The sequence below is a fragment of the Lentzea sp. NPDC006480 genome (genome assembly GCF_040611995.1).
Lineage (GTDB): Bacteria > Actinomycetota > Actinomycetes > Mycobacteriales > Pseudonocardiaceae > Lentzea.
The window spans coordinates 56,863-159,597 of the sequence record NZ_JBEXPJ010000002.1; the positions used below are offsets into that span (position 1 = coordinate 56,863).

Below are 102,735 nucleotides of genomic sequence, written 5' to 3' on the forward strand. Positions count from 1 at the left end.
CGTGAGCAGACCCGTCCTGCGCACCGACATCCACTTCAGCTGCGTGCCGTGCCACGCGGTGAACAACGACTGGATCACCACCGCGTACATCAGCTGCCTGTACACGATCTGCTGCAAGGGGTATGCCCACAGCGGCTTGAGCGACTCGCCGTCCAGCCGCAGCGCATAGCCCGCGCTGGCTGTCTGCAGCAGCAGGAACACCGCCCACACGATCAACGCGAGCGGCGCGTCAGCCACCAGAAAGCCGTACAGAACGTACAGATCCATCACCGGCGCGAGCATCGGCAGCAGCAGGTGGAACGCCAGCAGGTAGATGAGCCCGAACCGCCCCATCGGCCCGTTCTCCAGCAACGCGCCGCGATGTTTCCACATGGCCTGGAATGTGCCGTACGACCAGCGGTAACGCTGCCGGAACAGCCCGTGCACCGTGGTCGGCGCCTCGGTCCACGCCTTCGCCTGCTGCCGGTATGCGACCCGCCACCCCGCGCGCGTCACCGCCATCGTGAGGTCGGTGTCCTCGGCGAGCGTGTCGTCGCTGACGCCGCCCACGTCCGTCAGCGCGGCCTTGCGGAACGCCCCGACCGCGCCCGGCACGGTCGGGATGCAGCGCAGCGCGTGCAGGATCTGCCGGTCCAGATTGGACCCGGCGCAGTACTCCAGGTGCTGCCAGCGGCCGAGCAGACCCTTGCGGTTGCCGACCTTGGCGTTGCCGGACACCGCGCCCACCCGCGAGTCCGCAAACGGCTGCACGAGCTCGCCGATCGTGCCCGGTTCGAAGATCGTGTCGCCGTCGAGCAGCACCAGGACGTCGTGCTTCGCCTGGCGGATGCCGGTGTTCAACGCGGCCGGCTTGCCCTGGTTCGCCTGCCGGATCACCGTGACGCCGGGCAGGCCGAGCTCCTCCGCGCGGTCCGCGGTGCCGTCCGTCGAGCCGTCGTCGACAACGATCACCTCGACGTCGGCGCAGTGGTTGTTCGCGGCGATGGACTTCACCGTCGCCGCGATGTTCACCGCCTCGTTGTACGCCGGGATGACCACCGAGACCGGCAGCGCGAACCACGGCTGCGGCTCCTGCTCGCCCTCCCGCCGCAGCCTGCGGTCGGTGTGCGCGAGGCCGAGCTGCATCAAAGTGCGCAGCAGGCCCAGCAGCGCCGCGATCGCGATGGCCGTGCCGAGCAACGTCAGCACGAAGCCGCCGTTGCGCTGCGACCACGCGGTGACCGCGCCGGTGAAGCGTTCGGTGGCAGTGGCCTCGACCGGGCGGTCGCCGGTGACCGTGACGAACCGGTAGCCAGGCGCTTTGGCCAGCTCACGGGCGATGTCGGCACCGATGCTGCCGTCGTCGTGCAACCGGACGACTCCCCCGCCGTGCTGCAGCGACATCCGCACCAGCGTGCCGATGTCCTGGTAGTCGCGGTCGCCGCTGTCCACCTCGACGGGCGCGCCGACGAGCCGGGTGTGCGTGCCCAGCACGTCCGCCAGCGCGGCCTGCGCGAACGCGAGGTTCAGCGGGTTGCCGAGGTCGCCCTCCACGCGGAAGCCGTCGAGGGCGATCTGATGGCCCTCGTCGGCGATCCGCCTGGTCACGCTGGGATTGCGGGTGACCTGCGTGCCGGTGACGAAGAAGGTCGCCTTGACGCCGGACTCCCGCAGTGCCGTCAGCAGCCTCGGTGTCCACTTCGGATCAGGACCGCCGTGGAACGCCAGCGCCAGCGTGCGGTCCGGCAGGTCGCGGTGTTCCCGGGCGTGCTGCACCGGCTCGGGCTTGATCGCGGTGTAGGCGTGGAACGAGACCACGCTCATCAGCACGAGCAGCCCGAGCAGGATGGAAATCCAGTGCAGCCGCGGTGCGCGCCTCACCACATTTCCAGCAGCGTGCCACCGACGACGGCGGCGAACACGATCAGTCCACTCGCGACGGTCAGGCTGACCAGCCGCGCCACCACCCGTCTACTGCCGTTGGCGTCGACGAAGATCTGCATTTCTCCTGCCCCCCAGCACCATGCGGACGACCACGACCACGACGGCCGCGCCGACCGATGCCGCGAGCCACGGGAACCCGTTGACGAACCAACGGACCGCGTCCGCGGCGAACTCCTTGCCACTTCCCCAGAAAGACCGCACCTGCGTCTGCCGTCGCCAAGCCGCGTTGGCCACCGCCAGCACCAGGAACACGACAGGTGGCGCCGGTGCCACCGTCCACAACCCCACCCGGCGCACGAGTGCCGAAGCCAGCACCGCGCCCGCCACCAACCAGACGCCGAAGGGCCAGGCGAGGTTGTCCCCGTCCACCCAGATCCCCACCTGCGTGAACACCGCCAGCACCGCGAGCGCCGCCAAACTGGGCAGCTGTACCCCCATGACCACTTAGAATACCGGCGGGGGTGTCTTTTTCATGCAACCACGTGGCCGCTATCACCGCACGGCCTTTCTAGTCCTGATGCGCACTGTCTGGGTGGCCGTGTGTGCAACTGTGCTCGTCACGTCCGGCATCGCCTGGTCCACTGTGTCCACGATCTCCAGCGGCATCGAACGGTCGTACGCGATCCCGCAGGACGCGCCGCGCTCGTCGTCCGGCCGCAACATCCTGATCATGGGCCTGACCACGCGGCTGGACCTGCACGGCGAACCGCTGCCGGACGACGTGCTGCGGCGCATGCAGGCGGGCGAGAGCGACCGCGGCGGCTACAACGCGAACACGCTGATCCTGTTGCACATCCCGGTTTCCGGCCCGGCGATCGCGATGTCCGTGCCACGCGACAACCTCGTGCCGCTGTCGTCCGGCGGCGAGGGCAAGATCAAAGAGGCCTACGGGCGCGCCAAGATCGCCGAGGAGGAACGGCTGCAGGCGGCCGGGCAGCACGACAAGCGCACGCTGGAACGCGCCGGGCGGGAGGCGGGCCGGCGCGCCCAGGTGCAGACGGTGGCGACGTTCCTGAACCAGCCGATCGACCACCTCGTGGAGATCTCGCTGATCGGCTTCTTCCACATCGCCGAGGGGCTCGGCGGCGTGGACGTGTGCCTGAAGAACGCGACCAAGGACCCGTTGTCCGGCGCGGACTTCCCGGCCGGGAAGCAGCATCTGGACGCCGGTCAGTCGCTGTCGTTCGTGCGCCAGCGACATGGCCTGCCCAACGGCGACCTCGACCGCACGAAGCGCCAGCAGGCGTTCCTCTCGGCGGTCGCGCGCCGGTTGAAGGGCGCGGACGTCTCGGCGATGCAGGCGATGATCGACATGGCGAAGCAGGACGTCGTGCTGGACGACCGGTTCGACCTCACCGAGTTCGCCCGCCGGGTGCCGACCGAGGTGCGGTTCGACACGCTGCCGATCGAGGGCGGCGCGAACATCGACGGCCTGGACGTGAACAAGGTCGACGCGGAGAAGGTGCGCAAGAAGGTGACCGACCTGGCGAAGGAGCCGCCACCACCGCCCACCGGCGACGGCATCCCCTGCATCGACTAGTTCCGTCTAGTTGCGTCTTTCCGTGACCCAGGTGGCGATCTGGGCGCGTGAGGTGAACCCGAGCTTCTGCAGGATCCGCTCGACGTGCCCCTCGGCGGTCCGGCGCGCGATCACCAGCCGGGCCGCGATCTCCTTGTTCGTCATGCCCCCGGCGATCAGGTCGGCCACCTGCTGCTCGCGCCTGGTCAGCGGCGTGGCCGTCTCGATCACCGGCTCGGGCTCCGGCTGGTCGCCGATCGCGAGCGCGATGGCGTCGTCCAGTTCGAGGTCCATGCCCTTGCGGAACACGGCGCGGAACTCCTCCTCGCCCAGCGCGGCGATGGTCTTGGACTCGCATTCGCCGTGGGGCGCCCCGAAATAGCGCGACCCGAACATCGGGTACCCGACGGACTGCCAGATCTCGGTGGTGGCGCCCAGCAGCGTCGCCGCGCGCACGGCGTTGCCCTCAGAGGCCGCGATCCAGGCCAGCACCTCGATCGCGAGCACGATGCCGAGCAGGTCGTGGAACGTCCGCTTGATCCGCAGGCACTCGCGGCCGAGCTGGTCCGCCCTGGCGTAGTCGCCGCTGACCCACGCGCACAGCGCCAGCACGTAGATCGCGTACGCCTGCGCCCACAGCTCGCCGTGCTGCTCGCCGACGGTCTTCGCTTCGACGCAGAGCCGTTCCGCGGCGGCGAAGTCGTGCCGGAACGTCGCCGAGATCGCCAGCTCGATGCCGGCGAGCATGGTGTGGCTGTTGACGGTGCCCTGGCCCCGGTAGAGGTCCATGGCCTCCTCGAACAACCCGTCCGCGAGGTCGAGGTCGTCGCCGACGAGGTGGGTGCAGGCGAGCCGGTGGGTCGAGTACGCCAGCGCGGGGCCGTCACCGGACTCGGCGGCGTACTTGCGGCACTCCTCCAGCATCCGGGTGGAGGCGGGGAGATCTCCCTGCAGCGTCGCGACGTAGCCGTTGACCCACAGCGCCTTCGCCCGCCGCGGTCCCTCGGTCGCGCCCGCCAGCGCGCGGTCGAGCCAGTGCCGGCCCTCGCCGAGCATGCCGCAGCCCGCCCAGTAGAACCACAGCGTGCTGGCGAGGTGCACGCAGTGCTCGTCGTGGTTCTCGAAGCAGAAGTCCAAGGCGGACCGCAGATTCGCGTGTTCCAGGCGCGTGCGCGAGAAGATCTGCGGTTGGACCGGGCCGAACCACTCTTTCTCGCGGCGCTCGGCCCACTCGATGAAGTGGTCGCGGTGCCGTTCTCGCAGCACCTGCTCCCGGCCGGCGTTGCGCAGCTTCTCCAGGCCGTACTGACGCAACGGTTCCAGCAACCGGAAGCGCGTGCCGGCCGGGTGCTGCTCGGCGATCACGACCGACTTGTCGACCAGGCCGGCGAGCGAGTGCATGACCCCTTCCGGGGAGACGCTGTCACCGGAGCAGACCCGTTCCGCGGCCTCCAGGTCGAACGTGCCGGCGAAGACCGACGCCCGTGCCCACAGGATCTGCTCGGCGCGCGTGCACAGGTGGAAGCTCCAGTCCACCGCGGCCTGCAACGTCTGGTGGCGCGGGTCGCCGCCGCGCTTGCCGTCCGCGAGCACCCGGAACGTGTCGTCCAATCTGGACAGCAGGTGTTCGAGGGTGAGCACGCGCAGGCGCACCGCGGCCAGTTCGATCGCCAGCGGGATGCCGCCGAGCAGCGTGCAGATCTGGGTGACCGTGCCGCGGTTGTGGGCGCCGATGACGAAACCCGGCTCGACGGCCGCCGCCCGTTCGGCGAACAGGGTCAGCGCCGGGTCCTGCGGCAGTGGGGCGACCTGCCAGAGGTGTTCACCGTCGACGCCGAGCCGTTCGCGGCTGGTGATCAGCACGCGCAGGCCCCGCACGCTGCGCAGCAACGCGTCCACGAGATCGGCGGTGGCGGCGACGAGGTGCTCGCAGTTGTCGAGGACCATCAGCACCTGACGGTCGCGCAGGTGTTCCACCAGGACCGTGCGGTGCTGGCGGACCGTGTCGTCGTGGACGCCCAGCTGCTCCAGAACCGTGTGCACCACGAGTTCCGGGTCCGTGACGCCCGCGAGTTCGACGAACCACACGCCGTCGCGGAAGGCCCTGGACGTCTCGGCGGCGGCCTTCAGCGCCAGCCGTGTCTTCCCGACGCCACCGACACCCGTAAGAGTGACGAGACGAGACTCGGACAGGAGTCTTCTCACCTCGGAGACGTCGGTCCTCCTGCCGACGAAACTAGTTGTGTCAGCAGGCAAATTTCCTTTGCGACCTGGGGAAAGCGAACCGCCCACAGCGGCACCCTAGGTCGGCGCGATCTCCCGCTGCAACGCGGTCCCCCGGAGGCACCAACGCCGAAACACGGGTAGTTACCCCCTAGGTCTCCTGGTGTGACATCTCCAGTCTTGAAAACTGGGTGACGCCTGCGGGAGGGACGGATCATGACCGCTGACGGTCTTCGCGTGGACATCCGCGAGCAGAACGGCGTGCTCGTCATCCGGTTCGGCGGGCGCCTCGACTGGTCCACCTACATGCGGGTGCAGGACGTGCTTCTCGACTGCGCCACCAAGGAGCTCGTCGGCGTCGTGGTGGAGCTCGACGGCCTCGTCGCCGAGTCGCCCGCGCTGCTCGTGGTGTTCGACGTCGTGTGGCTGTCCGCGGCGCGCTGGCCGGGCATCTCGCTGAGCCTGGTCGTCAGTGATCATCAGCTGCGGTCGACGCTGGGCGCGCGCGGGCTGCCGCGGCACATCCCCATGCACACCACGGTTCAAGCCGCGCTGGCCGCCGTCGTGCGGCTGCGGCACGAGGACCGGGTCGACGCGGCGTTGCCCACGTGCCGATGCCTGCCGCACGTGGCGGAACGGATCACCGAGCGCGCCTGCGAACGGTGGGGCGTCCAGTCGTTGCTCGACGTCGCGCCGCAGGTGGCTGTGGAGCTCGTGTCGCACATCGAGGACGACGACAGCCCGTTGGCGCTGCTGCTGCGGATGCGTGGGGACAAGATGTCCGTCGCCGTGCGCACGACCGCACGGCTGGACCTCAGGCAGTGGAACATCATGCGGCGCAACGTCGCGTCCATCGCCGTCTGCAACTTCACCATGGGTGAAACGCCGGCCGGGGGCGGACGGCACATCATCTGGGCGTTGCTCGACGTGCCGGAGGACAGCCAGCGGCCCCCGAGCCATCTCCCGGAGGCCGCCGTCTTCACCCACCAGGCTTAACGCTTCCGGGTCGTTCTACTGAGCGCATTTGTTGGGCGCGTTATCGGGCGTGGCTCGCCGCGATGCTGGTGCGGCAGGCGCGCACGACCTGACGATTGGCCGCGGTGTCTGGGGTGCCAGTGCCGCACATCGGGCATACGAGACTCGCGGTCGTCTCGTCGACGAACACTTCGAGAGGGCTGCGGCACGGACGACACCACCGGTGGCCGGTGACGGGGATGACGTGGTCCGGCGAGGCGACGCACTGGTGCAACCAGCAACGATGCAGGCCGCACGTGACTCGGGCGTGGGGATCGAGGCCGAGTTCCTCAGCCAGGTCCTCGGCGCTGAGCACCGCGGTGAGGGTCGTGTCCTCGCCCTCGAAGGAGGTCACCAGCCGCAGGTGCGCGCGTCGCCTCATAGGTAGAACCTTGCTCCTGCGGGATGCTTCAGGTATACCCGCAAAAATACCTGTCTAATCGCCACTTGCGCCGAATTCCATTCGGCACGGAACCCTCTTCTCACCCTGTCGTGCGCGTCCTACGCTCGGATTCAGACGACGCGGCGCAGAGGTATTCCACATGGCAGATCCTGCGTACTTCCCTCCACCGCACTCCACCCGCATCGGGATGAGCGATGTGGAACAGCTGGAGTCGCAGACGCGTTCACTGAGGTCGGTCGACTACCAGTACGGCGGAGGGTCGTGCCGGGACGCCGTCGTCGTGCGGATCTACTGGGCTCAGCAGCTGCTGGCGGCTTCGGCTGCGGACGACGTGCGGTCGCGCCTGCTGTCGGCCGTCGCCGATCTGCACAACCTCGCCGGATGGACGTCGTTCGACAGCGGTCAGGTCGGCGCCGCGTACCACCACTTCGACCGTGCGCTGGACTTCGCGCGTCACGACGAGGACCTGACCACCAACATCGTTTATCGGCGTGGGCGCGTGCACCTCCATCACGGCGCACCTGGCGATGCGCTGGCCTATTTCCAGAGGGGTGCGTTCGCGCCGTTGGCGTCGAGCATCATGCATTCGAACGAGGCGTGGGCATACGCGCGTCAGGCCCGTTCCGCTGAGGCGTTGCGTGCACTGGGGAAAGCGCAGGACTCGTTCGCACGTGCGGACTTGACGCACGTGCCGGACTGGGCCCGGTTCCACGACGAGATCGACCTGACGGCGATGATCGGGACCGTCTACGCCGAGCTCGGCGACACCCGGCACGCGATTCCGGCGTTGTCGTCGGCGATCGAGCGATTCGGGCCGGCGATGGCGCGGAGCTGGACGTTCTGCCTGATCGCGCTGGCCTCGTGTCATTTCCTGGACGGGGACGACGACCAGGGCCGGACGATCGCGATGCAGGCCGTGAGCGCGGCCGAGGGGTTGCGGTCCGAGCGGGTGTGGGACCGGATGCGGCCGATGGTCCAGGCCGCCGCGTCTCGTGGGGTGTCGCTGCGCTGAGGTTTCTTTGCACAACCCGAACATTCGGCGGACTGGGCTCTGATGGTGCTCGGTCATCGTTCTGCCATGAACATTTCGCGAATCGGTGGGCTCGTGGCGGGGATGCTGCTGTTGGGCGCGGGGACCGCGTCCGCGCAGGAACCGATCACGATCAGCCCCGAGAAGGTGCAGCAGATCTGCGCCAACCGAGTTCCCCGGGTCGAGGCTCGGGTGAAGGCGCTGACCGACAAGATCAACGGCGGCCCGGAGACGCTGGGCTCGAAGAAGTGGATCGAGCAGAAGGCCGCGGACGCGCGCAAGGCCGGCAACACGGCGCGCGCGGACGTCCTGGACGCCCGCCTGAAGCTGCGGGACGCGCAGCTGGTGAAGCTGGGCAAGGCTGCTGAGCGCGTCGGGAAGTTCAAGGCCGAGCACTGTGGATCCAAGTGAAGGGGATCCAAGTGAGGTGGATCGTCGCGCTGGCGTTGCTGCTGTCCTTGACGGCGTGCCGGGGTGAGGCGCCGGTGTCGGACCTCGATGATGTGGAATCAACGCTGAACAGCATCGAGTCGGACATCAACCAGCCGGGGTGAACGCGTGGAACGTGGCCTGGTGCTCGTCGTGGAGGACGAACCGGCGATCGCCGAGCTCGTCGCGCTCTACTTGAGGCGCGACGGGTTCGGCGTGCAGGTCGAGTCCTCGGGGGACGCGGCACTGGCCGCGGTCCGTTCGTTGTCCCCGGTGGCCGTCGTTCTGGACGTCGGACTGCCGGGCATGAACGGCATCGAGGTCTGCCGCGCGCTGCGTGCCGCGGGCGACTGGACCCCGGTGCTGTTCGTGACCGCGCGCGACGACGAGGTGGACCGGTTGCTCGGGTTGGAGCTCGGTGCCGACGACTACATCACCAAGCCGTTCAGCCCGCGTGAGCTCGCTCTGCGCGTGCGCACGGTTCTGCGGCGTTCTTCCGGTGTCGTGTCCGAGGTGCTGCAGGTGGGGTCGGTGCGGGTGGACATCGGTGAGCGGCGTGCTTTCGCCGGTTCTGCCGAGGTTTCCCTGACCTCGACGGAGTTCGGCCTGCTCGCCTACCTGATGAAGCATCCGCGCCAGGTGTTCTCGCGAGAGCAGCTGCTGAGCGCCGTGTGGGGTTATGCCTCTGTCGCCGGTACTCGCACTGTTGACGTCCACATCGCCCAGCTGCGCGCGAAGTTCGGGTCGTTGAGTCCAATTCGGACAGTTCGTGGCGTCGGCTACTCGGCGGACGCGTCATGAACCTCGGTGTCCGCATCGCCTTGGTGTGCCTGGGAGTCGCGTTCGTCGCCGTGCTGATCGCCGGCATCGTCTCGGTCCGGCTCGTTTTGACGACCTCGCAACAGGTGAGCCGCGAGTTCCTCCGTTCGCAGGCAGACGTGGTGTCCGGTTCCATCTCGAACAACCGCACCTCACAACTCCTTGAGGGCCAAGGCATCGCCATCGTCCACATCTCCGCGTCCGGCGACGTGACCGGCTCCGACCGAGCCGCCGTCCGCGCGGCCCGCGAGGTGCACGTCGAGCGCGTCGTCGGCGGCCCACCCGTCTCCGGCGTGAGCGGCCGCCTGAACGTGGAGGCCCGCCCTGCCGGCGCCGGCGGTTTCGCCCTCGTGCAGGAGACCGAGACCAGCGGCACCTACCGCAAACTGATCCGCAACATCCTGTTCGCCCTGGGCATCGGCTTGGCCGTGGCCTGCCTGGCGGGCCTGGCCCTGGGTTCGGTGCTGGCCCGCCCGCTGCGCCGGGTGGCCTCAGTCGCCCACTCGATGAGCACGGGCCGCCGCGACCTCCGCGTCCCGGTGGTCGGCACCGTGGAGCTGGCCGAGGTGGCCACGTCGGTGAACCTGCTGGCCGATGCCTTGCAGCACAGCGAATCCCGCCAGCGCGACTTCCTGCTCTCCGTCTCCCACGAACTCCGCACACCGCTGACCGCCGTGACAGGTTTCGCGGAATCCCTGGCCGATGGTGTTGTTGTTGGCTCGCAGGTAGCTCCTGTCGGCGGCGTGATCCTCGACGAGGCGCGCCGGCTGGACCGCCTGGTGACCGATCTCCTGGACCTGGCCCGCCTGGGCGCCGACGACTTCCGCCTGGACATGGCCGCCGTGGCCCTGGAACCGGTCGTCCGCTCGGCCGCCGAGGTCTGGCACGCCCGCTGCAACGCCCGCGGCGTGACCTTCTCCTTGTCCGTGACCGAATCCCCGATGGTCTGGGCGGACGCGCGCCGCCTCCGCCAGGTGATCGACGGCCTGCTGGAGAACGCCCTGCGCGTCACCCCTGCCGGCAGCCCGGTCGTGCTCGCCCTGTCGTCCGTGCTGCAAGTGCGCGACGGCGGCCCGGGCCTGGCGCCGGAGGACTACCCGGTGGCGTTCGAGCGCGGCGTGCTGCACGCCCGGTACCAGGAATCGCGCCCGGTGGGCACCGGGGTGGGGCTCGCGCTGGTGCACGGCCTGGTGACGCGGATGGGCGGCACGATCACGGCGGGACCGGCGCCCGAGGGCGGCGCGGCCTTCACCGTCACGTTCCCGCAGCCGTCAGATGCCACTCAACAGCTTCGACGGATGGACAATCCGGCTGGATGAGCCCTACTTGGACTGCGGAAGCTTGACCTTCTTCTTGACGCCCGGCGACGACGGCGGTGGCACCACAGGACCGATGTCCCCGTCCGGCGCCTCGTCCAGGTCCACGATCACCGGCGCGTGGTCGCTGGGCCCGGTGCCCTTGCGCGCGTGCCGGTCGATCCAGGCCGCCTGCACCCGCGGCGCCATGCTGTCGCTGGCCAGGATCAGGTCGATCCGCATGCCCAGGTCGCGGTGGAACATCCCGGCCCGGTAGTCCCAGTAGCTGAAGACCCGCTCGCCGGGCCAGCGATCGCGCACCACGTCGTGGAACCCGAGCGCCTGGATGGCCTGCAACGCGGCCCGCTCGGGTTCGGTCACGTGCGTCTGCCCGATGTAGGCCTCGGGGTCGAACACGTCGGCGTCGGTGGGTGCGATGTTGATGTCCCCGCACACCAGGGCGTCCGCGGGGCCGGCCTGCAGCACGTCCCGCAGCGCGGCCAGCCACTCCAGCTTGTACTTGTAGTGGTCTGACTCGGGCTCACGGCCGTTGGGCACGTACAGCGAGTGCACCCGCACCCCACCACACGTCGCGGCCACGGCGCGTGCCTCCACGTGCGGGAATCCCGGCGCTCCGGCGACCCCGACCTCGACGTCGGCGAGACCGACGCGGGAGAGCAGGGCCACGCCGTTCCACTGCGGTTCGCCGAACAGCGCGACCTCGTAGCCGCGCGATTCGAGCTCGGGGCCGAGCAGCGCGGTGAAGGCCTCGTCGGCCAGCTTGGTCTCCTGCAGGCACACGACGTCGGGCCGCCGCTGGTCCAGCCAGGGCAGGAGCCGGGGCACGCGCTGCTTGACCGAATTCACGTTCCACGTCGCCACTCGCACGCAATCCACCGTAGTCAACGACACTCAAGCCCGCATCGAAGGACTCGGCTGCTTCAGGCCGCGTGCCGCGATCCACGCGATCACCGGCAGCGCTGTAAGGGACAGCAAGGCGGTTTGCAGCGTCGAGACGCTCGCGATCGCCCCGATCACCGGCGCGGCCAGTCCCCCGACGCTGACCGCGAGGCCGAGCGTGACGCCGCTCGCGGTGCCGAGCCGGTTCGGCAGGTAGTCCTGGCCGAGCGTGGTGTGCAAGGAGAACGGCACGTAGAGCGTCACGGCGGCGAGTGCGATCGTCAGGTAGACGGCCGGTCCTGGCACCAACGCGACGCCCGCAACCGCAGGCACCGCAACGGCATACGACACGCGCACGGTCTTGATGCGGCCCCACCGCCCGGCGAGCACGCCGCCGAGCAACGTGCTGATAGCGCCGACGCCGAACAGCACCACCAGGGCGGCCGAGCCCGCGACGAGGCCGCCGACCCGTTGCGCCGCCCAGATCGCGAGGAACGTGGCGAGCCCGAACGTCGCCATCGAGCGCGCGATGACGACGATGGTCAGCCGTCCGAACTGGCGCCAGTCGTCACGGCCCGTGTGTGTGGTGGCATTCGTTGCGACGCCGTGCACTCCCTTCATCGCCATGAACGTCCACGCACCACCGAGCAGCGCGGGGATCATCAGCAACGGACTCGCGTGCAGCCCTCCGAACGCCAGCACCGGCGTGACGAGCACCGGCCCGAGCGCGAACCCCGCGTTGCCGCCGAGTGCGAACCAGCTCATGCCGATGTGGCCGTCGCGGGACACACGGCGGGCGAGCCTCGCGGCCTCCGGGTGGTACGCGGCGACTCCGAGGCCTGACAACGCGATCGCTAGCCACGTGAACAGGTACGAGTCGCCGAGCCCGCACAGTCCGATGCCCACACCGGCGACCGTCATGCCTACGGGCACCAACCACGGCATGGCACGCCGATCGGTCAGGATGCCGAACAACGGTTGCACGACCGACGACAGCAGCGTCGCGGCGACCGTGATGCCGGCCGCCGCGACGTAGCCGTAGGAGCGTTCGGCGACGAGGAACGGGACGACGGAGGGGACGGCACCTTGGTAGAGGTCGTCCACGGCGTGCCCGGCGACCAGCACCGTCATCCGCCATTTCGAGTGGTTCACGCCCCGATCGTGGCGCTGCCGAGCCTTTCGCGATTCCGCTATTCTGCCGACATATGTCGAATACTCGCCACCAGCCCGCGGCCCCGACCACGAGCCGCGACCTGGCCGCGGCCGCCACGGTCACCCCGCACTGGCACGACGAGAACCAGATCGTCTACGCCAGCCGCGGCGTCGTAGCCGTGCACACCGAGTCGTCGCGCTGGATCGCGCCTGCCCACCGCGCGCTGTGGATTCCTTCTGGCACAGTGCATTCACACCGCGCGTACGGCGTCACAAGGCTGCATTTCCTCGGCCTGACGCAGAACCCGTTGAAGCTCCGGTCGCCCTCCGCGCTCGCGGTCTCCCCGCTGCTGCGCGAACTGCTGATCGTCTACACGTCGCTCACCGACCGAGAAACCCCTGCCGCCAAACGAATGCGTGCGGTCCTGCTCGACCAGCTCGACACCGCGTCCGAACAACCGGTGCGCGTCCCCGCCGCCCGCGACCCCCGCCTCGCCACCGTCTGCTCGTTGCTCGAGGCCGACCCCTCGGACTCGCGCGGCCTCGACGCTCTCGGCCGCGCCGCCGGAGCGAGCGGCCGGACCCTGACCCGCCTGTTCCGCGACGAGCTCGGCATGACGTTTCCCCAGTGGCGCACCCAACTGCGCCTCTACCACGCACTTCGCCTGCTGGCCGAGGGCGTCCCGGTCACCTCCGTCGCCCAGCGGTGCGGGTTCGCCACCGCGAGCGCGTTCATCGACGTGTTCCGCCGCTCGCTCGGCCACACCCCCGGCTCGTACCGTTAGAGCACGTTGAACACCTCCTCGGCCCGGTCCCGCTTGACGAACATCTGCCACGCGGTCTCGGCGATGTCGTCCGGGTTCAGCGTGTGGCCGGCGAGGTTCCCGAACTGCTCGGGCTTGTTCTCCACCACCCGATGGATGTCACCGCGCTCGATGATGCCGCCGATGGTCAACGTCCCCGCGTACACGCCTTTGTCGTGGAGCGCCGCGTTGAGCGTCACGGCGTAGTTGCGCAACGCGGCCGACCCCAGCGCGAAGGCCCCGAGCATCGGCATCGGCACCACCGAGCTCAGCCCACCGGCGAACAGCAGCCCGCCGCCGCGTTCGACCAGCCCCGGCAGCACGTGCTGAGTGACGTCGACCGCCGGATACACCCAGTCCAGCGCGGCCCGCGCCTCGTCGGACGTGGTCGACGTGATCTCCCCGGGCATGGCGTCGAAGTCACCGCCGGCGGGCCCGTAGTACACGACGTCCACTGCCCCGATCTCGTCCATTGTGGACAGCAACTTCTCCCGGTCCTGCACGTCGACCGCGAACGCCCGCGCCGTGACGCCGGCCTCCGCGAGCTCGGCCAGGTAGCCCGCGTGCCGGGCGGTGCTCCGCGAGATCAGCACGACCTCGTACCCCTCACGCCCGAACCGGTGCGCGATCGACATGCCCAGCCCAGGACCAACGCCGAGCACAACTGCGGTGGGAGACATGGCTTTCACCCTTCTGCGCCTAATTCGAGGCGACCCTCGACTTACTGCGCCGACGCTACCACAGAATTCGAGGGTACCCTCGACTTAGCCGCCGAGTAGGATCCGGCCATGGTCACCGCGTCGAGGCCCCTGCGTGCGGACGCGGCACGCAACCGCGAGAAACTGCTGGCAGCAGCCAAGGAACTCTTCGCGGAACGCGGCCTCGACGTCCCTCTGGAGCACATCGCCCGCCGGGCCGAGGTCAGCATCGGCACGCTCTACAAGCACTTCCCGACGCGCGAGGACTTCATGGCGGCGATCTTCCCGGAGCGCCTCGCCGCCCTGGACGTCATCGGCGAGAAGGCCATGGCCGACCCGGACCCGTGGCACGCGTTCGCCGGCTACCTCGACGACCTCTACGCCCTGCAGGCCGAGGACCTGGGCCTGAACGACGTCCTGGCCCGCGACCTCCCGAACGCCCCGGAGGTCGTCTCGGCCTGTCATCGGGGCGCGGGCCACGCGGGGACGCTGATCGCGCGCGCCATCGACGCTGGTGTGCTGCGCGCCGACTACTCGATCGCGGACATGGCGACGCTGACGAGGGCGATGGCCCAGGTCATCCGGGACTCGCCCGGGGAGTGGCGCCGATTCCTGTCGATCTACGCAGAAGGCCTGCGCACGCCAACCCGGTGAGGGCACTCCACGAGAGCCGGCACCCGAGTACGCCGAAACAGGACAACTCATGAGCCGCCGGTTCGGCGTCGGTGGTTCCGCATTCCGTCCCGCCGTGCGCGGTCATTCGAGCAATATTTTCTACCGATAACGTCAAATATTGACAACGAAGTATTCACAGTCTTCCTGGGTGCCGGGCACCTGAAGAGGGTTTTGCACGCTCGATGTGCAAATCCGGTAGTTCCCTCTCGGCAGACCCTTCTCGACGAGCACCCTCCCCTCACCGGAGGAGTCGAGCGGACCAAGCGGAAGTGTGAGGTCCACCTTGGTGGGGTCGAGCGGCTCGAAATAGGTGATGATCCTCTGGACCGCTACCCGCGGATCGAGTGGCACACCTCTGTACTTGACTCGGATGGTGAACGCGGCGAATTGCTTGATATTACTCCTCGAAACGGGAAAGCGGATCTTCGCCGCAACGTCGAGCGCCAGGGCTGCCGGGGCCGGGGCCGGGGTCGGGGCGGCGACAGCAGGTACCAACCCAGCGACCGCAGCAAGAACGACCGCTGAAACAGTCGCAAAGGTTCGACTAAGACGGGGACGCATCCGCACCACATCCAATCTCCACACGCCAGCTTTCCCAGCATCGGGCGCGGGAAGGTTAGCCGTGTTCGGCCATGATCGCCTGCTGAGAACCCTGATGCCGCAGCCGATGCCTTGAGCAGCAGTCAAGAAAAGAGCTGTGCGAACTTGGCGATCCATACCGTCGTCACGGCAACTGACAGCGCGACGGTCATGAGTTGCTCGAAGGTTTCGACGTAAGGCGTAAAGACCGCCCACCTTGTCCGGCGCGAGGAACATCCGCACACCGGCAAGCTGGACGAGCGACGCGAACCGGAGCGAGTTGCCGCGTCCGGAGGTCTTCAACATGGACAGATGATCACCGGCAGATCTTGAGGCGAGCTGTTCATGCTGGTCAGAATGGTGGGGCAGGTCGGATTCGAACCGACAACCTGACAGATTATGAGTCTGCTGCTCTGACCGGTTGAGCTACTGCCCCCTCGCAGCGGCGGACCCACACCCCGGCTCACGCTGCGTGGTGGAGGATACCGATCAGCCCGAACGGCCCTTGCGCACCCCCGTGGCGAGCGACACATAGGCTGCACGCGTGCGTTTGACCCTCCGCGACTTCACCCCGGCGGACGAGCCCGAGGTGCTGCGGCTGTTCGCCGACTGCGATGACTGGTTCCAGGCTGCCACTGGGCATCCGTCCGGGCCCGGTGACGTGCAGAGCCTCTTCTACGCGTTGCCGGAGGGGGCCGTCGACGAGCAGAAGCACCTGCTCGTCGCGGAGGCGCAGGGCATGATCGGGTTCGTGGACCTCGTGCTCGACCACCCCCGGAAAGGCCACGCGAGCATCGGGTTCTTCCTGGTGCCCAAGGATCTGCGGCGGTGGGGCATCGGCCGGGAGATGGTCAGGGCCGTCACGGAGCGCTACCCCGCCATCACGCACTTCCACGTGCGGCTCGACGACTTCCAGCCCGGCCAGGAGTTCCTGAAGGCCATGGGTTTCGCGCTCAACGGTCAGCGCGCGGTGCTGGAGATCGCGCCGAGGTCGGACGGGCGGTAGCCGTCCGGGTAGCCGGGATAGGTGCGGTTCCGTGCGCGCGTGAGCTTCAAAGCCTTGCGCACCGGCATCCTCCGCACCACCAACGCCCGCACCCGCAACGCCAGCCGGCCCAGCACACCCACGAAACCAGGCGGGGCGGTGAACCCGAACGCCCGGACCATCAAAGGGTCCAGCATGCCGACCACGGCTCGCGAGACGAACGGCGACAGCGCCGACGGGTACCAGGAGCAGAACAGGTCGAGCGTGTACTGCCCGATCCGGCGGTTCGACGGGGCGAACACGAAGTTCGAGGCCTCGTAAGCCTCTTTGAAAGCACGGAAAGCACCGAAGTCGCTGGGAATGTCCCTGATCCCCATCCGGCACCCGACCGCGCGGTAGAAGTGGAACGCCGCCAGCTGCTCGGACACCGTCAGCGGCCGCCAGCCGTAGCGCAGCAGCCAGTCGATGGGGTCGAAGACGAACGTCGACAGCACGTAGAGCATGTCGTCGTTGGAGATCGGGTAACGGCCGTGCTGCCGGTTCACCACGCGCAGGGCTTCCCGGCCGCGCGGTGAGTCGTAGCCGTGTTCGACGAGCTCGGCCATCAGCACGGCGGTGTCGTCGTAGCGCTTCTGCGGGCGGCGTTCGAACTCGCCGGTGCGCTCCAGCAGGCCCGAGATCGACGGCACGCAGTAGGTGCGGAACAGCGCCAGCTCCAGCGACTTCTGGTAGTCCCACGGGAACTCCAGGCCCGCCGAGATCCGCATGATCTCCTCGTGGTCGGCGACGGGGTCCAACGACGAGATGCGGCGGAGGTTCGCGAAGCGGGCCATGAAGTCCAAGCTGACCGAAGCGCCCACAAAGCACTAGGCCCCAGTCGGATGACTGGGGCCTAGTGGCTGAGCTCCCCCAACTGGACTCGAACCAGTAACCCTGCGATTAACAGTCGCATGCTCTGCCAATTGAGCTATGGGGGAATGTTCTGTTGTGTCTTGCCCGTCAGGCTTGGTTCCTCCTGACAGTGGGTAACTCTACATGAGCCTCAAAACGGGTTCTGCAAGGACCCCCCGGTTTGCGGCAAGATGGCCTGTGACCAGCCACGATGTGAGAGGAGACCCCATGAAGGGCATCTTGGTCGGCATGGCGGTCGGCTACGTGCTCGGCGCCAAGGCCGGGCGGAACCGCTACGACCAGATCGTGCGCCTGTGGCACCGCTTCACCACCAACCCCACTGTCCGCAGGACGGCGAGCCAGGCCAAGGACAAGGCGTTCGAGGCCGCTCACCAGGCAAAAGACCTCGCGGCGGACGCTGCGGGGAAGGCCGCCGAGAAGGCTCCGTGGCGCCACGAGGAAGAGGCCAACGGGCGTCCGGTCACCCCGCGGACGTGATCATCTTCACACCTGGGCGACTGCGAAGATCCGCCTGAAGGGGAACCACGTCGTGCCGTCGGCCCGCCGCGGGTAGGCCTCGCGCAGCCGCGGCGCCAGCTCCGCCACGTACGCGTCCCAGTCCGATGAGGACAGTGCCGCGCGCACCGGCCGCAAAGCCGTGCCAGAGACCCATTCCAGCACGGGGTCGGGCCCGGCGAGCCGCTGCACGTACGTGGTTTCCCACACGTCCACGGAGGAGCAGCCGGCCAGCAGCTCGGCGTACTCCACCGGGTCCAGCACGGGCTTCTCGGCCCGGAACACGTGCTCCAGCGCCGACCCGGCGACTTCGCGAATCAGCCGATGGGATGAATCCCCGTAGTTGCCGGGCACCTGGAACGCCAGCCACGCACCGGAAGGCAGCGCGGCAGCCCACTTCTCCACGACCGAGGGATGCGACGGAACCCACTGCAGAACAGCGTTGGACACCACGACATCGGTGTCCGGCAACGGTTCCCATGACGAAACGTCGTCCACACGCGCATCCACACCCGCGGCACGAGCGGCCTCGACCATCTCCGGAGAAGAGTCGAACGCCTCCACCACCGCGGCAGGCCACCGCGAGGACAGCGACCGAGTCAGATTCCCGGGCCCACAGCCCACATCGACCACGCGACGAGGCGCTGAAGCCCCTACGCGTGCCACCAGCTCGTAGAACGGCCGCGCCCGGTGATCGGCGAAGGCCAGGTACTGCGCCGGATCCCACATACGGCTAACAGTACACGCGTACTGCTAGCCCGCAAGCCTTGAAGCGAACGCGGAAACGGCCGCCCGCACAGCATCCAGCGACACCCCGGCGTCGCCACGCGCCTGCCACACGAACCCGTCCTGGCCGGGGATCTTGCGCTGCAGAATCCACACCCCTGGCGACTCGACGCGCTCGCGGTGCCGGATCGACCCCTCCACGCGCTGGCTGATCCCCCGCAGCACACGACTGGGCTCGGCAACGGTGAACCTCATCGCGGGAAGATCTTCCAGGAGCACGACAGTGCCCTCGGTCCCAGCCTCCCGCGCCTCCACCACCCGCAAAGCGCCTTCCCACTTCACCTTGCTGATCAGGTGCCACCCGATCCGCCGAGGCCCTGGGACCCACAACCCGAGCGAGGTGACCACGAGGTGCCCGTCCCGCACGGGAGCCGAAGCGATCACCGTCTCGTCCGGCTCCAGCGACCCGGTGAACCCGTCCGGCGCACCGGAGCCGAACAAACGGCTGAACAACCCCACTACAGCACTCCAGCGCTCTGCTGCAGGAGGCCCTTGCGGTACTCCTCCAGCGCCGCCAGGTCACCCCACAGCGCCCGGTACTCGTCGGCGTCCTTGATCGGCGACAGCCTGCGCAGCCGCGACTTCACGTCCTCGATCTGCTTGCCGACCTGCACCGCCTGCAGCCGCGCGATCACCATCGACACGTACCGGAACTCGTCGTCCTGCTTGACCGTCAACGGTTCCACGGCGAGCTCGGTCAGCACCGACTTCACCGACGCGTGCGTACAAGCCTGCGAGATCGCGTCCAGGTACGCCGTGCCCGCGAGCCCCGACGACGCACCACCGGCGTCGCGGATCGCCCGGTGCAGCGCCATGTACGCGGGGTGCGTGAAGGCCTCCTCCGGCAGCGAGTCGTACAGCGGCCCGGCGTACTCGGGCAGCCGCAACGCCACCTTGAGCACCTCGCGTTCCGGCGACAGCGAGATGTCGCGCGGGTTCGGCCGCGGCGGTCCGTCGACCTCGACGCCGAGCGCGATCTGGTTCGGGTCGGCGCGCTGAGCGGCCACCGCGGGCCCCCTGCCGCCGGCGACCTGGCGCACCCGCCGCACGACCATCGCCTCGTCGTCCCAGCCCACCCACCAGGCCAGGCGCGTCGCGTAGCCGTCCCGCTTCGCGCGGTCCTTGATCTGCGCGACGAACGGCACCATCTTCTTCAGCGCCTCGACGCGCCCGTCCACGGAGTCGAGGTCGTAGGCGCGCAGCTGCGCCTTGATCGCGAACTCGATCAGCGGCGTGCGCCGCGCCACCAGGTCGCGCACCGCGACGTCGCCCTTGGCCTGCCGCAGTTCGCACGGGTCCATGCCGTCCGGCGCGACCGCGATGTAGGTCTGCGCGGAGAACTGCTGCTCCCCCTCGAAGGCCTTCAGCGCGGCCTTCTGGCCCGCCTCGTCGCCGTCGAAGGTGAAGATGACCTCGCCGTTCACGTCGTCGTCGATCAGCAGCCTGCGCAGCACGTTCATGTGGTCGGTGCCGAACGCCGTGCCGCACGACGCGACCGCCGTCGGCACGCCGGCCAGGTGCATCGCCATCACGTCGGTGTAGCCCTCGACGATGACCGCCTGCTTGCGCTTCGCGATCTCCCGCTTGGCCTGGTCGAGCCCGAACAGCACCTGCGACTTCTTGTAGATCATCGACTCGCTGGTGTTGAGGTACTTCGCCTGGATCGGGTCGTCGTCGAAGATCCGCCGCGCACCGAAGCCCACGACGTCGCCGCTGATCTCCTTGATGGGCCACAGCAGCCGCCGGTGGAACCGGTCGATCGGCCCCTGCTTGCCCTCCTTGACCAGCTGGGACTTGATCAGCTCCGGCAGCTCGAAACCGCGCCCCAGCAGGTGTTTCGTCAGCTTGTCCCAGCCGCCGGGCGCGAAGCCGCAGCCGAACTGGCGCGCCGCCGCCTCGTCGAACCCGCGCTCGGCCAGGAACTCGCGCGCCTGCTGCGCCTCCGGCGTCGCGAGCTGCTCCGCGTAGTACTCGGCCGCGGCCTTGTGCGCCTCGATGAGCCTGCTGCGGGTGCCGCGGTCGCGCTGGATCGTGGCGCCGCCGCCCTCGTAGACGAGCTGGATGCCCGCCCGGTCCGCGAGCCGCTCGACGGCCTCCACGAACGACAGGTGCTCAACCTTCATCACGAAGGCGATCACGTCGCCGCCCTCGCCGCAGCCGAAGCAGTGGAACGTGCCGTGCGAGGGGCGGACGTTGAACGACGGGGTCTTCTCGTCGTGGAAGGGACAAAGCCCCTTGAGCGCCCCACCGCCGGCCCGCTTCAGCGAGACCTGGTCGCCGACGACCTCGTCGATGCGGCTGCGCTCACGCACCAACGCGATGTCGCTTTCCCTGATGCGTCCTGCCACACCCCGAGTCTATGCGCTGACGCCGCCGGTCCGTTCCTCCACTCCCGGGCACCCGCGGCCTCCGGTCGTTCCCTGTCAGACTGCGGGGGTGAGCTCCAGCGTTTTCAGCGACCTCCGCAGCCACCTGATCGGCGTCGCGTACCGGCTGACCGGCAGCGTCGCCGACGCCGAGGACGCCGTGCAGGAGGCGTGGCTGCGCTACTCGACGGCCGAGGGCGTCAAGGAGGACCGCGCCTGGCTCACCACGGTCGTCAGCCGCATCTGCCTCGACCGGCTGCGGTCCGCGGCCGTGCGCCGGGAGACCTACGTGGGCTCATGGCTGCCGGAGCCGTTGCTCACCACCACCGAGGCCGACGACCCGTTGGCGTCCGTGGTGCAGTCGGACGGCGTGCGCATGGCGGCGCTGGTCGTGCTGGACAAGCTCACCCCCGAGCAGCGCGTGGCGTTCGTGCTGCACGACGCGTTCTCCTTGCCGTTCAACGAGATCGCGGACGCACTGGGTGTCTCGGAGGCCTCGGCGCGGCAGCACGCGTCCCGGGCGCGCAAGGCCGTCGCGGGCGCCGAGCCACCGCCCCGCGCGGCACTGGCGGAGCAGCAGGAGGTGCTGGAGAAGTTCCTCCAGGCCATGTCGAGCGGCGACATCGACGCCGTGATGAGCCTGTTGCACCCGGACGCGGTGATGGTCGGCGACGGCGGCGGCAAGGTGCGCACCGCGGTCAACACGGTCTCCGGTGCCGAGAAGATCGCCCGCTTCTTCTTCGGCCTGCTGCGCAAGTACGGCTTCGAGAGCGACCTCCCCGAGATGCGGCCCGTGCTGGTCAACGGCGACCTCGGCATCGTTTTCCCCGCACAGGGGGACGTGGCGGCCCGCGTCACGACGTTCGCCGTGCACGACGGCAAGGTCGCCGCGGTCTACGACATCGCGAACCCGGACAAGCTCACGCACGTCGACTTTGGTCTGGACCGTAACTAGGTCCGGGATCGTTTCGGCGCTAACGTTTTGCCGTTGGTCACGGCCCAAGCCCCCCTGCCGCGGGTTGCAACCACCGGAGTACGCCCATGCCCGAACTGGACAAGCCCACCCGCCGGACGTTCATGGCGACGAGTGCGGCGGCGGCCATCGCGCTGACCGCCGCGGGTACCACCGTCGCCCGCAGCGCCCCTCTCCCCCTCACGCCGACCTGCGTCGATGACGACGACACCCCGTCGAACATCGAAGGTCCCTACTTCAAGCGCAACTCCCCGGAACGCACGAACCTGCGCACCACCGGCGTCACCGGGGTCGTGCTGAGCCTGACCGGGTTCGTCTACACGGCGAAGTGCGCCCCCATCCCGCACGCCCTGCTGGACTTCTGGCAGGCGGACGACAGGGGTGTGTACGACAACAGCAGTCCCGCGTTCAAGATGCGCGGCCACCAGTTCACCAACGCGTCCGGCGCGTACGTGCTGGAAACCGTGGTGCCCAAGGACTATCCGGGCCGCACGCCGCACATCCACGTCAAGGTGCAGGCGGCGAACGGCCCGATCCTCACCACGCAGCTGTTCTTCCCGGACAACCTCCAGGCGTACGGGATGAACGTGGCCGCGCTGAACCGGCGCGACGGCTTCATCAACCGCGAGTGCACGGTCGCGCTCAGCCCGCTCGTCGGCAACCGCTACACCGCCAAGTTCGACTTCGTGCTCGACTGACCTACCAGCGAAGGCGCAGCACCTTCCCGACGTCCCGCAACTTCGGGATCGCGCTGACGACCTTCATCTGGATCCTGCCGGACCTGGGCAACGCGTCCAGGTGCGGCAGGTCCACACTGCGCCAGGCGTCCACAGTGGTCAGTCCGGGGCGCAGTGCCTCGATCTCGCGCGGGTCGTCCACGCCCCAGTGCAGCGTCGCGCCGGCGTTGCGCACAGCCGGAACGAGCTTCTGCAGCTTGATCCCCCACGAGCCGTAGACGTCGAACAGCAGCTCGCCCGTGGTGAACCTGGTGGTGATCCGGCGGATCAGCGCGTGGCCTTCTTCTTGTGTGAGGTACATCGAGAGGCCCTCGAACACGGCCACGGTCGGCCGATCGGCGGGGATCGCGTCGAGCCACGCGTCCTCCGTCACGGACGACGCCACGAGCTGGTAGTCGCCGGTCGGTTCGGGCAAGAGCTTGTGCCGCAACGCGACGACGTCCGGCATGTCGACGTCGACCCACCGCACGGTGTCCGGCCGTTCGATGCGGTGCGCGCGCGTGTCCAGCCCACACGCGAGGTGCAGCACCGTCGCGGTCGGGTTGCGCTGCAGGAACTCGCGGGTCCAGTCGTCGAGAACCCTGGCGCGGATGGCGACACCGACCGCGCTCGTCAGGTTCATCCCGGTCTTCGCGAAGTCGTAGTCGATGCGGTCGACCGCGCGCTTCGCCTCGTCGTCGTGCAGCACGGAGACGGCCCGCTCGCTGTCGACCGCCCGGCCGTACAGCGTGGCGAGCATGGTCTCCTGGGCACCCGTCAGGGTGATCTTCTCCACCCCGCCTAGTGTGCCGGAACCCGGCAGGCGTCGCCGCTGGTGAATCCCTGGTCCTTGATTCCGAACGCGCTGTTGAACCGAGCCCGCTGGTTCTCCAGCGCGATCTGGTAGGTCAGCGCGACGAGTTGCTTGCGCCCCAGCAGCTTCTCCAGTTCCGCGACCTGCACGTCCGTGACGCTGACGGGCGTGTCCGTGATCGCGTCGGCGTATGCGAGCGCCTTGCGTTCGATGTCGGTGAACAGCGGTGAGGTGGCATACGAGTCGATGTGCTTCAACCGCTCGATGTCCAGGCCTCCGTGCTTCATGAGCATCGCGCCGAAGTCGACGCACCACGAGCAGCCTAGCTTCACGGCCGTCCGGTAGACGCAGAGCTCGAACAACGGCCCGTGGACAGCCTTCTTGACCGCCAGCTCGTGGCGTCCGCTCGCGATCAGCAGCTTCGGGTGGTGCGCCATGACCGTGACCGGCTCGGGCACCGCGCCGAACTCCCGCCGCGCGAACCAGTAGACGGCCTTGGTGAGCAGGCCCGCGTGCTTCTTGGTGACTCCCTTGATCCTCGTCATGCTCACTGGACGAGGGCGCGCTCCAGAATGTGACACCTTTGGGTGACTGGGTTGCGAGGCCGGCACCTCATAGGGTCCACGCATGAGCAACGACTTCGTGCTGGACATCGATCACGAGTCGGCCGGCCTGCTCGCGGGGACATTGCTGGCGGGCGACTCGTGTGCGGTGCCGGTGCGGCATCAGAACGTCCGGCTGCTGCTGTGCGCGCTGCCAGGAGAGGACGGCATGCGCCTCTTCCTGCGCCGCAACACCCCCAACTAACGGTCGTACACGGCCACGTAGTCCATGAGCAGGTCACGCGAACGCTCGTTGTCCAGCGCGACCGCGTGCATGCGCTGAAAGACCAGCACGGCCCGTTCGACAGTGGCCGCGTCGCTCGCGAGCGCCCAGTTCGCGAGGTAGACCAGCGGCGGCTCGTGCTGGTACTGGATCAGCGCGTAGTCCAGCCCGACCGCCGCCGCCCCGCCCGCACTGGCCGGCACGACCCGGATCGACGGCGCGTGGAAGAGCAGGTGCAGGACCTGGTCCTCCATCAGCCGGTTGTTCCCGACGACGGTGCGCAGCGCGTACTCGTGGATGAAGAACACGCACCGCGGCAGCACGCCGTCGCGCTGCAGCTCCGGCGCCGGGCTGAGACCCAGTGCGGCGGCCAGCGCTTTCGCGTAGCCCTCGGTCCTCAACAGGACGGGAACAGTGACGCCGCTGAAACAGGTGATTTGCGTGGCGCCGGCCGCGGCGAGCACGACGAGCTGCTCGCCGGCACCGTGCTGGGTCATGACTGGAACGGTAAAGGCATGATCATGATCTCGCCGCGCGAAACACTCGCCCGTCAGAGCTAATGGCTACGGACGAGCGACCTGCGCGAGAAAATAGATCGCCTTCGAGCGGGCGTGCCGGACCGCGAGCAGGAACGGCCGGTCGACGGTGACCACGATCGGCTCCTCCCGCAGTCGCCTGCCACCGCGGGTCATGCCCATCGCGGTCGCGGCGGCCCCCTCCAGGCCTTTTTCGTCGACGCGGAGCACGGCCTCGTGCACCACCTCGCTCACGTGCAGCGCGTCCGGCGAAAGCCCGCTCAGTTGCGCGGCCGGCGAGAACAGCGCGGCCACGCCGACCGTTTGCAGCGTCCCGGTCAGCTCGAAGCGGGCACGAACGTCCACTTCGGGCAGTGACAGCGCGACCCTGGCGCTGTCGTCGACCTCGAACACCGACGGGTCGAGCGGCTGCTCCAGCGACCAGTCGGGCACCAGCACCAGCACCTCCACCCCGGACGTGGCGGGCAGCCCGAGGGTCAGCCAGCCGTCGTGGCGGGTGTGGCCGAGCTCCGCCGTCACCGTCATCGTCGGCACCTCGACGTCACCGCCAGGCGCGTGGAACAGCCGTGGCTTCGTCGCGCCCCGCTGGAACGGGGTCTCCCAGCCGGCCTTGAGGTAGAGGGCGTTGACGAGGTAGGCCACCGCGTCGGGAGAAACCTGCGCGAGCAGCTCGGGGATCAGGCCCCTGGTCGTCTGCTCGACGTCGGCGTTGATGAGCTTCCGCGCGGTCACGTGGTCGCGGAAATCCGTCCGCCGCACGGAGGACGCCAGTGAGAACCCGGGGTTCAGGACAAGACGGTCACTGGCCCACAGCGTGTTCGCGACAGCCAGCCCTGGCACGTCCAGCGAGTCGGCGGGGTCGAAGTCTCCGAGCAGGGCGTCGAGCTCGGCACGGGTCCGGCCGCGGGCAGCCTCGCGGGCGAGGGAGAGGGCGCTGGCCACCGATAACGGCGACCAGCACGCGTTCTCGGACGGATCAGGGACTGCGACGCGGTGCAGGTTCAGGGCGAAGCCGGCCTGATCAGTCAAAAATCCTCCAAGAACGGCTATGGACGGGCCACCTGCGCGAGGAAGTAGATCGCCTTCGAGCGGGCGTGCCGGACCGCGAGCAGGAACGGCCGGTCGACGGTCACCACGATCGGCTCGGTGGGCAGCTCGAACGACACGGTCCGGAACGTGACGGCGGTGGCCGCCGCGCCTTCCAGGCCTTCTTCGTCGAGCCGCAGCACGGCCTCGTGGAGCACGTCGTCGACGAACAGCCTCTCGTCCGGCGAGAGACCGCTGAAGTCGGCGTTCCGCGCGAACATACGCTCAACTCCGAGGCGCTCCAACACGTTTTTGAGCTGGAACTTCTCCCGAACGTCCACTTTGGGCAGTGAGAGCTCGATGTTCACCCGGTTGGTCGCCTCGAACACCGACGGGTCGAGCGGCTGGTCCAGTGACGCGTCCGGCAGCAGGATCACGGCCTCGACGCCGGACGCCGCCGGGAGCACGACCGTCTGCCAGCCGTTGTGGTGGGCGTAGCGGAACTTCTCGATGACCTTCATCGTCGGCACGTCGACGTCGCCGCTGGGCGCGTGGAACGGCTTGGGCGCGGTCTCCCAGGCGGAGAACGGGTTCAGCCAGCCGACCTTGAGGTACAGCGCGTTGACGATGATCGCCGCCGCATCCGGGGGCGGCGGGCTCGTCAGCAGTTCGGGGATCAGGCCGCGGGTGGTCTCGGCGACGTCGGTGTTGACGAGCTTGCGGACCGTCGTCGGGTCGTTGAACGCCGTGCGCCGCACCGACTTCGTGAGCGAGAAGTCCGGGTTCAGCGTGAGGTCGTCGTCGGCCCACAACGTGTTCGCGACGGCCAGTTCGGGGACGTCGAGGGAGTCCGACGGGTCGAAGTCCTGGAGGAGCTGGTCGAGTTCGGCACGGGTCTCGCCGCGCGCGGCCTCGCGGGCCAACGCGAGCGCACTGGCCACCGAGAAAGGCGACCAGCACGCGTTGGAGGACGGATCAGGTACGGCGACGCGGTGCATGGACAGTGCGAAGTCGGCCTGATCTGTCACGTGGAGCTCCTCTAATGGCGTGGATCTGGCAGTGCGATCACGATCGGATCTTCCGGAATGGGCCGCTCACCCGCTCCTCCCATCGGCCCGAGTGGCTTGGGATGACGGGGTTCGCGCACACCGGCCGACCCGTCGTCCCCCTCGTCTTCCTGCGGGAAGCCCGCTGGCACAGCTTCCCGGCTCGGTCTCCGCCACGGCCACCTTCGGCCCGGCGGTCTGGATTCGTCCGCCATACCTTCCGAAGCTACGCCGATGCGCGGTGCCAGGCCACGGCCTGCGCGTCGGTGAGCAGCGCGACCTGGTCGACGACGACGCGAAGCCGTGCGGCGTAAGAGGAAGCGGCCGCGAACACCGGGCGGAACGCGGGGTCGAGCAGCGTCGGGCGTTCCATCAGCCGGGTGACGAGATCGGCGATGAGCTCGCGTTGCTGGGCCTGCATGGCGAGGCGGGCCGGGTCGCTCATCACGTACCGGACGGCCATCGCCTTGAGCAGCGCCACTTCCGCGGCCACCTGGCGCGGCACCTCCAGCGCCGCGTTGTACCTCGTCAAAGCTCCGTCGCCGTGGACCTCACGAGTCGCGGTGACCGCGGCACTCGCGAATCTGCCGACCAGTTCGCTCGTGAGGTTCTTCAACGCCACCTGCGCGCCGAGCGAGCCGTCGTACTCGTGCTCGGTCCAGTAGCCGATCACCGGCAACGTCAGCAGCTGCTCGGCGGTGGCTTCGAGCGCGCTCACGGACTCGTCGGAGAACGTCTTGGCCGCGAGCGAGGCGATGGCGGCGCGTTCGTCGGGACGGGCCAGCGCACCGAGGCTGATGCGGTGGGCCAGCACGCCGTCCTCGACGTCGTGCACCGAGTACGCCACGTCGTCCGCCCAGTCCATCACCTGCGCCTCGATGCACCGCTCACGGTCCGGTGCACCCGCACGCATCCACTCGAACACTTCGAGGTCGTCGTCGTACACGCCGAACTTCACCATGCCGGGCGTGCGCGTCCACGGGTACTTGGTGGATGCGTCGAGCACCGCGCGCGTGAGGTTCAGGCCGTGCGCGGACTTGGGTTCGAGGCGCGCGAGGATGCGGAACGTCTGCGCGTTGCCCTCGAAACCGCCACACGGGCCCGCGAGCTCGTTGAGCGCCCTCTCGCCGTTGTGCCCGAACGGCGGGTGGCCGATGTCGTGCGCGAGGCCGGCCGTGTCGACGATGTCCGGGTCGCAGCCCAGTTCCTCACCGATGCCGCGGCCGATCTGCGCGACCTCCAGCGAGTGCGTGAGACGCGTGCGCGGGACACCGGTGACCTCGGAGCCCTCGCCGGGGCCGACGACCTGGGTCTTGCCCGCGAGCCTGCGCAACGCCGCGGAGTGCAGCACGCGGGCGCGGTCACGGGAGAACGGCGTGCGGGTGTCCGTGCGGGCGCCCGGCAGCGCGGCGCTCTTCGGTTCTTCGGCGAGCAGGCGCTCCGCGTCGTGGCCGGTGTATCCCATCAGCCGATTTTAGGGAGCCTGAGCTCGTCGAACACGCCGGCGTGCGCCTTCATCAGCCGGTAGTACAGCAACGCTCCGGTCTCGCGCTTGATGTAGAACCACTGCGTCTCACGGGTCTGCACGTTCGGGCCGCTGCGCGTCGGTGACGTCCAGGTGCGCAGACCGGCGTCCTCGGCCATCGTGCGGGCGCGCAACGAGTGCCACGGGTCGCTGACGATCACGGCGGTCTTCAGGTCGTGTTCCTTGGCGACGGACGCGACGGCGCGCAGCGAGCCGAGCGTGTCCGCGCCTTCGCCGACCTGCAGCACCCGGTCCTCCGGGACACCGCGCTTGACCAGCCACATCTTGCCGACCTGGCCCTCGGTGAAGTTGTCACCGGGCTGACGGCCGCCGGTCGTGGCGATGTAGCCGACGACGCCTGCCTGGTAGAGGCCGAGCGCGTGGTCCAGCCGGGCTTCGAGCACGTCGGACGGGACGCCGTTGTACTGCGCGGCGCCCAGCACGATCGCCATGTCGGCCTTCGTCCAGTCGTCCACGCGCGCGACCTGCCACACGCGGAAAGCCGTGCCACCCACCACCAAGGTGCCCACGATCAGCGCGCCGAAGAGCAGGCGCAGCACGATGCGACGAATCCGGGCCAGAGGTTTGAGGGGTGGGGTCCGCACCCCATGCATGGTTCCAGAACCTGCCGGGCCGTGCGTTGACGCCCCTGCGAGGATCATGGTCATGCCTGCTGAGCAGCCCACGATCCTCGCCACGTCCGGAGGCCTGCGGGCCGGGCACCGGACGTTCGTCGAATTCGGCAAACTGATCCACTTCGCGCTGGACCTGTCCGGTGTCGAGGGGCGCCGCCCGCAGCTCTGCCACGTCGGCACGGCCGGGGGCGACCAGCGGCACATGAACGCGAACATGGCGGAGGCCGGCCGGGTCGCGGGCGTCGACGTCTCGGTGCTGAACCTCTTCACCATGCCGCCGACCGACGACCTGGAGAGCTTCGTGCTGTCCCACGACGTCGTGTGGGTGGGCGGCGGCTCGGTGGCGAACCTGCTCGCGGTCTGGGAGGTGCACGGCCTCGGCCCGGTCTTCCGCAAGGCCTGGGAGGCGGGCGTGGTGCTCGCGGGCGTCTCGGCGGGGTCGATCTGCTGGCACACCGGCGGCGCGACCGACTCGTTCGGCCCGGACCTCCGGATCGTCACCAACGGTCTCGGTTTCCTGCCCTACGGCAACGGCGTCCACTACGACTCCGAGGAGCAGCGCCGACCCAAGGTGCACGAGGCGGTGGCCGCCGGAGTGCTGCCGACGACCTACTGCACCGACGACGGCGTCGGCCTGCTGTACCGGGGCACCGAGCTCGTCGAGGCGGTGACCGAACGCCCCGGCTCCGGCGCATACGTCGTGACCAGGGAAGAGTCTTCAGCAACCGCTCAGGAGGAAAAGCTCGACACCAGGCTCCTGTGACACGGAACTTGGAGATGTGCGCTGGGTCCTGATCATCCTCATCACGGCGGCCGTCTTCATGGTCCCGGAAGCCTCGCCGTGCCACGCGCACGCCCGATCGTCACGGCCGTCGACTGATATATCGCGCGGCCCCGATGTATTGGATACGGGTTCGGACACCGACAGCCCCGACGGCGATATATCGCATACCAGTCCCGATATATCGCATACTGCCCTGCCACCCTCAGCAATATCCAATATATCGGCGGCTGATATGTTGGATATTGCCGGTGCGGGCGGCAAGTCCGACGTCGGCGTCGCGGTCATGGACCTGCAGACCGGCCAGACGATCTCGCAGGACGGCGACAAGCAGTTCTACTCGGCGTCGCTCTCCAAGCTGATCCTCGCCGTCGACGCGTTGCAACAGCCGTTGTCCGACGACGACCAGAACTTGATCCACCGCGCGTTGAGCGCCAGCGACGACGAAGCCATGGACGTGCTGTGGACGAGGTTCGACGGCATGGACGCCATCGGCCGTGTCGCCGCCGAAGCGGGCCTGACCGGCACTCACGCACCTGATGACCCCTCGCAGTGGGGAGAGGTCGTCATCACCGCGAACGACATGCTCCGGCTCTACCACTACATCCTGGGCTCGCCGGTCCGCGACACGATCGTCGCCGCGCTGTCGTCCGCGCCGGCAACCGCGGCCGACGGCTTCGACCAGGAGTTCGGCCTCCTCGGCGTCACCGGCGCCTACGCCAAGCAGGGCTGGATGTTCTACCTGCCGAGCGACGTCTACCTGCACAGCGCGGGCGTGCTCGACAACCGCTACGCCGTCGCCGTCCTCACCACGAGCCCGACGGGCGACTGGACCACCGCGCGCACGGCGGTGAACGCGGTGTCCAAAGCCCTCCTGGTGAAGCTCGGCGTCAACTCCTGACGCGCCACCGCCTCCGTTCCTTCAACGGCGTGTGGAACTCACCGGTGTACTCGGCCAGCACCATTGCCGCCACCACGACCAGTACTAACGCGCCGAACACCACCACCTCGATCAGAACCGAGCTCACGGTCTCGAAACCGAAGGTCGACACCGGCGAGGCGAGCCCGCAGATGGCCCCGACAAATCCTCCGAAGTACTTCCGCCGTGCCATGTACACGTTGGTCACGCGAGTCAGCAAAACCCCGTACAGCACCACCCCGAGCGTCACCACAAGCCCGGAGAACAGGAAGAACGGCATGCGGTTCCCCGACATGGACGACACCGCCACCGCGGCGACCGCCAGCAGGGAGCCCGCCACGACGAGCACGGTGCCGAGCGCCTGAACCCGCCGGGCCGGGGCGCCTTCACCGGGCTCCGGCACCAGCGGCCCGTCCGCCTCGAACAACATCCTGTGCACGGCCCTGGTGGGCACCGCGGCGAGGACGGCCGCGGCCAGTGGCGGCACGAGGAGCAGCGGCTTCGGGCCCAGCGTCCAGGCCTCCGGCATCCTCGCCGGCTCCAGGTCGAACGTGATCCAGTAGGACGGGAAGAGCAACGCCACCGAGGCCCCCGTCAGCACGACGAAGACGTGCCGCATCCGAGCCGCCGTGCGCTCGGTGACCCGCGAAGCGACCGCCCCCGCCGCTACAACGCACAGACACACCATCCCGGCGGCCATCGCCGCAGCAGCCAGCACGGGCGGATTGCCGACCTCCGTCGTCACCGCCACCACGACCACCCACGCGATCAACGCGATGCCCGCCGCGGCCACCGCGAGGCCACGTTTCCTGATCTGTTCCCCCGTCATGCGCCTTACACGCCGAACCGGCTCTGTTCGTTGCTTTCCTCGCCCGATTGCGCGGCAGGAGTCCGGCCGGCCCGGAACGGCCGGTCGTACACGCCGGTGTACTCGCGCAGCGCGAGGTAGCCGGCCACCTGGAGCGCGATCGCAGCGACCATAAGCGCGCACAGCACCACCGTCGTCGCAGCCTCAGTCTTGAACGCGAAGTTGCCCGCGGAAGTCGCGATGACAGAAGTGATGGCGAAGGGGACGACCGCGCTGCGCCGCCGTGCCGAGCAGACGTCCTTCACCCGCATGAGCATCAGCCCGAGCAGCACGGGAGTGAGCGTCACCAGCACCACGCCGAGCAGAAAAACGGCCAGGGGCGAGGACACCGTCGACACCACCACCGCGGCCGAGATCGACAGTCCGGCACCAGCCACCACGAGCACGGTCCCGAGCACTCGGACCCGGCGCGCCTCGTCCCCGTCACCGGAACCCGCCACGATCGGCCCATACGCGTCAACGACAACCCGGTGCGTGGTCCGGCTGAGCCGCACGACCAGCACCAGCGCGATCGCGACCGGTGCGCACAGCGCCAACGAGGGCCTGCTGGTGAACTCCCCGGCCGTGTCCTCGACGTTCAGCGCAGGCCAGTAAACCGGGAAGACGAGAGCGAAAACAGCACCTTCCAGCACCACGAACACGTGCCGCAGTCGAGCCGCCGCCGCGGCATCGCCGATCCGCGCCGCCACCGATCCGACGCCCACCAGGCACAGGCACACCAGCCCGGCAGCCAGCGACGCCGCGAGCAGCACGGGCGGGTTGCCGGCGTCCGTCATCGCCGCGAACACGATCACCCACGCGACCAGCACGACCCCGGCCGCGGCCACCGCGAGGCCACGCCGCCTCATCTGCTCCCCAGTCATGCTTCCTACCCGCCGAACCGGGTCTGTTCGTTGCTGCTCTCGCCCGATTCGTTCCGCCGCGTGCGCAGGTAGAGGGAGAAGGTGATCCAGATGGCCATGATGTTCGCCGCCATCACCGGCGCGACGATCAGCACCAGGTAGAGGAGCGTGCTCAGCGCGGTCGAGAGGCCCAGTTCGGCGGGGCGCACCACGAAGTGGAGATGTGCGGCAACAGCGGCCATCGAGGCGACTCCGGGCAGGTACACCAACCTGTACAGGTGGTTCGGGCTGGTCACGCGCATCATGGCCAGCCCGGCGAGCGGCGGCCCCAGCGCCACCGCGACCGAGCTCCACACGGCAGACAGCGCGGGCTGCGGCAGCGACCACCCGACCGCGAACGCACCGAGCGCCAGCACCGCGCCCGCGAGGACCAGCCCGCGGCCGAGAACTCTGATCCGTTCGACGTCCATGTGCCCATCACGCGCAAGCGAGCCGGACCGTTGCCTCAACTCGCCCGCAACACCTGACGCGCCACGACGAACGCGATCCCGCCGAGCACGACGACGACAGCCAGCAGCACGAGATACACGGCAGACGACGCCGGCGCCATCGCCTCGGCGAAACCGGCCACCAGCGCGCTGAAGATCGTGCCGCCCCACCACACCCCGAGCAGGCGGCGAACCAGACGTGCACCGTTGACGTCGACGAACCCGTCACGCGCACAGGAACGCGCCGTGGCGAGGCTCAGCCCGGACAGCACTCCCCAGAACGCGCCGAACCCGGCCGCCATCACGCCGATGACGTTGATCGGGCTGTCCGCCGACGGCAGGTTCAGCCCGGCCACGACCAGCGCGATGCCGAGCACCACCGCCGCGCCGATCACGAGCGCCCCCGTGACCGCCAGCCGCGCTCTGATCCACTCGACCCGCGCGGGGTGCGCCGGGACCCACTGCGGCGGCGGGCCCTGGCCGATGATCATCACCGGCCGAGCGTGCCACGACTCGGTCAGGTCGGCAGTTCCGGGGAAGCGACGCCCCACGACTTGACGCTCTTCTCGACCTGGATGGCGGCGACCATGGCCGGCACCGCCGACCCCAGCACCGCCAAGGTGTAGACGACCGAGCTCAGGCTGGTCAGCAGGCCGGGCACCTCGGGGTAGTCCGTGTACAGCGTGTGCAGGGAGGTGACGCTCGAGGCAACGGAGACGACCATCCACATCCGCAGCGGCATGGCCTGGGTGAGCGTCTCGGTCACCCTCGTCATGACCAGGCCCGCGCCGGCAGCGCCGAACACCGCCAGGAGGCCCACCACCGCGAGGGTGGGGCGAACGCTGTCCAGCGGCAAGGTCATCGCCGCGACGAACGCCGCGAGCGCCAGCCCCGGCATGGCCGCGACGACCACGACGCCGAGTTGCCTGATCTCCTGCGGGCTCTTGCTCGTTGTACGCACGGAGACAGCACGCCTCAACGCGGCGAACCGTTGCCTGCCGGCGAAAAACCGCGGGCCCGGTGACCACCGGGCCCGCGGGAAACCGCTTCTCAGCAGCCGATCAGGCGTGCGGCCAGGTACGACTCCAGCTGGTCCATCGCCACCCGCTCCTGCGACATCGTGTCGCGCTCCCGCACCGTCACGGCGAGGTCGGTGAGCGTGTCGAAGTCGACCGTCACGCAGAACGGCGTGCCGATCTCGTCCTGACGGCGGTAGCGGCGGCCGATCGCACCGGCGTCGTCGAAGTCGACGTTCCAGTTGCGGCGCAGGGCCGTCGCCAGGTCGCGGGCCTTCGGGGAGAGGTCCGCGTTGCGCGACAACGGGAGCACGGCGACCTTCACCGGCGCCAACCGCCTGTCGAGCTTCAGAACGACGCGCTTGTCCACGCCGCCCTTGGCGTTCGGCGCCTCGTCCTCGGTGAACGCCTCCAGCAGGAACGCCATCATCGGGCGGCCCACACCGGCGGCCGGCTCGATCACGAACGGCCGGTAGCGCGAGTTCGTGGCCTGGTCGAAGTACGACAGGTCGACGCCCGACTGGTTCGAGTGCGTGGTGAGGTCGAAGTCGGTGCGGTTCGCGATGCCCTCGAGCTCGCCCCACTCCTGGCCGCCGAACTGGAAGCGGTACTCGATGTCGACGGTGCGCTTCGAGTAGTGGGAGAGCTTCTCCTTCGGGTGCTCGTAGTGCCGGAGGTTCTCCTTCGACACACCGAGGTCCGTGTACCAGCGCGTGCGCTCGTCGATCCAGTACTGGTGCCACTCTTCGTCCGTGCCCGGCTCGACGAAGAACTCCATCTCCATCTGCTCGAACTCGCGGGTGCGGAAGATGAAGTTGCCCGGCGTGATCTCGTTGCGGAACGACTTGCCGATCTGGCCGATGCCGAACGGCGGCTTCTTGCGCGAGGTCGTCTGCACGTTCAGGAAGTTCGTGAAGATGCCCTGCGCGGTCTCGGGGCGCAGGTAGTGCAGGCCCTCCTCGGTCTCGACCGGACCGAGGTGCGTCTTGAGCAGGCCGTTGAACATCTTCGGCTCGGTGTACTGGCCGCGCACGCCGCAGTTGGGGCACGGCACGTCCGACACGTCGCCCTCGGCGATCTCCTTGCCGGTGCGCTCGGCGTACTCCTCGGACAGGGTGTCCGCGCGGAACCGCTTGTGGCACGACTCGCACTCGATCAGCGGGTCGACGAACGCCTCGACGTGACCGGAGGCGACCCACACGTCACGGGGCAGGATCACCGACGAGTCCAGGCCCACGACGTCCTCGCGGCCGCGGACCATGAAGTTCCACCACTGGCGCTTGATGTTGTCCTTGAGCTCGACGCCCAGGGGTCCGTAGTCCCACGCCGAGCGGGTACCGCCGTAGATCTCCCCGCACGGGTAGACGAACCCTCTGCGCTTGCAGAGGCTGACAACGGTCTCGATGCGATCGGCGGCCAACGGGAACTCCATCGGGGGAATGAGATTCGGGGGCATCAGCCTAGCCCGTCACGTTGCGCCCCGAACGGGCGACCGGAGCCTTACCCTGCACGAATGGAAGACCGGCTGCGAGAGCTGTGGGACTTCGCCGACCTCGACGGCACCGAGGCGAGGCTGCGCGCGAAGCTGAACACGGCGGAGACCGACGACGAGCGCGCGCAAGTGCTGACCCAGCTCGCCCGCGTCGAGGGCCTGCGGGACGACTTCACCGCGGGTCACGCTCTGCTCGACGAGGCGGAGGCCCTGGTCTCGCCCGAGTCGACGGGGCGGGTGCGGGCGTTGCTGGAGCGCGGCAGGCTGCACCGGTCCGGTGGCGATCCGGAGGCCGCGCAACCGTTGTTCGTGGCGGCGTTCGTGCTGGCGAAGAAGGGCGGCGACCTGTGGTTCGCCGCGGACGCCGCGCACATGGTCGCGCTGGTCGACGACCCGGAGAAGTGGACCCAGGTCGGTCTGGACCTGATCTCCGAGCACCCGGAGCTGGAGCACTGGCTCGGGCCGCTGCACAACAACCTCGGCTGGTACTACTTCGAGAACGAGCGCTACGACGACGCACTGGCGGCGTTCGAGAAGACGCCCGCGCCCTACGCCGCGTACGGCCGGGCCAAGACCCTGCACCTGCTCGACCGTCCCGCGGAGGCCGCGGTCGCCGCGCGCGAGGCGCTGGAACTGCTTCCCGAAGGCTCCGACGAGGAGTTCCTCGACGAGATGCGCAAGATCGCCAGCCCAGATGACTAACGCGGCTTGGCCGGACCCGCCGCCTCGCCGAGCCGCACCGTGAACGCGTCCTCGGCGAGCAGGCTGGTGTGCTCCTCGACCGCGCCGCCGGTGCTGGTCAACGCCGGCTCGTACATCGCGGGTTCGTCGGTCAGCGCCTCGGACAGCAGCGGGATCACGTGTTCGCGCACGGGGAACGGCGACATCGCGCGCCGGTACGCCACGACGGACTCGAACTCGACGGTCAGCACCCACCGGTCGTCCTCGTCGGTGGACCGCGCCAGCGTGCCCTTGTGACACCCCGGTTGGACGGTCAGAAGCTCCAACGCCCGCTTGACCCGCTCGGTGAAAGTCTCGGGGTCGGATACGCGGAAACGGCACACCAGCAGCACGGTGCAAGGATGGCACGGTGACCAACAAGCGCCCTCTCCTGCCCGGCGACGGCCCGCTGGCGCGCGTGCGCCCGGTGGTGGCGTTCGTGCTCGTGCTGGGCCTCTTCATCGCCGGCGTCTGGCTGGGCGGCACGGTGGGCGCGGCCCTGCTGGGCGTGCTGATCATCGGCTCCGGCGTGCTGCTCGCGGCCACCTGGCAGGTGCTTTCCCCAGCTCAACGCACATTGCGCGTGGTGGTGCTGCTGGTACTGGTCGTCATCACCGTAGAATTGGTTGTGAAAATCCCTACCAGGTGAGGTGTGCCGCCATGACCGTCCAGCTGCACGGCGAGCACTCCCCCGAACGCGCGGCCCCAGCGCCCGCGCCGCCGAGAGCCGCCCACACCCTCGCCGAGGCGGGCGACCTGCTGCGCGCACTCGCCGCCCCGGTGCGCATCGCCATCGTGCTGCAACTGCGCGAGCACGACCGCTGCGTGCACGAGCTGGTCGAGGCCCTGGGCGTCGCGCAGCCGCTGATCAGCCAGCACCTGCGCGTGCTCAAGTCCGCGGGCGTGGTGCACGGCGAACGACACGGCCGCGAGGTCGTGTACCGGCTGGTGGACGAACACCTGGCGCACATCGTGGTGGACGCTGTGACGCACGTCGAGGAGAAGTTGTGACCGGACTGAGGTCCACCAAGCAGCGCACGGCCGTCTCGAACCTGCTCGACCAGCTCGACGATTTCCGCAGCGCCCAGGAACTGCACGAGGAACTGCGCCGCCGCGGCGAGGGCATCGGCCTGACCACGGTCTACCGCACCCTGCAGTCCCTCGCGGACGCCGGCCAGGTCGACGTCCTGCGCACCGACTCGGGCGAGGCCATCTACCGCCGGTGCTCGGCCCACCACCACCATCACCTGGTGTGCCGCCACTGCGGCCGCACGGTCGAGGTGGAGGGCCCGGCCGTCGAGAAGTGGGCGGACCGAGTGGCCGCCGAGAACGGCTTCTCCGAGGTCTCGCACACCGTCGAGATCTTCGGCACGTGCGCGGAGTGCACCGCGAAGCTAAAGAACGCCTAGTTCGTGGCGGGTGACGCGGGTGTGCGGGTGATCAGCGCCCAGCACCCGCTCGCGGTCCGCCAACAGCACTTCCAGCTCGGCGATCGCCAGCTCGGTCTGGCCGGCCTCCACCCGCCAGTACGCGAGGTTGTGGCGCGTGGTGAGCGTGTGCGGATGATCGGCACCTAGAACGCGCTCGTAGTCGGCGAGCAACGCGCACAACGTCTCGACCGCGCGCGCCGGATCTCCGCTCTCACCCTGGAAGCGCGCGAGGTGGTGCCTGGCCGTCAACGGGTCGGGGTGGTCCTCGGCCTCCGGCACTCTGGGACGATGCCCCACCGCGAGCATCCGTTCCATGAAGTCGTTGACGCCGGCCGCGTAACCGCGCCGGTGACAGAGGTTGTGCCGGGTGAGGGGGCTCAGGGGACCTCCCCACTCGTGGAAGATCCGGAACCGGGTGATGATGTGCATGATGTGGCCGCAGTCGCGCAACGCCCGGTCGAGCTCGACCTCTTCCGGCTGACCCGTGGTCACCTCCAGCAACGCGACCACGGCCGTGTAGACCACGTCGTTCATGAGGTCTGTGGACGCCCGTTCCTGCACGACGCGACGCAGCACCGGCTGCATCCGCACGGCGCGGTGCGGAACGTCGAGATCCAGCGTGAGCAGGTTCAACCGCTGCAACGTCGCAAGCCCGTCGAACACCAGGTCCTCGTCGGCAGGGCTGCCGCTGCGGCTCTCCAGCAGCGACAGCGTGGCCGGTGCGGTGAAGAGCACCAGCGGCACTCCCTCCGCACTGAGCATCGAGGCGAACGTCAGCAACGGATCAGCGAACCCGACGGGGAACGCCGTGTTCGCGTACTGGATCGACGTCTCGTACGTCGTCGCGGCGCTCAGCCGGTAGTCGTCGGGCAGCTCGCGCGGCAGCAGCTCCGCGAGCCGGCGCCGGCCCTCCGCAAGTCGCGCGAGGTACGTCTCGCAGGTGAGGAACGGGTGGTCGGCGATGTACGCGCCCGCCTGTGCGAGGGCGAGCGGCAGGTCGCCGACCGCGGCCGCGAGCTCGGCCGCACCGGCCGTCCGCCCCGGCAACACGGCCTCGAGGTAAGCGATCGACGTCGACCTCGCGAAACACCCGACAGCCCGGTGCAAGCCTCGCTCGCGGAGGGCTCGGTCGGCGTGCCGGGTCGTGATCACCGTGCCACCGCAGGAGGTGGGTGCCGGGAGACAGTTCGCGATCTCCTCCACCGAACTGACGCCGTCCACCACGATCAGCCAGCGCTTCGCCGTGGTGGCGCACCACTCCAGCATCTGCTGGTGGCCACCGTCCTCGCCGGGACCGAACAGACGGCTCGCGAGGGCGCTGAGGTCGGAGGTCACCTGATGGGGCGGGGTGATCAGCTCTTGGGCGACCACACCTTCCGAGTCGGCGTACGCACCGCACGACCGGCTCGCCGTGATCCACACCAGCAGGTCCAGCTCGCCCGCGTCCCACAGCGAGCGGGCGAACTCGGCCGCGATCTGCGTCTTGCCCACGCCGGCAGGCCCGGACAGCACGTACGCGCCGGGATGGCTCAGCCCGACATCGCGCGGCTGATGGTCGCTCGCGCGCGGCGGGACGATGCCGTGCAGCCGCGGCCACCGCGGTTCCGGTGCGGGCGCGTGGATGTGGATGTCGCGAACCGACCCGGCCTGCACCACGTTCCCGGACGCGTCCTCGGCCGAGTTGTGCACCTCCACCGGGGTCAGCTCTCGTAGGGCTCGACCGGCTGCGCCACCGAGGTGCTGGACTCGACCGTGAAGCTCGGCACCCACGAGTTCTTCTCGTTCGCCGACTTCGGCACGACCTTGCCGGTGACCTCGACCCACTGCTCGTCGGGCAGCGAGGGCACGTCGCCGGTCAGCCGCACCTTCAACGGCCGCGCGTCCGCCGCACAGCACGAGATCGCGAGCCGCGCCACGAAGGTGCCGCCGTCCGCGCGCGTCAGAAAGCCGGTCAGCTTCACCCGCCGGTTGTCCAGCGTCCCGGACTCGTCCCACGCCGTGCGTGTCACGAACTCCGTCATGGACAACGGGATGACGTCGGCGGACGGCAGGTCGCCCAGCAGGTTGCGGGACCGCTGCGTCTGGTTCGTGTCGGCGGCCGAGCTCACGACGTCGCCGCCGAGAGCCGGTGGCGAGATCAGGAACACCGCCAGCACCGGCAACAGCATCAGCCAGGTCGAGCGCGACGAGTGCGAGTGGCCGTGGTCGTGCCCGGAGTCGGAATCAGCCTTGCCGCGGCGGATGTCCTGGATGACCGCGAACACCGCCAGCCCGACCATGATCACGCCCGCCGCGTACAGCAACGGCAGCAGGCCCTTCTGCACGTAGCGCAGGTAGAGCCCGGACCAGCTGATCTTCAGCAACGCCCCGCCGAGCAGGATCAGCAGGATGTTCTGGGTTTCCCGCCTCACAGCAGCACCACCCCTGTCACGACGGCGCACAAGATCGCCACCACGAAGGTGGCGGGCGCGAAGCGGAAGGCGAAGGACTTGCCAAAAGCACCAGCCTGCAACGCGATCAGCTTCACGTCGACAGCCGGACCGACGACGAGGAACACCAAGCGCGGCAACAAGGGCAGAGCCGAGAAGGCGACGGCCACGAACGCGTCGGCCTCCGAGCACAGCGCCAGGATCACGGCCAGGAACGCCATGACGATCACACCCAGCACGACCTGACCGCCCAAGGTCTGCATCCACGCGACCGGCACGAAAGTCTTGAACGTCGCCGCGAACAGCCCGCCCAGCACCAGGAACCCGCCGGCGTCCACGAGGTCGTGACGCGCGCTCTCGGCGAACACGGCCCAGCGAGAAGAACCGTCGTGATCCCCGAGGCGAGCCAGCGCACGCTCGGCGATCCACTCCATCTTGCCGAAGCGGACCCAGAGCCAGCCCATGACCATCGCGGTCAGCAACGAACCGACGAACCGAGCGACGACCATCATCGGGGTGTCGTTGAACGCCACCGCCGTCGCCACCAGCACGATCGGGTTCACCGCGGGAGCGGCCAGCAGGAACGTCAACGCCACGGCGGGCGCGACCCCCTGCTGCATCAACCGCCGCGCGACCGGCACCGAGGCGCACTCACAGCCCGGCAGGGCCACGCCCGCGACACCGGCCACGGGCACGGCCAGCGCCGTGTTCGAAGGCAGCAACCGACGCAGCGCCGAAGCCGGCACGAACGCCGCGATCGCACCGGAGATCAGCACGCCCAGCACCAGGAACGGCATGGCCTGCACGCAGATCGCCACGAACACGGTCGACGCGGTGCGCAGCTTCGGCGCGTCCAGCAGGTCGACGAGCCGGGACTGGAGGAGCAGTGCGAGAACCAGGATCCCGCACAGCACCTCCAACGACGTGATCTTCAGCCGAGGCGGGCCCGAGCGCCGCTTCGACGAGCGGATCTCGCCGGTGATCGTCATTCCGCGTCAGCATCCAGGTCGAGCAGGCGGCGGTACTGGCGCGCCATGCCCTCGCGGATCTCCTCCGGCGACGGCGGCTCGGCGAACTCGGCCTCTTCTTCCTCGAGGTCGTCGTCGTCGAAGTCGACGGGCGTGCCGTTGACCGTCTCCTCGGCCTCTTCTTCCTCTTCGAGGGCCGCCTCACGCAGTTCGTCGATCGTCGCGGAGACGTCCTCGGCACTCAGAGCGGGGAGCATCGGCTTCACGATCGCCAGCACGCCACCCTCGGCGTCGTCCAGCGCCACCGCCTCGGCGAGCGCCACGGCGTGGTCGCGCTCGTACGGGCCGCAGATGAACGAGTCCCAGTCGTCGCCACCCGACGGCTCGAACGTGACGGTCCACGGGAACTCGTTGACGTCCGAGTCCTCTTCCGGCTCGTAAATGATCACGCCACCCATCGAAGGGTCCTTTCTCAAGAAAAGCGGGAGAGGAGCTCGCCGCGCACCTGCGACGCGGTCGAGACGACCAGCATGAGCAGCGTGCTCAGCGGTTCGGGCTTGAGGCCGTCGGCCGGGAACGCGTACCGCAGCATCACGTCCGTGCCACGTTCGGAGGGAATCACCCCGAGCGTGCCGAACAGGCCCTGACCAGCGCGTTCGGCGACCCACGCGGCGGCTTCGGCGGGCAGGTCCCACGCCACGACGACCGTCAACGAGAGCACGGTCAGCCCTTCGGCCAGTTCCATGCCCTGCACGGCGCACGGCACGTCGCCGTGGCGGAAGCTCAACGCGCCGTCGTCGTCCACGGAGACGTCGTGGAACAGCTCCAGCGCCTTGCGCGCGGCCTCGAGAGCCTCACCGCTCGCGTTCACGACACCTCCGAATCGGGCTTGTCGATCGCACCACCGAAGCGGCGGTCGCGCTCGGCGAACTTCTCGACGGCGCGCCACAGGTCGGTGCGGTCGAAGTCGGGCCACAGGATGTCCTGGAACACCAGCTCGGCGTACGCGGACTGCCACAGCATGAAGTTCGACGTGCGCTGCTCGCCCGACGGCCGGATGAACAGGTCCACGTCCGGCATCTCGGGCTGGTAGAGGTAGCGCGCGATGGTCTTCTCGTCGACCTTGTCCGGGTTGAGCTGCCCGGCGGCGGCGAGCCGGGCGATCTCACGGGCGGCGTCGCCGATCTCCGCGCGGCCGCCGTAGTTGATGCACATGGCGAGGTTGAGCTGGTCGTTGTCGCGGGTGCGTTCCTCCGCGACCTCCAGCTCCTTGATGACGCTGCGCCACAGCTTCGGGCGGCGACCGGCCCAGCGGACACGCACACCCAGTTCGTCGAGCTCGTCGGTGCGGTGGTGGATGACGTCGCGCGAGAAGCCCATCAGGAACCGGACCTCTTCGGGGCTGCGGCGCCAGTTCTCCGTGGAGAAGGCGTACAGCGACAGCCACTTCACGCCCATCTCGATGGCGCCCTTGGCGACCTCGACGACGACCTGCTCGCCACGCTTGTGGCCTTCGACCCGCGACAGCCCGCGCTGGTTGGCCCAGCGGCCGTTGCCGTCCATGACGATCGCGATGTGCTTCGGCACGAACTCGGCGGGGATCTTCGGGGGCACAGCGCCGGACGGATGCGGCTCCGGCGGGCGCGGGACGCGCTTCTCACGCTCGGAACGGCGGCGACGCAGCATGCGACCAGTCATCCTTTCTGAAAACCGTGATCGGTAGGCGCCACATTAGCCGTCTTCGGCTCGGACCTTCCGCTCGACCAACGGCAACGACCGCAGCTGCCTTTCCAGGTGCCACTGCAGATGCGCCGCGACCAGGCCACTCGCATCACGACGAGCGATGTGCGGGATCTCGTCCACCACACCCCACTGCCCGTGCAGCAACGCGGAGAGCAGTGCCAACGTGTCCTGCGACGGCGACGCGGACCCCGCCGGACGGCAGTTCGGGCAGCACGAGCCGCCTGCCTGCACGCTGAACGCCCGGTGCGGACCCGGATCGCCGCACTTGGCGCACTCGTTCACCGCGGGCGCCCATCCGGCGAACGCCATCGCACGCATCAGGAACGCGTCCAGCAGCAGCGACGGGTCACGTTCCGCCCCGGCCAACGCCCTGAGCACCCCGGCCACGAGCAGGTAGAGCCGCACGACCGGTTCGCCCTCTTCGGCCGTGAGCCGGTCAGCGGTCTCGACGATCGCGCACGCGGCCGTGTAGCGCTGGTAGTCGTTGACGATCCCCACGCCGAACGCGTCCAGCGTCTGCACCTGCGTGATGATGTCGAGCGACCTGCCGGGGTGGAACTGCACGTCGACGTGGCAGAACGGCTCCAGCCGCGCACCGAACTTCGACGTCGTCTTGCGCACGCCCTTCGCGACGGCGCGGAGCTTGCCGTGCCGCTGCGTCAGGAACGTGATGATCCGGTCCGCTTCACCGAGCTTCTGCACCCGGAGCACGATGCCGGTGTCGCGGTACAGGTTCGCCATCTAGAACCCCAGGCGGCGCAGCTGTTTCGGGTCTCGCTGCCAGTCCTTGGCGATCTTGATGTGCAGGTCCAGGTAGACCCGGCTGCCCAGGAGCGCCTCGATCTGCTTGCGCGCGGCCATGCCGACCTGCTTGAGCCGCTCGCCCCGGTGGCCCAGGATGATCGCCTTCTGCGACGGCCGTTCGACGAACACGAACGCGTGAATGTCGATCAGGTCGTCGCGGCCCTCGCGCGGCATCATCTCCTCGACGACCACGGCGATGGAGTGCGGCAGCTCGTCGCGCACGCCCTCCAGCGCGGCCTCGCGGATCAGCTCGGCGACCAGGGTCTGCTCCGGCTCGTCGGTCAGGTCGCCGTCCGGGAACAGCTGCGGGCCCTCCGGCAGCTTCTGCAGCAGCAGGTCGCTCAGCTTGTCGACCTGGAAGCCGTCGACCGCGGAGACCGGGATGATCTCGGCGAACTCCATCACCTTCTGCAGGGCGAGCAACTGCTCCATCACCTGCTGCTGCGACACCAGGTCGGTCTTGGTGACGATGCCGAGCACGGGCGTGCGCTTGGCGACCTTCTCGAGCTCGGCGGCGATGAACTTGTCGCCGGGCCCGACCTTCTGGTCCGCGGGTACGCAGAAGCCGACGACGTCGACCTCGGACCACGTCTCCCGCACCAGGTCGTTGAGCCGCTGGCCGAGCAACGTGCGCGGCCGGTGCAGACCCGGCGTGTCGACCAGCACCAGCTGGCCGTCGTCGCGGTGCACGATGCCGCGGATCGTGTGGCGGGTGGTCTGCGGCTTGCTGGACGTGATGGCGACCTTCGTGCCCACCAGTGCGTTCGTCAGCGTCGACTTCCCTGCGTTCGGGCGGCCGACGAAGCACGCGAACCCGGAGCGGTAACCATCCATCAGTCCATTGTCCCTCCTGCTGGTTGTGGCCGTTCGCGGGGCCTTCCGGCACTGGTCCGCACGGGTGACGGGGCGCACGCTGACGACCACGTCCCCCGCCATCCACTCGTATCTCGCGCACCAAGGAGAGTGCGACATGTCGAGAGAAGATCTCGAGCGCCTGAACGACGAGGGCATCGGCGCGTGGGACCGCCACGACCCGGATGGTTTCGTACGGCTGCTGGCCGACGACTTCGTCTGGATCGACGACACCACGCCGGAACCGATGCGCACGCGGGACGCGGCCCGCGCCTACACCCAGGCGTGGTTCACCGCGTTCCCGGACATGCACATCCGCACGACCAGCATGGTCATCGAGAACGACCAGGTCGCCTGCGAGCTGGAGTTCACCGGCACCAACACCGGCACGCTCGCCATGGGCGGCATGGAGATCCCGGCGACCGGCAAGCCGATCACCAGCCGCGGGACCTACTTCCTCAAGGCCGACGGGAACGGCAAGATCAAGGAGTTCCACACCCACCCGGACGCCGCGGGCATGATGATGCAGCTCGGCCTGATGCCCGCTTAGCGCCGCGCTACACCTGCTCGCGGAACTCCCCCGCGGCGTCGGCCAGCAAGACCGGCGCCGACGGGCTGAGGTCCCGCACGGCCGCCAGCGAAGCCGCGTCCACGGCTGACTCCCCGGTCACCACGGCCGCGGCTTCCAGGCCCTCCGCACCGCTCGACACGGCGGCGGCGACGGCTGCCTGCAGCGCGGTGAGCTTCAAGGACGGCAACGCGACCGTGGACGCGTTGTACGTGCGGCCGTCGAGGTCGCGCACCGCGGCACCCTCGGCAGCACCGTTGCGCGCGCGGACGGACCGCGCGAGCGTCAGCAGCTTGGCGTCCTCGGGGTCGAGGTCAGTCATTGTTCTCGTTCTCCTTCTGCACAGGCCGCACGAGCACAGTGGTGACGCGGATGCGGCCGCGTTCGTCCTTGCCGCCCTCCGCCCGCATGCGCAGACCCGCGATCTCGGCCTCCGTGCCGGGCAGGGGCACGCGCCCGAGCCGTTGCGCGAGCAGGCCGCCGACGGTCTCGACCTCGTGGTCGTCCAGCTCGGTGCCGAACAACGCGTCCAGGTCGTCGACCGGGAGCCTGGCGCTGACCCGCACCGCGCCGTCCTCCAGGTGCTCGACCGGCGGGCGGTCGTCGGTGTCGGACTCGTCGGTGATCTCGCCGACGATCTCCTCCAGGATGTCCTCGATGGTCAGCAGGCCCGCGGTGCCGCCGTACTCGTCGACCACGATCGCCATGTGCCGGCGGGACACCTGCATCTCCCGCAACAGGTCCGCGATGGGCTTGCTGTCCGGGATGAAGCTCATCGGGCGCATCAGCTCGGAGACGCTCTTCGGGTCCTCGTCCTCGGCGAGCGTGGCCCGCATCAGGTCCTTGAGGTTCACCACGCCGAGCACGTCGTCGACGCTCTCGCCGATCACCGGCACGCGGGTGTAGCCCGTGCGCAACGACAGCGCGAGCGCCTGCCGCAGCGACTTCGACTGCTCGATCCACACGATCTCGGTGCGCGGCACCATGACCTCGCGCGCGATGGTGTCGCCCAGCTCGAACACCGAGTGGATCATCTCGCGCTCGCCCTCGTCGACGACGCCGCGTTCCTGCGCCATGTCGACCAGCTCGCGCAGCTCGACCTCGGAGCTGAACGGGCCCTCGCGGAAGCCCCGGCCCGGCGTGATCGCGTTACCGATGAGGATCAGGAGCTTGGACAGCGGCCCGAGCACCCGGCCCAGCTGCCGGACGGTGCCCGCGGCGACCAGGCTCACGCCGTACGGGTGCTGACGGCCGATGGTGCGCGGTCCGACGCCGACGAGCACGTACGACACGACGAGCATGCTCAGGCAGGAGTACAGGACCGCGAGCCAGCTGCTGTCCTCGTACCGCAGGAACACCGTCGTGACCAGCACCGCCGCCAGCATCTCGCAGAACAGCCGCAGCAGCAGCAACAGGTTGACGTGCCGCGGCCGGTCGTTGAGCACCTGCAGCAGCTGCCCGGTGCCCCAGCGCCCCTGCCGTTGCAACGCCTCGACGCGTGCGCGCGACACGGTGCCGAGCGCGGCGTCCACACACGCGAAGACGCCGGCGGCGAGCACGAGCAAGACGGCCAGCACTATGACGCTGGCTGGGTTGCCGCTCATCGCGCGTCAGTCTTCTTCGGGATGCTGGACGGGCTTCTGCTCGTCCAGACCCACCGCGCCGAGCACCTTGTCGTCGGTGCTGCGCTGGTGGGCGGCCCGCTCGGCCTCGTCGCGCGCGTTGCGGAAGTCCGCGAGGATGCGGTTCTGCAGCGTGAACATCTCGCGTTCCTCGGCAGGCTCCGCGTGGTCGTAGCCGAGCAGGTGCAACACGCCGTGCACGGTCAGCAGGTGCAGCTCGTCCAGCAACCCATGACCGGCCTTCTTGGCCTGGTCCTTGGCGAATGCCGGGCACAGCACGATGTCCCCGAGCAGCGCGGGCCCGAGCCCCGCCGCGTCGGGCCGGCGCGCGGAGTCCAGCTCGTCCATGGGGAAGGCCATGACGTCCGTGGGACCGGGCAGGTCCATCCAGCGCTCGTGCAGGTCGGCCATCACGTCCAGCTCCACCAGCAGGACGGACAGCTCGGCCAGCGGGCTCACACCCATGCGGTCCAGCGCGAACCGGGCGGCGGAGACGATGGAACCCTCGTCGACCACGACGCCCGACTCGTTGGCGATCTCGATGCTCACGACGCCTATCGTCCCCGGCGCTGGTTCCCCCGGCGTGCACCGGGTCCGTGGTGTTGCCCGTTCTGGTCCACGAGGTCCTGCTGGACCTGCCACTTCTCGTACGCGTCCACGATGTCGCCCACCAGGCGGTGGCGCACCACGTCCTGGCTGGTCAGCACGGAGAAGTGCACGTCGTCGACACCGTCGAGGATGTCCTTGACGACCTTCAGACCGCTGCGCTGGCCGCCGGGGAGGTCGACCTGGGTGATGTCACCCGTCACGACGACCTTCGAGCCGAAGCCGAGGCGGGTGAGGAACATCTTCATCTGCTCGGGAGTCGTGTTCTGCGCCTCGTCGAGGATGATGAACGCGTCATTAAGCGTCCTACCACGCATATAAGCCAGGGGTGCGACCTCGATCGTGCCCGCCTGGGTGAGGCGCGGGATCGACTCCGGGTCGACCATGTCGTGCAGCGCGTCGTAGAGCGGGCGCAGGTACGGGTCGATCTTCTCGTAGAGCGTGCCGGGCAGGTAGCCGAGCCGCTCGCCCGCCTCGACGGCCGGGCGGGTGAGGATGATCCTGTTGACCTGCTTGGCCTGCAGCGCCTGCACGGCCTTGGCCATGGCGAGGTAGGTCTTGCCGGTGCCGGCGGGGCCGATGCCGAACACGATGGTGTTCTTGTCGATCGCGTCGACGTAGTGCTTCTGGTTCAGCGTCTTCGGCCGGATCGTGCGGCCGCGGCGGCTGATGATGTCCAGGCTCAGCACCTCGGCGGGCGACTCGGCCTCGTTCGCGTTCAGCATCGCGATCGTGCGGCGCACCGTGTTCTGGTCGACGGCCTGGCCGCGGCTCGCGAGGGTGATGAGCTCGGAGAAGACCCGTTCCGCGAAGGCCACGTCGGCGGGGTCACCGGACAGGGTGATCTCGTTCCCGCGCACGTGCACGTCGGCGTCGAGCAGATCCTCGGCGAGCCGGAGGTTCTCGTCGCGCGACCCCAGCAGGCTGAGCACCGCACCTTCCGGCACGGCGAACCGGGACTGACCTTCCTTGGTGCTCTGCTGTGTTTCTTCGGCCACGTGGCCCCGGCCTGCTTCCTGTCGCTCGGATCTGATGCGTCGATGCTAGTCCGGCCGAAAATGGGTGGCTACCGGATTGCTCACCGTGTGTGCTCAGGCCTTGTGGAGATCCGCAGGCTCGGCGTCGCCGACATACCTGACTGCATGAAGCTCGTCACGGACCGGGGTTGGGCGTGGACCCCGGCGCAGTGGGAGCTGCTGCTCTCGCTCGGACCGGGGCTCGGCGCGTTCGAGCCCGGTGCCAGGGGCGGCGGCATCTTGGGCACGACGCTGTTGACGCCGTACCCGGAAGGCCAGGCGATCAGCGGCGTGCTGGTCGGGACGTGGGCCGAACGCCGGGGCGTGGCCACCGCACTCGTATCCAATATATTGGATATCGGTACGCACGACGTATCCGTGCTGTATGCGACCGGCATGGGCGAGCCGCTGTACGCGAAGCTCGGCTTTCACCCGGTCGGGGAAGCGGTCCAGCACGGCGGCGTGTTCACCGGTTCCGCCACCGGTGTCACGCGTGCGGCGACCTCCGCCGACCTGCCCGCGTTGATCGCGCTGGACCGCGAGGTGTGCGGCTTCTCGCGGGACGAGCTGTGGGCGAGGTCCGCCTACGCGCTGCGCGTCGCGGAGTTCGCGTCCGGCCTCGGCCTGATCGGCACGCGGGTCGTCGGCGACCGGCTGGCGATCGGCCCGCTGATCGCGCCCACCGCCGCGGACGCCTGCGCGATGATCTCCGACGTGGCCGCGGGGGCGGGCCCCGTGCGCATGGACGTGATCGGGCAGGAGGTCGCCGATTTCGTGTGCGCCAACGGGTTCGAGAACTACGGCGGCTGCGCGCTCATGATCCGTGGCGCGACGGCACCACCCGGCGACCGGTCGCGCTACTTCGCGCCGGCGTCCTGGGCGCTCGGCTGATCCCGGTCGAAGACGCTGTGGTTCACAGACGCTGGCCGCCGAGCACGTGCAGGTGGGCGTGGAAGACCTCCTGCCCGCTGTCCGGCCCGGTGTTGAACAGCAGCCGGTAGCCGGTCTCCGCGACCCCTTCGGCCTCGGCGATCTCCTTAGCGGCGGCGAAGAGGTCGCCGAGCTGCTCACCGGTGAGGTCGACGGCGTTCGGCACGTGCTCGCGCGGAATGAGCAGCACGTGCACCGGCGCCTTGGGGTGGATGTCGCGGAACGCCAGCGTCGTCTTGGTCTCGTGCACGACCGTCGCGGGAATCTCGCCGGCGACGATCCGGCAGAACAAACAGGACATGCCTGCAAGCTAAGCGAAGAACCGGTCCAGCTGCTCGTCGACGGCCTCGATCATGTCCTCTGCCGTGAGCTCCTCCGGCCCGAGCCCGTGGTGGATGTTGAGCCCGTCGATCAGCACGATGAACCGCCGCGCCGCCTTGATCGGCACCACTTCGGACCGCAACTCCCCCGCCTCCTGAGCAGCCGTCAGAACGCGCGCGATCTCGCCGTAGAGCTCTCTCGTGCCGTAGCGCTCCAACTCGTGCAACGACGGCTCGACCATCGCCCGCGGCAGGAACGACAACAACACGGCGGCCTCAATCCGCCGCTCCTCGTCCAACGCCAGCATTTCGTGTGCGAAGGCCCTCAACAGCTCCCGGTTGCCGAGCGAGGTGTCGAGCTTCTCCAGCCTCGCGATGAACCGCCGGTACGCGAGCTCCATCGCGAAGCCCAGCAAGGAATCCTGTGTGGGGAAGTAATGGCGCAACGACCCGCTGGACCACCCCGACTCGGCCGCGACGGCGCGCACGGACGCGTGGTCGATCCCGTCCCGCCGCACAATTCGCCACACGGCCTCGGCGAGTTCGCGGCGGCGTTCCTCGTGGTCGACAACCTTCGGCACCGGCTCTTTTTAGCAGCCGCCCGCAAGCCGCCCGACAGCCGCGCGGCACAGCTGCCACGACTCGGTGCCCGGCGTGATCACGTCCATGTGCCCGGCGCCCTCGACCACCACGAGTTCCGCCTGCGGTTCCACGCCGCAGAAATCGATGCTCTGCTGCACCGGCACGTCCTCGTCGGCATCACCGTGCACGCAGATCACCGGCTTGCCGATCGGCACCAGCGCCGTCGGTGAAGCCTCCGCGAACTGCTCCTCGGTGCACAGCTCCAACGCCCGATGCGTGATGTGTTTCGTGAAGTCGAGCACGGCTGCCTGGGCCACAGCTCCGACCACTCGCTCGCTGTGCTTGGCCGCCCACACAGCGAGATGCCCGCCGGCGCTGTGTCCGAGCGTCACCACGGGCCCGATGTCGACGGCGTCAATGGCGGCCAACACGTCCTGTCCAGTAACTGGCCACCCACCGTCACCGCCAAGACGCCGATACTCGATGTTCCAAACGGCAAACCCGTCCTTCACAAGCACATCGGCAAGCGGCCGCCCGAGTTCCAAACCGTATCGCTGGCGCCAAAAACCACCGTGAATGACGACAACAGCACCCTCAGCAACGCCGTCGGGAAGATAAAGCTCGCCGAACTGACTGGGGTGATCACCGTAAGCAATCCGCTGCACACGCAGAACTTACGCAAAAGGCTAGAGAACACAAACGTTTCCAGGACCGGACGGCGCTACTCATGATGGGCCGCGAAGCCGAAGGCGAGTCGGCCGGGGGTCCGGGGGCGGAGCCCGCCGGCTGGGGTTTGGGGGCTCGGCCCCCAAAAGACAGCAAATCGCGCCGGCGGCGAGGTGCCGCAGGCACCGAGCAGCCAGCGCGAAAGAGATTTGGAGGCGCCTCGCGGTCCGAAGCCTGGGGGTCGCTTCGCCGCGAGGCGCCGACGCCGGACCGAGGGGGGAGGTGTCCGGCGAGTCTTTGGTCAGAAGGGCCTAATCGTCTACTCCGTTTCCGGATAGACCAATCAACCCCTCTGGCCATCAGGGTAACCCCATCGGCCTGCGATTCGCTACAACTTCCGTCAAGCCAATCCATCCGATGTTCACCTTGGGAGTGACTGGGGTCACCAACGAGAGGTGAGTACCCCGAGCGCACCAAGAGCAACCGCGGCAGCGGTAGAAGCACGCAGAACAGTTGGGCCCAATCGGACGATCCGCGCCCCCGAAGATCGCAGAACTTCCAGTTCCTCGGGCGTGATCCCGCCCTCGGGACCGACGACGAGCAGCACATCTCCATCAACAGGCAGCGGAACGTCAGCCAGCCGGTCGGTCGCGCTCTCATGCAACACGAGGGTCAGCGCGGAGGACGACACGCGTTGGGAAAGCTGTGCCGTGCTCACGGGTTCGTCGACAAATGGCACGCGCGAACGGCGGGCCTGCTTCGCCGCCTCACGAACCGTGGAACGCCAGCGCCCCAAAGCTTTCGCGCCGCGCGGGCCGTCCTCCCACTTCGTGATGCACCGGGCAGCGCGCCACGGCACCACTCCGTCCACACCGGCCTCGGTGGCCAGTTCGACGGCGAGCTCGCCGCGGTCACCCTTCACCAGCGCCTGCGCCAGCACCACGCGCGGAGAAGCAGGAGGCTCCTCCGCGCGCTCAAGAACCTTCAGTGCCAACGAATCCCGCTCGACAGCGACCACTGAGCAGCGCGCCAGCACACCAGAGCCGTCCGACAGCAGGAGTTCCTCGCCCACGCGCAGACGTCGCACCGTAGCGGCGTGACGACCCTCGGGGCCGTCGAGCACGAACTCCGAACCCGACGGGAGCGAGGAGACGAGGAAGACCGGCAGCGTCACCGCTGACCGCGCGAGGCACGCAAGCGGGAGAACAGCCCGCCGCCGCCCTTGCCGTTGTGGGACAACGAAGGCTCGTTCTCGCCGCGCATCTCGGCCAGGTCGCGCAGCAACGCGGACTGCGCGGCGTCGAGCTTCGTGGGCACGACGACCTCGAGGTGCACGTGCAGGTCGCCACGGCCGTCGACACGGCCGGTGGAGCGCAGCTTCGGCATGCCGCGGCCGGTCAGCACGAGCTGCGTGTTCGGCTGCGTGCCGGGGTCGATCTCCAGCTCTTCCTCGCCGTCCAGCGTCTTCAGCGGCAACGTGGCACCGAGCGCAGCCGTCGTCATCGGGATCTGCACGACGCAGTGCAGGTCGGCGCCGTCGCGTTCGAAGATCTCGTGCGGGTGCTCCTCGACCTCGACGTAGAGGTCGCCGGCCGGACCACCACCGGGGCCGACCTCGCCCTGGCCCGCGAGGCGCACGCGCATGCCCTCGGCGACACCGGCGGGGATGTTCACGGAGATCGTGCGGCGCGAGCGGACCCGGCCGTCGCCCGCGCACTGCTGGCACGGGTCGGGGATGACCTCGCCGAAGCCGCGGCACACCGGGCACGGGCGCGACGTCACGACCTGGCCGAGGAACGAGCGCTGCACGGACTGGACCTCGCCGCGGCCGTTGCAGGTGTCGCACTGGACGGGCTTGGAGTTGCTGTTGGTGCCGGCGCCGTGGCAGCGGTCGCAGAGGATCGCGGTGTCGACGGTCAGCTCACGGGTGGCGCCCGCCGCGCACTCCTCCAGCGTCATGTCGAGCCGGATCAACGCGTCGGAGCCCGGCTGCACCCGGCTGCGGGGACCGCGGCCGCCGCCCGTCGTGGCGCCGAAGAAGGCGTCCATGATGTCGCCGAGACCGAAGCCCGCGAACGGGTCACCGCCCGCGCGTCCACCACCGGCCGAGTCGAGCGGGTCGCCGCCCAGGTCGACGACGCGGCGCTTCTCGGGGTTCGACAACACCTCGTAGGCGGCCGTCACCTCCTTGAAGCGGGCCTCCTCGTTGGGATTGACGTCCGGGTGCAGCTGCCTGGCGAGCTTGCGGTAGGCGCGCTTGATCTCATCCTGTGTCGCGTTCTGCGAGACACCGAGGATGCCGTAGTAATCCCTGGCCACCTTGTTCGCTTTCGTGTTCATCTTTCAGAGCAAGAAGTTCTCGGGTTCCAATGGTTCAACGGCCGGTGAGGATCTCACCGACGTAGTTGGCAACCGCGCGGACGGCCGCCATTGTTCCGGGGTAGTCCATGCGCGTGGGTCCGACGACGCCGAGACCGCCCAGCGGATTGTCGCGGCTGCCGTAGCCGATGGACACCACCGAAGTGCTGCGCATCTCAGCGGCCTCGTTCTCCTCGCCGATGCGCACCAGCACGCGACCGGGGTCGCGGGAGGCGGCGAGCAGCTTGAGCACGATCACCTGTTCCTCCAGCGCCTCCAGCACCTGCCGGAGCGAGCCGGGGAAGTCGGCGACGTTGCGGGTGAGGTTCGCCGTGCCACCGAGCACGAGCCGTTCCTCCGGGTGCTCGACGAGCGTCTCGATCAGCACCGTCGCGACCCGCAGCATCGGGTCGCGCAGGTCCTGCCGCACCTCGTCCGGCAGGTCCGCGACCCGCACCGAGGCGTCGGTCAGGCGCTGGCCCGACATCGCCTGGTTCAACAGGCCGCGCAGGTGCGCGGTGTCCTCTTCGCTGATCACGTCGCCCAGCTCGACGATCCGCTGGTCGACCCGGCCGGTGTCGGTGATCAGCACGAGCATCAGCCGCGACGGCGTGATCGGCAGCACTTCCAGGTGCCGGACGGCCGCGCGGGACAGCGTCGGCACCTGGATCACCGCCACCTGCCGGGTGAGCTGGGCGAGCAACCGGACGCTGCGGCGCATCACGTCGTCGAGGTCGAGCGCCCCGTCGAGAAAACTCCGGATCGCCCGCTTCTCGGCGACCGAGAGCGGCTTGATCTCGCTCAGCTTGTCGACGAACAGCCGGTAGCCCTTGTCCGTCGGCACCCGGCCGGCGCTGGTGTGCGGCTGGGCGATGTAGCCCTCGTCCTCCAGCGCGGCCATGTCGTTGCGCACGGTCGCGCTCGACACACCCAGGTTGTGCCGCTCGACCAGGGCTTTCGACCCCACGGGCTCCTGGTTGGACACGTAGTCGGCGACGATGGCGCGCAACACCTCGAACCGACGCTCATCGGCGTTCACCGCTGCTCACCTCCGTGTCCACTACTCCCGAGTTTACCCAGCCGATTTACCGGCTGGTGCCCGCTCCGGCGTGACGCGAGCGGTTCGTCAGCCGTTCCCAGTTGCCCGAGCCGATGGCGATCTTCTCCGCGTCGGTGAACGGCGCGTTCTCCAGGAACGACCGGGCGACGCCACCGCTGGTGTCCAGGTGGGGGAAGCCGCCGGGCCGCGTGCCGAAGGTGTACGGGTAGTCGGTGGAGTACAGCATCCGATCGGTCCCGACGACCTCGGCCGTCCACCGCAGGTAGCGCTCGCTGACCGTGCCGCTGCCGGCCACCCAGAAGTTCTGCCGGAAGTAGTCGGCCAGTGGCCTCTCGAGTCCGGCCATGTCCCGCAGGACTCCGACGTGGTCGAGGTAGAAGAGGACGACCTCGCCCCAGTGCCCGGCGATCACCTGCAGGTCGGGGTGCCGGTCGAACACGCCGGAGAAGATCATCCGCAGGTACTGCACGCCGAGGTCGTAGTACCAGCCGATTCCGGCGGTGGCCAGCGCCGGCCCGAGTCCGCCCGGCAGCCCCGAGTAGTAGGCCTGCTGAACGGCCTCCACCGGTGCCTGCGGGTGGAAGTGCAACGGCACGCGGAGCCGTTCGGCGGTGGCGTAGAGGTCGTCGAACTCGGGCGCGTCGGCCAGCTTGTCCCCGGTCCGGCCGTACAGCATCGCCCCTGGGAAACCCAGCTGCGTGACCGCTCTCTCCAGTTCGGCCGCCGCGTGCTCGGGCGACGACGTCGGGATGGCGGCGAACGCCTGGAACCTGTCAGGACGCGCCGCGACGATCTCGGCGAGCGCGTCGTTGGCCTCGCGCGCGACGTTCACGGCAGCGTCGGCCGGGAGGTTCTGCACGCCGGGCGACGCCAGTGACAGCACCGCGACGTCGATGCCCTGCTCGTCCATGTCGGCGAGCCGCTGGTCACCGACGTCGCGCAACCGCCGCATGACCGGGTGGTCCTCGCCGTACGGCTGGCGTGCGCCCACCTTCGCCCACGCGTCCTGAACGACCGGCAGGACGACGTGCTCTTCCAGACCGACGATGCGCAGTTTCTCGCTCATGTCCCCCACCTCGTGTTTCCAGTGCTAACACTTCCGACGTTAGCACTGGAAACAGCCTGAAATGTAAACACCGCAGAACTCGGCGGTCCCCTTGACCGGCGAGTCGGCCGAACCGTTGGGTGAAGACGCCGTCGCCCCGGTCCAGTGAGGGGTGCGCATGCGCAAGCTCTGGTGTCTGCTCCTGGCGGTGACGCTGCTCGCGCCACCCGGCGTCGCGGCGGCACACGACTCGATCCACAACTCCGTCCGGGGCTGGACGATCCTGTCCGACAGCGACGCGGGCGCCGATCAGGTCATCAGCGCCGCGCGGAAGTACCAGGTCAACCACCTGCAGCTGTCCCACGAGGTGGTGATGGACCTGCAGGACGTCCGCGACCCGCGCAGACAGGCGCAGGTCAACCGGCTGACCGACCTGGCCCACTCGTCGGGCGTCAAAGAGGTCGCGGCCTGGGACCACGCCCTCTACAACCTCGCCTACTACCCGGCCGAGTACCGCACCGGCCCCGGCGGCACGATCGACCTCGACAACCCGGCGTTCTGGGACTGGTTCCGCGGCGACTACCGCGCGATGCTCGACCTGATCCCGGACGTCGACTCGATCGTCCTGACGTTCATCGAGACCGGCGCCCGCGTCGAGAACCAGTACTCGGCGCGGTTGAAGAGCGCCGAGGAGAAGCTCGCCTTCCTGGTCGACCAGATCGCTTCGGTGATCGACGAGCGCGGCATGCTGCTCTACCTGCGCACGTTCGGCTACTACCCCGCCGAGATGGACCGCACGATCGGCGCCATCGACCGCGTGCGGAACCAGCGCGTCCGCGTGATGGCCAAGGCCCAGCCGCACGACTTCTTCCTCACGCACCCGATCGACGTCACCGTCCCTCGCATCAAACGCCCGGTGCTGATCGAGTACGACACCACCGGCGAGTACAACGGCCAGGGCAAGATCGCGAACGCGCTCGTCGCCGAGCACGCCGACCGGTTGCGGCACTACCGCAAGCTCCCCAACGTGATCGGCTACGTCGCCCGCACCGACCGCTACGACGAGTCGCGCATCGTGGGCACTCCCACCGAGATCAACCTGTTCGCGTTGAAGCGAGCTTCGGAAGGCGCCTCGAACTCGCAGATATACCTGGAGTTCGCCGCCCGCAAGTACGGCCTGCTCGCGGCACCACTCGTGGCCCGCGCGCTGGCCCGTTCGCCGGAGATCATCACCTCGACGCTCTACACGCTGGGCAGCAACACCGCGAACCACTCGCGCCTGGACTACGACCCGTACTGCTCCAGCTACCACCGCAGCGTGTCCGGCAAGTGGATCGACCCGCCCGTCGCGAACGTGCGGCACGGCGTGAACAAGTCCTTCCACTACTGGATCGATGTCGCGAACCACCTCGCACCGCCCGCGTGCAAGACCGACGGCATCCTGCGCCGCGAGGCCGGCTACGTGCTCGACCGCGGCTGGGTGACGCCCGGCAACCTGATGACGCAGGAGTACCTCGACTACCTCAATGTCGAGAAGAACTACGGCGTGCAGCAGGCGGAAGCGTCGTTGCGCGACATCGAGCACGTCCGGAAACTGCTGCGCCCCAACGACTACGCGCAACTGAAGGCCTACTTCGAACGGACCGTGATGACCGCCGAGCTGCACCGGTCGGTCGCGAAGGCGTACTTCGGCTACCGGATCTACGTCCAGCAGCCGTCCACCGCACTCGCACAGTCCATTTGGGACGGTCTCGACGAGGCGCAGACCGTTGCCGCCCAGGTGCGGGCGTACCCGGCCCCGCCGACCGGGGAGTGGAACTGGGTGATCGACGCGGCCCAGGCCGACCTGTACCTCAAGCGGATCTCCGAGGGCTGGGACCGCTACTCCAACATCAAGGTCCCACGACCCTGACCTGCGGTGAACCCGGACGGCCCTGTTTTTGTCGGTGGTGCTCGCTAGGGTCCAAACCATCCGAGACAGAGGTGGGGACTTGGAGAGCGAGCAGGGCTGGCGGACGAAGGGCGGCCGGACCTTCCACAACGACCCGAGCTGCGAGTGGCTGCACAGCGGCGAAACCCGGCTGCGGCTGATCGGCAAGGACGCGCACGAGATCGTCGAGGTTCGGCGGACGGACGTCGGTCCTGGTCAGTTGCAGCCGTGCGACTACTGCTGCGCTCCCACGTGGCTGGAGCGGCACGGTCAGGAGCACCGTGCGGACGAGAAGCCGTGCCTCGTCCTGAGCGAGGACGAGTGGTGGCGCGGCACGCTGGTCTGGGAGCCGGCCAGACGCGCGGACGGGTTGTGGTGGGCCACCGTCACCTACGACAAGAAGGGGCAGCACCTGACCGAGGTCCACAGCCAGCACGACATCCGGGCGCGCTAGGGCAGCAGGCGCCGGACCACCGCGTCAGCCAGCAGCCGGCCGCGGTCGGTCAGCACGCAGCGGTCGTCGAGCGGTTCGAGCAGCCCGTCGGCGATCGCCTGCTTCGCCTCCTCACGCCCGGCGCTGTCCAGCACGTCCATCGGCAGGCCTTCGGCGAGGCGCAGCTCCAGCAGCACGCGCTCCACCCGCCGGTCCTCGTCCGACAGCAGCTCGCGCCCCGCCGCCGGTGACTTCCCCTCCGCGAGCAGGGACGAGTAGCGCGCCGGGTGCTTCACGTTCCAGAAGCGGACCCCGCCGACGTGGCTGTGCGCGCCTGGCCCGAAGCCCCACCAGTCGGCGCCCTTCCAGTACAGGACGTTGTGCTGGCACCGGGCCGCAGGCGACGTGGCCCAGTTCGAGACCTCGTACCAGTCGAAGCCGGCACCGGAGAGCACCGAGTCGACCATCTCGTAGGACGACGCGAGCACGTCGTCGTCCGGCATCGGCAGATCACCCCGGCGGATGCGCCGGGCCAACCCGGTGCCGTCCTCCACGATCAACGCATAGGCGGACACGTGGTCGACGCCTGCCTCCAGCACCGCGTTCAACGAAGCAGCGAGATCAGCGGGCCGCTCCCCCGGCGTCCCGTAGATCAGGTCCAGGTTCACGTGCTCGAACCCGGCCGCACGAGCCTCCCGCGCGGCATCGACCGGACGGCCTGGCGTGTGCTTGCGATCCAGCACGGCCAGCACGTGCCTGGCCGCGGACTGCATGCCGAGCGACACCCGCGTGTATCCCGCCGCCCGGATGCCGTCGAAGAACGACGAAGACGTCGACTCCGGATTGGATTCCGTGGTCACCTCGGCGCCGGGAGCCAGGCCGAACGACTTGCGCACTGCGTCCAGCACATCAGTCAGCCCCGAGGCACCCAGCAACGAAGGCGTCCCACCACCCACGAACACGGTCGACGCCGGCACGCCGCCACCGAGAACCGACGCGGCCAGGTCGAGTTCGCGACGCAGCCCCTCCAGCCACGACTCGGGCGACGCGGACGAGCCGAGCTCGCCGGGCGTGTAGGTGTTGAAGTCGCAGTAGCCGCAGCGGGTCGCGCAGAACGGCACGTGCACGTAGATGCCGAACGGGCGCGAACCGACGCCGGCGAGAGCGGACGGGGGAAGCGAACCGTCGGCGGGCGCGGGCTCGCCTTCGGGCAAAGCGGAGGGCATGGCGCCCAGTGTCCCCTACACAGCCCGATCGGCGGTGCACAGCCAGGCGATGTGTCTGTCGGTGACAGAGATATTACGGAGTGAAACCAGCCTAGGATGTCAACTTCCCCTCGTCAATCCCAGCATTCGGTTGGCGGTGGACCATGCTCTGGACGCCAGGCACACTGAGGTCATGCATTCGACTGGAGTCCGCCTCGTGGCCCGCCGCCACGTCGACTTCCGTCGTGTCTCCAGCGCGATGTGCCGTCGTTCGGCATAACCGCGCGCTGATTTGTTCCCGTCGGCGCTTGGTGCGCTGACGAGGCCCCCACCACAAGCACCTCTGGGCTCGCATGCGCGGCAAGCGCCTCGAATTCCCGGAGGATGGCGATGGTCCCGCCGCAGACGTCACCGCGAGCCAAGCAGCGTCGCGGCGAGGGGCAGTGGGCGCTCGGTTACCGAGAGCCGCTGAACCCCAACGAGCGCAGCAAGAAGGACGACAACCCGCTCAACGTCCGGGCCCGCATCGAGAACATCTACGCGCGCGGGGGCTTCGACTCGATCGACCCGGCCGACCTGCGCGGACGGTTCCGCTGGTACGGCCTCTACACCCAGCGCAAGCCCGGGATCGACGGCGGCCGCACGGCCACGCTCGAGCCGGAGGAGCTGGACGACGAGTTCTTCATGATGCGCGTTCGCAGCGACGGCGGTGCGCTCACGACGCAGCAGCTGACGGTGCTCGGCGAGATCTCGCAGACCTACGCGCGCGACACCGCCGACATCACCGACCGGCAGAACATCCAGTACCACTGGATCCGGGTCGAGGACGTTCCCACGATCTGGCAGAAGCTCGAAGCGGTCGGCCTCACCACGATGGAGGCGTGCGGCGACAGCCCGCGCGTCATCCTCGGCTCGCCGGTCGCCGGCATCTCCACGGACGAGATCATCAACGGCCAGCCGGCGATCGACACGATCCTCGAGCGCTACATCGGCGACCCGCGCTTCTCCAACCTGCCGCGCAAGTTCAAGACCGCCATCTCCGGCCTGCAGGACGTCGCGCACGAGATCCACGACATCGCGTTCGTCGGCGTCGACCACCCCGAGCACGGGCCCGGCTTCGACCTCTGGGTCGGCGGCGGCCTGTCCACGAACCCCATGCTGGGCAAGCGTCTGGGCGCCTGGGTGCCGCTCGACGAGGTGCCCGACGTGTGGGAAGCGGTCATCAGCGTCTTCCGCGACTACGGCTACCGCAGGCTCCGGCACCGCGCGCGCATCAAGTTCCTCGTCGCTGACTGGGGCCCGGAGAAGTTCCGCCAGGTCGTCGAGGACGAGTACCTCAAGCGCAAGATGATCGACGGCCCCGCGCCGGAGGTTCTGAAGCAGCAGCTCGACCACATCGGCGTGCACCAGCAGAAGGACGGCCTCTTCTACGTCGGCGCCGCGCCGATCGCGGGCCGCGTGTCCGGCTCGATCCTGGTCGAGGTCGCGAAGTTCGCCGAACGGGCGGGCTCGCGGCGCGTCCGGTTCACGCCGCAGCAGAAGATCATCGTGCTGGACGTGCCGGAGAACGAGGTCAAGACGCTCAAGAGCGACCTCGCCAAGCTGGGCCTGCAGGTCGACCCGTCGCCGTGGCGCCGCGGGATCATGGCCTGCACCGGCATCGAGTTCTGCAAGCTCGCGATCGTCGAGACCAAGGCCCGCGCCAACGACCTGGTCGTGCAGCTGGAAGCGAACCTCAAGGACATCGTCGACGGCGTCACCGAGCCGATCACGGTGCACATCAACGGCTGCCCCAACTCCTGCGCCCGCATCCAGACCGCGGACATCGGCCTCAAGGGTCAGATCGTCACGGACGAGGACGGCAACCAGGTCGAGGGCTTCCAGGTGCACCTCGGCGGCGGGCTCGGCCTCGACGCCGGGTTCGGCCGGAAGCTGCGCGGCCACAAGGTCACCGCGAACGAGCTGTCCGAGTACGTCGAGCGGGTCGTGCGGAACTTCGTTGCCCAGCGCGAAGAAGACGAGCGTTTCGCCCAGTGGGTCGCCCGCGCGGAAGAGGGTGACCTGAAGTGAGCGAACGCGCGACGCCGTTCTACTGCCCCTACTGCGGCGACGAGGACCTCCGCCCGCAGGAGGAACCCAGCTACGCGTGGCTGTGCAGCGGTTGCCGCCGTGTTTTCAAGGTCTCGTTCGTCGGGCTCAACCTGCCGCAGGAGGTGAAGAAGTGAGCGATCTCAAGGAAGACCTCAAGATCGTCGCCGCAGCCGCGCAAGAGGAGCTGGCCAACGCTTCCGCGATCGAGGCGCTGGAGTGGACCGCGCGGACGTTCGGCGACAGCTACATCGTCGCCTCCAACATGCAGGACGCCGTGCTGATCGACCTCGCCGCCAAGGTGAAGCCGGACTTCGACGTGCTGTTCCTGCAGACCGGGTACCACTTCCCGGAGACCATCGGTGTGCGGGACGCGGTCGGTGTCGTCTACCCGGACGTGCGGATCGTGAACGCCGAGGCCGAGCAGTCGGTCGAGGACCAGGAACGCGAGTTCGGCCTGCTGTACCAATCGGATCCGGCGAAGTGCTGCAACCTGCGCAAGGTCGTTCCGCTGCGCCGTGAGCTCGCGAAGTACGACGCGTGGGTGACCGGCGTTCGTCGCGTGGACGCGCCCACCCGCGCGAACACGCCGATCGTGCAGTGGGACGAGCGCAACGGCCTGGTGAAGATCAACCCGATCGCGCCGTGGTCCGACGACGAGTTCAACGCCTACATCCAGGAAAAGGGAATTCTCGAGAACCTGTTGGTGCAGGAGGGATATCCCTCGATCGGCTGCTTGCCGTGCACCTCGAAGCCGTTGCCGGGGCAGGACGCCCGCAGCGGTCGGTGGGCAGGTCAGTCGAAGACGGAATGTGGGTTGCACGGATGACTGTCACAAAAACCACAAGGGCTTTGGACACACTGGGCCGCTTGGAGTCCGAGGCGATCCACATCTTCCGCGAGGTCGCGGGTGAGTTCGACCGGCCGGTGATCCTCTTCTCCGGCGGCAAGGACTCGACGCTGCTGCTGCACCTCGCGATCAAGGCGTTCTACCCGGCGCCGGTGCCGTTCCCGCTGCTGCACGTCGACACCGGGCACAACTTCGACGAGGTCATCGAGTTCCGCGACCGCGTTGTGGCACAACACGGTCTGCGTCTCGAAGTCGCCAAGGTCCAGGACTGGATCGACGACGGCCGCCTCGAAGAACGTCCGGATGGCACCCGCAACCCGCTGCAGACCGTGCCGCTGCTGGACTCCATCACGCAGCACAAGTTCGACGCGGTGTTCGGCGGCGGGCGACGGGACGAGGAACGCGCTCGCGCCAAGGAGCGGATCTTCAGCCTGCGCACGGCGTTCGGCCAGTGGGACCCGAAGCGTCAGCGCCCCGAGCTGTGGAACCTCTACAACGGGCGGCACCGCGCCGGTGAGCACGTCCGCGTGTTCCCGCTGTCCAACTGGACCGAGCTCGACGTGTGGAACTACATCGAGCGCGAGGGCATCGAGCTGCCGGACATCTACTACTCGCACCAGCGCGACGTGTTCCTGCGCGACGGCATGTGGCTCGCCGAGGGCCCGTGGGGCACCGCGCGCGAGGGCGAGACGTTGCTGCGCAAGACGGTTCGCTACCGCACGGTCGGCGACGGCTCCTGCACGGGTGCCGTCGAGTCCGACGCAGCCGACATCCACGCGGTGATCGCCGAGGTCGCCGCGTCACGACTGACCGAGCGCGGTGCCACGCGTGCCGACGACCGGCTGTCCGAGGCCGCCATGGAAGACCGCAAGCGGGAGGGGTACTTCTAAATGAGCGACCTGTTGAGGCTGGCTACCGCAGGCAGCGTGGACGACGGCAAGTCCACGCTCGTCGGCAGGCTGCTCTACGACACCAAGTCCGTGCTCGCGGACACGCTCGACGCCGTGCACCGCGCGAGCGCCGACCGCGGTCTCGCGACGCCGGACCTGTCGCTGCTGGTCGACGGACTGCGGTCGGAACGCGAACAGGGCATCACGATCGACGTGGCGTACCGGTACTTCGCGACGCCGAAGCGGTCGTTCGTCCTCGCGGACACGCCTGGGCACGTGCAGTACACCCGCAACACGGTGACGGGCGCGTCCACGGCGCAGCTCGCGGTCCTGCTGGTCGACGCGCGCAAGGGTGTCATCGAGCAGACCCGCCGCCACGCCGCCGTTCTCGCACTGCTCGGTGTGCCGCGGCTCGTCCTCGCGGTCAACAAGATCGACCTCGTGGACTACGACGAGGTGACGTTCTCCCGCATCGCCAAGGAGTTCACGGCGCACGCGACGGCTCTCGGCTACACCGAGGACGCGGTCGTGGAGATCCCGGTGTCGGCTCTGGCCGGCGACAACGTCGTGGAGAAGTCCGCGAACACGCCGTGGTACTCCGGCCCGACCCTGTTGGAGCACCTGGAGAACGTGCCGGTCGAGCCCGACCCGCACGACGCGCCGTTCCGGTTCCCGGTGCAGTACGTGATCCGGCCCCGAACCGCCGAGCACCTCGACTACCGCGGCTACGCCGGCCTGGTAGCCGCGGGCACGGTCAAGCCGGGCGACGAGATCGTGGTGCTGCCGTCCGGCCGCCGCTCGACGGTCACGAAGATCGACACGGCAGATGGCGAACTGACGGAGGCGGCGGCCGGTCAGTCCGTGACGTTGCTGCTGGCGGACGACATCGACATCTCGCGCGGCGACCTGATCTCGGTGGCGGGCAACGAGCCCAAGGTCACCGACGAGCTGGACGCCACCCTCTGCTGGCTCGCGGAGAAGCCGCTGCGACCCGGCGCCCGAGTCCTCGTCAAGCACGGCACGCGCACCGTGCAGGCGATGGTCACCGACCTGCGCGACCGCTTCGACGAGCAGACGCTGTCCAGTGTGGACAGCCCCGCATCGTTGGAGCTCAACGAGATCGGCCGCGTGGCGCTGCGCCTCGCGGAGGAAGTACCGCTGGACGACTACAGCTTCAGCCGGCGCACCGGGTCCTTCCTGGTGATCGACGTGAGCGATGGTTCCACGCTCGCCGCCGGACTGGTCGGGGCTCCGCTGCCGCTTCTTGAGGACGGCGTGGAGAGCTGTACCGGGGGTAGCGAAAACGCTGCCCCTGACAACCACGCCCTCGTCTCCCCCGGTCCCTGAAAGGCCCATTCGCCGTGAACCTCAAGCCCGCCGTTGCCATCGCACTCATCGCCCTGACAGCACTCTCCGGTTGCAGCCGCGCCGGATCCAGCGACGCTCCCGCCGCCCAGTCCAAGGGCCCCGCGTCCGAGGTTCGCATCGGGTACTTCCCGAACGTCACGCACGCCGCCGCGTTGATCGGCGTCGAGAAGGAGCTCTTCAAGAAGGAGCTCGGCAGCACCAAGCTCACGACGCAGACCTTCAACGCGGGTCCCGACGAGGTCAACGCACTCCTCGGTGAGTCCCTCGACATCGCCTACATCGGGTCCGGCCCGGCGATCAACGCCTACGCGAAGTCCAAGGGCGAGGCCGTGAAGCTCATCTCCGGCGCCACGTCCGGCGGCGCCGCGCTGGTCGTGAAGCCCGAGATCAACTCGGTCGAGGACCTCAAGGGCAAGACCGTCGCCACGCCGCAGCTCGCGAACACCCAGGACGTCGCGCTGAAGAAGTACCTGGCGGGCAAGAACCTCACCGGCCAGGTCACCGTCCAGAACGTCGAGAACGCGCAGACGCTCGACCTGTTCAAGAAGGGCGACATCCAGGGCGCGTGGCTGCCGGAGCCGTGGTCGTCGCGCGTCGTCGCCGAGGCGGGCGCGAAGGTGCTGCTCGACGAGAAGACCCTGTGGGAGGGCGGGCAGTTCCCGACCACGGTGATCATCGTGCGGACGAAGTTCCTGCAGGAGCACCCGGAGACCGTCGAGGCCGTGCTCAAGGGCCACGTCGCCGCGGTCGACTGGGGCAAGAGCAACGCCGACGACGCGAAGAAGACCGTGAACGCCGCGCTGGAGAAGCTCACGTCCAAGAAGCTCGGCGACAAGATCCTCGACGCCGCGTGGAAGAACATCGAGCTGACCACGGACGCGCAGGCGAAGACCTTCCCGCAGCTCGCGAAGGACGCCGTGACCGCGGGTGTGGCCACCGAGGCCGCGAACGTCGCCGGGTACGCCGACTTCACGTTGCTGAACAAGGTTCTTCAGGCACAGGGCAAGCCGCAGGTGCAAGCAGCCGGTCTGGACAAGAAGTAAGTACCGAGGGGACACGGACATGACCGCCACGCTCGAGACCACTGTTCTGTCTACTGTGGATACTGCCGTCGAACTGGCCGGCGTCCGCAAGGTGTTCGGCCACGGCAGCTCGGCCGTGGTGGCCCTCGACGGGGTTGATCTGAAGGTCAAGCCCGGCGAGTTCGTGTGCCTTCTCGGCGCGTCGGGCTGCGGCAAGAGCACGCTGCTGAACATCGTCGCCGGCCTGGACGGCGCGACGTCGGGTGAGCTGCAGCTCAACACGTCGCGCCCGGCCGTGATGTTCCAGGAGCCCGCGCTCATGCCGTGGCTCACCGCCGTCCGCAACGTCGAGCTGGCGCTGCGCTTCGCCGGTGTGGGCCGGTTGGCGCGCAAGCGTCGTGCGCTGGAGCTGCTGGAGCTGGTGCGGCTCGGTGACGTCGCGGACAAGCGTCCGCACGAGCTGTCCGGTGGCATGCGTCAGCGCGTGGCTCTTGCCCGCGCGCTGGCGTCCACCACTGTGTCGGCTGACGGTGCGCCGGCGCTTCTGCTGATGGACGAGCCTTTCGCGGCGTTGGACGCCATCACTCGTGACGTGTTGCAGAGCGAGCTGCTGCGCGTGTGGGAGACCACGAACACCGCGATCATCTTCGTGACGCACGACGTCCGTGAGGCCGTGCGGCTCGGTCAGCGCGTTGTGCTGCTGTCTTCGCGCCCCGGCCGTGTGGTGCGCGAGTGGGACGTCACGGAGTCCTCCGACACGGTTCTCGACGAGATCAACACCCACCTGCGAGAGGTCATCAGTGGCCACGCCGTCTGACACGCTCGACAAGGTCGGCGCCGGACTCGACGCGCTGGACGTGCCCGTTGAGGCGCACCGGCCGCCGATCTGGCGCCGTTTCCTGAAGACCGGCGTGCCACCGATCATCGCGTTCGCGCTGCTGCTGGGCGTGTGGCAGGCGTTGTGGGCGTCGGCGATCCTGCCGGAGTTCCAGCTGCCCGCCCCGGTCAACGTGTGGAACGAGCTCGTCCGCTCGATCTCGACCGGTGAGGCGTTCGAGGTGCTGTGGACCTCGTTGCACCGCGCGGTGTTCGGGTTCATCGCGGCGGTTGTGATCGCCACGCCGCTCGGGTTGCTGGTCGCCAAGGTCCGGGTGGTACGCGCGGCGATCGGGTCGTTGCTGACCGGTCTGCAGTCACTTCCTTCGGTGGCTTGGGTTCCGGCCGCGATCCTGTGGTTCGGCGTGACGCCTTCCACGATCTACTTCGTGGTGCTGATGGGGTCGGTGCCGTCCATCGCCAACGGGCTGGTGGCTGGCATCGACCAGATTCCGCCGCTGCTGCCTCGGGTGGGGCGTGCCCTCGGGGCCGGCCGGCTGGCTTCCGCGCGGCACATCCTGCTGCCTGCGGCTCTGCCTGGCTATCTGGCGGGTCTCAAGCAGGGCTGGGCGTTCTCGTGGCGGTCGCTGATGGCCGCGGAGATCATCGCGACGTCGCCTCAGCTCGGGGTGGGGCTCGGGCAGTACCTGCACAACGGGTCGTCGTTGAACGACATCAACATGGTGATCGCCGCGATCTTCCTGATCCTGCTGGTGGGTATCGGGATCGAGCTGCTGCTGTTCCGCCCGTTGGAGCGGGCGGTGCTTCGGGCACGTGGCTTGACGGGGGCGCTGTGACGTCTTCGGAGATTCCACTGATCGCCGTCGCGCACGGCAGCCGTGATCCTCGTTCGGCCGCGTCGATTCATGCTCTGTTGGACGTCGTGCGGTCGTTGCGACCTGAGTTGGACGTGCGCGGGTGCTTCCTGGACCTGTGCGCGCCTCGGTTGAGCGATGTGCTGCGCGGACCGTCCGTTGTCGTGCCTTTGTTGCTGGGCAAGGCTTATCACGCACGCGTCGACGTTCCGGCCGCGGTGGCCGAGTCGCGGGTGCCCGCGGTCGTGACCGATGTGCTGGGGCCGGATCCGCGGCTGGAGTCGGCGGCTCTGCGGCGGCTGTCCGAGGCCGGGGTTTCTTTTGGGGACCGGTCTTTGGGCGTGGTGCTGGCCGGCGCCGGGTCGTCGCACGGTCCCGCGAACGAGGCGGTGGCGAAGGTCGCCCGGCGGTGGGCCCGCGAGTCGGGGTGGGCCGGTGTAGAGGCCGCGTTCGCGTCGATCGCCTCGCCGGACGTGCCTACCGCGGTTGAGCGGTTGCGTTCTCGTGGAGCCACGCGGATTGCCGTGGCGTCGTGGTTCCTCGCGCCGGGTCTGCTGCCGGACAAGGTGGCTTCGCTGGCGGGCGACGCCGTGGTGGCGCGCCCGCTGGGTGACGACGTCGAGGTGGCCCAGCTGGTGCTGGACCGCTACGACTTCGCCCTCGCCCGCCAGACCCTCGCCGCCTAGGCCTTCTGGTTCGACAGGTACCCGACCGTCGCCCAGCCGATGCCGAGCAGCGCTCCCCCGGCGATCGCGACGGCGGTGAGGGCGCTCGAATCGGAGACCGCGAGCAGGGCGATGACGGCCGCGTAGACCATCGACAGGATGAGCAGGACCAGGCCGGACTTCTTTCTCGTCATGGCTCGGAATGGTCGCTGTCCGGGGTTCTTCCCGGCATCGACGTTCCGGTGGGTTCTGTGATCAGTCGACCGGCTACTGGTGTTTTCGCGCGCGTGCCCGCACAGTTTCCCGGTGTCCTCCGATGACGCCTGGGACCGCACCAAGGTCGCCTGGCACGTGGCTTTCGCGGTGTTCGCCTTGGTCGGCGTGGTGCTGGTGCTCGCAGAGGACCACTTCCAGCCGGTCGCCCTGGTCCTGCTCGGCGCTTTGTGCCTCTGGTACTGGCGCGTCGGTGCCCCTCTGGCGCGGGACGAGCGGGGCGTGAGGTACCTGGCCGTCGCGATTCCCCTGGTGATCGCGATGTTCGCCTTGGTGCCCGCTCTCTCGGTGCTGTTCTTCACGCTGTACCCGCACATCTGGTCGTTGCTGCAACCGCGCCTCGCGATCTGGGCGACGGCTGTCACTTCCTTGTCGATCGGCTCCGTGGTCTTGGCCGCCGGCAGCTTCAGCCCCGACTCGGTGGGCGCGGCGGTGGTCATCTTCCTGAGCGTGATCCCGGCCGTGATGCTGGGTCTGTGGATCGCGCGGATCATCTCGCAAAGCCGCGAGCGGGCCCTGTTGGCCGACGTCAGCCACGAGGCAGGTGTGCTCACCGAACGCGAACGCCTGGCCCGCGACCTCCACGACACCCTGGCTCAGGGCGCGACCTCGGTTCTGCTGCTGCTCCGGGCCGCTCGCTCCGCTGCTGATCCCGTTGTGCGCGACCAACATCTGGCTTTGGCCGAGCAGACCACGGCGGAGAACCTGGCCGAGATCCGCGCTCTCGTGGCTGCATTGACTCCGGCCGCTCTCGACGGAAACGCTCTGCCCGCCGCGCTGGAACGCCTGACGGACCGGCTGGGCCGAGAACTGGGTCTCGCCGCGTCGATGAAGGTCTCCGGCGAGTACCGGCAACTGCCGCCCGACAGCGAAGTCACACTTCTCCGCGTCACCCAGGAGGCGCTCGCGAACGTCCGCAAGCACGCCCACGCCTCGTCAGTGGCCGTCTCTCTCGACTACTCGGCCGGCGTCTCGCTCTCGATCGTCGACGACGGGTGCGGTTTCGGCCCGGAGGCCCCGCGCGGGTTCGGCCTGGACGGCTTGAGGGATCGTGTGCGGTTGGCGGGCGGAGTGTTCGAGCTCCGTTCGTCGCCAGGCTCGGGAGTGCACGTGCGGGTGCTGCTGGAGGACGCGTGATCAGGGTGCTGCTGGCCGACGACCACCCCGTCGTCCGCTTCGGCCTGCGCACGATCGTCGAGGCTGAGGCGGATCTGTCCGTCATCGGCGAGTGCGGCTCAGGCTCGGATGCCGTGCGGCTCGCCGAAGAGCTCGCACCGGACGTCGTGCTGATGGACCTCAAGATGCCGGGCATGGACGGCGCCACCGCCACCGCTCAGGTCGTTGCCCAGACCTCCAGTCGCGTGGTCGTGCTGACGACGTTCGACACCGATGGAGACATCCTGCGCGCGATCGAGGCCGGAGCTACGGCGTACCTGCTGAAGGACGCGCCCAGCGAGGAGTTGATCGAGGCTGTGCGGGCGGCGGCGCGTGGGGAGACCGTGCTGGCTTCTCCTGTCGCGACCAAGCTCGTGAGCGCGGTGCAGCGGCCTGGGTTGAGTGCGCGCGAGGCCGAGGTGCTCGGGCTGGTGTCGCGTGGGCTGTCCAACGTCGCGATCAGTCAGGAGCTGAGTGTCAGCGAGGCGACCGTCAAGAGCCATCTGCTGCACGTGTTCACGAAGCTCGACGTGAGTGACCGGACGGCCGCTGTGACGGTCGCGCTGAGCCGGGGCTGGCTGCCTCCGCTCACGTAGAGTGCCTCATGCCCGAAGGCCTGCACGACTTCGAGAGCTACGACCCGGGCGCCAACCTACCCAGAGGGCGGCGCCATCCTTTCGACGCGCACATGGCCACGGCCCCGTTGTGGGTCAAGGTGGTGTCGCGAGCAGGCGTCGTGGTCACGCTCGCCGGGCTCGTCGTGATCGTGCTCGGCTCACTGGGTCTGGGACCTCACTTCTCGATGGTCGCCTCGGGCATCTACCTGGGCGGCTTCGGTGTGCTGGTGAGCCTGGTCAGCATGGCGTTCCACCCCAGGCGCTAGCTCATTTGGCCCCGTTCACTTCCACTTCCGGCCGCCGCCACAAGATCGAATGCGCAGCGCCGTTCGGGCGATGTGAAGTGTGAACTGTTGACGTGAAACCTACTCATGAGTAGTCAGGTGATTACGCCGCGTGCTGGAGATGTCCCTCGTCCACTCAACGGGGAGAGGCCATGAAACTAGCCGGATTCGCATCCCTGCTACTGGTACCGATGCTGATGTTCTCGGCCACCACCGCGTCAGCAGCTCCGCAGACCATCACCTACAAGCTCCGGGCGAGCGCCGCCGGGCAGTCGTCCGACTTCACGCTCGACCAGGGTGTTGACGCCGCAGCCCCGGCGACCGTCGCGCCCAACGGAACGCTCAAGGTCACCATCGACCCCGCGCCCAACAAGATCCCGTCCGAGGCCGGTGGGCGGCAGGTGCGTGAGATCAAGGGTCTCGCGCTCAAGCTGCCGGTGCCGGGCAACTCGAAGTTCCAGTCCGCGTCACTGGCCGGCGGCTCCGGGCTGGGTGGTACGCCGACCGTTGCCTTGCAGGGCAACGACGTCGTGCTGAGCGTGCCCGGTCCGATCAAGGGCGGCGCGGACTTCGAGCTGCCGACGGTCACGATCAACCTGCAGGCCGGCGGCACCGGCACCATCACCACGAAGCTCGGCGGCACCAGCTACGACGCCCCCGGCCTCACCTTCACCGCCGTCGTCACCGTCTTCGGCTTCCCGGTCAACGCCGCCGCGAAGGGCTACCCGGACCCCAGCCCCGTCCTGACGACCACCACCATCGGCTGACTCCTGATGCCCAACCCCCTGCCGGGCATCAGGAGTTAGCGATCAGAGCGGTCATCGTGGCGAGCGTCGTGCGCAGGTCTTCCAGCGAGACCTGCGCACTGACGCGGTTCGCCCACTCGTGCTGCACCTCCCGCAACCGTTCCACAGCAGCAAAACCATCAGCAGTAGGCCGGACCAGCTTCGCGCGGGCATGTGCCGGGTTCGGCAGGTACTCCGCCAAACCCTTGTCCACCAACAGATCCGTGATCCGCTGCACCGACTGACGGGCCAGCCCGATCTCCCGCGCGATGCCTGACACGGACAACGGCTCGCGCAACACCGGACCGAGCACCTGCCACCACGCCGCGGTCAGGCCGACGGGCTTCGTCATCACTTCGGCCGCGTCCATGAACGCGCTGTACAAACGGAAAGTCCGCATCACGACGTCGGTGAGGACGTCGCCGGCCTCAGTCCTGGACACTCGCCATCAGCCTCTCGAACGCAGCCACGTTGTCCTCGCGGTACAACTCGTACCAGGCGTCCACGGTCCGCGGCCGGTAGGCCTCCAGTTCCAGCAGGATCTCGCGCGTCCACTCCAGCGCGCTCGCACCGCCCGCCGTGATCACGCCGCGGTCCCGCATGGCACGAACATCCTGGTACAGCCCCGAACCGCTGTACTCGCCGAGCTCGCCGGGGAAGTTCGACGTGTGCTTGACGTCGTCCAGCAGCCCCTCCCGCGCGAGCCCGATCGTCGCGCCGCAGATCGCCGCCACCGGCTTGCCCGCCTCCCGGAACCGCCGCGCCAGCCCGCCCAGATCCGCGTTCGCGCCCGCCTCCCACGAGTCGCTGCCGATCAGGATCAGCATCGCCGCCCCCTCGACGTCGACGTCCGCGATCGTCACGTCCGGCAGCATCCGCACACCGCCGATCGTGCGCACCGGGTCCAACGACACAGCCACCGTCTTGATCTCGTAGCGGCCCGGCTGCCGCTGGAACACCTGGAGGTTGATCTGGGCGGCCGCGTGGCCGTACTCCCAGTCCGAAAGACCGTCGACCAGAGCCAGGTACACCGTCTGCGTTGTCATGACAGCATGCTGTCATCGACGACAGCATGCTGTCAACAAACCCGAAGGCTAAGGTCAGCCACATGGCAGACGAGCTGGTCCACTACGAGGTGCAGCGTGGCATCGCGACGATCACGCTGGACTCCCCCCACAACCGCAACGCGCTGTCGTCCCAGCTGCGCCGCGAGCTCACCGAGCACCTGAGCGCGGCTGCGAAGGACGACCAGGTGCGCGCGGTCGTGCTGACCCACACGGGTTCCGTGTTCTGCTCCGGCATGGACCTCAAGGAGGCCGCCGGCGCGAGCGCGGGAGACCAGGGCGTCAACGAGTTCCCGGCGATCCTGGAGCAGCTTTGGACCAGCCCAAAACCGGTCGTGGCCGCGCTCAAGGGTCCGGCCCGCGCGGGCGGCGTCGGCATCGTCGCGGCGTGTGACATCGCCATCGCGGCCAACGAGGCCACGTTCGCGTTCAGCGAGGTCCGGATCGGCGTGGTGCCGGCCGTCATCTCGGTGACCGTGCTGCCCCGCCTGCTCCCCCGCCAGGCCCACGAGCTGTTCCTGACCGGCGAGGCCTTCGACGCCCAGCGGGCCAAGGAAATCGGCCTGCTCAACTCCGCGGTACCCGTTGACGGCGTCGACGCCGAAGTCCGCCGCTACACCGACATGCTCGCGCTCGGCGCCCCCAACGCCCTCGCGGCCACCAAGAAGATGCTGCAGCAGGAACGGTCCACGAACCTCGGCGCGGTCTTCGCGGACATGCTCGAACTGTCGGCTCAGCACTTCGGCGGGCCGGAGGGCCAGGAGGGCATCGCGGCGTTCAAGGAGAAGCGCAAGCCGTCCTGGGTGCCAGCCGACTAGAACCAGCCGGTGCACTCGGTCTTGCCCTGCGATGTCCCGCACGCGCGCATGACCTTGCCGTCGTTCTTGAACGCCGGCGTGTACTTGGCGGTACCGGAGTCGATCTTCGTGTGACCGAGCGGCCCCTCGTGCTCGTTCGCCGTGGGGTCCTTGCGCTCGGTCCACACCTCCTCGCCGGGCGCCCCGGAGGAGATGCGGCCCCACGCGCACTTGGACCTGTTCGACGCGCGCAGCTCGATCACCCTGCCGTTCTGCATGGTGATCGGGTTGTCGCCGTCCATCGTGTCGAACGGCGTGAACGGATCCTCCTGCGTACAACCGGGGTCACCCGAACTAGGCCCGGCCTCGCTCATCGCGGCGGCGGACACCTGACCCACGTCCTCGCCCGAATCGCAGGCAGCGGCGGCCGCGGCGAGCACGAGCAAAAAGCCCGTGCGACGGAATTGCGTTCCCATGGAATCGCACTGTCCACTCTGGACAACGAATCCGCAGCGCGGATCACCGTTCTGTGCGAACAACCCGCAGTTTGTGATCACCTGATTCAGCGTTCCGCTTCACCGCGTCACGAAGGACCGCGGAAACGGAAGGATCCAAATCGACCGGCACGACCAACACGTACTCACCGGCGGGCAACCAGGACAGATCGGTCAGGCTGTCGTACAACGCGTCCAGGTTCTGCCCGAACCACGACGGAAAGTCCAGGGCCGCCGCGATGGCCGAGATCGCCGCGGCCTTTTCCGAAACGAGAATGTGTCGTTTCATTTGCTCACGTCCACGACGACGAACGTCGAATAGTGGTCGCCGGTGTAGAAGACTTCCTTTTCCGAACCGGTGATCAGCCGGCGCGCGCCGCGGTCGGGACTACCGGGCGTCGGCACCGTGTACTCCTTGTAGTACCCGGACTTCTGCGCGGGCAGCCGCTTCTCCCGGTTCTCGAACGTCACGCCGTCGTTGCGCGGGTACGGGAACGGGCCCTTCGACTCGATCAGCTTCCACGTCTTCGCGGCCTCGGACGGCAGCTTGGACAGCGCCTCGATGTCGAGACCCGAGTTCGCGCCGGGCACCTTCTCACCCTGCGCGGCACTCGTGACGACCGGCTTGGTGACCTCGGGCGCAGGCCCGGACGTGTTGTCCTTGACGAACCACCCGATCACGACCAGCGCGATGAGCCCGACCAGTGCGACGGTCAGGCGGCGACCAGGACTCACGCGGCGACCTTCTCCGGCTCAGGCTCCGGCGCCGCATCGTCAACACGCGACGCCGGGTTCTTCGCACCCCAGTCCGCGACCCGGTCGATCAGCCGCGCCACACCCAGGCACAGCGGCAGGACCACGATCATCACGACGGGGAACTGCACGGCCACGGGCAGCTGCACGACCCACAGCTCGACGCCGTCCCACCACTGCCAAAGCCAGTCCACGACCGCGAGCCTAGCCTCGTGACCGGTGTCACGGCATTTGCCCAGGCCGAAGCTCGGTATGTTGCGAACCATGTTCGCCGTTTACGCAGCAGAACCCAGTCCTGAGAACCCGCTGGCCTCGCTTCGCGTCGGCGAGCGCCCCGAGCCCGAGGTCCCGAACGGGTGGGTGCGCGTCGCGGTCAAGGCGGCCAGCCTCAACATGCACGACCTGTGGACGTTGCGCGGCGTCGGCATCAAGCCCGAGCAGTTCCCGATGATCCTGGGCTGCGACGGCGCCGGCACCCTCGACGACGGCACCGAGGTGGTGCTGCACTCCGTCATCGGCGACCCGAACTGGTCCGGTGAGGAGACGCTCGACCCGAAGCGCACGCTGCTCACCGAGAAGCACCAGGGCACCTTCGCCGACTACGTCACGGTTCCGGCCCGCAACGCACTGCCCAAGCCCGCTGACCTGACGTTCGCCGAAGCCGCTTGCATGGGCACGGCGTGGCTCACCGCGTACCGGATGCTGTTCGTGAAGTCCGGCCTGCGTCCCGGCCAGACGATGCTCGTGCAGGGCGCCTCGGGCGGTGTCTCGACCGCGCTGATCCAACTCGGTCGTGCCGCCGGTTTCCGCGTCTGGGTCACCGGCCGCACCGAGGAGAAGCGCGCGCTGGCCACCACTCTCGGTGCCCACGCCGTCTTCGAGTCGGGCGCGCGCCTGCCCGAACGAGTCGACGCCGTGTTCGAGACCGTCGGCAAGGCCACCTGGTCGCACTCCATGAAGGCCTTGAAGCCCGGCGGCATCGTGGTGATCTCCGGCGCGACGTCCGGTGACGCCTCCGCGGCCGAGCTGCAGCGGCTCTTCTTCCTGCAGCTGCGCGTGGTCGGCTCGACCATGGGCACCCGCGAGGAGCTGGGCGACCTCATCCAGTTCTGCGCCCTCAACGGCCTCAAGCCGCAGATCGGCGCGGAGCTGAAGTTCGAGGACGCCGAGCAGGGGCTCAAGTCCATGCTCGACGGCGAGACCGCGGGCAAGATCGTCTTCACCCGCACGTAAACAGCCCGATCGGCCAAAAATCGGCTCCCTGATTGGTGGGTCCGGACAAACCGCGTGACAGTTGACGCGGGCAGTGTGGCCACCACACTCCGTTCGGCCGGACCCACCATCAAGGGAGATGACGGCATGACTACGCAGGGCGTCTTCAGGCGCAAGCCCATCGACCAGATCGCCGACGACTCCGGCGACGGGCTCACCAGAACACTGGGCCTGTGGCAGCTGACCGCGATCGGCATCGGCGGCATCATCGGCGCGGGCATCTTCTCGCTCGCCGGTGCCGTCGCGAACAAGACGGCCGGCCCGGCCGTGCTGATCTCGTTCCTCGTGGCCGGTATCGCGAGCGCGGCGGCGGCGTTCTCGTACGCGGAGTTCGCGGGCCTGATCCCGAAGGCGGGCAGCGCCTACACCTACGGCTACGCGGTGCTCGGTGAGATCGTCGGCTGGTTCATCGGCTGGGACCTGCTGCTGGAGTACACCGCGATCGTGGCGGTGGTCGCGATCGGCATCTCCGGCTACTTCACCGAACTGCTCAGCCTCCTCAACATCCATCTCCCCCAGTGGATGCTGGGCGCGCCGGGCACCGAAAGCCAAGGCGTCGAACCAGGCAGTTACAAGGTCAACCTGTTCGCGGTGATCCTCTGCCTGCTGATCGCGTACGTCCTCAACCTCGGCATGAAGAACGCGGCCAGGTTCGAAACCACGTTGGTGTACCTGAAGATCGCGGTTGTCCTGCTGGTGATCGGCGTCGGCGTCTTCCACATCAACACCGCCAACTACAACCCGTTCTTCCCGTTCGGTCTGAGCGGCGCTTTCACCGGTGCCGCAACGGTCTTCTTCGCGGTGTTCGGCTATGACGCGATGTCCACCGCCGCCGAGGAGTCGAAGGACTCCCAGCGCCACATGCCCAAGGCGATCATCTACTCGCTGGCGATCTCGATGGTCCTGTACGTGCTGGCCTGCCTCGTGCTCACCGGCATGGTCAACTACAAGGACATCGACGCCGAGAGCGCGTTCGCGACGGCGTTCGCGGACATCGGCTACAACTGGCTGGGCATCATCATCAGCGTCGGCGCGATCCTCGGCATCACGACGGTGCTCTTCACGTTCCTGCTCGGCGCGGCCCGCGTCGGCTACTCGATGAGCCGCGACGGCCTGCTGCCCAAGTGGTTCGCGAAGACCCACCCGGTGAAGCACGTGCCGTCGCGCATCACCTGGGTGCTGGGCATCGCCTCGGCGGTCATCGCCGGGTTCCTGCCGATCGCGGAGGCCGCCGAGCTCACGAACATCGGCATCCTGCTGGCGTTCGTCGTGGTCTGCGTCGCCGTGATCGTGTTGCGCTACAAGCAGCCCGACCTGCCGCGCACGTTCAGGACGCCGGGCATGCCGGTCGTGCCGATCATCGGGGTGATCTTCTCGATCTGGCTGATCACGTTCCTCAACCCGGAGACCTGGGCGCGGTTCGCGATCTGGTTCGTGATCGGCATGGTCATCTACTTCACCTACTCGCGGCGCAACTCCGTCATGGAGAAGCAGCAGTCCAAGCAGTGACCTGCTGATCGAGCACGGACAGCGGCACCGGTCCGAGCCCGATCACCAGGTCGTGGAACGCGCGGACGTCGAAGCGGTCGCCCAGCCGGGCGGCCGCTTCGGCACGAACGCGCTGAATCTCCAGCCGCCCCACCATGTACGCCAACGCCTGGCCCGGCACCTCGATGTACCTGTCGATCTCCGACTGGATCTCGGGTTCCGGCATCGCGGTGTTCTCCCGCAGGTAGTCGACGGCCTGCTGCCGGCTCCACCCGAACGCGTGCAGCCCGGTGTCGACCACCAGCCGCCCGGCCCGCATCCCGTCCAGCCCCAGCATGCCGAGGCGTTGCTCGTCCGACGAGTAGAGCCCCATCTCGTCCGCGAGCCGCTCGGTGTACAGACCCCAGCCCTCCAGGTACGCCTCGATGAACGCGAACCGGCGCATGTCGTGCATCTCGGTCTCGGCCGCGATGCTCACCTGGTAGTGGTGGCCGGGAACGGCCTCGTGGAACGCCGTCACCTCGGACAGCGTGCGGCTGCGTTCGGTGGCGCCCAACGGGTTCACCCAGTACGTGCCGGGCCGCGACCCGTCCAGCGTCGCGGGCTGGTAGAACGCGATCGGCGCCGTCTCCCGCTCCGCCTCGTCCACCAACCGGACCTGGCACCCGCTCCTCGGCATGCGGCCGAACCACCGCGGCGCCTCGGCCTCGGCCCGCGCGACCGCCTCGACCGCGCTCGCGACCATCTCGTCCTCGTTGTCCCACAACAGTTCCGTGCGCAACCGGCGGAAGATCTCCGCGACGTCGGAGACATCCCACACCCGTGAGCCGATCTCCGCGTACTCCTCGCGCAACGACGCGATGACGTCCAGGCCGAGCTGGTGCAGCTCGGCGGGGGTGTACGAGGTGGTCGTGTAGTTGCGGACGAGGTTGGCGTAGTTCTGCTCGCCCTCGGGCAGCCAGCAGATCCCCGGCTGGTCGTCGGAACGGCCGTCGATCGACGTCAGCACATCGCGATACCGGGCGAGCGCCGCGCGGATCTCCGCCGACGCGGGGCCTTCCCACTCCTGCACGGGCCCGGCGAGGAAGCTCTCCACCCGCGTCGCGGCCGCCCGCAGGTGCCTGCGCAACGGCTTGCGGTCGGACTCGCGAACCCGCTTGCTCACCTGGTCGACGTACCCCGCGATCTTGTCCCGCCGCTGGGACATGTCCATCCGCGTCGACATCATGAGCAGCTCGTTCACCGGCGCCCGCAAGCCCGACGCGACGGTGTGCTCGACCAGCCTGGCGTCGATCCTGGCGATGATCGTCTCGCCCTGATGCCTGATCACGGCGAGCGTGACGGGGTCCTCGTCACTCGTCTCCACCCGGCGCAGCACATCGGCGATCCGCGCCCGCAGTGCCTGCTGCCCCTCCTCGCTGTGGTCAGGAAGCTTGTCCTCCCAGCCCGGCAGGCCGTACATCGAGGCCAGGAACGGCGAGTGGTCCACGACCGCGGCGAACATCTCGTCGGCGAGCGACATCAGGCCCTCCCCGCCCAGTCGGTGACCAGGTCGTTCAACGTCGAGAGCGGCACCGCGCCGTTCTCCAGCACCAGGTCGTGGAACTCCCGGACGTCGAACCGCGCGCCCGTCTTCGTCTCGGCCTCGGCCCGCACCCGCTGGATCTCCAGCCGCCCCACCATGTACGCCAGCGCCTGCCCCGGCGTCTCGATGTACCGGTCGATCTCGTTGTTGATCTCCGAGTCGTCCATCGTGGTGTTGGTCCGCAGGTACTCGACGGCCTGGCCGCGGCTCCACCCGAACGCGTGCAGCCCGGTGTCGACGACGAGCCGCCCGGCCCGCATCGCGTCCAGGCCGAGCATGCCCAGCCGGGCCACGTCGGACGAGTACAGCCCCATCTCGTCGGCCAGGCGCTCGGTGTAGAGGCCCCAGCCCTCGATGTAGGAGTCGATGAACGCGAACTTGCGCAGGTTCGACAGCTCGGTCTCGGCCGCGATCGACAGCTGGAAGTGGTGGCCGGGAGTCGCCTCGTGGAACGCCACGACCTCCGCGAGCGTGCGGCTGCGTTCCCTGGCGCCCAACGGGTTCAGGAAGTACGTGCCGGGACGCGAGCCGTCCATCGCGGCGTCGAGGTAGTACGCGAGCGGGGCGTTCGCGCGGTCGATCTCCGGCACGAACCGGACCTCGCAGCGCGCCTCGGGCAGCCGGCCGAACCACCGCGGCGCCTCGGCTTCCGCCCGCGCGACGGCTTCCACCGCACTCGCGAGCATCTCGTCCTCGTTGTCCCACAACAGTTCCGTGCGCAACCGCCGGAAGATCTCCGCGACGTCCGAAACTCCCCACACCCGCGAGCCGATCTCCGCGTACTCCTCGCGCAACGACGCGATCAGCTCCAGGCCCATCTGGTGCAGCTCGGCCGGCGTGTACGAGGCGGTGGTGTAGTCGCGGACCAGCTTCGCGTAGTTCTGCTCACCCTCCGGCAGCCAGCACAGCCCGGCGTGCTCGTCGTCGCGCCCGTCCAGCGACAGCAGGAACTCGCGGTACGCCGCGAACTTCGGGCGCAGGTCCGTGTCGCCCTCCCACTCCTGCCTCGGCGAGGCCAGGAACCGTTCGACGTGCGCCGCCCCGCTCGCGATGTGCCGGCGCAACGGCTTGCGGTCGGTGTTCCGCAGCCGCTCCTGGACCTGCTCCAAGAACCCGGGAACGAGGTGCAGCCGCTGCGAGAAGTCGATCTGCGACGACCACCTGAGCAACCCCGCGACCGGCGCGTTCAACCCCGACGACACGGTGTGCTCGACCAGCCGGGCGTCGATCATGGTGATGATCGAGGTGGCCTGGTGCCTGATCACGTCCCGCGTGACCGGATCCTCGTCGCTCTCGTCGACACGACCGAGGATGTCCTCCAGCCGTGCGCGCAGGGACTGCTGCCCGTCGACGCTGAGGTCTTCGAGCCGGTCGTCCCAGCCGGGCACGCCCACCAGCGTGGCGAACGTGGGCCAGAAGTCCATCATCGCCTGGAACGTCTCATCGGAGAGCGAGGTCACGCTCTCCTTCTTAGCCGCGCTTGAACCGCTCCGCCAAGGAATTGACCACATCCGTGAGCTCGTCGTGGAGCCTTGCCACGATGTCGGCGGCCGGTTCCGCGGTCGCCAGCGGGTACGTGGTGCCCGCCCAGAGCGACATGACCTCCAGCTCACCGGTCGCGCGCACCGGCTTGGTGAGGTGGTGCACGTTCGGGTACGCGGCGGGCGCGTGCGGACTGTTCTCGATCAGGAACCGGTTGACCAGCCCTCTGGCGGGCCGTCCGGTGAACGCCCGCGTCAGCGCGGTCCGGCGGGCCCCTTCCACGAGTGCTTCCCGGTGCACCGCGGTGGTTCCGGCCTCCGGGCAGCCGAGGAAGGCCGTGCCGAGCTGCGCCGCGACCGCCCCCGCCGCCAGCACCGCGGCCACGTCCGCCCCGTTCATCAGCCCGCCGGTCGCGATCACCGGCAGGTCGACGGCGTTGCGGACGAGTGTCAGCGCCGCCAGCGTCCCGTACAGCTCGCCACCGCCGGGCGAGATGCCGTCGTCGGTGAACGTGCCGCGGTGCGCTCCGGCGTCGGCGCCCTGCACGCACAGGACGTCCGCGCCGATCTGCTGCGCCTGCCGTGCCTCGCTCGGTGTGGTGACGGTCACGACGATCGTCGTCCCGGTCGCCTTGAGCCGCTGCACGTCGTCCGCGTCCGGCAGCCCGAACGTGAACGAGACGACCGGCACCCGCAGTGCCAGCACCAGCTCCAGCTTGGCGGCGTAGTTGTCGTCGTCCCAGCGCGGGTCGCCGGGCACCGCGCCGACCTTCTGCGCACAGGCCTTGACCCGGTCCACGTAGGACGAGATGTCGGCGGTCGGCCGGGTGCCGGGCACGAACAGGTTGACCCCGAACGGCTTGCTCGTGAGCTGGCTCGTCTGGGTGATCTTCTCCGCGAGCTGCTCGACGGTGATGTAGCCGGCCGCCAGGAACCCGAACCCACCTGCGTCGCTCACCGCGGCGACCAGCTCGGGGGTGGAGGCGCCACCTGCCATGGGCGCGGCGATCACGGGCACGGCCAGCGTGTGGAACATGAGCACAACCTAGTTGGACCGGGCGGTGGATGCCCGGTGAAGCAGCTGTGTCCTTGATGACGCAACGGCATTTGGACGAATTCCGCCTGAACTGTGCCGTTCACTTTCCGGCCACGCTGATAGGCCAAGGTGTCGGGGTGATGCGGCGCGTGTACGTCGTGGTCCTCGACGGACTGCGACCCGAAGACGTCAGCGAGGCGCTGACCCCCACCCTCCTGACCCTGCTCGACGAAGGAACCCGCTTCCCGGGGGCCGCTGTTCCCGACCTCCTGTCGTCCGTGCGGGAACTGGGTTTCCGCACGGTCCTGCCAGATCCCGAGCACCCGGCCGACGCGTTCACGTCGCACACCCTGCACGCCCTGATCGACTCGGAGGATCCCGAGCTCGTGCACGTGAAGTTCGGCGACTGCGACCCACCGCTGGGCATCGTCCGCTCGCTGGCCGTGCGCACCTCGGACGAACAGGTGGGCAAGCTCGTCCGGCACCTCAGGGCGACCGGGCGCTGGGCACGATCGGCGCTGGTGGTCGTCGCCGGTGGGTGCCCCGCGGTGTCCTGGCAACGTCACATCGACGCGGATTCGTTGCTGCGCGGCAAAGTCGCGGTCGCGGGCAGGCAGCTGCGCTGGACCGGGCCCGCGTCCGACCGCGCGGTGGCGTTGCGGCACCTGAAGTCCGTGGTGAGCAGAGTTCCCGGTCCGGCGGCACCGGTGCCGTTGCTCGTCGCCGGCGGCGATCTGTCCACTGTGGAGGTCGCACCGGCGGTGGGGAGGCTGTTCGGCCTCCCCGAACCGCCGGTCGGTCACGCCATCACCTAGGGCAGGGAGTCCAGGTGAGGGGCGACCGTGTTGGCGAACTGCCAGTTGTTCGACGCGTCCCAGTTGATCGACCACGTCATGGCGCCGCGGATGGACGGCCAGGTCGTGCTCGGCTTGAACGTCCCGCAGTTCGTGCCGCGGGCGAGGCAGCTGAGCGCGTTGTTGACGTTGGACGGCGACTGGTACCCGCCACCGGCTCCGGAGGGTGACGCGGGCAGGCCGAGACCGACCTGGTCCGCGCGCAGGCCGGACTGCAGCTGGATGCACGCGAGCGCGGTCAGGAAGTTGACCGTGCCCTGGCTGTAGACCTGCTGGTCGCAGCCGAGCATCGAGCCGGAGTTGTAGTACTGCATGTTGACGATCGTCAGGATGTCCTTGATCCCCAGCGCCAGCTTGAAGTACTCCGCACCCATGTTCTGCATGTCGATCGTCTGCGGCGCCATCGTGATCACGTTGCCGCCACCGGCGTAGATGCTGCGCAGCGCCTGACCCATGTAGGTGGCGTTGACGCCGTTCTCCAGGTCGATGTCGACGCCGTTGAAGCCGTAGTTCGCGATCAGCGACTTGACGCTGTTCGCGAAGTTGTTGGCCGAGTTGGAGTCGCTGACGCTGATGGTGCCGTTCTGGCCACCGACGCTGATGATCACCTTCTGGCCGCGGTTCTGCACGGTCCTGACGTCGGCCTTGAACTGCGCGTCGGTGTAGCCGCCGAGCTGGCTGCTCAGGCCGGGGTCGAGGTTGAACGCGACCTGGCCCGGCGTGCCCGTCGCGTCGGCGAACGAGACCGCGATGATGTCGTAGGTGGTGGGAACGTCAGCCAGCTTGAGTGCGCGCGCACCGTTGTAGAAGTTCTGCCAGTAGCCCGTCAGGACGTGCTTGGGCAGACCGGTGTTCGGCGGGTTGCCGGTCGTGGTGGTGGTCGTGGTGGTGGTGGTGGTGGTGGACGTCGTCGTCGTGGTCGTCGGCGGCGTGCCGGGGCCGTCGAGGTTGAAGTCGTCCGCGAAGTAGGCGGGCTGGCCGTACCAGCCGTGCACGTAGATCGTGACGCTGGTGGCGCTGCCGGTGGTGAAGTCGACGCTCAGCTGCTGGAAACCGCTCGTGCCCGGCGTCCAGGTCTGCTTCTCCACACCGCCGGTGACACCGAGGTAGACGTAGCTGCCCTGCACCCACGCGCTCAGCTTGTAGGCCGTGTTCGGTTGCACCGTCACGGTTTGCTGGCACTGGGCGTTGCTCTGCCCGACGGGCGCGCCCTGCAGGGCGTAGCTGCCGGTGCGCTTGGTGCTCGTGGTCGCGCTGGTGCCCTCGGTGCAGGTCCAGCCGCTGAGGTTGCCGGCCTCGAAGCCGCTGTTGGCCGCGAGGTTGGCGGCGACGGCGCTGCCGTTGATCACCAACACCAGACCGGCACAGGCGACAAGCGCGGACAGCAGCGCTATAGCTGCTCGTCTGGTCTTGGACATGGTCCACCTCCACACATCATGCGGCGGCCATGTTGTGAGTTCGCCTAAAAATGGACTAGACCACTGTCCCGGGTCAAGCATTGCGCTGGTCATCGGATGTATTTATCGTGTGCGTGCCGCCTTGATGTTGAGGAGTGGTATGCGCGTAGTAGCTGTTCTGGCTCTACTGCTGGGATTTGCGACACCGGTCTCAGCTTCTCCCGGCTGGGTGGCGGCGTGGGGATCCGCGATGCAGACACCGGTGTCATCGGATGTCAGCGGCACCTCTTATACGGTCCGAAACATCGTCCGGCTGACCGTGGGCGGCTCGACCGTCCGCGTGCGACTGTCGAACGTGTTCAGCTCGGGCGACCTGACCGTGGGCAAGGTGTCGGTGGCTCCTCCTGGAACCGGTGCCGCGCTCGACTCGACCCCGCGCCGGGTGACTTTCCACGGCCGCGAGTCCGTCGTGGTGCCGCGCGGTGGCGAGGTGCTGTCAGACCCGGTGGCGCTGAAGACGGTCGCCGACTCCTCGGTGGCCGTGTCGATCTGGGCTTCCGCCGCGCCGGCCGTCGCGACCTATCACCGCAGTGCGCTGTCCTCCAACTACGTGGCTCCCGGCGACCACGCCCGTGACGTCGCGGGCACGGCGTTCACGCAGAAGGTCTCGTCCTGGTACTACCTGTCCGAGGTGGCCGTGACGTCCTCGGTGCGCGGTTCCGTGGTGGCGCTGGGCGACTCGATCACGGACGGCTCGGGTTCCACGGGCGGTGCCAACCGGCGGTGGACGGACGTTCTGGCTTCGCGGACTTCGTTGGGCGTGGTCAACTCCGGCATCTCCGGCAACCAGCTTCTTCGTGATGGCACGTATGGGGTTTCCGGCATTTCCCGCACGCCACGGGACGTGCTCGACCGCGCGGGTGTGCGGACGTTGATCGTGCTGGAGGGCATCAACGACATCAAGGCCAAGCCCGACGCGACGTTCGAGGAGCTGCGCGACGGGTACAAGAAGGTCATCTCTCTCGCGCACTCGAAGCACGTACGTGTGTTGGGCGCGACCATCACACCGATGGGCGGCTACGCGAACTACACCGACGCACGCGAGGCCGTGCGTACCGCGGTGAACAAGTGGATCCGCGAGTCGGGCGCGTTCGACGGTGTCGCGGACTTCGACAAGGCAGTCCGGGACCCCGCGAAGCCGACGTACCTGCGCGAGGAGTTCGCCAGGACGGACCACCTGCACCTCACCGACGCCGGCTATCAGGCCATGGGCCAGGCGGTCGACCTCTCGCTGCTTTAGCTTGGTGCGCGTGTTCACCCTTTCTGATGCCATCGCCCTCGCCACCTCCGCCCACGACGGCCAGGTCGACAAGTCCGGCCGCCCGTACATCGGCCACCCGCTGCGGGTAATGGCGTCCGTAGAGGGTGAACACGCGCAGATGGCCGCCGTTCTGCATGACGTCATCGAGGACACCTCGGTGACCGCAGACGACCTCACGGCCCGTGGATGTCCCGCTGCTGTGGTCGATGCCGTCGTCGCGTTGTCGCATCTCCCGGACGAACCGCAGGACGTCTACTTGCGCCGCGTGGCCGCGAACCCGTTGGCCCTCACCGTGAAACGCGCGGACATCGCCGACAACCTCTCCCCTGCCCGCATGGCCCGGCTAGACGCCGCACTGCAGGAGCGTCTGCAGACCAAGTACGCGAACGCGCTGAGGTTGCTCACCGAGTTCGTGAGTTAACTAACTTCTTCATCGGTACAGGTCGTCTGAACAGGGTGTATTATCGAACCGTAACCAAGATTGGAAGGACAAGATGACCCGCCACGACCTGTCCGTGAAGTCCCTGCGCTCGAGCCTGGCCACGCGCCGTGCCGCTCGTCTTCAGCGTCAGAGCCTGGAGCGGCAGTTGGCCAGCTACACCTCCGAGAGCGACCGCATCGAGCTGGACGCCATCCTCTCCCGCCACACCAGCGAGGAGACGACCGAGCTCCGGTCGATCATCAACCGTCAAGCGATGGACCGCCTCCTGCGTTCCGCCTGACCGGTTCACGTGTGGGCCACCCCGGCAATGGTGCCGAGGGTGGCCTTTTGCGTTTCCCGGCAACCGTGAACGAGTGCTCTACAGGTAGGACGGCGATAGCGTCCGGCCATGCGTCGACTCCTTGCCACCGCGTTGGCCGTGCTCGCGCTCATGCCGGTGCCCGCGGCGATGGCCGACCGGGTGGTCACGGACTACCAGGACCCGCTCCAGGCAATCCCCGCGGTGAGCCGTCCGCCGACGAAGTCCTGCACCGTCACGGCGATGCGGCACACGTTCGCGAACTCGTACGGGCAGCCGTTCGTGGGCACGCTCGCGCCGCCACCGGAGTGCGCCGGCCCGTGGACGAAGGTCGTGCTGGACTGGACGGGCCGCAGCAAGGGGCGTCAGTACGACCGGCTCGCCGGGTTGTGGATCGGCGGCGCGGAAGTGTTGCGCACGTCGACGCCGGAGCCGGACCCGTCGGGCATCGTGTGGCACTTCGACCGCGACATCACGGCTTTCGCACCGCTGCTGACCAAGGCGCAGCCGTTCGTGGTGGATCTCGGCAACGTCGTCAACGACACCTACACCGGCCCGTTCGACATCGAGGTCACGGTCACCTACTACCAGGCTTCCCCTCGGTATCCGGCACCTCGCCAGGCCGACGTGGTGCTGCCGCTGTCCGCTGACGCCGCGTTGCCCGGCTGGCAGTTCCTCAAGGACGGCAAGAACTTCACGAAGCAGCTCACCGTTCCGCCGAACACCGCGAAGCTGACCGCGGAGATCTACGCGCGGGGTGGCGGCTGCGAGGAGTTCTGGTGGTCGAACGTGCCGAGCGACCTCGCCGCCCGGTTCCCGGACGCCGGACTTTGTGGCGGCGGAACGTATCGCGAGGTCGAGGTGCGCGTCGACGGACGGCCCGCCGGCGTGGTCGCCCCGTACTCGGTGATCTACACCGGCGGTGTCGCGCCGATGCTGTGGCGCCCGATCTCGGCCATCGACGCGATCGACACGCTGCCGTACACGATCGACCTGAGCCCGTTCATCGGCACGCTGACCGACGGCAAGGCGCACACGATCGACCTGGTGCCGCCGCGCGGGATCGTGGACGACTGGGCGTTGGGCGGAAACCTGTTCGCCACCACGGATCCGCACGTGCAGCGAGTCACAGGAGCGCTGACTTCGAGCGACGTTCCCACCGCTGACGTCAAGACTTCCACGACCGGCACGGACCTGGACGTGACGATCAAGACTCAGGTGCGGCGGGCATGGCGGACCAGCGGCGTGATCAGGACGTCGCACGGCACCCAGCAGGTTTACTCCTCGGGTGCTTGGACGTTCTCCAACACGACTTCGCTCGCGGAGAAGGCGACCAAGCAGAAGACCGACCAGAAGGTGACCGGCGCGTACTCCTCGAAGGGCAGGCTCGACGGCTTCGACTTCCCGCTCAACGTGGACGTCACGCAGAACATCGTGAACGACAACAACTACCGCATCGACGCCAAGGTCCACATGGGACGTCGCTTGTGGACGGTCGGCGACGGCGCGAAGTTCAGTGACGACACCCTCGACACGCAGGGCGGCTTCGGCCGGACCAACGGCGTGCTCTCCTACGCCGACGGCTCGTCCAGCGAGCGCTGGCGCGGCACGGTGGACGGCCGCTTCTACCAGCACTCACTGAAGACCGAGCACGGTTACGTGGTTCCTCAGTAGAGACGCTTGATGGTCAGCACGTTGTCCTTGCGCGACTCCTGCTGACCATCCGGCCCGACGAAGGGCCGCTCGACCACCTCATCGGTGATGACGATCCAGTTGTCCGCCAGCTTGAGGTGGTCGAGCACGTCTTTGGTGGTCGGGAAGTAGTGGTCCTGGTGCTCCGACCACGACGGCGCCCCCGCGTGCCCGCCGATGATCAGGTACCCGCCCGGCGCCACCGCCGCCGCGGCCTTCTTCAGGATGCTGTTGCGTTCCCCGTCCTCCTCGACCGGCGAATGCAGGAACTGCGCGCTGACCAGGTCGTACAGCCCCTCGGGGAACGTCTCCTTGAGGTCGTGCCGCTCCACCGCGAACTCGACCCCCTCGTCGTACGCGTGCTTGACCGCCCGGTCCAGCGCCACCTGCGACACGTCCACCCCCAGCACCCGCCAGCCCTTCTTCGCGAGCCATACGGCGTCGCCACCCTCGGCACACCCGATGTCGAGCGCGCTGCCGGGCGTGAGCCGCTCGGCTTCCCGGACCAGCAACGGGTTCGGCTTGCCGGACCACACCTGGTCCCGCTCCGAGTAGAAGGTCTCCCAGAACTCCTGCGCAGTCGTCATGCTGTCAAAGATGCGCCCAGTTATGCCGGACCGGCAACTCACGTTGCTGAAACAGCACCAAGGACGGCCATCACGGCGGCGACCGCGGGTGGATCAGGCGGATCTCCGTAGGTGACGGCGTGGATCTGCCGCCGGAAGCCGGGAATCTGCGTGGCGTGGACGTCCGGCCGGCGATGGGCCTGCAACGCGAGCCCGGGCAGCAACGCCACGCCGGCACCAGCCGCGACCAAAGCCTGCACGACGACCATGTCATCGCTGTGCGAGGCAATCCGAGCCGTGAACCCGAAGGACCCGCAGATCGCGTCCAGCTCCACCCGGCACCGGGAACATCCGCCGATCCAGGCGGACTCACGATGAGCAGCGACGCTGTCGTTCTCGCGCTGACTGATCAGGTTGATCGGATCGTCCCCGACGTGCACGAACCGGAACCCCTCCTCGACCGGCGCGCCGGCGAACCGGAACACCAGCGCGACGTCGATCTCCCCGTGCCGCAGCATCCGCAACGCCTCGACGGGGTGCTCGTCGAACAACGAGAGCTCCAGCCCCGGATGCGCCTCCGCTAGCGCCGCGGCCGCGCGAGGCACGATCGTCGCGAGCGCGGAAGCGTTGGCCGCCAACCGAACCCGCCCGGCCTGCAGCCCGACCCGCGCGGCCAGCTCGGTGGCAGCCGCGTCGACCCGCCCCACGATCTCCGCGGCCCGCCCGGCCAGCAGCAGCCCCTCGGGCGTCAGCCGAATCCCGCGCCCGGCCCGTTGCACGAGCCGAACGCCGGTCGCCGCCTCCAGCCGCGCCAGATGATGACTCACCGACGGCTGCGAGTAGTGCAGCTGCTTGGCCGCTTCGGTCACGGAACCGTGCCGAGCGACCGCGGCAAGGACCTTGAGGTGCACCAGACTGAGCACACATCAAGGGTATCGATGAAAACCTCGCGGTTTTGGCATTGGACGTCATAGGTCAACAGGTCCACGCTGAGTCCCATGACGAAGGTGACCTGCGACCTGACGATCTCACTCGACGGCTTCTCGGCGGGCCTGCACCAGAGCGAGGACCGCCCGTTCGGCGACGACGGCGGCGACGGCTGGGGCAGCAAGCTCCACGCCTGGATGGAAGACCCCGCGGAAATGCAGCTGCAGCTGGACAAGCTGGCCGAGACCAAGGCGTTCATCATGGGCCGCAACATGTTCGGCCCGATCCGCGGCGACTGGGACCGCGACTGGAACGGCTGGTGGGGCGACAATCCGCCGTACCACGCTCCGGTCTACGTGCTCACCCACCACCCGCGCGAGCCGCAGCCGATGGACGGCGGCACCACGTTCCACTTCGTCACCGACGGCATCGACGCCGCGTTCAAGCTCGCGCGCGAGGCGGCCGGCGACGGCAACATCTCGATCCACGGCGGCGCCACGACCATCAACCAGTACCTCGCGAAGGGCGTGATCGACGAACTGCGGCTGCGCATCGTGCCGATCACCCTCGGCGCCGGCACTCGGTTGTTCGACGGCGTGCCGGCGCTGAACCTGCAGCTGGTGGAGACTCGGGCGGGCAACGGCTTCACGCACCTCACCTACCGCGTCGACAAATAGTCGATCAATTGCGCTCATGACGGGACTCGAACCCGCGAATCGCCGCATCGACAATGCGGTGCCCTTGCCGCTGGGCCACGTGAGCATCAGGAAAAGTGCCGGAGCTGAGAGCAGATCGCGGACCAGCTTGCGGCCGACTCCGGACCCTCATGAGGTGTCCGAGAGCTTTGGTGCCGTCTCGTCATACGACCGCGATGCTGCGCCGAAGTCACCGGCCAGGCGCGAAGTTACTTCAGAGTGCCCAGCAACTCGGCGGGCGAGAACTTCACCGGGAACGGCGCCGTCGCCTCGAACACCTCATCCGCCTTGACCACGGCCGTCTGCTCGTACAGGCCGTCCGCACCGAACTCGTACACGGTCAGCGTCGGCACCTCCGGATCGATGATCCAGTAAGTCGGTACGCCGAGCCGCTCGTAGACCGCTTTCTTGGTGTTGAGGTCGATGAGCGCGGTGCTGGGCGACAGAATCTCGACCGCGAGCAGCGGCGCGACCGGCAACAGCTTGTCCGTGAGATCGCTGTCCCTGCAGACCAGGACGTCCGGCTGCAGTTCCGTGCTCTTCGACTGCCTCACCGCGAATGGTGCCGGCAACACGTGCAAGTCAGCTGGGCACGAGGGATCCAGCTTGACCAGCAGCATCGCAACGATCTTCTGGTGCCGGAGGCCCGGCGCGGGGCTCACCAGAAGCATCCCGTCGATGAGTTCGTATCGGCGTCCGTCATCAGGCATGCCCTCCAGGTCTTCGACCGTGTAGGGACGTCCATTTACGCCAATCGCCATGACCGACATGGTCCCCTCCTCTCGGTGCTCCTGCCAACCGTCCCAGAGACCCCCGACAGTTTTGACCCAAATCTGGACCTCGCCGGTGGCGCCACCCGATCGTGTGACGCCACCGAACACCTGGTCATGCCCGGCCGTGGTGCGTGCGGAACATGTCCTGCGGGTCAACGGCCTTCTTGATCGCGGTGAGCCGATCGAAGTCGCCGGGCAGGTACCCGGTGGCGAGCTCGGCGGCGGTGATGTCCGGCCCGGACAGGAAGTTCACGCACACGCCGCCGGTCGACCAGGGCCTCATCCCGGTGAACAGCCGGTCGAACGCGGCCTGCAGTGCCGGAACCTGCTCAGGCGATGCGGCAGCTCCGGCGTAGAGGACGTACTGCCCGTCGCGCCGACCCAAAGCACTGGGAACCGCACCAGGCCGACCGAGTGCGCCGCCGGTGTGACGGAGCTCGACGAGGTAAGGAGCGTCCGCAGCAGGGCCGGCGTGGCGCAGCAGTTCCGCAACGGCAGCAACATCCAGCGATTCCAGCATGGTGTTGCGGGCGTAGAACGCCACCGGCGTGGTCGGTTCGGCGTGGATGGTGCCGACTGAGCTGTAAGGCATCTCGGCGACGGTGTCGGAAACCGGTCCGAGCTCGCGGAACGGCTCGACGAGCAGCTTCCCCTCTTCGGCGGACCCGGTGTAGGCGAACCGCAGGTGCAGCACGTAGCGGCCGCGCAGGTGGTCGGGCAGGAACGGAAGGTCGGGCATCCGGATCAGCAGCACCGACGAGCTCATCGTCTCGGGGACGGTGCGGGTCCACTCCGCCCAAGTACGAAGGGCAAGTGCCGCGGTGTCGGCCGCGAAGTGCATGCCGCCGCCGTAGAGCCGGGTGATCGGGTGCAGATCGATCTCCAGAGCGGTGACGACGCCGAAAATGCCTTTGCCACCGCCGCGCAACGCCCAGAACAGGTCCGGGTCCGAGGTCGCGGTCACCCGGCGCAGCGAGGCGTCGGCGGTGACGATCTCGATGGCGCGCACGTGGTCGACCGCCCAGCCGAGACCGCGGCCGAGGATCCCGAGCCCGCCGCCGAGGTGGTAGGAGACCGCGCCGACCTCGGGCGAGGAACCGTTCAGCGGCGCCAGCCCGTGTTCAAATGCGGCGCGCACCAGCGCCCCGCCGCGCACGCCGGCCTCGATCCGGGCGGTGCGGGCCTCGGGATCGATGGTGATGCCGTCGAGCCGCGAGGTGGTGATCAGGACCTGGCCGTCGGCGCTGCGGGACGGGCCGTGCCCGGTGGCCTGCACGGCGACACCCAGGCCGTGCTCTGCGGCGTAGCGGACGGCGTCGATGACGTCGTCGACGGAGGTTGCCGGAACGACGACCTCGGGCCGGTGCTCGACGGAGAGGTTGTAGCCGGAACGCTCGGTGTCGTAGCCGGCATCGGTCTTGGTGAGGTAATCGGTCATGAAGCAATCATGTCGGCGCTGAACTGCGAGAACAATCCATTATCGAGCATCGACTGATAACCTGGAGCTTATGGAACGGCGGGATATCGAGATCTTCTTGACGCTCGCGGAGGAACTGCACTTCGGTCGCACGGCGCAGCGGCTGCTGGTGTCGCAGGCGCGCGTGAGCCAGACGATCGCCCGGCTGGAACGGCGGTTCGGTGTGGCCCTGTTCGAACGCACCAGCCGCCGGGTCGCGCTCACCCCGGTCGGCGCCGCCCTGTACGCCGACGTCCGCGTGGGCCACGACCGCATCGAACGCGGGATCGCGAACGCCATCGCGGCCGGCAAAGGCATCACCGGCGTGCTCACGGTCGGCCTGGAAGCACCCGCGGTCGCCGAGCTCGCCGCCGCGACATTCGCCCGGTTCCGGCAGAACAACCCCGGCGTCGAGATCGCCTTCCGCGAGACCGGGTTCAGCGACCCGCTCGACCTGCTGCGCTCCGGCGAGGTCGACGTCGCCGTCACCAACGCACCCGTCGACGAACCAGGGTTCGAGGAAGGCCCGGTCCTGTACGCGGAACCCGTCGTGCTCGCCGTGGCCAAACAACACCGGCTGGCCACCCACGGAACGGTGACGCTCGACGATCTCGACGGCGAGGTGGTGTTCCGGGCTGGAAGACGAGCCGCGCCCTACCGCCGCGACCCCGAACCACCTGTTCCCGCAACGCTTTTGGACCTCATGGCGCGCATCGCCGTCAACGAGGGCGTGTGCCCGCTGGCCGCGCATGCCGCCGACTACTTCGCCCGCCCCACACTCGCGATGGTGCCCTTCGCAGAGGGCTCACCACTCGTGCGCTGGGTGCTGTGCTGGCGCACCGGCGGTCGCACAGCACGGGTCGCCGCACTAGCCGCGGCGACCCGGCCGTGACTACTTCTTGCTCTTCGCTCAGAACAGGGTCGCGGGCTCGACCGGCTCGGGCTCGGGCAGTGCGTCGAGGCCGGGCACCAGCGCTCGCACCTCGTCGTGGAACCGGCGGGCGAGCGCGGGCGCGTCGTCGTTGTCGGGGGTGTGCAGGAACACCGTCGGCGACCTGCCCTCCCGCAGCCAGTCCGCGACCACCTCGGTCCACGGCCGCCACCCCTCGACGGTCTCCTCGACCGAGTCCCGGCCCAGGTAGCGGACGATCGGCTGGTCGGTCAGCGCCCGCGTCCGCCGCGGCAACCGCGGTTTCCGCTCCCACGCCTCCAACTCGGCCTCGCTGGTCGGCGGACTCTGGAAGAAGACCGTGGTGTCGAACGGCACCCACTCGGCGTCCGCGCCGGCGAGCGCCCCCTCCAGCAGCGACGTCGCGCCGGCGTCGGTGAAGAACCCGGGGTGACGCACCTCCACGGCACGCCGGAGGCCGACGGGCAGCCTGCGCAGGAATCGGCCCAGGGCATCGACGTCTGACGGGCCGAACGAGCCGGGCAACTGGGTCCACAGGACCGCACGTTCACCAAGTGGTTCGATCGCGTCCAGGAACGCCCGCATCGCAACCTCGACGCCGGTCAGCCGCTGCTCGTGCGTGACGACCTTGGGCAGCTTGACCACGAACCGGAAGTCGGAGCCGGTCAGCCGAGCCCAGGTCTCCACGGTCTTGCGGGCGGGCGTCGCGTAGAACGTGGTGTTGCCCTCGACGGCGTTGCACCAGCCGGCGTAGGCCCGCAGTCGCTCCCCCGCGGGTTGCGACTGCGGCAGGAACCGCCCGAGCCACGCCTTGTGGTTCCACATCGCGCAGCCGACATGAAGACGTGCCACTCCGCCTACTTCTTGCCCTTCGGCTCGTCCGTGGACAGCGCGGCGACGAAGGCCTCCTGCGGCACCTCCACGCGCCCCACCATCTTCATCCGCTTCTTGCCTTCCTTCTGCTTCTCCAGCAGCTTGCGCTTACGGGTGATGTCACCGCCGTAGCACTTGGCAAGAACGTCCTTGCGGATCGCGCGAATCGTCTCGCGGGCGATCACGCGGGCGCCGATCGCGGCCTGGATCGGCACCTCGAACTGCTGCCGCGGGATCAGCTCGCGCAGCTTGGTGGCCATCCGCGTGCCGTAGGCGTACGCGTAGTCCTTGTGCACGATGGCGCTGAACGCGTCGACGGCCTCGCCCTGCAGCAGGATGTCGACCTTGACCAGGTCGGCCATCATCTCGCCCGACTCCTCGTAGTCCAGCGACGCGTAACCACGCGTGCGGGACTTCAGCGAGTCGAAGAAGTCGAAGATGATCTCGCCCAGCGGCATCGTGTAGCGCAGCTCGACGCGGTCCTCGGACAGGTAGTCCATGCCGCCGAGCTGACCGCGCTTGGTCTGGCAGAGCTCCATGATCGCGCCGATGTAGTCGGACGGCGCGATGATGGTGCACTTGGTGACCGGCTCGTACACCTCGGCGCGCTTGCCCTCGGGCCAGTCGGACGGGTTCGTCACGACGATCTCGGAGCCGTCCTCCATCACCACGCGGTACACGACGTTCGGCGCCGTGGAGATGAGGTCGAGACCGTACTCGCGCTCCAGCCGGTCGCGGGTGATCTCCAGGTGCAGCAGCCCCAGGAACCCGCAGCGGAACCCGAAGCCGAGAGCGGCCGACGTCTCCGGCTCGAACGTCAGAGCGGCGTCGTTGAGCTGGAGCTTGTCCAACGCCTCGCGCAGCTCCGGGTAGTCGGAGCCGTCGACCGGGTAGAGGCCCGAGTAGACCATCGGGCGCGGCTCGCGGTAGCCGGCCAGCGGCTCGGAGGCGCCCTTCTTCTCGGACGTGACCGTGTCGCCGACCTTCGACTGGCGCACGTCCTTCACGCCGGTGATCAGGTAGCCCACCTCGCCGACGCCGAGGCCCTGCGACGGCTTCGGCTCCGGCGACACGATGCCGACCTCGAGGATCTCGTGGGTCGCACCCGTCGACATCATCTTGATGCGCTCGCGCGGCGTGATCTTGCCGTCGACGACCCTGATGTACGTGACGACGCCGCGGTACGTGTCGTAGACCGAGTCGAAGATCATCGCGCGGGCCGGGGCGTTCGCCTCGCCGACCGGGGCCGGGACCTTCTTCACGACCTCGTCCAGCAGCTCGCCGACACCGAAACCGGTCTTCGCCGAGACGCGCAGGACCTCCTCCGGCTCGCAGCCGGTGATGTGCGCGATCTCCTTGGCGTACTTGTCCGGGTCCGCGGCGGGCAGGTCGATCTTGTTCAGCACCGGGATGATGGTGAGGTCGTTCTCCATCGCCAGGTACAGGTTCGCGAGCGTCTGCGCCTCGATGCCCTGCGCGGCGTCGACCAGCAGCACGGCGCCCTCACAGGCCTCCAGCGCGCGGGACACCTCGTAGGTGAAGTCGACGTGGCCAGGCGTGTCGATCATGTGCAGGACGTGGTCCTGCCCGTCGACCTGCCACGGAAGGCGCACGTTCTGCGCCTTGATGGTGATACCGCGCTCCCGCTCGATATCCATCCGGTCGAGGTACTGCGCGCGCATCGCCCGCGCCTCGACGACGCCGGTGATCTGCAGCATCCGGTCGGCCAGGGTCGACTTGCCGTGGTCGATGTGCGCGATGATGCAGAAGTTCCGGATGAGCTCCGGCGGCGTGAACGTCGTGTCGGCGAACGTGGTCAAGGTAGTCCTCAGCAGGAAATCGGACGGGTGTCCCCTTATGGTCCCATAGCGGCCGGTGTGCCCTGCACCACTAGGGTGCGTTCGTGCAGATGAACGGTGAGGACCCCCGCCCCGCCAAGGGCGCGGTGCGTGAGATTTTCGACGCCGCGGACGCCGCCAAGCTCGAGTACGAGCCCTCGATGGACGGCGACGCGGACCCCGGCGAGGTCGTCTGGGCCTGGGTGCCCTTCGAAGAGGACGCCTCTCGCGGCAAGGACCGGCCGTTGCTGGTCGTGGGCCGCGCCGCCGGCGAGCTGATCGCGCTGATGCTCTCGTCGAAGGAGCCGCGCGACGACTACCTGGAGCTGGGCGCCGGCGCCTGGGACCGCGAGGGCCGCCCCTCGTACCTGCGTCTGGACCGGGTCTTCGCCCTCGACTCGGACGACGACATCCGGCGGGAGGGTGCCGTGCTGGCACCCGCCGCCTTCGGCCTGGTCGTCGACGCCCTACGCGAGCGTCACGGCTGGCGCTGAACGAACGCACGCCACGCGGGTGCGCTGAACATCAGCGTGCCCGCGTCGGCGTTCTTGGAGTCACGAACAAGCACGTCGCCGGTGTACGACACCTCGACGCACTCGCCTTCTTCGGTCGCGTCGCTGTAGCTGCTCTTACGCCAGACGCGGTCCTCGCTCATTGAATTCCTCTCGCGGTGGACTGGCGATCTCAGTCAGCCTCTTCCGCGATTGTTCCGGATTCAACGCGACCTCGTCCAGGTGATCGAAGAGCAGCCGTGTCCGCGCGATAGCCCCCGGATCCTGCACGAACACCTTGGCGAGATCGGTCTCACCGAACGCCACCGGCAGCATCTTCTCGTACTCCCACAGCACGCAACCGTTTGAGGGAATCACGACGTGTGCGGGCACTATCCGAACCGTGTGCGTCTTGAACAACAGCCGGGCGTACTGCTCCCTCATGATCCGGTCATCGCCGACCTTCTGCCGCAGCGCCAGCTCGTGGATGTAGAACAAGCAAGTCGGTCGATCCTGCCGTTTGAGGATCGTCTGACGATCCATCCTCACCTGGACGACCTTCGGGATTCGCTCCTCGGGCACGAACCCGCCGAGCCGGTAGAACGCGTCCGCGTACTCCCGCGTCTGCACCAGGCCAGGTACCGCTCGCGGCGCGTAGCTGGTGATCGTCTTGGCCGTGGACTCGGCGAACGCGACCGTACGAAGGTTGTCGTGCACCTGCACGATGTACTCGTCGAACGCGTACCTGTAACGGCTGCGGAACTCCTCGAAGAAGTCGATGTCCTTGCCGCAGGCCGTGAAGATCTGCACCAGGTCGATCTCACTCGCCCTGGCTTTCCCGTGCTCGATGTTGGAGACCTTGCTCGGATCCCAGCCCAGGTTGATAGCCAGCGCACGCCCGCCCAACCCTGTGCAGCTTTCCCGCAACTGGCGCAGCTCGTCGCCGAGATCCCTGCTGTACGCGGTAGAAGTCGTGGTTTTCATCTACCCGACGCTAATCCTTGGACTTAATCCATAGAACGGGCTCGTTCGGGTGAAAACTAAGCGAGTCGCGTGATGTCGACCGTCACTTCCAACGCGGTCGCCGCGCCACCGGAGTAAATGCCCTTCAACGGCGCCACATCAGCATAGTCCCTGCCCAATGCGACCCACACATGCCTGGGCCCCACCGGCATGGCGTTCGTGGGGTCGTACCCCCACCACCCACCGGTCCACGCCTCAATCCACGCGTGCGACTCGCCGCGCACTGTCTCTCGCAGTGCACCGTCTTTGTTCGTGTGCAGATAACCGGACACATAGCGCGAAGGAATGCCCATACCGCGCAACAACACCAACGTCAGATGCGCGAAGTCCTGACACACGCCCTTCTTCTCCTGCCACGCGTCCACGGCCGAACTGTGCACACCGGTCGACCCCGCCTGGTACTTGAGCTGTTCCCAAACCCATTGCGACGCAGCCAGAACGGCCTCGGACGGCGTCTTTCCCCTCTTCAACTCACGCGCCTTCGCCAGCAACTCCCGGTTGCGCGGCGTGTAACGCGTGGGCTCCAAGAACTCCGTATAGCGGTCGAGGAGGTTCTCCTCTCGCATGTCCGCCCATGTGCCGGTGGTGACGGGCTCGATCTCGTCGCTCGTCTCCACCACCGACGACGCGACGACCTTCAGTTCCGTGTGTGGCGCATGCAAGTCGAACGACGTGACCTCAGTACCCCAGTAGTCCGTGTACCGATACGCACGCGTGGCCGGACTCGTCTCAACGCGCGAGACGACCACGTTCTGCCGCCTGTCACCACGCGGCGTCAACCGCGCCTCGTTGTACGACTGCACCACCGGTGCCTCATACACGTAGCCCGTTGTGTGCACGACACGCACTCGCCAGCTCATGGTCAGCCCACCTCGGTGTTCGTCCAGGCGACCCACGGCGCCACGTGGAAGTACTGCTGCGACACGGCCTCGCCGACGTCGCGAACCGTTTTCTGCAGTGCCGCAAGACGTTTCGGCAGGTCGTCCAGCAAGTCGTGCGGCCTCAAGAACTCCAGCTCACTGCGCGCCTTGCCGAGCAACCGCAGCGCCTCAGCCCGCGCCCCGACCCGCACCGACGGCTGGTTCTCCAACTGCTCCAGACACGACTCCGCCTGCTTCAGCGCGTGGAACACCGACCGCGGGAACAGGCTGTCCAGCAACAGGAACTGCACCACCCGCGACGCGTCCAACGCACCCCGATAGGTCCGCAGATACGTGTCGTGCGCGCCGGCCGACCGCAGCACCGTGACCCACCCAGGCGACGACGCCCGGTCCCCCACCCGCGCCAGCAACAACCGCACGATCATGTCCACCCGCTCGACCGACCGCCCGAGCACCAGGAACCGCCACCCGTCGTCCCGTGACATCGTGGAGTCCGCCAGCCCGGCGAACATCGCCGCCCGCTCCTCCACAAAGCTGAAGAACGCGTGCGGCCCCATCGTTCGCGCGTAGGTCTGCCGTTCCGCGACGGCGTTCCACATCGCGTTGAGGCACTCCCACATCTCGGTCGACACGACCTCGCGCGCACCCCGCGTGTTCTCCCGCGCGCTGTTCACCGACGCCACGATCGAACTGGGGTTGTCCTTGTTGTACGCCACCAGTTCCGTCAACGACCACACGTCGAACTGGTCGGCGCCCTTCGGTGGCGTGATCCCCAGAACCGTCAGCAACTGCCGCGACGTGGCGTCCGGATCCACCGTCGCGTCCTCAAGCAGTTGGTGGACCGACACATCCAGGATGCGCGCCGTGTCGTCCGCTCGTTCGACGTAACGGCCGATCCAGTACAGCGACTCCGCGTTGCGTGCCAGCATTTCGCGCGCCTCCCTACTGCTGCTGTTGTTGCTGTTGCTGGGAAGTGGTGAGCTCAGGCCCCTGCTCGGCCGCCGCGGCCTCCATTGTGGACGTTCCAGCCAGCCCGGGTTCCGCCAGCTCGCGTTCCTGCGTGCTGGACTTGGGCGCCAGCACCCACGTGTCCTTCGACCCGCCACCTTGCGACGAGTTCACGATCAAACTGCCCTCCGGCAACGCCACCCGCGTAAGCCCACCCGGCAGCACGAAGATGAAGTTCCCGTCGTTGACCGCGAACGGCCGCAGGTCGACATGCCGCGGCGCCAGCTTGTCGCCCACCTTGGTGGGAACTGTCGACAGCTGCACCACCGGCTGCGCGATCCACCCGCGCGGGTTGCTCCTGATCCGCTTCCGCAGCGAGTTCAGCTCCCTCGGCGACGCCTCCGGCCCGAACACGATCCCGTACCCGCCCGACCCCTCAACGGGCTTCACCACGAGCTCGTCGAGCTTGTCGAACACGTGCGCCCGCTCGTCCTGCAACCAGCACCGGAACGTGTCCACGTTCGGCAACAACGTCTTCTCACCCAGGTAGTACTGCACGATCTCCGGCAGGTACGTGTAGACGAGCTTGTCGTCCGCCACGCCGTTCCCGACCGCGTTGGCCACGACAACGTTGCCCGCCCGCGCCGCGTTCAGCAGCCCAGCGATGCCGAGCACCGAGTCCGGCCGAAAATGCACCGGGTCCAAGAAGTCGTCGTCGATCCGCCGGTAGATGACGTCGACCTGACGCTCACCCTCGGTCGTCCTGAGGTACACGAAGTTGTCGCGGCAGAACAGATCCCGCCCCTCGACCAACTCCACACCCATCTGCCTCGCCAGCAACGAGTGCTCGAAGTACGCGCTGTTGGCCAAACCCGGGGTGAGAACGACAACGTTCGGATCGGCCGCGTTGGGCGCCGCCGCGTTCCTCAACGCCCGCAGCAGATGCACCGCGTAGTCACCCACGGCCCGCACCCGATGCCGCGCGAACAGGTCCGGGAACACCCGCGCCATCGTCCGCCGGTTCTCCATCACGTAACTCACGCCGGACGGACACCGCAGATTGTCCTCAAGCACCCGGAACACACCCTGCTCGTCCCGCACCAGGTCCACACCCGCAACGTGGATGCGCACCCCGTTGGGCGGGTTGATGAGCGCCGCCTCCCGGTGGAAGTGCTCGCAGCTCGTGATGAGACGCCGCGGCAACACTCCATCCCGGACGATCTGCGCGTCGCCGTAGATGTCCGCGAGGAACATCTCCAGCGCCCGCACCCGCTGAACGATGCCCTTCTCCAGCTTCGACCACTCGCTCGCCGTGATGATCCGCGGAATCAGATCCAGCGGAAACGGCCGCTCCTGCCCACTGAGACTGAACGTGATGCCCTGGTCGACGAAGGCTCGTCCCAGCGCTTCGGATCGCGCGTTCAGGTCGTTGACGTGCGACGGAGCCACCGACTCGTACAGCGCGCGGTAAGCACTCCGCACCCCGTTGTCGGTCGAGAACATCTCGTCGTAGGCGTCGGCATGCGGACGCTGTGGGCTGAGATAGCCGTTGAACAGCTCACCGAGCCTCGGCGTGGTGACCGTGCGGCTGCGGCGCAGTCCTGAGGTGCGGGCTCGGCGTTCCATGGTCCACATCTTCACCCTGTTCAGGCGGTTTTCGCACTAGTCCGACCGGACAGAAACCTCCCGGAAACGAAACTCGGTACTTTCCACGCGTGACCTCAGGCGCCGGTATGCCGCAGATGGAACTCGAACGCACCATCGAGTTCGGCACGCCCATCACCGGACTCGCGGCCAACAACGACCCGACGAGCCCTCAGCTGGCGGTCCACTTCGACGGCAGGCCGCCCGAGGTCGTGGACGCACTGACCGGCTCGCACGAACCAAGTCGCGACTTCCGCGGCAGGGTCTACGGCCCGGCGGTGTCGCTGCAGATCGCGGACCTCGCCGTCAGGGCAGAGGGCACGGAGATCGCCGTGTTCCAGAAATCCGCGGAGCTCCATCGGCTGACCGGGCACAGCACTCCGGTGACCTCGCTGGCCGGATATCCGGACTCGGGTGGGCCGTGGCTCGTGTCGGGAAGCGAGGGCGGCTCGGTCCGGCTCTGGCACCCGCGCACCGGCAAGCTGCTCAGCCGGAGCCGGCCGTCCCGCGTCTCGGCGCTGGTCACGTATCGCGGTCGCGACGGACGTACCCGCATCGCGTCCGGCGGCTCGACCGGCCGGCTGCGCATCTGGATCGCCCACGTCGTCCTCTCGCCCTTCATCGGCGAGGTGACCACGCGTGGATTCAACGACCGCGTCGCGACCGAGGACCTGCTCGGCCGCGGCACGCTCGTGGACGCGCTGCGAGAGGTGCTGCGTCCGGATGATCAGGACGACGGGCCGACCGTGCTCACCGTCGAGGGCGCTTGGGGTTCGGGCAAGAGCACGCTGCTGGAGCTGCTGAGGAACAGGATGCCGACGCCGCCCACGTCCGTGCGGAAGCTGCTGCCGTTCACCGTGTGCAGGGCGGACTGGATGCTCTACTCGCCGCCGGACGGGATGAAACCGCCTGTCCGGGAGCCCACCAAGACCAAGCCGATGATCAAGCCGCTGGTGGTGTCGTTCAACCCGTGGCGGCACCAGTCGAGCGAGCAGGTCTGGGCAGGACTCGCGAGAGCCGTCACCGAGGCCGCCGAGGCCGCGATCCTGCCGCACCGCAACAACGCCGAGCGGTACTGGTTCACCCGCAACGCCAAGCGCGTCGACCGCCGGCACCTGCAACGCCAGCTGTGGAAGCGGATCCTGTCGCCGCTGCTGACCCTGGCGGGGCTGGGATTCGGCCTGTCGGTGCTGAACGCGTTGGCCAAGTGGAACTTCGGCTGGGCGTGGTGGGTGACCGCGGGACTGGCCGGCGCGGGTGTGCTGCACACGGCGTTCAGGTACTTCTTCGGCAAGGCTTCGGCGTTCCTGCCGGGCGAGCTGTTCGCCGGCCCTGTCGTCAGCAACGCTTTCTCCGGCACCACAACGGATCCGTTGATCCGCGACCCGTACTACCACGCCCGTTCCGGCTACCTCTACCTCGTGCAGCACGACGTCCGCGAGTTGCTGCACGACCTGAAAGCCCACGACTACCGCGTGATCCTGATGATCGACGACCTGGACCGCTGCACGCCGAGGACCACGGCCCAGGTGTTCGAGGCGATCAACGTGTTCCTGTCCGACGACTTCCCGGCCACGAGGTTCGTGCTCGGCCTCGACACCACGGTCGTCGCGGCGCACGTCGACAACGCCTACAAGGAGCTCGCCGACGCGAAGATCGTGACGCACCCGGACGATCCGAGTCCGGGGTGGACGTTCCTGCGCAAGCTGGTGCAACTGCCCGTCCGGCTGCCGCGCACGACCGAGGACCACGTCGACCAGATCCTGCTCGCCCAACTCGGGCCGGTGCACACCGACAACACCGAACCGGAACCTGGCCTGCCGGATCACCCTGTCTTCGAGCCTGACGAGCTCGACGGGCTGTTGTTGAACTCGGAGGACTTCGAGAGGGTCGTCATCGCGATCGAGCAGCACGCGGAGGTGCGCGAACACCTCCGGCGGCGGCTCCGCGCCCAGCCCGAGCAGTCGGTGCGCGAGGAGAAGCGGCTGCTGAACGTCTGGCAGTTCTACCTGCGTGTGCTCTTGTCGGTCGACATCGAGCAGGCGTGCCACCTGGTCGCCGTCGCCGAGATCGCGGTCAGGTGGCCCGCCTACCTGCACCGGTTGCGCGGCGGGTGGCAGGACCTTGCTGACGCGGTCGACGACGACGTCCAGTGGGGTGCGGTGATCGCGCGGCTCGGGTTCGCCTACTCCGATCGCAAGGCGGCGGCGAACCTGCGGGAGTTGCTGCGCGACTGCGATGCGCAAGCGGTTGCGGGGCTGGCGAACAGGTTGTTCTAGAGGCGGACCTTCAGGACCGAGCCCGAGGCCTCGGTGAGGAACATCGTGCGGGTGCCTGGGAGGAAGCGTGCCGCGGTCGGGTTCTTGAGGCCGGACAGCAGGGTGCAGTGAGCGCCGGTCCACGGGTCGACCTTGATGAGCTCGCCGCTGGTGTACGTGGTGACGTAGAGCTTGCCGTCGGGGCCTACAGCGAGGTCGTCCAGGCCCTTGTCCGGGGCGCCGAGTTCCAGGCGGGTCTGGCGGTTGCCGGTGATGCGGACGATGGCGGACTGCGGGTCGATCAGGATGTTGGTGAAGACGGTGGTGCCGATCGTCACGATGCCGTTGGGGTAGGCGATGTCGAGGTGGCGGACGAGGGCGCCGCGGCGGTCGAACTCGTACAGGCCCGTGAACGGGTCGGAGACGTAGAGGTGACCGCGGGCGTCGAACTCGGCGCCGTTGGCGGAGCTCAGGGTGTCGCCGCCGATGAAGATCTCGGGTTTCGGCGTCAGGCGGACCACGCCCGAAGGCTGCGGGCGGGTTTCCGGGTTGTCGTTGCCGAAGTTGACGTAGAGGAGGCCGTCCGGGCCCTTGCGGATGGCGCCGGGGGCACGCAGCGGGATGGACTGCAGGAAGGTGCCGTCCAGCCGGTACTGCTCGACGGCGTTGCCGGTGAGGTTGGAGAGCCAGATGGTGTTGCGGTCGAACTCCAGGTTCTCGTACCAGGTGTCGGCGGTGTGGAACGTGGAGACGGCCGGCGTCTGGCAGCGGATCGGTGTGGCGTGGGCTGGGACCGCGGTGACGGACAGGACGAGGCACAGCAGCGCGAGGATCCTCATGCGCTCGACGCTAGGGGTGGGGCGGAGCGGGGCGCGACGTCTTTTCCGTCTGCCGGCCCGGAACGTGAAAAAGCCCTGCGGGGAGCGCGTGAAGCGCTCAACCCGCAGGGCTAAATTAAGTTCGGCGGCGACCTACTCTCCCACACCGTAACCAGT

At 68.4% G+C, this 102,735-nt stretch carries 119 protein-coding genes and 3 tRNA genes (1 of these 122 only partly in view); 49 read left to right on the forward strand and 73 right to left on the reverse strand.

The features are described 5' to 3' along the window. The 3 genes in view from ABZX92_RS01490 to ABZX92_RS01500 are tightly spaced (each overlapping or abutting the next) and all read right to left on the reverse strand, a layout consistent with a single transcriptional unit that may run on beyond the window. A protein-coding gene (locus ABZX92_RS01490; protein WP_355552281.1) for a bifunctional polysaccharide deacetylase/glycosyltransferase family 2 protein crosses the window boundary here: on the reverse strand, positions 1-1,860 show its 5' portion. Its footprint begins 33 nt before the window's first position; only the first 1,860 of its 1,893 coding nucleotides appear in the window; the start codon lies at positions 1,858-1,860; the stop codon falls past the left edge of the window. After that, a complete protein-coding gene (locus ABZX92_RS01495; RefSeq protein WP_355552284.1) occupies positions 1,857-1,982 on the reverse strand; it encodes a hypothetical protein in 126 nt (41 codons plus the stop codon). The genes ABZX92_RS01490 and ABZX92_RS01495 overlap by 4 nt, the downstream gene beginning before the upstream one ends. After that, positions 1,951-2,361 (reverse strand): DUF6542 domain-containing protein, encoded by a 411-nt coding sequence (locus tag ABZX92_RS01500; protein ID WP_355552287.1) that lies wholly within the window; start codon positions 2,359-2,361, stop codon positions 1,951-1,953. The genes ABZX92_RS01495 and ABZX92_RS01500 overlap by 32 nt, the downstream gene beginning before the upstream one ends. A gap of 79 nt (positions 2,362-2,440) precedes the next feature. Between ABZX92_RS01500 and ABZX92_RS01505 the strand changes: the two genes are divergently transcribed. After that, entirely contained in the window at positions 2,441-3,463 is a 1,023-nt protein-coding gene (locus tag ABZX92_RS01505; protein ID WP_355552290.1) for an LCP family protein, read from the forward strand. A gap of 6 nt (positions 3,464-3,469) precedes the next feature. On the opposite strand, the gene ABZX92_RS01510 is transcribed toward ABZX92_RS01505, so the two are convergent. Continuing rightward, the gene (locus tag ABZX92_RS01510) at positions 3,470-5,647 is read right to left on the reverse strand and encodes a LuxR C-terminal-related transcriptional regulator (protein WP_355552293.1); all 2,178 of its coding nucleotides are present in this window, start codon (positions 5,645-5,647) and stop codon (positions 3,470-3,472) included. A gap of 234 nt (positions 5,648-5,881) precedes the next feature. Between ABZX92_RS01510 and ABZX92_RS01515 the strand changes: the two genes are divergently transcribed. Continuing rightward, on the forward strand, positions 5,882-6,661 hold the full coding sequence (locus ABZX92_RS01515; protein ID WP_355552296.1) for a hypothetical protein: 780 nt from the start codon (positions 5,882-5,884) through the stop codon (positions 6,659-6,661). Between the two features lie 40 nt (positions 6,662-6,701). On the opposite strand, the gene ABZX92_RS01520 is transcribed toward ABZX92_RS01515, so the two are convergent. After that, positions 6,702-7,061, reverse strand: coding sequence for a hypothetical protein (locus ABZX92_RS01520; RefSeq protein WP_355552299.1), 360 nt, complete (start codon positions 7,059-7,061; stop codon positions 6,702-6,704). A gap of 160 nt (positions 7,062-7,221) precedes the next feature. Between ABZX92_RS01520 and ABZX92_RS01525 the strand changes: the two genes are divergently transcribed. The 5 genes from ABZX92_RS01525 to ABZX92_RS01545 all read left to right on the forward strand — a co-directional run bounded on the left by ABZX92_RS01525 (position 7,222) and on the right by ABZX92_RS01545 (position 10,679). After that, positions 7,222-8,094: a hypothetical protein gene (locus tag ABZX92_RS01525; protein WP_355552302.1), complete on the forward strand. Its 873-nt coding sequence runs from the start codon at positions 7,222-7,224 to the stop codon at positions 8,092-8,094. 66 nt (positions 8,095-8,160) lie between these two features. After that, positions 8,161-8,523 carry a hypothetical protein gene (locus ABZX92_RS01530; RefSeq protein ID WP_355552305.1) on the forward strand — a complete coding sequence of 121 codons (363 nt, stop codon included), beginning with the start codon at positions 8,161-8,163 and terminating at the stop codon, positions 8,521-8,523. 11 nt (positions 8,524-8,534) lie between these two features. Continuing rightward, positions 8,535-8,666 carry a hypothetical protein gene (locus ABZX92_RS01535; protein WP_355552308.1) on the forward strand — a complete coding sequence of 44 codons (132 nt, stop codon included), beginning with the start codon at positions 8,535-8,537 and terminating at the stop codon, positions 8,664-8,666. A 4-nt stretch (positions 8,667-8,670) separates the two neighbouring features. Continuing rightward, positions 8,671-9,342: a response regulator transcription factor gene (locus ABZX92_RS01540; RefSeq protein ID WP_355552311.1), complete on the forward strand. Its 672-nt coding sequence runs from the start codon at positions 8,671-8,673 to the stop codon at positions 9,340-9,342. Beyond that, a complete protein-coding gene (locus ABZX92_RS01545; RefSeq protein ID WP_355552314.1) occupies positions 9,339-10,679 on the forward strand; it encodes a HAMP domain-containing sensor histidine kinase in 1,341 nt (446 codons plus the stop codon). Before ABZX92_RS01540 ends, ABZX92_RS01545 begins: the two co-directional genes overlap by 4 nt. Positions 10,680-10,682: 3 nt before the next feature. On the opposite strand, the gene ABZX92_RS01550 is transcribed toward ABZX92_RS01545, so the two are convergent. Next, the gene (locus ABZX92_RS01550) at positions 10,683-11,552 is read right to left on the reverse strand and encodes an exodeoxyribonuclease III (protein WP_355552317.1); all 870 of its coding nucleotides are present in this window, start codon (positions 11,550-11,552) and stop codon (positions 10,683-10,685) included. Between the two features lie 15 nt (positions 11,553-11,567). Continuing rightward, a complete protein-coding gene (locus tag ABZX92_RS01555; protein ID WP_355552320.1) occupies positions 11,568-12,707 on the reverse strand; it encodes an MFS transporter in 1,140 nt (379 codons plus the stop codon). Positions 12,708-12,760: 53 nt separating this feature from the next. On the opposite strand from ABZX92_RS01555, the gene ABZX92_RS01560 reads away from it, so the two are divergent. Further along, positions 12,761-13,492 (forward strand): helix-turn-helix transcriptional regulator, encoded by a 732-nt coding sequence (locus ABZX92_RS01560; RefSeq protein ID WP_355552323.1) that lies wholly within the window; start codon positions 12,761-12,763, stop codon positions 13,490-13,492. Here ABZX92_RS01560 and ABZX92_RS01565 read toward each other — a convergent pair. Continuing rightward, a complete protein-coding gene (locus tag ABZX92_RS01565) occupies positions 13,489-14,190 on the reverse strand; it encodes an SDR family NAD(P)-dependent oxidoreductase (protein ID WP_355552326.1) in 702 nt (233 codons plus the stop codon). The genes ABZX92_RS01560 and ABZX92_RS01565 overlap by 4 nt on opposite strands. A gap of 108 nt (positions 14,191-14,298) precedes the next feature. On the opposite strand from ABZX92_RS01565, the gene ABZX92_RS01570 reads away from it, so the two are divergent. Continuing rightward, complete coding sequence (locus ABZX92_RS01570; protein WP_355552328.1) at positions 14,299-14,862, forward strand: helix-turn-helix domain-containing protein; 564 nt, start codon at positions 14,299-14,301, stop codon at positions 14,860-14,862. Positions 14,863-14,994: 132 nt separating this feature from the next. Here ABZX92_RS01570 and ABZX92_RS01575 read toward each other — a convergent pair whose 3' ends face one another. Then, positions 14,995-15,768, reverse strand: coding sequence for a hypothetical protein (locus ABZX92_RS01575; RefSeq protein WP_355552331.1), 774 nt, complete (start codon positions 15,766-15,768; stop codon positions 14,995-14,997). Between the two features lie 52 nt (positions 15,769-15,820). Beyond that, a tRNA-Ile gene (locus ABZX92_RS01580) sits at positions 15,821-15,898 on the reverse strand. Positions 15,899-16,006: 108 nt separating this feature from the next. Here ABZX92_RS01580 and ABZX92_RS01585 point away from each other — a divergent pair. Further along, positions 16,007-16,468 carry a GNAT family N-acetyltransferase gene (locus ABZX92_RS01585; protein WP_355552334.1) on the forward strand — a complete coding sequence of 154 codons (462 nt, stop codon included), beginning with the start codon at positions 16,007-16,009 and terminating at the stop codon, positions 16,466-16,468. Here ABZX92_RS01585 and ABZX92_RS01590 read toward each other — a convergent pair. Both ABZX92_RS01590 and ABZX92_RS01595 read right to left on the reverse strand, forming a co-directional pair. Beyond that, positions 16,423-17,280, reverse strand: a complete 858-nt coding sequence (locus tag ABZX92_RS01590) for an oxygenase MpaB family protein (RefSeq protein ID WP_355552337.1) — start codon at positions 17,278-17,280, stop codon at positions 16,423-16,425. The two genes, ABZX92_RS01585 and ABZX92_RS01590, sit on opposite strands and share 46 nt — an antisense overlap. A gap of 71 nt (positions 17,281-17,351) precedes the next feature. Further along, a tRNA-Asn gene (locus ABZX92_RS01595) sits at positions 17,352-17,424 on the reverse strand. A gap of 142 nt (positions 17,425-17,566) precedes the next feature. Between ABZX92_RS01595 and ABZX92_RS01600 the strand changes: the two genes are divergently transcribed. After that, on the forward strand, positions 17,567-17,836 hold the full coding sequence (locus ABZX92_RS01600; RefSeq protein WP_355552340.1) for a hypothetical protein: 270 nt from the start codon (positions 17,567-17,569) through the stop codon (positions 17,834-17,836). Positions 17,837-17,842: 6 nt separating this feature from the next. Here ABZX92_RS01600 and ABZX92_RS01605 read toward each other — a convergent pair whose 3' ends face one another. From ABZX92_RS01605 to dnaG, 3 genes are read right to left on the reverse strand one after another with little or no spacing between them, the layout of a single operon-like run. Beyond that, a complete protein-coding gene (locus tag ABZX92_RS01605) occupies positions 17,843-18,583 on the reverse strand; it encodes a trans-aconitate 2-methyltransferase (RefSeq protein ID WP_355552343.1) in 741 nt (246 codons plus the stop codon). A gap of 24 nt (positions 18,584-18,607) precedes the next feature. Then, complete coding sequence (locus ABZX92_RS01610; protein ID WP_355552346.1) at positions 18,608-19,099, reverse strand: hypothetical protein; 492 nt, start codon at positions 19,097-19,099, stop codon at positions 18,608-18,610. After that, a complete protein-coding gene (gene dnaG, locus ABZX92_RS01615) occupies positions 19,099-20,988 on the reverse strand; it encodes a DNA primase (protein ID WP_355552349.1) in 1,890 nt (629 codons plus the stop codon). The genes ABZX92_RS01610 and dnaG overlap by 1 nt, the downstream gene beginning before the upstream one ends. Before the next feature lie 88 nt (positions 20,989-21,076). Here dnaG and ABZX92_RS01620 point away from each other — a divergent pair, with 88 nt between their 5' ends. Beyond that, positions 21,077-21,961: a sigma-70 family RNA polymerase sigma factor gene (locus tag ABZX92_RS01620; RefSeq protein ID WP_355552352.1), complete on the forward strand. Its 885-nt coding sequence runs from the start codon at positions 21,077-21,079 to the stop codon at positions 21,959-21,961. Positions 21,962-22,047: 86 nt separating this feature from the next. Beyond that, positions 22,048-22,677, forward strand: a complete 630-nt coding sequence (locus ABZX92_RS01625; RefSeq protein WP_355552355.1) for a dioxygenase — start codon at positions 22,048-22,050, stop codon at positions 22,675-22,677. 1 nt (position 22,678) lies between these two features. On the opposite strand, the gene ABZX92_RS01630 is transcribed toward ABZX92_RS01625, so the two are convergent. Beyond that, positions 22,679-23,491, reverse strand: coding sequence for a class I SAM-dependent methyltransferase (locus ABZX92_RS01630; protein ID WP_355552358.1), 813 nt, complete (start codon positions 23,489-23,491; stop codon positions 22,679-22,681). A 5-nt stretch (positions 23,492-23,496) separates the two neighbouring features. Further along, positions 23,497-24,054 (reverse strand): carboxymuconolactone decarboxylase family protein, encoded by a 558-nt coding sequence (locus ABZX92_RS01635; protein ID WP_355552361.1) that lies wholly within the window; start codon positions 24,052-24,054, stop codon positions 23,497-23,499. Positions 24,055-24,136: 82 nt separating this feature from the next. On the opposite strand from ABZX92_RS01635, the gene ABZX92_RS01640 reads away from it, so the two are divergent. After that, the gene (locus ABZX92_RS01640; RefSeq protein ID WP_030472123.1) at positions 24,137-24,316 is read left to right on the forward strand and encodes a hypothetical protein; all 180 of its coding nucleotides are present in this window, start codon (positions 24,137-24,139) and stop codon (positions 24,314-24,316) included. On the opposite strand, the gene ABZX92_RS01645 is transcribed toward ABZX92_RS01640, so the two are convergent. The 5 genes from ABZX92_RS01645 to ABZX92_RS01665 form a co-directional block, all read right to left on the reverse strand. Beyond that, positions 24,313-24,831, reverse strand: a complete 519-nt coding sequence (locus tag ABZX92_RS01645) for a Scr1 family TA system antitoxin-like transcriptional regulator (protein WP_355552364.1) — start codon at positions 24,829-24,831, stop codon at positions 24,313-24,315. The genes ABZX92_RS01640 and ABZX92_RS01645 overlap by 4 nt on opposite strands. A 66-nt stretch (positions 24,832-24,897) precedes the next feature. Then, positions 24,898-25,899 (reverse strand): serpin family protein, encoded by a 1,002-nt coding sequence (locus ABZX92_RS01650; RefSeq protein WP_355552367.1) that lies wholly within the window; start codon positions 25,897-25,899, stop codon positions 24,898-24,900. A gap of 17 nt (positions 25,900-25,916) precedes the next feature. After that, entirely contained in the window at positions 25,917-26,924 is a 1,008-nt protein-coding gene (locus ABZX92_RS01655; RefSeq protein WP_355552370.1) for a serpin family protein, read from the reverse strand. Between the two features lie 244 nt (positions 26,925-27,168). Next, positions 27,169-28,407, reverse strand: a complete 1,239-nt coding sequence (locus ABZX92_RS01660; RefSeq protein WP_355552373.1) for a deoxyguanosinetriphosphate triphosphohydrolase — start codon at positions 28,405-28,407, stop codon at positions 27,169-27,171. Continuing rightward, positions 28,407-29,072, reverse strand: coding sequence for a YdcF family protein (locus tag ABZX92_RS01665; protein WP_355552376.1), 666 nt, complete (start codon positions 29,070-29,072; stop codon positions 28,407-28,409). Before ABZX92_RS01665 ends, ABZX92_RS01660 begins: the two co-directional genes overlap by 1 nt. Positions 29,073-29,133: 61 nt before the next feature. Here ABZX92_RS01665 and ABZX92_RS01670 point away from each other — a divergent pair, with 61 nt between their 5' ends. Then, positions 29,134-29,865 (forward strand): peptidase E, encoded by a 732-nt coding sequence (locus tag ABZX92_RS01670; protein ID WP_355552379.1) that lies wholly within the window; start codon positions 29,134-29,136, stop codon positions 29,863-29,865. Positions 29,866-30,118: 253 nt separating this feature from the next. Beyond that, a complete protein-coding gene (locus tag ABZX92_RS01675; protein ID WP_355552382.1) occupies positions 30,119-30,784 on the forward strand; it encodes a serine hydrolase in 666 nt (221 codons plus the stop codon). Here the strand turns inward: ABZX92_RS01675 and ABZX92_RS01680 are convergent. From ABZX92_RS01680 to ABZX92_RS01705, 6 genes are all read right to left on the reverse strand, one after another. After that, positions 30,774-31,631 (reverse strand): hypothetical protein, encoded by an 858-nt coding sequence (locus ABZX92_RS01680; protein WP_355552385.1) that lies wholly within the window; start codon positions 31,629-31,631, stop codon positions 30,774-30,776. The genes ABZX92_RS01675 and ABZX92_RS01680 overlap by 11 nt on opposite strands. Positions 31,632-31,636: 5 nt before the next feature. Continuing rightward, positions 31,637-32,533 (reverse strand): hypothetical protein, encoded by an 897-nt coding sequence (locus ABZX92_RS01685; RefSeq protein ID WP_355552388.1) that lies wholly within the window; start codon positions 32,531-32,533, stop codon positions 31,637-31,639. Positions 32,534-32,538: 5 nt separating this feature from the next. Beyond that, on the reverse strand, positions 32,539-32,982 hold the full coding sequence (locus tag ABZX92_RS01690; RefSeq protein ID WP_355552391.1) for a hypothetical protein: 444 nt from the start codon (positions 32,980-32,982) through the stop codon (positions 32,539-32,541). A 35-nt stretch (positions 32,983-33,017) separates the two neighbouring features. Further along, on the reverse strand, positions 33,018-33,551 hold the full coding sequence (locus ABZX92_RS01695; protein ID WP_355552393.1) for a hypothetical protein: 534 nt from the start codon (positions 33,549-33,551) through the stop codon (positions 33,018-33,020). Continuing rightward, positions 33,518-33,961: a hypothetical protein gene (locus tag ABZX92_RS01700; protein ID WP_355552396.1), complete on the reverse strand. Its 444-nt coding sequence runs from the start codon at positions 33,959-33,961 to the stop codon at positions 33,518-33,520. The genes ABZX92_RS01695 and ABZX92_RS01700 overlap by 34 nt, the downstream gene beginning before the upstream one ends. Before the next feature lie 89 nt (positions 33,962-34,050). Further along, positions 34,051-35,436, reverse strand: coding sequence for a glycine--tRNA ligase (locus ABZX92_RS01705; RefSeq protein ID WP_355552612.1), 1,386 nt, complete (start codon positions 35,434-35,436; stop codon positions 34,051-34,053). 93 nt (positions 35,437-35,529) lie between these two features. On the opposite strand from ABZX92_RS01705, the gene ABZX92_RS01710 reads away from it, so the two are divergent. Continuing rightward, positions 35,530-36,210 (forward strand): tetratricopeptide repeat protein, encoded by a 681-nt coding sequence (locus tag ABZX92_RS01710; RefSeq protein ID WP_355552399.1) that lies wholly within the window; start codon positions 35,530-35,532, stop codon positions 36,208-36,210. Here ABZX92_RS01710 and ABZX92_RS01715 read toward each other — a convergent pair. Further along, on the reverse strand, positions 36,207-36,581 hold the full coding sequence (locus ABZX92_RS01715) for an antibiotic biosynthesis monooxygenase (protein ID WP_355552402.1): 375 nt from the start codon (positions 36,579-36,581) through the stop codon (positions 36,207-36,209). The genes ABZX92_RS01710 and ABZX92_RS01715 overlap by 4 nt on opposite strands. 17 nt (positions 36,582-36,598) lie before the next feature. Here ABZX92_RS01715 and ABZX92_RS01720 point away from each other — a divergent pair, with 17 nt between their 5' ends. The 3 genes from ABZX92_RS01720 to ABZX92_RS01730 are packed head-to-tail and all read left to right on the forward strand — an operon-like array spanning position 36,599 to position 37,637. Beyond that, positions 36,599-36,877 carry a hypothetical protein gene (locus ABZX92_RS01720; protein ID WP_355552405.1) on the forward strand — a complete coding sequence of 93 codons (279 nt, stop codon included), beginning with the start codon at positions 36,599-36,601 and terminating at the stop codon, positions 36,875-36,877. 11 nt (positions 36,878-36,888) lie between these two features. Further along, the gene (locus ABZX92_RS01725; RefSeq protein WP_045310968.1) at positions 36,889-37,239 is read left to right on the forward strand and encodes a metalloregulator ArsR/SmtB family transcription factor; all 351 of its coding nucleotides are present in this window, start codon (positions 36,889-36,891) and stop codon (positions 37,237-37,239) included. Then, positions 37,236-37,637: a Fur family transcriptional regulator gene (locus ABZX92_RS01730; RefSeq protein ID WP_355552408.1), complete on the forward strand. Its 402-nt coding sequence runs from the start codon at positions 37,236-37,238 to the stop codon at positions 37,635-37,637. The genes ABZX92_RS01725 and ABZX92_RS01730 overlap by 4 nt, the downstream gene beginning before the upstream one ends. On the opposite strand, the gene ABZX92_RS01735 is transcribed toward ABZX92_RS01730, so the two are convergent. From ABZX92_RS01735 to era, 8 genes are read right to left on the reverse strand one after another with little or no spacing between them, the layout of a single operon-like run. Next, positions 37,623-39,353, reverse strand: a complete 1,731-nt coding sequence (locus ABZX92_RS01735; protein ID WP_355552411.1) for a tetratricopeptide repeat protein — start codon at positions 39,351-39,353, stop codon at positions 37,623-37,625. The genes ABZX92_RS01730 and ABZX92_RS01735 overlap by 15 nt on opposite strands. A 5-nt stretch (positions 39,354-39,358) precedes the next feature. Beyond that, entirely contained in the window at positions 39,359-40,069 is a 711-nt protein-coding gene (locus ABZX92_RS01740; RefSeq protein ID WP_355552414.1) for a TIGR03943 family protein, read from the reverse strand. After that, complete coding sequence (locus ABZX92_RS01745; RefSeq protein ID WP_355552417.1) at positions 40,066-41,076, reverse strand: permease; 1,011 nt, start codon at positions 41,074-41,076, stop codon at positions 40,066-40,068. Before ABZX92_RS01745 ends, ABZX92_RS01740 begins: the two co-directional genes overlap by 4 nt. Next, the gene (locus ABZX92_RS01750) at positions 41,073-41,504 is read right to left on the reverse strand and encodes a hypothetical protein (RefSeq protein ID WP_355552420.1); all 432 of its coding nucleotides are present in this window, start codon (positions 41,502-41,504) and stop codon (positions 41,073-41,075) included. Before ABZX92_RS01750 ends, ABZX92_RS01745 begins: the two co-directional genes overlap by 4 nt. Positions 41,505-41,527: 23 nt before the next feature. Further along, positions 41,528-41,926 carry a YbjN domain-containing protein gene (locus ABZX92_RS01755; RefSeq protein WP_355552423.1) on the reverse strand — a complete coding sequence of 133 codons (399 nt, stop codon included), beginning with the start codon at positions 41,924-41,926 and terminating at the stop codon, positions 41,528-41,530. Beyond that, positions 41,923-42,741 carry an isoprenyl transferase gene (locus ABZX92_RS01760; RefSeq protein WP_355552426.1) on the reverse strand — a complete coding sequence of 273 codons (819 nt, stop codon included), beginning with the start codon at positions 42,739-42,741 and terminating at the stop codon, positions 41,923-41,925. Before ABZX92_RS01760 ends, ABZX92_RS01755 begins: the two co-directional genes overlap by 4 nt. Before the next feature lie 45 nt (positions 42,742-42,786). Continuing rightward, positions 42,787-43,539 carry a DNA repair protein RecO gene (gene recO, locus ABZX92_RS01765; RefSeq protein ID WP_355552429.1) on the reverse strand — a complete coding sequence of 251 codons (753 nt, stop codon included), beginning with the start codon at positions 43,537-43,539 and terminating at the stop codon, positions 42,787-42,789. Continuing rightward, entirely contained in the window at positions 43,540-44,436 is an 897-nt protein-coding gene (era, locus tag ABZX92_RS01770) for a GTPase Era (RefSeq protein ID WP_355552432.1), read from the reverse strand. It abuts the gene before it with no gap. A gap of 136 nt (positions 44,437-44,572) precedes the next feature. On the opposite strand from era, the gene ABZX92_RS01775 reads away from it, so the two are divergent. Next, positions 44,573-45,004: an ester cyclase gene (locus ABZX92_RS01775; protein WP_355552435.1), complete on the forward strand. Its 432-nt coding sequence runs from the start codon at positions 44,573-44,575 to the stop codon at positions 45,002-45,004. Positions 45,005-45,011: 7 nt separating this feature from the next. On the opposite strand, the gene ABZX92_RS01780 is transcribed toward ABZX92_RS01775, so the two are convergent. Genes ABZX92_RS01780 through ABZX92_RS01795 form a run of 4 tightly spaced genes read right to left on the reverse strand, consistent with a single transcriptional unit; the run spans position 45,012 to position 48,248 of the window. Then, a complete protein-coding gene (locus tag ABZX92_RS01780) occupies positions 45,012-45,344 on the reverse strand; it encodes a cytidine deaminase (RefSeq protein ID WP_355552438.1) in 333 nt (110 codons plus the stop codon). Beyond that, positions 45,337-46,626 (reverse strand): hemolysin family protein, encoded by a 1,290-nt coding sequence (locus ABZX92_RS01785; RefSeq protein ID WP_355552440.1) that lies wholly within the window; start codon positions 46,624-46,626, stop codon positions 45,337-45,339. The genes ABZX92_RS01780 and ABZX92_RS01785 overlap by 8 nt, the downstream gene beginning before the upstream one ends. Positions 46,627-46,632: 6 nt before the next feature. After that, a complete protein-coding gene (ybeY, locus tag ABZX92_RS01790) occupies positions 46,633-47,193 on the reverse strand; it encodes an rRNA maturation RNase YbeY (protein ID WP_355552443.1) in 561 nt (186 codons plus the stop codon). A gap of 5 nt (positions 47,194-47,198) precedes the next feature. Then, positions 47,199-48,248, reverse strand: a complete 1,050-nt coding sequence (locus ABZX92_RS01795; protein ID WP_355552446.1) for a PhoH family protein — start codon at positions 48,246-48,248, stop codon at positions 47,199-47,201. Between the two features lie 144 nt (positions 48,249-48,392). Between ABZX92_RS01795 and ABZX92_RS01800 the strand changes: the two genes are divergently transcribed. Then, on the forward strand, positions 48,393-49,157 hold the full coding sequence (locus ABZX92_RS01800) for a GNAT family N-acetyltransferase (RefSeq protein ID WP_355552449.1): 765 nt from the start codon (positions 48,393-48,395) through the stop codon (positions 49,155-49,157). Between the two features lie 22 nt (positions 49,158-49,179). Here ABZX92_RS01800 and ABZX92_RS01805 read toward each other — a convergent pair whose 3' ends face one another. The 7 genes from ABZX92_RS01805 to ABZX92_RS01835 form a co-directional block, all read right to left on the reverse strand. Then, positions 49,180-49,497 carry a histidine triad nucleotide-binding protein gene (locus tag ABZX92_RS01805; protein ID WP_355552452.1) on the reverse strand — a complete coding sequence of 106 codons (318 nt, stop codon included), beginning with the start codon at positions 49,495-49,497 and terminating at the stop codon, positions 49,180-49,182. A gap of 9 nt (positions 49,498-49,506) precedes the next feature. Beyond that, positions 49,507-50,097 carry a TetR family transcriptional regulator C-terminal domain-containing protein gene (locus ABZX92_RS01810; RefSeq protein WP_355552455.1) on the reverse strand — a complete coding sequence of 197 codons (591 nt, stop codon included), beginning with the start codon at positions 50,095-50,097 and terminating at the stop codon, positions 49,507-49,509. A gap of 9 nt (positions 50,098-50,106) precedes the next feature. Further along, positions 50,107-50,763: an alpha/beta hydrolase gene (locus ABZX92_RS01815; protein ID WP_355552458.1), complete on the reverse strand. Its 657-nt coding sequence runs from the start codon at positions 50,761-50,763 to the stop codon at positions 50,107-50,109. A 443-nt stretch (positions 50,764-51,206) separates the two neighbouring features. Continuing rightward, entirely contained in the window at positions 51,207-51,938 is a 732-nt protein-coding gene (locus ABZX92_RS01820) for a 16S rRNA (uracil(1498)-N(3))-methyltransferase (protein WP_355552461.1), read from the reverse strand. Further along, positions 51,935-53,083, reverse strand: a complete 1,149-nt coding sequence (gene dnaJ, locus ABZX92_RS01825) for a molecular chaperone DnaJ (RefSeq protein WP_355552615.1) — start codon at positions 53,081-53,083, stop codon at positions 51,935-51,937. Before dnaJ ends, ABZX92_RS01820 begins: the two co-directional genes overlap by 4 nt. A 55-nt stretch (positions 53,084-53,138) precedes the next feature. Next, a complete protein-coding gene (gene hrcA / locus ABZX92_RS01830; protein WP_355552463.1) occupies positions 53,139-54,161 on the reverse strand; it encodes a heat-inducible transcriptional repressor HrcA in 1,023 nt (340 codons plus the stop codon). A gap of 46 nt (positions 54,162-54,207) precedes the next feature. Next, positions 54,208-55,248: an amidohydrolase family protein gene (locus ABZX92_RS01835; RefSeq protein WP_355552466.1), complete on the reverse strand. Its 1,041-nt coding sequence runs from the start codon at positions 55,246-55,248 to the stop codon at positions 54,208-54,210. A gap of 157 nt (positions 55,249-55,405) precedes the next feature. Between ABZX92_RS01835 and ABZX92_RS01840 the strand changes: the two genes are divergently transcribed. Both ABZX92_RS01840 and ABZX92_RS01845 read left to right on the forward strand, forming a co-directional pair. After that, positions 55,406-57,139 carry a hypothetical protein gene (locus ABZX92_RS01840; protein WP_355552469.1) on the forward strand — a complete coding sequence of 578 codons (1,734 nt, stop codon included), beginning with the start codon at positions 55,406-55,408 and terminating at the stop codon, positions 57,137-57,139. A gap of 79 nt (positions 57,140-57,218) precedes the next feature. Beyond that, positions 57,219-57,611, forward strand: coding sequence for a hypothetical protein (locus ABZX92_RS01845; protein WP_355552472.1), 393 nt, complete (start codon positions 57,219-57,221; stop codon positions 57,609-57,611). Here the strand turns inward: ABZX92_RS01845 and hemW are convergent. Continuing rightward, positions 57,608-58,816 carry a radical SAM family heme chaperone HemW gene (gene hemW, locus ABZX92_RS01850; protein ID WP_355552474.1) on the reverse strand — a complete coding sequence of 403 codons (1,209 nt, stop codon included), beginning with the start codon at positions 58,814-58,816 and terminating at the stop codon, positions 57,608-57,610. The two genes, ABZX92_RS01845 and hemW, sit on opposite strands and share 4 nt — an antisense overlap. 369 nt (positions 58,817-59,185) lie before the next feature. Between hemW and ABZX92_RS01855 the strand changes: the two genes are divergently transcribed. Genes ABZX92_RS01855 through ABZX92_RS01895 form a run of 9 tightly spaced genes read left to right on the forward strand, consistent with a single transcriptional unit; the run spans position 59,186 to position 67,390 of the window. Further along, positions 59,186-60,865: a nitrite/sulfite reductase gene (locus ABZX92_RS01855; RefSeq protein ID WP_355552476.1), complete on the forward strand. Its 1,680-nt coding sequence runs from the start codon at positions 59,186-59,188 to the stop codon at positions 60,863-60,865. Then, positions 60,862-61,020 carry an Insertion element protein gene (locus tag ABZX92_RS01860; protein WP_355552478.1) on the forward strand — a complete coding sequence of 53 codons (159 nt, stop codon included), beginning with the start codon at positions 60,862-60,864 and terminating at the stop codon, positions 61,018-61,020. Before ABZX92_RS01855 ends, ABZX92_RS01860 begins: the two co-directional genes overlap by 4 nt. Then, entirely contained in the window at positions 61,017-61,712 is a 696-nt protein-coding gene (locus tag ABZX92_RS01865; RefSeq protein ID WP_355552481.1) for a phosphoadenylyl-sulfate reductase, read from the forward strand. Before ABZX92_RS01860 ends, ABZX92_RS01865 begins: the two co-directional genes overlap by 4 nt. After that, a complete protein-coding gene (gene cysD / locus ABZX92_RS01870; RefSeq protein WP_355552484.1) occupies positions 61,709-62,623 on the forward strand; it encodes a sulfate adenylyltransferase subunit CysD in 915 nt (304 codons plus the stop codon). Before ABZX92_RS01865 ends, cysD begins: the two co-directional genes overlap by 4 nt. Continuing rightward, positions 62,624-63,970 (forward strand): GTP-binding protein, encoded by a 1,347-nt coding sequence (locus ABZX92_RS01875; RefSeq protein ID WP_355552487.1) that lies wholly within the window; start codon positions 62,624-62,626, stop codon positions 63,968-63,970. It abuts the gene before it with no gap. 14 nt (positions 63,971-63,984) lie between these two features. Further along, entirely contained in the window at positions 63,985-65,034 is a 1,050-nt protein-coding gene (locus tag ABZX92_RS01880; protein WP_355552490.1) for an ABC transporter substrate-binding protein, read from the forward strand. Positions 65,035-65,053: 19 nt separating this feature from the next. Further along, positions 65,054-65,830: an ABC transporter ATP-binding protein gene (locus ABZX92_RS01885; RefSeq protein ID WP_355552493.1), complete on the forward strand. Its 777-nt coding sequence runs from the start codon at positions 65,054-65,056 to the stop codon at positions 65,828-65,830. Continuing rightward, positions 65,814-66,686: an ABC transporter permease gene (locus ABZX92_RS01890; protein WP_355552496.1), complete on the forward strand. Its 873-nt coding sequence runs from the start codon at positions 65,814-65,816 to the stop codon at positions 66,684-66,686. Before ABZX92_RS01885 ends, ABZX92_RS01890 begins: the two co-directional genes overlap by 17 nt. After that, a complete protein-coding gene (locus ABZX92_RS01895) occupies positions 66,683-67,390 on the forward strand; it encodes a sirohydrochlorin chelatase (protein WP_355552499.1) in 708 nt (235 codons plus the stop codon). Before ABZX92_RS01890 ends, ABZX92_RS01895 begins: the two co-directional genes overlap by 4 nt. On the opposite strand, the gene ABZX92_RS01900 is transcribed toward ABZX92_RS01895, so the two are convergent. Further along, positions 67,387-67,563, reverse strand: coding sequence for a hypothetical protein (locus tag ABZX92_RS01900; protein WP_355552502.1), 177 nt, complete (start codon positions 67,561-67,563; stop codon positions 67,387-67,389). The two genes, ABZX92_RS01895 and ABZX92_RS01900, sit on opposite strands and share 4 nt — an antisense overlap. A gap of 112 nt (positions 67,564-67,675) precedes the next feature. On the opposite strand from ABZX92_RS01900, the gene ABZX92_RS01905 reads away from it, so the two are divergent. The 4 genes from ABZX92_RS01905 to ABZX92_RS01920 all read left to right on the forward strand — a co-directional run bounded on the left by ABZX92_RS01905 (position 67,676) and on the right by ABZX92_RS01920 (position 70,465). After that, positions 67,676-68,779 carry a sensor histidine kinase gene (locus ABZX92_RS01905; RefSeq protein WP_355552505.1) on the forward strand — a complete coding sequence of 368 codons (1,104 nt, stop codon included), beginning with the start codon at positions 67,676-67,678 and terminating at the stop codon, positions 68,777-68,779. Beyond that, complete coding sequence (locus ABZX92_RS01910; protein ID WP_355552508.1) at positions 68,776-69,393, forward strand: response regulator transcription factor; 618 nt, start codon at positions 68,776-68,778, stop codon at positions 69,391-69,393. Before ABZX92_RS01905 ends, ABZX92_RS01910 begins: the two co-directional genes overlap by 4 nt. Positions 69,394-69,401: 8 nt before the next feature. Further along, complete coding sequence (locus ABZX92_RS01915; protein WP_355552511.1) at positions 69,402-69,680, forward strand: hypothetical protein; 279 nt, start codon at positions 69,402-69,404, stop codon at positions 69,678-69,680. Positions 69,681-69,850: 170 nt separating this feature from the next. Beyond that, entirely contained in the window at positions 69,851-70,465 is a 615-nt protein-coding gene (locus tag ABZX92_RS01920; protein ID WP_355552514.1) for a cyclase, read from the forward strand. Between the two features lie 28 nt (positions 70,466-70,493). On the opposite strand, the gene ABZX92_RS01925 is transcribed toward ABZX92_RS01920, so the two are convergent. Beyond that, on the reverse strand, positions 70,494-70,925 hold the full coding sequence (locus ABZX92_RS01925; RefSeq protein ID WP_355552517.1) for a MarR family transcriptional regulator: 432 nt from the start codon (positions 70,923-70,925) through the stop codon (positions 70,494-70,496). Next, a complete protein-coding gene (locus ABZX92_RS01930; protein ID WP_355552520.1) occupies positions 70,912-71,529 on the reverse strand; it encodes a DJ-1/PfpI family protein in 618 nt (205 codons plus the stop codon). Before ABZX92_RS01930 ends, ABZX92_RS01925 begins: the two co-directional genes overlap by 14 nt. A 62-nt stretch (positions 71,530-71,591) precedes the next feature. Here ABZX92_RS01930 and ABZX92_RS01935 point away from each other — a divergent pair, with 62 nt between their 5' ends. Next, complete coding sequence (locus tag ABZX92_RS01935; RefSeq protein WP_355552523.1) at positions 71,592-72,365, forward strand: enoyl-CoA hydratase-related protein; 774 nt, start codon at positions 71,592-71,594, stop codon at positions 72,363-72,365. Here the strand turns inward: ABZX92_RS01935 and ABZX92_RS01940 are convergent. The 4 genes from ABZX92_RS01940 to ABZX92_RS01955 are packed head-to-tail and all read right to left on the reverse strand — an operon-like array spanning position 72,362 to position 73,785. Further along, complete coding sequence (locus tag ABZX92_RS01940; protein ID WP_355552526.1) at positions 72,362-72,820, reverse strand: hypothetical protein; 459 nt, start codon at positions 72,818-72,820, stop codon at positions 72,362-72,364. The two genes, ABZX92_RS01935 and ABZX92_RS01940, sit on opposite strands and share 4 nt — an antisense overlap. Before the next feature lie 43 nt (positions 72,821-72,863). Further along, positions 72,864-73,127 (reverse strand): barstar family protein, encoded by a 264-nt coding sequence (locus ABZX92_RS01945; protein ID WP_355552529.1) that lies wholly within the window; start codon positions 73,125-73,127, stop codon positions 72,864-72,866. Further along, positions 73,124-73,573 (reverse strand): ribonuclease domain-containing protein, encoded by a 450-nt coding sequence (locus tag ABZX92_RS01950; protein WP_355552532.1) that lies wholly within the window; start codon positions 73,571-73,573, stop codon positions 73,124-73,126. Before ABZX92_RS01950 ends, ABZX92_RS01945 begins: the two co-directional genes overlap by 4 nt. Continuing rightward, the gene (locus ABZX92_RS01955; protein ID WP_355552535.1) at positions 73,570-73,785 is read right to left on the reverse strand and encodes a hypothetical protein; all 216 of its coding nucleotides are present in this window, start codon (positions 73,783-73,785) and stop codon (positions 73,570-73,572) included. Before ABZX92_RS01955 ends, ABZX92_RS01950 begins: the two co-directional genes overlap by 4 nt. Before the next feature lie 70 nt (positions 73,786-73,855). Between ABZX92_RS01955 and ABZX92_RS01960 the strand changes: the two genes are divergently transcribed. After that, entirely contained in the window at positions 73,856-74,824 is a 969-nt protein-coding gene (locus tag ABZX92_RS01960) for a zinc-binding dehydrogenase (protein WP_355552538.1), read from the forward strand. Between the two features lie 126 nt (positions 74,825-74,950). Beyond that, on the forward strand, positions 74,951-76,372 hold the full coding sequence (locus tag ABZX92_RS01965; protein WP_355552541.1) for an amino acid permease: 1,422 nt from the start codon (positions 74,951-74,953) through the stop codon (positions 76,370-76,372). Here ABZX92_RS01965 and ABZX92_RS01970 read toward each other — a convergent pair. The 3 genes from ABZX92_RS01970 to ABZX92_RS01980 are packed head-to-tail and all read right to left on the reverse strand — an operon-like array spanning position 76,344 to position 80,453. Further along, positions 76,344-77,873, reverse strand: a complete 1,530-nt coding sequence (locus ABZX92_RS01970) for a DUF885 domain-containing protein (protein ID WP_355552543.1) — start codon at positions 77,871-77,873, stop codon at positions 76,344-76,346. The two genes, ABZX92_RS01965 and ABZX92_RS01970, sit on opposite strands and share 29 nt — an antisense overlap. Beyond that, positions 77,873-79,396 (reverse strand): DUF885 domain-containing protein, encoded by a 1,524-nt coding sequence (locus ABZX92_RS01975; protein ID WP_355552546.1) that lies wholly within the window; start codon positions 79,394-79,396, stop codon positions 77,873-77,875. The genes ABZX92_RS01970 and ABZX92_RS01975 overlap by 1 nt, the downstream gene beginning before the upstream one ends. Before the next feature lie 10 nt (positions 79,397-79,406). Then, positions 79,407-80,453, reverse strand: coding sequence for a nitronate monooxygenase (locus ABZX92_RS01980; RefSeq protein ID WP_355552549.1), 1,047 nt, complete (start codon positions 80,451-80,453; stop codon positions 79,407-79,409). A gap of 140 nt (positions 80,454-80,593) precedes the next feature. Between ABZX92_RS01980 and ABZX92_RS01985 the strand changes: the two genes are divergently transcribed. Further along, positions 80,594-81,268, forward strand: coding sequence for a hypothetical protein (locus ABZX92_RS01985; protein ID WP_355552552.1), 675 nt, complete (start codon positions 80,594-80,596; stop codon positions 81,266-81,268). Here the strand turns inward: ABZX92_RS01985 and ABZX92_RS01990 are convergent. Then, entirely contained in the window at positions 81,265-82,725 is a 1,461-nt protein-coding gene (locus ABZX92_RS01990) for a glycosyl hydrolase family 18 protein (RefSeq protein WP_355552555.1), read from the reverse strand. The two genes, ABZX92_RS01985 and ABZX92_RS01990, sit on opposite strands and share 4 nt — an antisense overlap. 139 nt (positions 82,726-82,864) lie before the next feature. On the opposite strand from ABZX92_RS01990, the gene ABZX92_RS01995 reads away from it, so the two are divergent. The 4 genes from ABZX92_RS01995 (at position 82,865) to ABZX92_RS02010 (ending at position 86,439) form a co-directional block, all read left to right on the forward strand. Beyond that, a complete protein-coding gene (locus ABZX92_RS01995; RefSeq protein WP_355552558.1) occupies positions 82,865-84,004 on the forward strand; it encodes an SGNH/GDSL hydrolase family protein in 1,140 nt (379 codons plus the stop codon). Between the two features lie 10 nt (positions 84,005-84,014). Beyond that, positions 84,015-84,446: an HD domain-containing protein gene (locus ABZX92_RS02000; protein ID WP_355552561.1), complete on the forward strand. Its 432-nt coding sequence runs from the start codon at positions 84,015-84,017 to the stop codon at positions 84,444-84,446. A 73-nt stretch (positions 84,447-84,519) separates the two neighbouring features. Next, positions 84,520-84,747: a hypothetical protein gene (locus ABZX92_RS02005; RefSeq protein ID WP_355552564.1), complete on the forward strand. Its 228-nt coding sequence runs from the start codon at positions 84,520-84,522 to the stop codon at positions 84,745-84,747. A gap of 108 nt (positions 84,748-84,855) precedes the next feature. After that, positions 84,856-86,439 carry a peptide-N4-asparagine amidase gene (locus ABZX92_RS02010; protein ID WP_355552566.1) on the forward strand — a complete coding sequence of 528 codons (1,584 nt, stop codon included), beginning with the start codon at positions 84,856-84,858 and terminating at the stop codon, positions 86,437-86,439. On the opposite strand, the gene ABZX92_RS02015 is transcribed toward ABZX92_RS02010, so the two are convergent. Then, positions 86,433-87,044, reverse strand: a complete 612-nt coding sequence (locus ABZX92_RS02015) for a class I SAM-dependent methyltransferase (protein WP_355552569.1) — start codon at positions 87,042-87,044, stop codon at positions 86,433-86,435. The two genes, ABZX92_RS02010 and ABZX92_RS02015, sit on opposite strands and share 7 nt — an antisense overlap. Positions 87,045-87,082: 38 nt before the next feature. Beyond that, positions 87,083-87,946 carry a LysR family transcriptional regulator gene (locus tag ABZX92_RS02020; protein WP_355552572.1) on the reverse strand — a complete coding sequence of 288 codons (864 nt, stop codon included), beginning with the start codon at positions 87,944-87,946 and terminating at the stop codon, positions 87,083-87,085. Between the two features lie 75 nt (positions 87,947-88,021). Here ABZX92_RS02020 and ABZX92_RS02025 point away from each other — a divergent pair, with 75 nt between their 5' ends. Beyond that, positions 88,022-88,627, forward strand: a complete 606-nt coding sequence (locus ABZX92_RS02025; protein ID WP_355552574.1) for a dihydrofolate reductase family protein — start codon at positions 88,022-88,024, stop codon at positions 88,625-88,627. An 11-nt stretch (positions 88,628-88,638) separates the two neighbouring features. Here the strand turns inward: ABZX92_RS02025 and ABZX92_RS02030 are convergent. The 3 genes from ABZX92_RS02030 to ABZX92_RS02040 form a co-directional block, all read right to left on the reverse strand. Beyond that, a tRNA-Asp gene (locus ABZX92_RS02030) sits at positions 88,639-88,712 on the reverse strand. A 142-nt stretch (positions 88,713-88,854) separates the two neighbouring features. Beyond that, complete coding sequence (locus ABZX92_RS02035) at positions 88,855-89,415, reverse strand: Uma2 family endonuclease (protein ID WP_355552618.1); 561 nt, start codon at positions 89,413-89,415, stop codon at positions 88,855-88,857. 115 nt (positions 89,416-89,530) lie between these two features. After that, positions 89,531-90,856 (reverse strand): FAD-binding oxidoreductase, encoded by a 1,326-nt coding sequence (locus ABZX92_RS02040; protein WP_355552577.1) that lies wholly within the window; start codon positions 90,854-90,856, stop codon positions 89,531-89,533. Between the two features lie 70 nt (positions 90,857-90,926). On the opposite strand from ABZX92_RS02040, the gene ABZX92_RS02045 reads away from it, so the two are divergent. Next, a complete protein-coding gene (locus ABZX92_RS02045) occupies positions 90,927-91,766 on the forward strand; it encodes a LysR family transcriptional regulator (protein WP_355552580.1) in 840 nt (279 codons plus the stop codon). Between the two features lie 18 nt (positions 91,767-91,784). On the opposite strand, the gene ABZX92_RS02050 is transcribed toward ABZX92_RS02045, so the two are convergent. Both ABZX92_RS02050 and lepA read right to left on the reverse strand, forming a co-directional pair. Further along, a complete protein-coding gene (locus tag ABZX92_RS02050; protein ID WP_355552621.1) occupies positions 91,785-92,609 on the reverse strand; it encodes a DUF72 domain-containing protein in 825 nt (274 codons plus the stop codon). A gap of 32 nt (positions 92,610-92,641) precedes the next feature. Then, positions 92,642-94,477 (reverse strand): translation elongation factor 4, encoded by a 1,836-nt coding sequence (lepA, locus tag ABZX92_RS02055; RefSeq protein ID WP_355552583.1) that lies wholly within the window; start codon positions 94,475-94,477, stop codon positions 92,642-92,644. Positions 94,478-94,566: 89 nt separating this feature from the next. Between lepA and ABZX92_RS02060 the strand changes: the two genes are divergently transcribed. Beyond that, positions 94,567-94,989: a type II toxin-antitoxin system PemK/MazF family toxin gene (locus ABZX92_RS02060; RefSeq protein ID WP_355552624.1), complete on the forward strand. Its 423-nt coding sequence runs from the start codon at positions 94,567-94,569 to the stop codon at positions 94,987-94,989. On the opposite strand, the gene ABZX92_RS02065 is transcribed toward ABZX92_RS02060, so the two are convergent. Genes ABZX92_RS02065 through ABZX92_RS02085 form a run of 5 tightly spaced genes read right to left on the reverse strand, consistent with a single transcriptional unit; the run spans position 94,974 to position 99,464 of the window. Next, the gene (locus tag ABZX92_RS02065; RefSeq protein WP_355552586.1) at positions 94,974-95,150 is read right to left on the reverse strand and encodes a DUF397 domain-containing protein; all 177 of its coding nucleotides are present in this window, start codon (positions 95,148-95,150) and stop codon (positions 94,974-94,976) included. The genes ABZX92_RS02060 and ABZX92_RS02065 overlap by 16 nt on opposite strands. Further along, positions 95,125-95,970 carry a helix-turn-helix transcriptional regulator gene (locus ABZX92_RS02070; protein WP_355552589.1) on the reverse strand — a complete coding sequence of 282 codons (846 nt, stop codon included), beginning with the start codon at positions 95,968-95,970 and terminating at the stop codon, positions 95,125-95,127. Before ABZX92_RS02070 ends, ABZX92_RS02065 begins: the two co-directional genes overlap by 26 nt. A gap of 56 nt (positions 95,971-96,026) precedes the next feature. After that, the gene (locus tag ABZX92_RS02075; protein WP_355552592.1) at positions 96,027-96,869 is read right to left on the reverse strand and encodes a transglutaminase family protein; all 843 of its coding nucleotides are present in this window, start codon (positions 96,867-96,869) and stop codon (positions 96,027-96,029) included. A gap of 2 nt (positions 96,870-96,871) precedes the next feature. Next, positions 96,872-97,819, reverse strand: coding sequence for an alpha-E domain-containing protein (locus ABZX92_RS02080; protein ID WP_355552595.1), 948 nt, complete (start codon positions 97,817-97,819; stop codon positions 96,872-96,874). Positions 97,820-97,832: 13 nt separating this feature from the next. Next, the gene (locus ABZX92_RS02085) at positions 97,833-99,464 is read right to left on the reverse strand and encodes a circularly permuted type 2 ATP-grasp protein (RefSeq protein WP_355552598.1); all 1,632 of its coding nucleotides are present in this window, start codon (positions 99,462-99,464) and stop codon (positions 97,833-97,835) included. Between the two features lie 89 nt (positions 99,465-99,553). Here ABZX92_RS02085 and ABZX92_RS02090 point away from each other — a divergent pair, with 89 nt between their 5' ends. Then, positions 99,554-101,761, forward strand: a complete 2,208-nt coding sequence (locus tag ABZX92_RS02090; protein ID WP_355552601.1) for a P-loop NTPase fold protein — start codon at positions 99,554-99,556, stop codon at positions 101,759-101,761. Here the strand turns inward: ABZX92_RS02090 and ABZX92_RS02095 are convergent. After that, on the reverse strand, positions 101,758-102,579 hold the full coding sequence (locus ABZX92_RS02095) for a hypothetical protein (RefSeq protein ID WP_355552604.1): 822 nt from the start codon (positions 102,577-102,579) through the stop codon (positions 101,758-101,760). The genes ABZX92_RS02090 and ABZX92_RS02095 overlap by 4 nt on opposite strands. Positions 102,580-102,735: the final 156 nt, after the last annotated feature.

Coding starts and splice junctions, on each gene's coding strand:
- ABZX92_RS01495 (WP_355552284.1), bottom strand. CDS start 1,982: ATGCAGATCTTCGTCGACGCCAACGGCAGTAGACGGGTGGTGGCGCGG.
- ABZX92_RS01500 (WP_355552287.1), bottom strand. CDS start 2,361: ATGGGGGTACAGCTGCCCAGTTTGGCGGCGCTCGCGGTGCTGGCGGTG.
- ABZX92_RS01505 (WP_355552290.1), top strand. CDS start 2,441: ATGCGCACTGTCTGGGTGGCCGTGTGTGCAACTGTGCTCGTCACGTCC.
- ABZX92_RS01515 (WP_355552296.1), top strand. CDS start 5,882: ATGACCGCTGACGGTCTTCGCGTGGACATCCGCGAGCAGAACGGCGTG.
- ABZX92_RS01520 (WP_355552299.1), bottom strand. CDS start 7,061: ATGAGGCGACGCGCGCACCTGCGGCTGGTGACCTCCTTCGAGGGCGAG.
- ABZX92_RS01525 (WP_355552302.1), top strand. CDS start 7,222: ATGGCAGATCCTGCGTACTTCCCTCCACCGCACTCCACCCGCATCGGG.
- ABZX92_RS01530 (WP_355552305.1), top strand. CDS start 8,161: ATGAACATTTCGCGAATCGGTGGGCTCGTGGCGGGGATGCTGCTGTTG.
- ABZX92_RS01545 (WP_355552314.1), top strand. CDS start 9,339: ATGAACCTCGGTGTCCGCATCGCCTTGGTGTGCCTGGGAGTCGCGTTC.
- ABZX92_RS01560 (WP_355552323.1), top strand. CDS start 12,761: ATGTCGAATACTCGCCACCAGCCCGCGGCCCCGACCACGAGCCGCGAC.
- ABZX92_RS01565 (WP_355552326.1), bottom strand. CDS start 14,190: ATGTCTCCCACCGCAGTTGTGCTCGGCGTTGGTCCTGGGCTGGGCATG.
- ABZX92_RS01570 (WP_355552328.1), top strand. CDS start 14,299: ATGGTCACCGCGTCGAGGCCCCTGCGTGCGGACGCGGCACGCAACCGC.
- ABZX92_RS01575 (WP_355552331.1), bottom strand. CDS start 15,768: ATGTTGAAGACCTCCGGACGCGGCAACTCGCTCCGGTTCGCGTCGCTC.
- ABZX92_RS01590 (WP_355552337.1), bottom strand. CDS start 17,280: ATGGCCCGCTTCGCGAACCTCCGCCGCATCTCGTCGTTGGACCCCGTC.
- ABZX92_RS01600 (WP_355552340.1), top strand. CDS start 17,567: ATGAAGGGCATCTTGGTCGGCATGGCGGTCGGCTACGTGCTCGGCGCC.
- ABZX92_RS01605 (WP_355552343.1), bottom strand. CDS start 18,583: ATGTGGGATCCGGCGCAGTACCTGGCCTTCGCCGATCACCGGGCGCGG.
- ABZX92_RS01625 (WP_355552355.1), top strand. CDS start 22,048: ATGCCCGAACTGGACAAGCCCACCCGCCGGACGTTCATGGCGACGAGT.
- ABZX92_RS01635 (WP_355552361.1), bottom strand. CDS start 24,054: ATGACGAGGATCAAGGGAGTCACCAAGAAGCACGCGGGCCTGCTCACC.
- ABZX92_RS01640 (WP_030472123.1), top strand. CDS start 24,137: ATGAGCAACGACTTCGTGCTGGACATCGATCACGAGTCGGCCGGCCTG.
- ABZX92_RS01645 (WP_355552364.1), bottom strand. CDS start 24,831: ATGACCCAGCACGGTGCCGGCGAGCAGCTCGTCGTGCTCGCCGCGGCC.
- ABZX92_RS01660 (WP_355552373.1), bottom strand. CDS start 28,407: ATGGGATACACCGGCCACGACGCGGAGCGCCTGCTCGCCGAAGAACCG.
- ABZX92_RS01670 (WP_355552379.1), top strand. CDS start 29,134: ATGCCTGCTGAGCAGCCCACGATCCTCGCCACGTCCGGAGGCCTGCGG.
- ABZX92_RS01675 (WP_355552382.1), top strand. CDS start 30,119: ATGTTGGATATTGCCGGTGCGGGCGGCAAGTCCGACGTCGGCGTCGCG.
- ABZX92_RS01680 (WP_355552385.1), bottom strand. CDS start 31,631: ATGACGGGGGAACAGATCAGGAAACGTGGCCTCGCGGTGGCCGCGGCG.
- ABZX92_RS01685 (WP_355552388.1), bottom strand. CDS start 32,533: ATGACTGGGGAGCAGATGAGGCGGCGTGGCCTCGCGGTGGCCGCGGCC.
- ABZX92_RS01690 (WP_355552391.1), bottom strand. CDS start 32,982: ATGGACGTCGAACGGATCAGAGTTCTCGGCCGCGGGCTGGTCCTCGCG.
- ABZX92_RS01710 (WP_355552399.1), top strand. CDS start 35,530: ATGGAAGACCGGCTGCGAGAGCTGTGGGACTTCGCCGACCTCGACGGC.
- ABZX92_RS01725 (WP_045310968.1), top strand. CDS start 36,889: ATGACCGTCCAGCTGCACGGCGAGCACTCCCCCGAACGCGCGGCCCCA.
- ABZX92_RS01745 (WP_355552417.1), bottom strand. CDS start 41,076: ATGACGATCACCGGCGAGATCCGCTCGTCGAAGCGGCGCTCGGGCCCG.
- ABZX92_RS01760 (WP_355552426.1), bottom strand. CDS start 42,741: ATGCTGCGTCGCCGCCGTTCCGAGCGTGAGAAGCGCGTCCCGCGCCCG.
- recO (WP_355552429.1), bottom strand. CDS start 43,539: ATGGCGAACCTGTACCGCGACACCGGCATCGTGCTCCGGGTGCAGAAG.
- era (WP_355552432.1), bottom strand. CDS start 44,436: ATGGATGGTTACCGCTCCGGGTTCGCGTGCTTCGTCGGCCGCCCGAAC.
- ABZX92_RS01775 (WP_355552435.1), top strand. CDS start 44,573: ATGTCGAGAGAAGATCTCGAGCGCCTGAACGACGAGGGCATCGGCGCG.
- ABZX92_RS01780 (WP_355552438.1), bottom strand. CDS start 45,344: ATGACTGACCTCGACCCCGAGGACGCCAAGCTGCTGACGCTCGCGCGG.
- ABZX92_RS01785 (WP_355552440.1), bottom strand. CDS start 46,626: ATGAGCGGCAACCCAGCCAGCGTCATAGTGCTGGCCGTCTTGCTCGTG.
- ABZX92_RS01800 (WP_355552449.1), top strand. CDS start 48,393: ATGAAGCTCGTCACGGACCGGGGTTGGGCGTGGACCCCGGCGCAGTGG.
- ABZX92_RS01805 (WP_355552452.1), bottom strand. CDS start 49,497: ATGTCCTGTTTGTTCTGCCGGATCGTCGCCGGCGAGATTCCCGCGACG.
- ABZX92_RS01835 (WP_355552466.1), bottom strand. CDS start 55,248: ATGAGCGAGAAACTGCGCATCGTCGGTCTGGAAGAGCACGTCGTCCTG.
- ABZX92_RS01840 (WP_355552469.1), top strand. CDS start 55,406: ATGCGCAAGCTCTGGTGTCTGCTCCTGGCGGTGACGCTGCTCGCGCCA.
- hemW (WP_355552474.1), bottom strand. CDS start 58,816: ATGCCCTCCGCTTTGCCCGAAGGCGAGCCCGCGCCCGCCGACGGTTCG.
- ABZX92_RS01855 (WP_355552476.1), top strand. CDS start 59,186: ATGGTCCCGCCGCAGACGTCACCGCGAGCCAAGCAGCGTCGCGGCGAG.
- cysD (WP_355552484.1), top strand. CDS start 61,709: ATGACTGTCACAAAAACCACAAGGGCTTTGGACACACTGGGCCGCTTG.
- ABZX92_RS01875 (WP_355552487.1), top strand. CDS start 62,624: ATGAGCGACCTGTTGAGGCTGGCTACCGCAGGCAGCGTGGACGACGGC.
- ABZX92_RS01885 (WP_355552493.1), top strand. CDS start 65,054: ATGACCGCCACGCTCGAGACCACTGTTCTGTCTACTGTGGATACTGCC.
- ABZX92_RS01900 (WP_355552502.1), bottom strand. CDS start 67,563: ATGACGAGAAAGAAGTCCGGCCTGGTCCTGCTCATCCTGTCGATGGTC.
- ABZX92_RS01915 (WP_355552511.1), top strand. CDS start 69,402: ATGCCCGAAGGCCTGCACGACTTCGAGAGCTACGACCCGGGCGCCAAC.
- ABZX92_RS01920 (WP_355552514.1), top strand. CDS start 69,851: ATGAAACTAGCCGGATTCGCATCCCTGCTACTGGTACCGATGCTGATG.
- ABZX92_RS01930 (WP_355552520.1), bottom strand. CDS start 71,529: ATGACAACGCAGACGGTGTACCTGGCTCTGGTCGACGGTCTTTCGGAC.
- ABZX92_RS01935 (WP_355552523.1), top strand. CDS start 71,592: ATGGCAGACGAGCTGGTCCACTACGAGGTGCAGCGTGGCATCGCGACG.
- ABZX92_RS01940 (WP_355552526.1), bottom strand. CDS start 72,820: ATGGGAACGCAATTCCGTCGCACGGGCTTTTTGCTCGTGCTCGCCGCG.
- ABZX92_RS01945 (WP_355552529.1), bottom strand. CDS start 73,127: ATGAAACGACACATTCTCGTTTCGGAAAAGGCCGCGGCGATCTCGGCC.
- ABZX92_RS01960 (WP_355552538.1), top strand. CDS start 73,856: ATGTTCGCCGTTTACGCAGCAGAACCCAGTCCTGAGAACCCGCTGGCC.
- ABZX92_RS01965 (WP_355552541.1), top strand. CDS start 74,951: ATGACTACGCAGGGCGTCTTCAGGCGCAAGCCCATCGACCAGATCGCC.
- ABZX92_RS01970 (WP_355552543.1), bottom strand. CDS start 77,873: ATGTCGCTCGCCGACGAGATGTTCGCCGCGGTCGTGGACCACTCGCCG.
- ABZX92_RS01980 (WP_355552549.1), bottom strand. CDS start 80,453: ATGTTCCACACGCTGGCCGTGCCCGTGATCGCCGCGCCCATGGCAGGT.
- ABZX92_RS01985 (WP_355552552.1), top strand. CDS start 80,594: ATGCGGCGCGTGTACGTCGTGGTCCTCGACGGACTGCGACCCGAAGAC.
- ABZX92_RS01990 (WP_355552555.1), bottom strand. CDS start 82,725: ATGTCCAAGACCAGACGAGCAGCTATAGCGCTGCTGTCCGCGCTTGTC.
- ABZX92_RS01995 (WP_355552558.1), top strand. CDS start 82,865: ATGCGCGTAGTAGCTGTTCTGGCTCTACTGCTGGGATTTGCGACACCG.
- ABZX92_RS02005 (WP_355552564.1), top strand. CDS start 84,520: ATGACCCGCCACGACCTGTCCGTGAAGTCCCTGCGCTCGAGCCTGGCC.
- ABZX92_RS02010 (WP_355552566.1), top strand. CDS start 84,856: ATGCGTCGACTCCTTGCCACCGCGTTGGCCGTGCTCGCGCTCATGCCG.
- ABZX92_RS02015 (WP_355552569.1), bottom strand. CDS start 87,044: ATGACGACTGCGCAGGAGTTCTGGGAGACCTTCTACTCGGAGCGGGAC.
- ABZX92_RS02025 (WP_355552574.1), top strand. CDS start 88,022: ATGACGAAGGTGACCTGCGACCTGACGATCTCACTCGACGGCTTCTCG.
- ABZX92_RS02035 (WP_355552618.1), bottom strand. CDS start 89,415: ATGTCGGTCATGGCGATTGGCGTAAATGGACGTCCCTACACGGTCGAA.
- ABZX92_RS02040 (WP_355552577.1), bottom strand. CDS start 90,856: ATGACCGATTACCTCACCAAGACCGATGCCGGCTACGACACCGAGCGT.
- ABZX92_RS02045 (WP_355552580.1), top strand. CDS start 90,927: ATGGAACGGCGGGATATCGAGATCTTCTTGACGCTCGCGGAGGAACTG.
- ABZX92_RS02050 (WP_355552621.1), bottom strand. CDS start 92,609: ATGTGGAACCACAAGGCGTGGCTCGGGCGGTTCCTGCCGCAGTCGCAA.
- ABZX92_RS02060 (WP_355552624.1), top strand. CDS start 94,567: ATGAACGGTGAGGACCCCCGCCCCGCCAAGGGCGCGGTGCGTGAGATT.
- ABZX92_RS02065 (WP_355552586.1), bottom strand. CDS start 95,150: ATGAGCGAGGACCGCGTCTGGCGTAAGAGCAGCTACAGCGACGCGACC.
- ABZX92_RS02070 (WP_355552589.1), bottom strand. CDS start 95,970: ATGAAAACCACGACTTCTACCGCGTACAGCAGGGATCTCGGCGACGAG.
- ABZX92_RS02075 (WP_355552592.1), bottom strand. CDS start 96,869: ATGAGCTGGCGAGTGCGTGTCGTGCACACAACGGGCTACGTGTATGAG.
- ABZX92_RS02080 (WP_355552595.1), bottom strand. CDS start 97,819: ATGCTGGCACGCAACGCGGAGTCGCTGTACTGGATCGGCCGTTACGTC.
- ABZX92_RS02085 (WP_355552598.1), bottom strand. CDS start 99,464: ATGGAACGCCGAGCCCGCACCTCAGGACTGCGCCGCAGCCGCACGGTC.
- ABZX92_RS02095 (WP_355552604.1), bottom strand. CDS start 102,579: ATGAGGATCCTCGCGCTGCTGTGCCTCGTCCTGTCCGTCACCGCGGTC.